107 protein-coding genes, 5 pseudogenes and 2 riboswitches are annotated in these 115,343 nt (G+C 29.3%); of the genes and pseudogenes, 89 read left to right on the plus strand and 23 right to left on the minus strand.

Annotation, left to right across the window (positions count from 1 at the left end; all coding sequences use genetic code 11):
- Positions 1-277: 277 nt before the first annotated feature.
- The 4 genes from L1S46_RS09325 to L1S46_RS09340 all read left to right on the plus strand — a co-directional run bounded on the left by L1S46_RS09325 (position 278) and on the right by L1S46_RS09340 (position 5,876).
- Positions 278-982, plus strand: coding sequence for a hypothetical protein (locus L1S46_RS09325; protein ID WP_238899825.1), 705 nt, complete (start codon positions 278-280; stop codon positions 980-982).
- Between the two features lie 1,201 nt (positions 983-2,183).
- Positions 2,184-3,263, plus strand: coding sequence for an NADH:flavin oxidoreductase (locus L1S46_RS09330; RefSeq protein WP_238899826.1), 1,080 nt, complete (start codon positions 2,184-2,186; stop codon positions 3,261-3,263).
- 158 nt (positions 3,264-3,421) lie between these two features.
- Positions 3,422-3,874 carry a MarR family winged helix-turn-helix transcriptional regulator gene (locus L1S46_RS09335; RefSeq protein WP_238899827.1) on the plus strand — a complete coding sequence of 151 codons (453 nt, stop codon included), beginning with the start codon at positions 3,422-3,424 and terminating at the stop codon, positions 3,872-3,874.
- Positions 3,875-4,445: 571 nt separating this feature from the next.
- Positions 4,446-5,876, plus strand: a complete 1,431-nt coding sequence (locus L1S46_RS09340) for an MFS transporter (protein ID WP_238899828.1) — start codon at positions 4,446-4,448, stop codon at positions 5,874-5,876.
- Between the two features lie 675 nt (positions 5,877-6,551).
- Here L1S46_RS09340 and L1S46_RS09345 read toward each other — a convergent pair.
- Positions 6,552-7,124 carry a 3D domain-containing protein gene (locus L1S46_RS09345; protein WP_236898475.1) on the minus strand — a complete coding sequence of 191 codons (573 nt, stop codon included), beginning with the start codon at positions 7,122-7,124 and terminating at the stop codon, positions 6,552-6,554.
- 551 nt (positions 7,125-7,675) lie between these two features.
- Between L1S46_RS09345 and L1S46_RS09350 the strand changes: the two genes are divergently transcribed.
- Both L1S46_RS09350 and L1S46_RS09355 read left to right on the plus strand, forming a co-directional pair.
- Positions 7,676-8,698 carry a 5'-3' exonuclease H3TH domain-containing protein gene (locus L1S46_RS09350; RefSeq protein ID WP_238899829.1) on the plus strand — a complete coding sequence of 341 codons (1,023 nt, stop codon included), beginning with the start codon at positions 7,676-7,678 and terminating at the stop codon, positions 8,696-8,698.
- Positions 8,699-8,851: 153 nt separating this feature from the next.
- Complete coding sequence (locus L1S46_RS09355; RefSeq protein WP_065416869.1) at positions 8,852-9,214, plus strand: VOC family protein; 363 nt, start codon at positions 8,852-8,854, stop codon at positions 9,212-9,214.
- 118 nt (positions 9,215-9,332) lie between these two features.
- Here L1S46_RS09355 and L1S46_RS09360 read toward each other — a convergent pair whose 3' ends face one another.
- Positions 9,333-9,668 (minus strand): rubredoxin-like domain-containing protein, encoded by a 336-nt coding sequence (locus tag L1S46_RS09360; protein ID WP_012058384.1) that lies wholly within the window; start codon positions 9,666-9,668, stop codon positions 9,333-9,335.
- A gap of 417 nt (positions 9,669-10,085) precedes the next feature.
- Between L1S46_RS09360 and L1S46_RS09365 the strand changes: the two genes are divergently transcribed.
- From L1S46_RS09365 to L1S46_RS09375, 3 genes are all read left to right on the plus strand, one after another.
- Positions 10,086-10,982, plus strand: coding sequence for a phospholipase D-like domain-containing protein (locus L1S46_RS09365; protein ID WP_238899830.1), 897 nt, complete (start codon positions 10,086-10,088; stop codon positions 10,980-10,982).
- 393 nt (positions 10,983-11,375) lie between these two features.
- Positions 11,376-14,606, plus strand: coding sequence for a hybrid sensor histidine kinase/response regulator (locus L1S46_RS09370; protein ID WP_238899831.1), 3,231 nt, complete (start codon positions 11,376-11,378; stop codon positions 14,604-14,606).
- 501 nt (positions 14,607-15,107) lie between these two features.
- The gene (locus L1S46_RS09375; RefSeq protein WP_012058387.1) at positions 15,108-15,809 is read left to right on the plus strand and encodes a hypothetical protein; all 702 of its coding nucleotides are present in this window, start codon (positions 15,108-15,110) and stop codon (positions 15,807-15,809) included.
- 100 nt (positions 15,810-15,909) lie between these two features.
- Here L1S46_RS09375 and L1S46_RS09380 read toward each other — a convergent pair whose 3' ends face one another.
- Positions 15,910-16,239 carry a helix-turn-helix transcriptional regulator gene (locus L1S46_RS09380; RefSeq protein ID WP_017212647.1) on the minus strand — a complete coding sequence of 110 codons (330 nt, stop codon included), beginning with the start codon at positions 16,237-16,239 and terminating at the stop codon, positions 15,910-15,912.
- A gap of 508 nt (positions 16,240-16,747) precedes the next feature.
- Between L1S46_RS09380 and L1S46_RS09385 the strand changes: the two genes are divergently transcribed.
- From L1S46_RS09385 to L1S46_RS09525, 29 genes are all read left to right on the plus strand, one after another.
- A complete protein-coding gene (locus L1S46_RS09385; protein ID WP_017212648.1) occupies positions 16,748-16,900 on the plus strand; it encodes an aspartyl-phosphate phosphatase Spo0E family protein in 153 nt (50 codons plus the stop codon).
- A gap of 354 nt (positions 16,901-17,254) precedes the next feature.
- The gene (locus L1S46_RS09390; protein WP_012058389.1) at positions 17,255-17,461 is read left to right on the plus strand and encodes a hypothetical protein; all 207 of its coding nucleotides are present in this window, start codon (positions 17,255-17,257) and stop codon (positions 17,459-17,461) included.
- Between the two features lie 46 nt (positions 17,462-17,507).
- Positions 17,508-17,732 (plus strand): hypothetical protein, encoded by a 225-nt coding sequence (locus tag L1S46_RS09395; protein ID WP_039770864.1) that lies wholly within the window; start codon positions 17,508-17,510, stop codon positions 17,730-17,732.
- A 639-nt stretch (positions 17,733-18,371) separates the two neighbouring features.
- Positions 18,372-18,773: a hemerythrin family protein gene (locus L1S46_RS09400; protein WP_041896318.1), complete on the plus strand. Its 402-nt coding sequence runs from the start codon at positions 18,372-18,374 to the stop codon at positions 18,771-18,773.
- 113 nt (positions 18,774-18,886) lie between these two features.
- Positions 18,887-19,279 carry a hypothetical protein gene (locus L1S46_RS09405; RefSeq protein ID WP_023975857.1) on the plus strand — a complete coding sequence of 131 codons (393 nt, stop codon included), beginning with the start codon at positions 18,887-18,889 and terminating at the stop codon, positions 19,277-19,279.
- 595 nt (positions 19,280-19,874) lie between these two features.
- Positions 19,875-20,288: a hypothetical protein gene (locus L1S46_RS09410; protein WP_238899832.1), complete on the plus strand. Its 414-nt coding sequence runs from the start codon at positions 19,875-19,877 to the stop codon at positions 20,286-20,288.
- 542 nt (positions 20,289-20,830) lie between these two features.
- The gene (locus L1S46_RS09415) at positions 20,831-21,037 is read left to right on the plus strand and encodes a hypothetical protein (RefSeq protein WP_238899833.1); all 207 of its coding nucleotides are present in this window, start codon (positions 20,831-20,833) and stop codon (positions 21,035-21,037) included.
- A gap of 71 nt (positions 21,038-21,108) precedes the next feature.
- The gene (locus tag L1S46_RS09420; RefSeq protein WP_238859050.1) at positions 21,109-21,303 is read left to right on the plus strand and encodes a hypothetical protein; all 195 of its coding nucleotides are present in this window, start codon (positions 21,109-21,111) and stop codon (positions 21,301-21,303) included.
- A 41-nt stretch (positions 21,304-21,344) separates the two neighbouring features.
- Entirely contained in the window at positions 21,345-21,533 is a 189-nt protein-coding gene (locus L1S46_RS09425; protein WP_017212654.1) for a hypothetical protein, read from the plus strand.
- Positions 21,534-22,292: 759 nt separating this feature from the next.
- Positions 22,293-25,391 carry an ATP-binding protein gene (locus L1S46_RS09430; RefSeq protein ID WP_238859051.1) on the plus strand — a complete coding sequence of 1,033 codons (3,099 nt, stop codon included), beginning with the start codon at positions 22,293-22,295 and terminating at the stop codon, positions 25,389-25,391.
- An 18-nt stretch (positions 25,392-25,409) separates the two neighbouring features.
- Complete coding sequence (locus L1S46_RS09435) at positions 25,410-26,534, plus strand: response regulator (protein WP_238899834.1); 1,125 nt, start codon at positions 25,410-25,412, stop codon at positions 26,532-26,534.
- A gap of 281 nt (positions 26,535-26,815) precedes the next feature.
- Positions 26,816-27,061, plus strand: coding sequence for a cell division topological specificity factor MinE (gene minE, locus L1S46_RS09440; protein ID WP_017212657.1), 246 nt, complete (start codon positions 26,816-26,818; stop codon positions 27,059-27,061).
- Positions 27,062-27,353: 292 nt separating this feature from the next.
- Positions 27,354-27,719: an arsenate reductase family protein gene (locus tag L1S46_RS09445; RefSeq protein WP_238899835.1), complete on the plus strand. Its 366-nt coding sequence runs from the start codon at positions 27,354-27,356 to the stop codon at positions 27,717-27,719.
- 359 nt (positions 27,720-28,078) lie between these two features.
- Positions 28,079-30,082, plus strand: coding sequence for a 2-isopropylmalate synthase (locus L1S46_RS09450; protein ID WP_238899836.1), 2,004 nt, complete (start codon positions 28,079-28,081; stop codon positions 30,080-30,082).
- 577 nt (positions 30,083-30,659) lie between these two features.
- Positions 30,660-30,995 carry a YnfA family protein gene (locus tag L1S46_RS09455; RefSeq protein WP_012058402.1) on the plus strand — a complete coding sequence of 112 codons (336 nt, stop codon included), beginning with the start codon at positions 30,660-30,662 and terminating at the stop codon, positions 30,993-30,995.
- Between the two features lie 185 nt (positions 30,996-31,180).
- Complete coding sequence (locus L1S46_RS09460) at positions 31,181-31,399, plus strand: hypothetical protein (RefSeq protein WP_012058403.1); 219 nt, start codon at positions 31,181-31,183, stop codon at positions 31,397-31,399.
- 32 nt (positions 31,400-31,431) lie between these two features.
- On the plus strand, positions 31,432-31,665 hold the full coding sequence (locus L1S46_RS09465; protein ID WP_012058404.1) for a hypothetical protein: 234 nt from the start codon (positions 31,432-31,434) through the stop codon (positions 31,663-31,665).
- A gap of 48 nt (positions 31,666-31,713) precedes the next feature.
- The gene (locus L1S46_RS09470; protein WP_236892214.1) at positions 31,714-32,151 is read left to right on the plus strand and encodes a hypothetical protein; all 438 of its coding nucleotides are present in this window, start codon (positions 31,714-31,716) and stop codon (positions 32,149-32,151) included.
- Positions 32,152-32,432: 281 nt separating this feature from the next.
- Positions 32,433-32,600: a hypothetical protein gene (locus tag L1S46_RS09475; RefSeq protein ID WP_171788397.1), complete on the plus strand. Its 168-nt coding sequence runs from the start codon at positions 32,433-32,435 to the stop codon at positions 32,598-32,600.
- A gap of 778 nt (positions 32,601-33,378) precedes the next feature.
- Positions 33,379-35,343 carry a sigma 54-interacting transcriptional regulator gene (locus L1S46_RS09480; RefSeq protein ID WP_238899837.1) on the plus strand — a complete coding sequence of 655 codons (1,965 nt, stop codon included), beginning with the start codon at positions 33,379-33,381 and terminating at the stop codon, positions 35,341-35,343.
- 380 nt (positions 35,344-35,723) lie between these two features.
- Positions 35,724-36,890 carry an iron-containing alcohol dehydrogenase gene (locus L1S46_RS09485; RefSeq protein ID WP_238899838.1) on the plus strand — a complete coding sequence of 389 codons (1,167 nt, stop codon included), beginning with the start codon at positions 35,724-35,726 and terminating at the stop codon, positions 36,888-36,890.
- A gap of 384 nt (positions 36,891-37,274) precedes the next feature.
- Positions 37,275-38,165 carry a sulfide/dihydroorotate dehydrogenase-like FAD/NAD-binding protein gene (locus tag L1S46_RS09490; protein ID WP_012058408.1) on the plus strand — a complete coding sequence of 297 codons (891 nt, stop codon included), beginning with the start codon at positions 37,275-37,277 and terminating at the stop codon, positions 38,163-38,165.
- On the plus strand, positions 38,165-39,553 hold the full coding sequence (gene gltA / locus L1S46_RS09495) for an NADPH-dependent glutamate synthase (RefSeq protein WP_031276254.1): 1,389 nt from the start codon (positions 38,165-38,167) through the stop codon (positions 39,551-39,553). The genes L1S46_RS09490 and gltA overlap by 1 nt, the downstream gene beginning before the upstream one ends.
- 261 nt (positions 39,554-39,814) lie before the next feature.
- Positions 39,815-39,898, plus strand: a riboswitch (cyclic di-GMP riboswitch).
- Positions 39,899-40,117: 219 nt separating this feature from the next.
- On the plus strand, positions 40,118-41,329 hold the full coding sequence (locus L1S46_RS09500; protein ID WP_023976548.1) for an HDOD domain-containing protein: 1,212 nt from the start codon (positions 40,118-40,120) through the stop codon (positions 41,327-41,329).
- An 864-nt stretch (positions 41,330-42,193) separates the two neighbouring features.
- Positions 42,194-42,427, plus strand: a complete 234-nt coding sequence (locus L1S46_RS09505; RefSeq protein WP_238899839.1) for a hypothetical protein — start codon at positions 42,194-42,196, stop codon at positions 42,425-42,427.
- Positions 42,428-42,858: 431 nt separating this feature from the next.
- Positions 42,859-44,571: a methyl-accepting chemotaxis protein gene (locus L1S46_RS09510; protein ID WP_238899840.1), complete on the plus strand. Its 1,713-nt coding sequence runs from the start codon at positions 42,859-42,861 to the stop codon at positions 44,569-44,571.
- A gap of 347 nt (positions 44,572-44,918) precedes the next feature.
- Positions 44,919-45,086: an aspartyl-phosphate phosphatase Spo0E family protein gene (locus L1S46_RS09515; protein WP_039770849.1), complete on the plus strand. Its 168-nt coding sequence runs from the start codon at positions 44,919-44,921 to the stop codon at positions 45,084-45,086.
- A gap of 217 nt (positions 45,087-45,303) precedes the next feature.
- Positions 45,304-45,531: a hypothetical protein gene (locus tag L1S46_RS09520; RefSeq protein ID WP_023976544.1), complete on the plus strand. Its 228-nt coding sequence runs from the start codon at positions 45,304-45,306 to the stop codon at positions 45,529-45,531.
- Between the two features lie 379 nt (positions 45,532-45,910).
- Positions 45,911-46,315 (plus strand): PTS sugar transporter subunit IIB, encoded by a 405-nt coding sequence (locus tag L1S46_RS09525; protein WP_012058413.1) that lies wholly within the window; start codon positions 45,911-45,913, stop codon positions 46,313-46,315.
- A gap of 226 nt (positions 46,316-46,541) precedes the next feature.
- On the opposite strand, the gene L1S46_RS09530 is transcribed toward L1S46_RS09525, so the two are convergent.
- A complete protein-coding gene (locus tag L1S46_RS09530) occupies positions 46,542-47,354 on the minus strand; it encodes a hypothetical protein (RefSeq protein ID WP_023976543.1) in 813 nt (270 codons plus the stop codon).
- Positions 47,355-47,635: 281 nt separating this feature from the next.
- Between L1S46_RS09530 and L1S46_RS09535 the strand changes: the two genes are divergently transcribed.
- On the plus strand, positions 47,636-48,196 hold the full coding sequence (locus L1S46_RS09535; RefSeq protein ID WP_023976542.1) for a nitroreductase family protein: 561 nt from the start codon (positions 47,636-47,638) through the stop codon (positions 48,194-48,196).
- Positions 48,197-48,555: 359 nt separating this feature from the next.
- On the plus strand, positions 48,556-49,845 hold the full coding sequence (locus L1S46_RS09540; RefSeq protein WP_238899841.1) for a hemolysin family protein: 1,290 nt from the start codon (positions 48,556-48,558) through the stop codon (positions 49,843-49,845).
- Between the two features lie 477 nt (positions 49,846-50,322).
- Here L1S46_RS09540 and L1S46_RS09545 read toward each other — a convergent pair whose 3' ends face one another.
- The gene (locus L1S46_RS09545; RefSeq protein WP_023976534.1) at positions 50,323-51,171 is read right to left on the minus strand and encodes a MurR/RpiR family transcriptional regulator; all 849 of its coding nucleotides are present in this window, start codon (positions 51,169-51,171) and stop codon (positions 50,323-50,325) included.
- A gap of 521 nt (positions 51,172-51,692) precedes the next feature.
- Here L1S46_RS09545 and gnd point away from each other — a divergent pair.
- The 13 genes from gnd to L1S46_RS09610 all read left to right on the plus strand — a co-directional run bounded on the left by gnd (position 51,693) and on the right by L1S46_RS09610 (position 62,642).
- Positions 51,693-52,595, plus strand: a complete 903-nt coding sequence (gene gnd / locus L1S46_RS09550) for a phosphogluconate dehydrogenase (NAD(+)-dependent, decarboxylating) (protein WP_017212682.1) — start codon at positions 51,693-51,695, stop codon at positions 52,593-52,595.
- Positions 52,596-52,597: 2 nt separating this feature from the next.
- Complete coding sequence (locus L1S46_RS09555) at positions 52,598-53,599, plus strand: D-isomer specific 2-hydroxyacid dehydrogenase family protein (RefSeq protein WP_238899842.1); 1,002 nt, start codon at positions 52,598-52,600, stop codon at positions 53,597-53,599.
- A gap of 11 nt (positions 53,600-53,610) precedes the next feature.
- Entirely contained in the window at positions 53,611-54,714 is a 1,104-nt protein-coding gene (locus L1S46_RS09560; RefSeq protein ID WP_238899843.1) for an iron-containing alcohol dehydrogenase family protein, read from the plus strand.
- Positions 54,715-54,724: 10 nt separating this feature from the next.
- Positions 54,725-55,555, plus strand: coding sequence for a PTS sugar transporter subunit IIC (locus L1S46_RS09565; protein ID WP_012058421.1), 831 nt, complete (start codon positions 54,725-54,727; stop codon positions 55,553-55,555).
- Between the two features lie 12 nt (positions 55,556-55,567).
- Positions 55,568-56,425: a PTS system mannose/fructose/sorbose family transporter subunit IID gene (locus tag L1S46_RS09570; protein ID WP_012058422.1), complete on the plus strand. Its 858-nt coding sequence runs from the start codon at positions 55,568-55,570 to the stop codon at positions 56,423-56,425.
- A gap of 21 nt (positions 56,426-56,446) precedes the next feature.
- Positions 56,447-56,950 carry a PTS sugar transporter subunit IIB gene (locus tag L1S46_RS09575; protein WP_012058423.1) on the plus strand — a complete coding sequence of 168 codons (504 nt, stop codon included), beginning with the start codon at positions 56,447-56,449 and terminating at the stop codon, positions 56,948-56,950.
- A gap of 55 nt (positions 56,951-57,005) precedes the next feature.
- Positions 57,006-57,878 carry a hypothetical protein gene (locus L1S46_RS09580; protein ID WP_077855682.1) on the plus strand — a complete coding sequence of 291 codons (873 nt, stop codon included), beginning with the start codon at positions 57,006-57,008 and terminating at the stop codon, positions 57,876-57,878.
- A 76-nt stretch (positions 57,879-57,954) separates the two neighbouring features.
- The gene (locus L1S46_RS09585; protein WP_077855683.1) at positions 57,955-58,407 is read left to right on the plus strand and encodes a PTS fructose transporter subunit IIA; all 453 of its coding nucleotides are present in this window, start codon (positions 57,955-57,957) and stop codon (positions 58,405-58,407) included.
- A gap of 12 nt (positions 58,408-58,419) precedes the next feature.
- Complete coding sequence (gene uxuA, locus L1S46_RS09590) at positions 58,420-59,502, plus strand: mannonate dehydratase (RefSeq protein ID WP_238899844.1); 1,083 nt, start codon at positions 58,420-58,422, stop codon at positions 59,500-59,502.
- A 2-nt stretch (positions 59,503-59,504) separates the two neighbouring features.
- Positions 59,505-60,140 (plus strand): bifunctional 4-hydroxy-2-oxoglutarate aldolase/2-dehydro-3-deoxy-phosphogluconate aldolase, encoded by a 636-nt coding sequence (eda, locus tag L1S46_RS09595; RefSeq protein ID WP_171788391.1) that lies wholly within the window; start codon positions 59,505-59,507, stop codon positions 60,138-60,140.
- 281 nt (positions 60,141-60,421) lie between these two features.
- Positions 60,422-61,345 (plus strand): ABC transporter ATP-binding protein, encoded by a 924-nt coding sequence (locus tag L1S46_RS09600; RefSeq protein ID WP_238899845.1) that lies wholly within the window; start codon positions 60,422-60,424, stop codon positions 61,343-61,345.
- Entirely contained in the window at positions 61,342-62,040 is a 699-nt protein-coding gene (locus tag L1S46_RS09605; RefSeq protein WP_238899846.1) for an ABC transporter permease, read from the plus strand. Before L1S46_RS09600 ends, L1S46_RS09605 begins: the two co-directional genes overlap by 4 nt.
- Positions 62,041-62,051: 11 nt before the next feature.
- Positions 62,052-62,642, plus strand: coding sequence for a TetR/AcrR family transcriptional regulator (locus tag L1S46_RS09610; RefSeq protein ID WP_012058430.1), 591 nt, complete (start codon positions 62,052-62,054; stop codon positions 62,640-62,642).
- 274 nt (positions 62,643-62,916) lie between these two features.
- On the opposite strand, the gene L1S46_RS09615 is transcribed toward L1S46_RS09610, so the two are convergent.
- Positions 62,917-64,341 (minus strand): PLP-dependent aminotransferase family protein, encoded by a 1,425-nt coding sequence (locus L1S46_RS09615; protein ID WP_238899847.1) that lies wholly within the window; start codon positions 64,339-64,341, stop codon positions 62,917-62,919.
- 174 nt (positions 64,342-64,515) lie between these two features.
- On the opposite strand from L1S46_RS09615, the gene L1S46_RS09620 reads away from it, so the two are divergent.
- From L1S46_RS09620 to L1S46_RS09635, 4 genes are all read left to right on the plus strand, one after another.
- On the plus strand, positions 64,516-64,887 hold the full coding sequence (locus tag L1S46_RS09620) for a pyridoxamine 5'-phosphate oxidase family protein (protein ID WP_065417432.1): 372 nt from the start codon (positions 64,516-64,518) through the stop codon (positions 64,885-64,887).
- A gap of 391 nt (positions 64,888-65,278) precedes the next feature.
- The gene (locus tag L1S46_RS09625) at positions 65,279-66,397 is read left to right on the plus strand and encodes a DegT/DnrJ/EryC1/StrS family aminotransferase (protein WP_238859072.1); all 1,119 of its coding nucleotides are present in this window, start codon (positions 65,279-65,281) and stop codon (positions 66,395-66,397) included.
- Between the two features lie 149 nt (positions 66,398-66,546).
- Positions 66,547-66,999, plus strand: a complete 453-nt coding sequence (locus L1S46_RS09630; protein ID WP_012058434.1) for a GNAT family N-acetyltransferase — start codon at positions 66,547-66,549, stop codon at positions 66,997-66,999.
- A gap of 300 nt (positions 67,000-67,299) precedes the next feature.
- Complete coding sequence (locus L1S46_RS09635) at positions 67,300-67,719, plus strand: GNAT family N-acetyltransferase (protein ID WP_077853834.1); 420 nt, start codon at positions 67,300-67,302, stop codon at positions 67,717-67,719.
- A gap of 628 nt (positions 67,720-68,347) precedes the next feature.
- Here the strand turns inward: L1S46_RS09635 and L1S46_RS09640 are convergent.
- Positions 68,348-68,728, minus strand: a complete 381-nt coding sequence (locus tag L1S46_RS09640) for a helix-turn-helix domain-containing protein (protein WP_077831526.1) — start codon at positions 68,726-68,728, stop codon at positions 68,348-68,350.
- Between the two features lie 140 nt (positions 68,729-68,868).
- Between L1S46_RS09640 and L1S46_RS09645 the strand changes: the two genes are divergently transcribed.
- A complete protein-coding gene (locus L1S46_RS09645; RefSeq protein ID WP_236898403.1) occupies positions 68,869-69,525 on the plus strand; it encodes a flavodoxin family protein in 657 nt (218 codons plus the stop codon).
- A 341-nt stretch (positions 69,526-69,866) separates the two neighbouring features.
- On the opposite strand, the gene L1S46_RS09650 is transcribed toward L1S46_RS09645, so the two are convergent.
- Complete coding sequence (locus tag L1S46_RS09650; protein ID WP_274603549.1) at positions 69,867-70,709, minus strand: TerC/Alx family metal homeostasis membrane protein; 843 nt, start codon at positions 70,707-70,709, stop codon at positions 69,867-69,869.
- A 469-nt stretch (positions 70,710-71,178) separates the two neighbouring features.
- On the opposite strand from L1S46_RS09650, the gene L1S46_RS09655 reads away from it, so the two are divergent.
- A complete protein-coding gene (locus L1S46_RS09655) occupies positions 71,179-72,033 on the plus strand; it encodes a zinc metalloprotease HtpX (protein WP_238899848.1) in 855 nt (284 codons plus the stop codon).
- 565 nt (positions 72,034-72,598) lie between these two features.
- Here L1S46_RS09655 and L1S46_RS09660 read toward each other — a convergent pair.
- The gene (locus L1S46_RS09660; protein ID WP_238859100.1) at positions 72,599-72,958 is read right to left on the minus strand and encodes a helix-turn-helix transcriptional regulator; all 360 of its coding nucleotides are present in this window, start codon (positions 72,956-72,958) and stop codon (positions 72,599-72,601) included.
- Positions 72,959-73,508: 550 nt separating this feature from the next.
- On the opposite strand from L1S46_RS09660, the gene L1S46_RS09665 reads away from it, so the two are divergent.
- The 11 genes and pseudogenes from L1S46_RS09665 to L1S46_RS09710 all read left to right on the plus strand — a co-directional run bounded on the left by L1S46_RS09665 (position 73,509) and on the right by L1S46_RS09710 (position 83,141).
- Positions 73,509-73,706, plus strand: coding sequence for a DUF739 family protein (locus L1S46_RS09665; RefSeq protein ID WP_238899849.1), 198 nt, complete (start codon positions 73,509-73,511; stop codon positions 73,704-73,706).
- A 484-nt stretch (positions 73,707-74,190) separates the two neighbouring features.
- Entirely contained in the window at positions 74,191-75,579 is a 1,389-nt protein-coding gene (locus L1S46_RS09670; protein WP_238899850.1) for a phage replisome organizer N-terminal domain-containing protein, read from the plus strand.
- Positions 75,580-75,628: 49 nt separating this feature from the next.
- On the plus strand, positions 75,629-76,255 hold the full coding sequence (locus L1S46_RS09675) for an ATP-binding protein (protein ID WP_173714630.1): 627 nt from the start codon (positions 75,629-75,631) through the stop codon (positions 76,253-76,255).
- A 191-nt stretch (positions 76,256-76,446) separates the two neighbouring features.
- Positions 76,447-76,689, plus strand: coding sequence for an AbrB/MazE/SpoVT family DNA-binding domain-containing protein (locus tag L1S46_RS09680; RefSeq protein WP_238899851.1), 243 nt, complete (start codon positions 76,447-76,449; stop codon positions 76,687-76,689).
- A 79-nt stretch (positions 76,690-76,768) separates the two neighbouring features.
- A pseudogene (locus L1S46_RS26520) lies at positions 76,769-76,939 on the plus strand (phage antirepressor Ant); the annotation flags it as partial.
- Between the two features lie 86 nt (positions 76,940-77,025).
- Positions 77,026-77,439, plus strand: coding sequence for an Rrf2 family transcriptional regulator (locus tag L1S46_RS09685; protein ID WP_077840651.1), 414 nt, complete (start codon positions 77,026-77,028; stop codon positions 77,437-77,439).
- Positions 77,440-77,523: 84 nt separating this feature from the next.
- Entirely contained in the window at positions 77,524-78,885 is a 1,362-nt protein-coding gene (locus L1S46_RS09690; RefSeq protein ID WP_238899852.1) for an MATE family efflux transporter, read from the plus strand.
- A gap of 264 nt (positions 78,886-79,149) precedes the next feature.
- Positions 79,150-79,527, plus strand: coding sequence for a DUF5050 domain-containing protein (locus L1S46_RS09695; RefSeq protein ID WP_238899853.1), 378 nt, complete (start codon positions 79,150-79,152; stop codon positions 79,525-79,527).
- A 675-nt stretch (positions 79,528-80,202) separates the two neighbouring features.
- A complete protein-coding gene (locus L1S46_RS09700) occupies positions 80,203-80,883 on the plus strand; it encodes a response regulator transcription factor (RefSeq protein ID WP_275298984.1) in 681 nt (226 codons plus the stop codon).
- A gap of 4 nt (positions 80,884-80,887) precedes the next feature.
- Positions 80,888-82,282, plus strand: coding sequence for an ATP-binding protein (locus L1S46_RS09705; protein ID WP_238859115.1), 1,395 nt, complete (start codon positions 80,888-80,890; stop codon positions 82,280-82,282).
- 256 nt (positions 82,283-82,538) lie between these two features.
- On the plus strand, positions 82,539-83,141 hold the full coding sequence (locus tag L1S46_RS09710) for an undecaprenyl-diphosphatase (protein WP_238899854.1): 603 nt from the start codon (positions 82,539-82,541) through the stop codon (positions 83,139-83,141).
- A 347-nt stretch (positions 83,142-83,488) separates the two neighbouring features.
- On the opposite strand, the gene L1S46_RS09715 is transcribed toward L1S46_RS09710, so the two are convergent.
- Positions 83,489-83,707, minus strand: coding sequence for a DUF2922 domain-containing protein (locus L1S46_RS09715; RefSeq protein WP_236898374.1), 219 nt, complete (start codon positions 83,705-83,707; stop codon positions 83,489-83,491).
- An 83-nt stretch (positions 83,708-83,790) separates the two neighbouring features.
- Positions 83,791-84,015 (minus strand): DUF1659 domain-containing protein, encoded by a 225-nt coding sequence (locus L1S46_RS09720; RefSeq protein WP_009168792.1) that lies wholly within the window; start codon positions 84,013-84,015, stop codon positions 83,791-83,793.
- A 301-nt stretch (positions 84,016-84,316) separates the two neighbouring features.
- On the opposite strand from L1S46_RS09720, the gene L1S46_RS09725 reads away from it, so the two are divergent.
- Positions 84,317-84,523: an alpha/beta-type small acid-soluble spore protein gene (locus tag L1S46_RS09725; protein ID WP_012058449.1), complete on the plus strand. Its 207-nt coding sequence runs from the start codon at positions 84,317-84,319 to the stop codon at positions 84,521-84,523.
- A 139-nt stretch (positions 84,524-84,662) separates the two neighbouring features.
- Here L1S46_RS09725 and L1S46_RS09730 read toward each other — a convergent pair whose 3' ends face one another.
- Positions 84,663-85,580: an EamA family transporter gene (locus L1S46_RS09730; RefSeq protein WP_105412427.1), complete on the minus strand. Its 918-nt coding sequence runs from the start codon at positions 85,578-85,580 to the stop codon at positions 84,663-84,665.
- 142 nt (positions 85,581-85,722) lie between these two features.
- Here L1S46_RS09730 and L1S46_RS09735 point away from each other — a divergent pair, with 142 nt between their 5' ends.
- Positions 85,723-86,547 (plus strand): TrmB family transcriptional regulator, encoded by an 825-nt coding sequence (locus tag L1S46_RS09735; protein WP_105412428.1) that lies wholly within the window; start codon positions 85,723-85,725, stop codon positions 86,545-86,547.
- A 57-nt stretch (positions 86,548-86,604) separates the two neighbouring features.
- Here the strand turns inward: L1S46_RS09735 and L1S46_RS09740 are convergent, their stop codons facing one another.
- Entirely contained in the window at positions 86,605-87,765 is a 1,161-nt protein-coding gene (locus L1S46_RS09740) for a transcriptional regulator (protein WP_238899855.1), read from the minus strand.
- A gap of 386 nt (positions 87,766-88,151) precedes the next feature.
- On the opposite strand from L1S46_RS09740, the gene L1S46_RS09745 reads away from it, so the two are divergent.
- From L1S46_RS09745 to L1S46_RS09770, 6 genes are all read left to right on the plus strand, one after another.
- A complete protein-coding gene (locus L1S46_RS09745) occupies positions 88,152-89,375 on the plus strand; it encodes a M20 family metallopeptidase (RefSeq protein WP_039773520.1) in 1,224 nt (407 codons plus the stop codon).
- A 235-nt stretch (positions 89,376-89,610) separates the two neighbouring features.
- Positions 89,611-90,237, plus strand: coding sequence for an enoyl-CoA hydratase/isomerase family protein (locus L1S46_RS09750; RefSeq protein ID WP_238899903.1), 627 nt, complete (start codon positions 89,611-89,613; stop codon positions 90,235-90,237).
- A 142-nt stretch (positions 90,238-90,379) separates the two neighbouring features.
- Positions 90,380-91,216 (plus strand): enoyl-CoA hydratase/isomerase family protein, encoded by an 837-nt coding sequence (locus L1S46_RS09755; RefSeq protein ID WP_012058455.1) that lies wholly within the window; start codon positions 90,380-90,382, stop codon positions 91,214-91,216.
- Between the two features lie 140 nt (positions 91,217-91,356).
- Positions 91,357-92,565, plus strand: a complete 1,209-nt coding sequence (locus L1S46_RS09760; protein WP_238899856.1) for an L-serine ammonia-lyase, iron-sulfur-dependent, subunit alpha — start codon at positions 91,357-91,359, stop codon at positions 92,563-92,565.
- Positions 92,566-92,940: 375 nt separating this feature from the next.
- Positions 92,941-94,641: a methyl-accepting chemotaxis protein gene (locus tag L1S46_RS09765; protein WP_238899857.1), complete on the plus strand. Its 1,701-nt coding sequence runs from the start codon at positions 92,941-92,943 to the stop codon at positions 94,639-94,641.
- Between the two features lie 137 nt (positions 94,642-94,778).
- Positions 94,779-95,348, plus strand: a complete 570-nt coding sequence (locus L1S46_RS09770; protein ID WP_105412431.1) for a dihydrofolate reductase family protein — start codon at positions 94,779-94,781, stop codon at positions 95,346-95,348.
- Here the strand turns inward: L1S46_RS09770 and L1S46_RS09775 are convergent.
- Both L1S46_RS09775 and L1S46_RS09780 read right to left on the minus strand, forming a co-directional pair.
- Positions 95,345-95,530 carry a YvrJ family protein gene (locus L1S46_RS09775; protein WP_077306551.1) on the minus strand — a complete coding sequence of 62 codons (186 nt, stop codon included), beginning with the start codon at positions 95,528-95,530 and terminating at the stop codon, positions 95,345-95,347. The genes L1S46_RS09770 and L1S46_RS09775 overlap by 4 nt on opposite strands.
- Positions 95,531-95,855: 325 nt before the next feature.
- Positions 95,856-96,428, minus strand: coding sequence for a sigma-70 family RNA polymerase sigma factor (locus L1S46_RS09780; RefSeq protein ID WP_039773461.1), 573 nt, complete (start codon positions 96,426-96,428; stop codon positions 95,856-95,858).
- A 386-nt stretch (positions 96,429-96,814) separates the two neighbouring features.
- On the opposite strand from L1S46_RS09780, the gene L1S46_RS09785 reads away from it, so the two are divergent.
- Positions 96,815-97,450, plus strand: a complete 636-nt coding sequence (locus L1S46_RS09785; RefSeq protein WP_087703274.1) for a DUF190 domain-containing protein — start codon at positions 96,815-96,817, stop codon at positions 97,448-97,450.
- Between the two features lie 924 nt (positions 97,451-98,374).
- On the opposite strand, the pseudogene L1S46_RS26525 reads toward L1S46_RS09785, so the two are convergent.
- Positions 98,375-99,685 (minus strand): annotated as a pseudogene (locus tag L1S46_RS26525) (voltage-gated chloride channel family protein); the annotation flags it as partial.
- 134 nt (positions 99,686-99,819) lie between these two features.
- Positions 99,820-99,879: riboswitch (Fluoride riboswitch) on the minus strand.
- 689 nt (positions 99,880-100,568) lie between these two features.
- On the opposite strand from L1S46_RS26525, the gene L1S46_RS09795 reads away from it, so the two are divergent.
- Positions 100,569-102,014, plus strand: a complete 1,446-nt coding sequence (locus L1S46_RS09795) for an MDR family MFS transporter (protein WP_023975129.1) — start codon at positions 100,569-100,571, stop codon at positions 102,012-102,014.
- A gap of 323 nt (positions 102,015-102,337) precedes the next feature.
- Here L1S46_RS09795 and L1S46_RS09800 read toward each other — a convergent pair.
- A pseudogene (locus L1S46_RS09800) lies at positions 102,338-102,589 on the minus strand (NimC/NimA family protein); the annotation flags it as partial.
- Between the two features lie 384 nt (positions 102,590-102,973).
- On the opposite strand from L1S46_RS09800, the gene L1S46_RS09805 reads away from it, so the two are divergent.
- From L1S46_RS09805 to L1S46_RS09820, 4 genes and pseudogenes are all read left to right on the plus strand, one after another.
- Positions 102,974-103,222, plus strand: a complete 249-nt coding sequence (locus L1S46_RS09805; protein ID WP_343217249.1) for a nucleotidyltransferase domain-containing protein — start codon at positions 102,974-102,976, stop codon at positions 103,220-103,222.
- 219 nt (positions 103,223-103,441) lie between these two features.
- Positions 103,442-104,466 (plus strand): annotated as a pseudogene (locus L1S46_RS09810) (DUF2156 domain-containing protein).
- Positions 104,463-105,134, plus strand: coding sequence for a VTT domain-containing protein (locus L1S46_RS09815; protein WP_023975124.1), 672 nt, complete (start codon positions 104,463-104,465; stop codon positions 105,132-105,134). The pseudogene L1S46_RS09810 and the gene L1S46_RS09815 overlap by 4 nt, the downstream one beginning before the upstream one ends.
- A 291-nt stretch (positions 105,135-105,425) precedes the next feature.
- A complete protein-coding gene (locus L1S46_RS09820; protein WP_023975123.1) occupies positions 105,426-106,367 on the plus strand; it encodes a glycoside hydrolase family 25 protein in 942 nt (313 codons plus the stop codon).
- A gap of 210 nt (positions 106,368-106,577) precedes the next feature.
- Here L1S46_RS09820 and L1S46_RS09825 read toward each other — a convergent pair whose 3' ends face one another.
- On the minus strand, positions 106,578-107,420 hold the full coding sequence (locus tag L1S46_RS09825; RefSeq protein WP_338133705.1) for a TerC/Alx family metal homeostasis membrane protein: 843 nt from the start codon (positions 107,418-107,420) through the stop codon (positions 106,578-106,580).
- A gap of 465 nt (positions 107,421-107,885) precedes the next feature.
- On the opposite strand from L1S46_RS09825, the gene L1S46_RS09830 reads away from it, so the two are divergent.
- Positions 107,886-108,740 carry a zinc metalloprotease HtpX gene (locus L1S46_RS09830; RefSeq protein ID WP_023975121.1) on the plus strand — a complete coding sequence of 285 codons (855 nt, stop codon included), beginning with the start codon at positions 107,886-107,888 and terminating at the stop codon, positions 108,738-108,740.
- Positions 108,741-109,154: 414 nt separating this feature from the next.
- Here L1S46_RS09830 and L1S46_RS09835 read toward each other — a convergent pair whose 3' ends face one another.
- Positions 109,155-109,385: a hypothetical protein gene (locus L1S46_RS09835; protein WP_157983151.1), complete on the minus strand. Its 231-nt coding sequence runs from the start codon at positions 109,383-109,385 to the stop codon at positions 109,155-109,157.
- Between L1S46_RS09835 and L1S46_RS09840 the strand changes: the two genes are divergently transcribed.
- Positions 109,372-109,524, plus strand: coding sequence for a methyl-accepting chemotaxis protein (locus L1S46_RS09840; RefSeq protein ID WP_023975120.1), 153 nt, complete (start codon positions 109,372-109,374; stop codon positions 109,522-109,524). The two genes, L1S46_RS09835 and L1S46_RS09840, sit on opposite strands and share 14 nt — an antisense overlap.
- 516 nt (positions 109,525-110,040) lie before the next feature.
- Here the strand turns inward: L1S46_RS09840 and L1S46_RS09845 are convergent.
- The 3 genes from L1S46_RS09845 to L1S46_RS09855 all read right to left on the minus strand — a co-directional run bounded on the left by L1S46_RS09845 (position 110,041) and on the right by L1S46_RS09855 (position 111,490).
- A complete protein-coding gene (locus tag L1S46_RS09845; protein WP_031275893.1) occupies positions 110,041-110,358 on the minus strand; it encodes a hypothetical protein in 318 nt (105 codons plus the stop codon).
- A 71-nt stretch (positions 110,359-110,429) separates the two neighbouring features.
- Complete coding sequence (locus tag L1S46_RS09850; protein WP_023975118.1) at positions 110,430-110,753, minus strand: hypothetical protein; 324 nt, start codon at positions 110,751-110,753, stop codon at positions 110,430-110,432.
- Positions 110,754-110,968: 215 nt separating this feature from the next.
- Complete coding sequence (locus L1S46_RS09855) at positions 110,969-111,490, minus strand: hypothetical protein (protein ID WP_023975117.1); 522 nt, start codon at positions 111,488-111,490, stop codon at positions 110,969-110,971.
- 331 nt (positions 111,491-111,821) lie between these two features.
- On the opposite strand from L1S46_RS09855, the gene L1S46_RS09860 reads away from it, so the two are divergent.
- From L1S46_RS09860 to L1S46_RS09870, 3 genes are all read left to right on the plus strand, one after another.
- Positions 111,822-112,064 (plus strand): hypothetical protein, encoded by a 243-nt coding sequence (locus L1S46_RS09860; protein WP_238899859.1) that lies wholly within the window; start codon positions 111,822-111,824, stop codon positions 112,062-112,064.
- 195 nt (positions 112,065-112,259) lie between these two features.
- Positions 112,260-112,481 (plus strand): hypothetical protein, encoded by a 222-nt coding sequence (locus tag L1S46_RS09865; RefSeq protein ID WP_023975116.1) that lies wholly within the window; start codon positions 112,260-112,262, stop codon positions 112,479-112,481.
- Positions 112,482-113,075: 594 nt separating this feature from the next.
- Positions 113,076-114,752 (plus strand): ribonuclease J, encoded by a 1,677-nt coding sequence (locus L1S46_RS09870; protein ID WP_023975115.1) that lies wholly within the window; start codon positions 113,076-113,078, stop codon positions 114,750-114,752.
- 308 nt (positions 114,753-115,060) lie between these two features.
- Here the strand turns inward: L1S46_RS09870 and L1S46_RS09875 are convergent.
- A pseudogene (locus L1S46_RS09875) lies at positions 115,061-115,342 on the minus strand (hypothetical protein).
- Position 115,343: the final 1 nt, after the last annotated feature.

Raw genomic sequence — 115,343 nt, forward strand, 5'->3', positions numbered from 1 at the left:
ACATGGTTAAATCATTAGTTTATGCTAGAAATTACTATTCATAAGTTTAATTCTTGAATTGGATATCTATATAGATAAGCCAATTATAAGTTAGATTTATACTATGAAATATATCTCAACTAGAAACTGGAACAAAAGTATGTCATTCATTTCGGCGAGTTATATGCATAAGTTCAGGTTTTAGTTGGGTTATCTATAATTGAAATTTATAAATATTGACTTGAAAAATTTTAGTTGATACTATTAAATTGAGAATTGTTATTAAAGGAGAGGGATTATGGAAAAATATACACTAAAAATTATTGATATAATTGATGAAACAGATAATACAAAAACATATTTTTTTGAAAAACCAGAAAATTTAATATGGGAACCTGGCTCACATGCCCATATTGGGCACATTGGGTTTGATATTGGTGATCAGCCTAGGAAAGAATGGGTAAGACACATGTCTATTGCAACTTTACCAGAGGAAAATAAAATTGCCATAACAACAAGGGTACCAGGGAGCAAATCGGAATTCAAGAATAAGCTATCAGAATTAAAAATTGGTGATGAAGCTGTATTTTTTAAGATAGGTTCAAGAATGGGGTTAAGACGTATAAATAAACCTATAATCTTAATATCAATGGGAGTTGGAATAGCTACTATGAGACCTCTTATTTTATCATTTATTAATGATAAAACTAATATCTCATACTTATCAAATATAAATATAGACTCATCAGATAAATTTGTATTTAGAAATCAACTGGATAAATTAGCAGATGAAAATTATAAGAATTATTGGATAAATTCTAGGAAAGAATTTTATGAAATACTTAGCCAATCAATGAAATCAGAGGATGCTATGTATTATGTAGTTGGAAGTGACGCATTTATAAAGGATATTATTCAAAGATTAAGAGCAAATAACGTTAAAATTGATGATATTGTTATAGATAGAAAAGATGAGAGAAAACAAAAGTTTTTAGAAGACTAAATATGATTAAAAGGGTTCCTTCTCTCATTTTTATTGAGAGAAGGAATAATATTTGATTTATTAGTAGATTCCAGGGATTTTAGGAAGACCTAAGAATCCTCTTTCTAAGTCCTTATCGGTTGGAATGTAATCTTGCATTGAATCATTTAGATAAGACTCATAAGACTAAATTATACTTTTAGAATGAGTCGGTCTAAAATATACAAAATTATATTTACATTAAATTCCAAAAGTGATATAATTATGCTTGTGTTGTGATAGATAAAATAAAAATTCTTTGGGTTATTTTTAAACTCACTTGAATGATCTTTTATATAAATCATTCATGAATTTATTCGAATTATAATTATTTAAAGAATAAAAAAGGACGTTCAATTATAATAACTTACCATCTCGCGTAATTGGTACTTACGTTTTTTAAGCAATATAATTATACTAGTCCTAAAAATATAAATAATGTTTCAAGTATATATTTTTGCTATCGTTATTTGAAAAGTTTTAAAATTATAGAGATTAGATTGAGTAGCTCACTAAGAAAAAGAAATATATTTTTCATTAAATCCTTATCGAAACGCCTTTTTACATGTGCACGTTTCATATGCTACGCCTCCATAATATATCGATTTGAGATGGCATAATAATTATAACATTAATTGGTAAAAAATACAAATTAACATTGATGATATGTTAAGCAGTAGTAGGAGAATTTCTACTACTATTTTTGGGTTTTAAGAAAAAAATATATAATATGATAATAAATGTGATGTTTCATTGTTAAATCAAACTATGTACCTATAAAATATGTGAAATATTACTAAATATTACCGTGCTTAATTATGACAGGCATTTTTAGATATTATTTTAATTAAATTTATTATATATTGAAATTAAGTAGCGGTTCAATTTCATACATTTTTAAAAAGGAATATATATTCAAATGTAGTGTTTCTATTGAATAATTTTCGTTGATTATTTTAATAAAGTATATTGAAATAAATGAAATTTTTATTAGCTCGAATAAAATATAAGGTCTTAATTAAAATAAGGTATAACAATTTTTAGTTGATTGACGATTAATTAACGATTATGATATTATATGCATATACATATAATATCTGTTTTAATAAATTTATTTTTATTGAATAAAAAATTTTAACAAAATATATGTATATGCATATAATTAGAATGGAGTTGATTAATTATGAAATCATTATTCGATCAAACGCAAATTGGTCCACTTAAATTAAAGAACAGATTTATAAGGTCTGCAACATATGAAGGAATGGCAGATGAAAAAGGAAATATAAATGATGAACTATTTAAAGTTTATGAAGATTTAGCTAAAGGAGGTGTAGGAACTATAATTACGGGAATAACATCTGTGACTGATTTAGAGGAATTTATTCCAGGCCAAATGGGAATTTATAATGATTCATATATTGATAATCATAAAAAAATTATTGAAGTAACTCATAAACACAATACCAATATAATATTGCAACTTGGAGCAGCAGGAACACAAACTATTAGAAATGAAGAAAAGGCAATTTTAGGTCCAAGTAATATAACAGATTTGGGATATAAAAATACTCCTAAAGAAATGACTTTGGAAGAAATTGTTTCAATTCAGATAGATTTTGCAAATGCAGCGCTTAGAGCAAAAAAAGCAGGGTATGAGGGCATTCAGATACATGCAGCTCATGGATATTTACTTAGTAAGTTCTTAACACCTTATTATAATAGAAGAACAGATGAGTATGGTGGTAGTATTGATAATAGATCCAGAATGCTTATAGAAACGTATAAAAAAATACGTGATAAAGTAGGAAAAGATTATCCAGTTTTAGTTAAAATAAATTGCGAAGATTTTATGGATCAAGGCATGACTTTTGAAGAATGTAAATATGTATGCAAAAAACTTGAAAAGCTTGGCATAGATGCTGTTGAAATTAGTGGGGGGAGTTTATCTTCACGCCCAAATGAGAGTTATTCAAGAAAAATAGTGAAAGGACAAGCTCCTTACTATACGTTTTATGCTGAAAGGATAAAGGAAGAAGTTAATATTCCAGTCATTTCTGTAGGCGGAATACGTGACATTTCAGCTCTAACAAAAATTCTTAATGAAAGCTCCATTGATTATTTTGCATTGTCCAGACCATTAGTATGTGAAAGTGATCTTATTAATCGTTGGAGCGAAGGTAATACTGAGCCATCGAAATGTATATCATGCGGTAAGTGTTCAGGATTTGGCAAAACAATCTGTGTTTTTAATAGGAAATAATATCTTAAACTTAAAAATTAATGATATCATGAGATAAAAATAATATATTCTTAAATAAAGCTGGTTTTTCTGAAATCTGCTTGTGAGTATATTGACAATAAGAATTGCTATAGATTACTATATGTATATTCAGAGGTTTTGACGGAGGTAATTTATTTATGTCTAATTTAGATGATTTAAAGAAAATTGGAAGTTGTGTTTGTAGAAATTTGCGCATGACAACAAGGGTCACTACTCAGTATTTTGATCAAGTTTTTCAAGCGGTTGGATTAACAGCGCCACAGTTTTCATTATTAGCAGATATAGCATCTCGTGAAAATGTTGCTGTAAGTGAGTTGGCAGAGGCTTTGCTAATGGATCAGACAACAGTAACTCGCAATATTGAAATTTTAAGAAAAAAGGGATATGTAGATGTGCGAACAGATGATAATGATTCAAGAAGAAAGTGCATTTCAATAAGTGATGTCGGAATTAAGAAGCTCGATGAGGCAATTCCTGTATGGAATAAAGTACAATCACCAATAGAGAAGGAGATAGGCGCTGAGAAATTTGAAGAATTCTTAAAAACGTTAGCGCAAATACAAAATTTTATTAATAACTCTTCCAAATAAAGTACCTAAGTAATGATTTAATTCATATTTATGACTTAGTTGTAGCCATATATTATTTTACGTCTTATCATTTATAGAAATAGTTTGTTTAATGATAAAAAAGTCCTTAATTTAAATTCATATGCATGTTAATTAATGCGAAATTAATAGCTTTATAGATATAGTTGAAAACAAGTAATAGTAACCTAAATCTATTATTGATAAACTATATTATTTTAAAATATATGTATATACATGTTAAAGTTGAAATTTAAATTAAGGATAGTATTTTGAATGCATGTTAATGAGGGCATTGAGAAAGTAAGAGAAATGGCGGAGTTGGCAGTTAAAAAACTTAATATTTGAAAAATTAAAGAGTAACAGTAAGAGCGTAAATTAATGTACTTTTATTAAGCTGGATTATTCCTATAAATAATGTCTATTTTATAGCTTCTGTATAATATATAAATATAACATATCCGAAAGAATATACTTAGCAAAGTTCTTGTATTTCATTGAGTGTATTAGAAACTCTTAAAATTATAATAAAGTATATTTATAACAGAATTAATGAAAAGGGATGATTTTAATAATGGAAATATACAATAAAAATGTATATAAGAATAGGTGGATAATATTGGCTGTTGTGGTTTTGCTTCCGTTTATGGGCACCCTTGATAGTACAATAGTTAATGTAGCACTTACTGTTATGGTGAATATATTTTCAGTAACGATGTCTTCTATTCAGTTAATCGTAATCTGCTATCTTATAACAATAGTTAGTACAATATTACTGTTTGGAAGGCTCGGTGACATAAAAGGAAAATCTATAGTATTTAATTTAGGTTTATTGGTGTTTACCATAGGTTCTTTATTTTGTGCGCTATCAAAAAATTTTACGTACCTATTATTTTTTAGAATAGTTCAGGCGATAGGAGCATCTGCGGCTATGGCAAACAACCAAGGGATAATAACGCAAGTATTTCCAGCTAATGAAAGGGGTAGAGCTCTTGGAATATCGGGAACATTTCTGGCTCTTGGCACAATGATTGGACCGCCATTAGGAGGTCTTATAATTTCTTACTTAAGTTGGCATTATATATTTCTAATAAATATTCCAGTAGGAATAATTGGAACAGCAATTGGTTTTAAAGTATTGCCTCGTAAGTCAAATGAAAAGAAAGAAGACATTGATTTTATTGGTGCAATAATTTTTGGTATAAGTGTCGTATTATTATTTTATTCTCTTATAAATGGACAAACTGTTGGTTACGATAATAACATGATTAGAATTAGTTTTATTGCAGCTATAATTCTATTTATAATATTCATACGAATAGAAGGAAAGTTAAAATATCCACTTCTAGATTTATCATTATTTAGAAATTCACTTTTTACGGTTGGAATATTATGCACATTCATATGTTATGCATCAATTAACAGTAATAATATTGTACAGCCTTTTTACCTCGAAAATGTTTTGAAAATGACTCCAAGTTTTGCGGGAATGATAATGATGATCTCTCCTGTATTAATAACAGTTATTTCTCCTTTTAGTGGTTATCTATCAGATAAAATAGGGTCAGAATTTCTAACATTTTTAGGATTGATACTCATAGGAATTGGAATGGGTTTAATGGCGACTTTAAATGAAAACTCTAATATATATCAATTAATTGTATATATAGTCTTTATTGCTATTGGAAATGGATTGTTTTTACCTCCTAATAATTCCTTAGTTATGTCTTCAGCATCTAGTGATAAGTTGGGGATTGCAGGAAGTATAAACGCTTTTGTAAGAAATTTGGGACAATCATCCGGTGTTGCTATGGCGACAATGCTTTTATATTCATTTATGAGTATGAAAATGGGAGAGAAAGTACTTGGATATATAGAGGGTAGAGATGATGTCTTTATGTATGGAATGAGGTATGTATATGTTTGTTCGGCCATTATCTGTTTTATTGGAGTAATAGTGACTTATATAAGATTAAGAAAGAAAAAGTTAAACAGAAAAATATGATTTCTTAAGTGCTGATTGGTATGCTCGATAAAGATAAGTTTTTTAAGTCTGATTATTACAAAAAAAGTAAAAAACAAAACTTTATATTTATGAATTGTATTGGTATATAGATACCATACCAGAAAGTAAAAACATTTTTATGCAGCAGGAATTGAAAATGAGCTGTTAAAAGCTCTTAATTGTAGGTTGTTCCGTCAACGCTTGTCACAATGAAATTGGGAGCAAGCATTAATGGTGCAACCTGCAATTTAGAACTCTCAGCGAAATTTTCATAGTCCTGTGAAATAACAATGTTTTTACTTTCGGAGATTATTGCATAAGCATAAGTTGTATATTGTTTATCTATATAGATAACGCAATCATAAACTATACTTAGACTATGAAATAGCTTCCAACTAGAAATGAGTAATATACTTTTGTGGAATGTTTCATTGGTAATTTTGATGGATGTGATTCTTTGGCTATAAGTTGTTCCAAATGTGCTAGTTCAAAGCCTGCTCTTCGAGGCTAGCACTTTGAGTGCAACTTTATAGCCTTAGAATCACCCATCATAATTACCTAGAAACTGGAACAAAAGTATATTACTCATTTCGGTGAGGTATGCGTATAAGTATAGATTATAGTTGGCTTATCTATATATTACTGAGATTTAAGAGTTGTAATTACCAATGTAATTTATTTAACTATATAACCTCGAACTCTTTGTACTCCGTAGCTATTCACCCTTCGAAAGTAGTCATGATCGTTCTCACCAGGTTCTCGTTGTACAAATACATCTAATCTATTATCTACTCCAAAATACTTATCTGAACCTTTATCATTAACAGTAACTTGTCCATAACCATCCAAATATATTTGGGTATTCAGAGGTATTACGTTATTTGCAACGCCACCTGGAGTTAATGGCTTATTTTGACAGGTCACTGGACCAGCACTACTATTTTCCGAATCAAGAGATGTATAAAAAGTTAATATAAAGTCTTTCCATTCAGGTGTAACACTCTTTTCTTGTTCTTTTTCTTCGGCTTCCTTCTTTTTGGTCAATTCTCTTTGCTCAATTTTTTCATTATTTATTTCATCTATAGGATTTTCTTTAAATTCTATTTTTTCTTTATGTGTTATTTCTATATTATTATCTTCTACAACATCTGTTGCTAAAGCGTTAAATGGTGTTATTGTGCTTACATCATATGTATCAAGTATTAAAATGATGCTTAATAAGCACACTAGCCTCTTTACTCTTAGCATTTGTCCACTCCCCTTTGTTGGTGCTTTTTAATGAGACATAATAGGCTCTAATAAATTATAACACAAATGTAAAATATTTACAAAAAAGCAAAGGGCATTTATAGATATGTACATGTGAGATAACTTATTGAGAGTAAAAGAAAAACAATCAAAATATTAATTGTGGTCTTTAGAAGAAATGACAAAAATGCAATATTCCAGCCAGCAATATATGAATTTTAAGAGAAAGTAAGCAATTATATAATAAGTAATCTAATAAATAACAGTAAAGAAAAATTGTGAATTAATAATTTATAGATAAATTAATTGATGTGTTTGTAATATTTAACAAATATATGCAATGATGTTTAATATGGTATTAAAATATGGTAATATAGATATGTAATTATGTATAAACCTTTATAGCAATAATATGGAACTAAAAAATGCAGTCATTAGTTTGGCTGTATTTTTTATGCAAATTAATAGTGGTATAATAATTATGGTTAGTCGTTTTAATATAAAAAGGTATTAATCAGAATAAACTTAAGAAAAGCTAGGAGTTTTTATTTATGCATGACAATTTATTATTAATAGACGGTTCGTCTCTTTTATCTTGCTGTTTTTTTGGTAATCTTCCAAGAGAATATAGATTTGCTAAAACTGATGAAGAGAAGGATAAATATATTGAAAAATTACGTCAATCACCTAAAGGCGAGTTTACTAATGGGGTCTTTACAATGATGGCATCAATGCTTAAAATGATTAGGAATCAAAATCCCACTCATATTGCTGTGGCTTGGGATTTAACTAAAAAATTTACCTTTAGAAAAAAATTATATTCAGAGTATAAAGGTACTAGAAAGGATATGAGAAGTGAGCTGGGTAGCCAGTTTGCATTAGCTCAAAAAGTTCTAAAAGAAATGAATGTTCCAGAGTTTGTGTTTAAAGAGTATGAAGCGGATGATATAATAGGTACCTTGGCAAAGAAATTTGGAAGATCTATGAGAGTTAGCATTTGGACTAAAGATCAAGATTGTCTTCAACTTGTTGATGATAATGTAAGGGTATGGCTTATAACTTCAAAGTGTACCGATATGTACGAAAGTCTTGGAATAAATATTAAAGAACTTAATATACCTAGCGGAGTTTTTGAATTTACTACACAGTATGTAAATCATTTTTATGGTGTAGATCCTATCCAAATTATTGATAGAAAAGCTATAGAAGGCGATGCTTCTGACAATATTCCGGGAATAAATGGAGTTGGAGAAAAGTCTGTTATACCATTACTTCAAGAATTTGAAACAGTGGAAGGTATATATGATTTTATAGAAAATTCACCTGAAAAAGAAGTAAAAAAAATGTTCAAAGATCTTGGCATATTACGTTCCCCGTTATCAAAGTTAGTTGAGGAATCAAATGAAAAAATAGTCGGGAAAAAAGCAGCTTTGCTTTGCAAACAATTGGCCACTATAAAGTGTGATATAGAAGAACTTAATAATATAACAATAGATCAATTGAAACTTCAAATAGATGAAGAGGGAATGAAAAACATATTTACTGAACTTGGATTTACAAATTTGCTAAATTAATGGGTAATATGTTTCTAGTGATTAAATATAGGAGCGACATACTTTAATACATATGTAATTCAAAAGCTAGCAATAGACAGGTTAATAAATATTAAAATAAATGTAAAATATAACATTTATACATAAGTGATATATATTTAGGAGGAATAAGTTATGAAATTTTGTTGGAGTACTTTAAAAGTTAAAAATCTAGAAGAATCATTGAAGTTTTATCATGAGATTGTTGGTCTTAAGACTAATAAAAGATTTAATGCAGGACCTGGAAGGGAAATTGCATTTTTAGGAGATGGAGAAACTAAAATAGAACTAATATGTGATGAGGAAGTAAAAGAAGTAAGTTATGGCGAGCATATTTCTCTTGGATTTGAAGTTGACTGCATAGATGAGAAAATAAACTTTATTAAGGAAAAAGGAATAGAAATTCATAGTGGACCATTTCAACCAAATCCTAATACTAAGTTTTTTTATGTTTTAGATCCTAATGGATTGAAGATTCAATTTGTAGAAAATAAATAATCACAAAGCTGTTGGAATTCTAGATAGATATTTAATAAAGCTGAAAATCCTTCAAATCTGAGGATTTTCAGCTTTTTAAACAATAGTTTAATTAACAGAAAATTTTCGTTTTAATATTTTACCATTTTCCTTTGCTCATATGCGCTGCTAATTCTGCTTTTGATATTTGCTTAATAGTCCAAGCACTATTTTTAGCTTTTTCAAAAGCTGTTACACATGTAGGATCTAAATTTAAGTCTATTCCTTCTCTAGAAAGTTTGAAAATTTTATCAGCTAAGTTAATGATCTCTAAATGAATATCATTAGTTCTATCAGAGTGATAGATTTTATCAGCCTCTTCGCTAGTTAATTCGACAAATTTTTCTTTAGGAACTCCACATTTTGGACACTTCTCTGGAGCTTCTACTCCTTCGCATATAAATCCGCACACACTACATTTAAATAATTTCTTCATAATTATTCCTCCCTTTAATCATACCATTAGATTATTAAAACATATACTAAGTAAATGTTCTCAATGTTATTAATTTGACATAATTGGTTAAAATCCTCCTAAAATTGAAAAAAAAACTTAAAAATATTTTTCTTTAAAATATAGATTGACGTACATAATTTGAGTATGTAAAATTAGGATAAATAAAGAATGTAATCCATAATAGTAAGGAAATGAGGTGTTTGAATGAAGGAGGATTTATTATATTCTGAAAATAAAAAAGATAATAGAATATAAGTATTAGATATATTTACAAAAAACACTATTAAATTTAAGAATTTAATTAAATATAAATTTAAAAAATCTAGAAAAGCAGAGAAGCTAACATTAGAATCTGCAAAAAAACAGTTTGAAGAGCTTAAAGCTAAGAAAGAAGAATTGGAAAAGTATGAAAATGAATTTCTTAAGTATGATGATCAATTAAAAGAAATGGATTATTGTCTAATAAAATCTAATGATTTAAACTCTGTAATCAGCTGTAAAAAAGAAAGTTTATCTCGAAGATTTTTTAAATATGAGAATGTGAATATTGATGGTAAAGCAATAAATGCATTAATGTTTTTTGGGAAAGAAAGTATTATTCAGATAGAAGAAACTATAGGCCAGTTAAATAAGGATGAAATCTCAATAGAAAAAACATATAAGTTAAGTAAATTTAGGATTAAGAATATATGTGATTTATATATAAGCTATGAAGAAAATAAATATGTAATAAAAAATATAGAACCTTTAGATAAAGAAATATATGGAACATTGAATGAAATCACAAGCAAATATGAAGAGTATCACTTACAAAATAAAGAGATAAGAGATAAATTTATTAAAGCTTTTTCTGATGCCAAGTATGAACTTAATATTGCGAGCCCATGGATGAATAATTATGTGGTTAACAATAATTTGATAAATATGATGGAAAATTTACTTTCAAGAGGAGGATCTATCAAAATCATATATGGTATAGAAGAAAATAGCTCTATTTATCACATTAAAAAGGATAGTAATAATAGAAGTAAGAATAGAAATAGCGATATGATAGCTGAAAGGCTAAAAGATAAATTTAAATATTATGGAGGGGATTTTAAAATAAAAAAGGTGAATTCCCATAATAAGCTTTTAATCTGCGATGAGCAATATTATATGGAGACAAGTTTTAATTTATTATCTTTCTCTGGAGAATATGACGAAAATTCTAAGGATATTAGAGATGAGGGGGCAACTTATAGCACTAATATAGAGGTTATAAAAGATTTGAGAAATAGATACTTCGATTTTTAATAGACAATATGCGAACGACTAAATACCAATCTGTGTTTAGGTAAATCATTAAAGATTGAAACGGGATGTGTTGAAATTAGAAAATAAACATATCTCGTTTTGTTTTTTTATAAAGAATTTGTTGATACTTAGAATTAAATGCTATCTATTTCGTCAAAAAAATACATAAACTTTTAAGAATATTTATTTAAAGAATGGAAATAAATTAATAAAATAAACTTTTATAATGAAAAACAGTGAAATATTAAAAATATTGTATAAATATTAGCGCGATGATATAATAAGATTCAAAGAATAATTTATATAAGTTTACATTTATTTCTATTAACATTCTACATATTTATATAAGAAATTGGGGTGGTGATATTTATAATTAACAGAATTGGAAATACAGTGATAGGAAGAAAAGGTTCATTAAGACTTTTAATAAGTGTATTGTTTATTACACTTATGGCTACAACTGTTGGCATTATAACCTATATTATATTTAATAATTGGAAAAGTTCGGTGAATAATACTATCATAAAAATTGAAGACGATTCCAATCAGGATGTTTTTAGTGAAATACAATCGCTATTTAGCATACCTCTATATAACAATGAAGTTAACCATACTCTGATTGAAAACAAAGTTATAGATATGCATAACAAAGATCAGAGAGATGCTTTTTTTGCAGGAATAGTTAAATATAGTAGTGATGAGATTTACAGTTTTAGTTTTGGTACAGAAGATGGTGAATACTATGGTGCTAGAAAAAATGGAAATGACGATATAGAAATATATAGAAGTACACCTGAAACCAAAGGTCATTCTTTATATTATAATGTAGATGAAAATTTAAAGCAGGGAAAATTTGTTAATGATTATGGCGATTTCGATCCTAGAACAAGAGATTGGTATATAAGTGCTAAAGAAAATGGAAAGCCGGTATTTTCTTCCGTTTATAAACATTTTACAAAAGATGATTTGGCTTTGTCAGCGGCATATCCTATTTATAATAAAGATGGGAGTATTCAAGGGGTAATGGGAACTCATATAGTTCTTTCTACTCTTAATGAATCCTTGGAAAAAATCGCCAATGAGAATTCGGCTTCAATATATATAGTTGAAAAGAATTCTGGATTTCTAGTTGCGAATTCGTTAAACAAAACTAATTTTGAAATACTTTCTGATGGAAATATTAATAGAACTTTAGTTAAGAATATTACGGATAAATCAATTAATGATGCATATGAAAACTATATAAATACTTCTAATACAAGTTTTATTTCGGAAGTTAATAATGAGAACTACCATACTAAAATATTTGAGTATAATAAAGATGGTCTGGACTGGCTTATAATAACATCTGTTCCAGAAACTATTTTTACAAAAGAAATAAGGAATAATATTAATATAGCTATAGAACTTACTGTGATTGCTCTTATTATAGCTGTTATTATTCATATGAAGAGTACTAAAATTATATTGAAACCAATAAATCATTTGATAGAGATATCTGATAAATTCTCTAAGGGGAATTTATCAGATAGGGCCAAGATTTTTAGAAATGATGAAATAGGAAGTTTGTCTAAGGCTTTTAATAGCATGGCGGAAGAACTGTGTTCGTTTATAAATAACCTTGAAGAAAAAGTTAAAGAAAGAACAAATGAACTGATTATTGCAAAAGAAGCAGCTGAAGATGCTAATATGGCAAAAAGTCAATTTTTAGCCAATATGAGTCATGAAATAAGAACTCCTCTTAATGGAATTGTTGGATTTTTGAGTATCTTGGAAAAAACTGACCTAGATAGTACCCAGCAAGATTATGTTGAGACAATCCAAACTTCTTCAGAGACATTACTTGTAGTTATAAATGATATACTTGATATTTCTAAAATTGAAGCTGGGAGAATGGAAATAGAGAAAGTTGCTTTTGATATCCGTTCTGTAATTGAAAGCACTATATTTCTTTATGATGCAAAAGCAAGAGAGAAAGGGCTTGAACTTAATATGCTTATAAATTCAGCCATACCAAGTTGTTTGGTAGGAGATCCTACTAAAATTAGACAAATTATAAGCAATTTAGTTAGCAATGCAGTCAAATTTACACACAATGGAGAAGTATTTATTAAAGTTTCCGTTATAAAAGAAACGAACACTGAAGTACAGCTTTATTTTGAAATAAGAGATTCAGGGATAGGCATGAATAAGGAAGAGATAGGTAAGCTTTTCAAACCATTTAGTCAGGCTGATTCTTCATCAACTAGAAAATATGGAGGGACTGGGTTAGGCCTTGCGATATGCAAAAAAATAGTTGAGATGATGGGTGGTACTATAAGCGTGAAAAGTGTAAAAAATAAAGGGACGACCTTTTATTTTGATTTATTACTAGATAAATCAGAACAATCAGTAATTCAAATGCCTCCTGATTACTCTATATTTAAAGGTAAACGAATATTAGTTATTGATGATTATGAGATGAATCGTTATATAGCAAAAGTTTATCTTGAAGAGGTTGGGTGTATGATTGATGAGGCGGAAAGTTTAGAGTCGGCATTAAGTATGCTTATAAATAATCGGAAGGCATACAACACTATTTTGATTGATTACCAAATGAAGGAGATAACTGGTTTTGAGCTTGTTGAAATAATGAAGGAAAGAGGCTTAATAAATGACATTCCTTTGATACTATTGACTTCAGTTACCGCAAATTCTGAAGCAAGGATAGCAAAGGAAAATAAATTTTCTGGATATATTTCAAAACCTTATAAAAGAGGTGATTTGCTCGATTGTGTTGCAATGGTGATTAAAGGAGATGGCTCTAAAATATATAATAATGATGTTTTTATAACAAAGCAAAATGTTGAAGAAGCTAAATATAATAAAAAGATAAAAATACTTTTAGTAGAAGACAATGATATAAACATAAAATTTTTTGTTAATAGTTTAAAATTAAATGGTTTGACTTGTGATATTGCTATTGATGGGGCAAAAGCGTTAAAAGCATGTGAGAACAAGGAATACGATATAATTTTTATGGATTGTCAGATGCCAGTTATGGATGGCTATGAAGCAACAAGAAAAATTCTTTCGTTAAGAAGTTATAAAAATGTTCCTGTAATAGCTATGACTGCTTATTCTATGAAAGATGACGAAATTAAGTGTTTGGAAGCAGGAATGATCGATTATTTAAGCAAACCTTTTACTGTTGATCAAGTCATGGAAATGTTGGAAAAGTATGTGAAAAATATTCGTAATGATGATATGAATATTTTAAGTGATTTAAATGACCATGGTTTTGAGATGAATCAAAGTGATTATTTTACTGAAATAGTAAAAAGTCTTATAGAGGAATCGGGATTTGATGAACATTTTTGCACAGAATTACTTGAAGAATTTTGTGAGCAATCAAAGAAAATTCTGAGTCGAATTAAAGAATGTATAGATCAAAATGATTTAAATGAATCATGTATACTTCTACATAAGCTAAAAGGGTCAGCAGGTACTGTAAGAGTCAATGATATAGCTGAATTTGCGTTACAAGCAGAAAATGCTGCAAAAAATGATGATAAAGATTTATTAATGAAAGCAGTCTATAGCATGGAAAAAACGCTAAAAAAACTTGTAATGGACAATGAATGAAAACTAGATAAAAACGGTAATGGAAGAACTTAAGAAACTATTAGTAACTTGGGTTGTGATCAGTTGATGCTTTTATTAAGAGATGCAATAATTGAATGTAATGGCGTTTGTGAAGAATATTTTAGATGAAATTGATTTTTTGAACAATTTAGCTATATGTAATTTGGATTAATTACATATAGCTATTTTTTTGCAAATGTACATGCACTTTTCAATTAGGGCATTAACTTAGTTTTAATAAGAACTCATAAATTTTGAAACTAATCCCCAAAAAGCTAATTGAATTAAAAAATGAACTAATTGTAAAAAATATATTGCAAGTGCTCTGTAATAATAGTAGTATTAAATAAAGGTATTGTATATAAAAAAAGTATTAAGAGGTCTAATGTGGAAAAAGAATTATATACCTGGAATTAAATAATCTATCTATCAATTAGGAAAAATTAAACATTAAAATTTGAAAAAATATAAAAGTATTTAATGTTATTATAGGGTGGGGGAATGAGAAGAATGTGTAATGAGTGTTATTTAAGAAGTAGTGTGGAAAAATGGAGACAAAGATTAGATAGTATGATTATTAAAAAGAAAGGTAATTTTTTGGATGATGAGATAATTGCTTTGAATCAATATGTTGGTGATTTGATTGCTGAGTGCATAGATTGTAATGCTTTTAAGTTTTATAAAGCTGGCAGAAGAAATACTGTTGTAGGTAATAAGCAACGAGATGTGTATTATTATGGGGACTACAATTTGTTTATTAATTTGTATAATTATATAGAAGAAGGTATAAGAAATAGTGAAAAAGTTCATATTTCTATTCAGAAAAATCTCTACAAGAAATTAAAAAATTTACTTATAATTAATGGAATTTCTATTGAAAAGGTGCAATTTATATGTATAGAAGACATGAAAAAAATTATTCGTAATAAGAGTAATTCAATTAGTTTTAGTGAAGAAATAAAAATGAGTGAAAATAAGGGATATAATAAAAATAGATGGATAATTCAATCTTCTTTGCAAAAATATTTTTTACAGCAGGAAGATTATTGGAATCGATATAATGAAAAGTTTAATTCAAGTATTCTTTGCGTACATGATGCTTCTCTATATATACATAAAAATGTGCATTTAGAATTAGGACGTGAATTGTTAAATAAATATCAATATCATTCTAAAAAAGATAATTATCAAGTTGGGATTTGAAATTTATATTTTTAGAGCGTTTAACATAGTACAAAAAAAGTAGGCAGTTAATTCTAACTGTCTACTTTTTGTGCATAGAAGTATAAAAATATACGTTTGATTAATATTTTACGGATGGAAGGATAGCGGTGAGAATCTCTTTTAGTACATATAAATCCTTCTCATGAGCATGATTTATTATATCTATCAAGTCATCTTTATTAACATTAAGGGCTCTTTCGCCATAAACTAAAAAGTCCAAAGAAATATGTAGAGTTGAAGCAATCTTAATTGTAGTTGGAAGCGACGGGTGACGTTGTCCCAATTCAATCTGGCTTAAATAAGTTGGAGATATACTAACCAATTCTGAAAACTTTTCTCTAGTTAAGCCGTTGCGTTCTCTTTCAGCCTTTATACGTTTTCCGATATCTATATAATTAATATTATTCAAGTTTATCATTCCTTTTTTTATATAACTTTATATTTTAAAGGCAAATAACAAAAAAAGCTATTTGAGTTCGTTTATGAAAATTAAAACATATAGTTTTCTCACAAAAATACTATTAAGCACACTAACTAAAATACATGTGCTTTTGAAGAAATTAAAAGAATAAAGGAATATTTAACTTGGGAAATTCTAATTGAAGCAGAAAATCTAAATGATGTTGTCCCAATTTAAGTTAGCTTAAATAAGCTGTTTCATCAACTTATTTAAAAACAATCTTTAGTTATTCCATTAAGTTTCATCTTAGTTTTTTATACGTTTTCTAATATCTGTGAAATCAATATCATTTAATTTATTTCTCTTTTTATATAACTGTACATTCTTAAGTAATACAACGAAAGTAGCTATTTGAATTAATTTATAAACTATTTGCAAAAAATGTTGCCAGAGAATTATAAAAATAGTACTATTAAGTTAGGGTATAAAATCAATAAAATGCTATTAGGAGGGTATTATGGAAGAATTGGAAGTTAAAATAGAATCTGTTAGAGAGTATCTAAACAAACTAGTTGGTGAAGGAGATATTTGTAGAAATGATGAGATAATTTGCATTAGCATTAAATTGAATCACCTTATTAATCAGTACTACATAAGCAAAAAATACTAGTTTACATAAAAAGATTTTTAGTAGAATTAAGCTTTGAACTAATTAATATTAAATTATAAATTTAATATGTTTTTATACCTTGCATTTTTATTAAACTTATTTATTAATTTTAATTTATATATTTAGATAATTCTAATCCAATATAAGGATGAATGTCAATATATGAGGGTGATTAACTTTTTATACTATGTTCTTAATATATATTTATTTTTACATATGATTATATATTAGAGGAGAATTGTTAATTTCTTAATTAAGAAATGTTAAAAGTGGGTTGGTGATTTTGGGGAAAATAATATATGGACGAAAACGGATACGTAATACTAAAAAAGAGGGGTTATGGGAGGCATAAAGATGAAAAGTACATACGCGAGAGATATTGTTCAATTACTAGAAAAAACTAACTATAATGAAGTGATGGTCATTAGAAGTAAATTATCAGATGAAGATATTGAAGTTATAAATTTTTTTGCTGATCAATATCAAAAGAATGTAATGTTTGCTTCAATGCATGAAGCTTTATTTAATGAAAATGATAATCCGTTAGTTTTAAAGTATTAGATTTATTTTGATTGAAAAAAGAATATTTATAAGAGGGTGTAAAATTATGTGGGGAATTTTAGAACAAGATAAAAAAGAGTTGAGAAAAAATTTAAATTGTAGAATTTGTCCTTCGATTTATGAGGAAATTAATGGAATAAATGAGAGTGTAGTAAAAGATATTAATCAAGTAAACATTACGGAGGAAAAAATTATATTTGATATGATGAATAGACGTAATACGCGTAAATATAATCATAAGCATGATGTCAAATTGTATTTGTTAGTTTGATTTGATAATCTTATATTAAAAATTTAAATGGGATAATTATATTCAATGTTATATGGTTATTAATATATTGAGTGTAGCATATGAAAAATGGTATTTATATATGAATAATATATTGCTTGCGGTGAAAATATAGTGTGATTGATGAAAATTATTATGTTTTTTGGAAATTAAATAAAAAGTATAGCTAGGTATAAAATATGCCTAGCTTTTATTATTACTGTGATGAATATTGATTAAACATTAAAATTGGAATATCGATTTTTGGTTATCTATTAATGAAATTTTATAAAAATGAATTTATTATGTAAAAGGATAAATCATTATAGAAAAAATCGTATTACAATTTAATTTTAATAACGACAAATAGATACAAATAATATTATAAAAACTCGGATATAAAAAGAAAAAACACAGAAAAAAGCCATTAAATGGCGAAAAAAAGAAAAAATATCATGATGTTAAAAGAAGGTTTTTGAGTGTATTTTGTAGAAAATTTTAATTATATAAAAGAAATGAATTTTTAGAGAGGTGGTTGACTATGGGATTAATCAGGCTGAGATTTAAATAGGGGTAGATTATGGGTGATGAAAGTAATTCAAAATTATAACGTAGGAAAATATGTATGAGAGGTGAAAATGGATGGATTTAATATGGGATAAAATGTGGTCGGTTGGTGTTGATAAGATAGATAGACAACACAAAGAATTGTTTAATAGAATTAATTTACTTGTATGTTCTATGAAAAGTGCAAAAGGAAAAGAGGAGATGATTACAACTTTGAATTTTCTTGAAGAGTATGTAATTAGACATTTCAACGATGAGGAGGAAATTCAAAAGAAAAATAATTATCCTAATTATGAGATTCAGCATAAGGAACATGAAATTTTCAAAAATAATTTAAAAGAATTGAGAAAAGTGTTCGAAACTACAGGCGTGTCTACGTTATTTGTAATAAGCGAACAACAGAAAATGTCATATTGGTGGCGAAAACATGTAATAGAATTGGATAAAGACATAGGCAAGTTTCTTATGGATGTTTAAATAGGTCGTTTATGTAATTTTAAAGGAATAAGCAAAATAAAATTTATAGTGGTTTACTGTGGTGAATTTTGAAGTGGGTACAATACAATGGAGGATATGAAAGGTGGAAGTATATGGTTCATTTAATTAATGATATAGAAATTAGATCTAAGCATACAAGAGAAAAATATGGCATACAAGTTGGAAAAATTAAATTTGATTTATCAAAAGAAGTAAGTCTTATAAAAAAACAATTGAATTATGGGAGCGAAGAATTTATAAATATTAGATTAAATAATGAGGAAATAATCATTCTTTATAATGCTATGAATAAAATAAGCTACGATAATGTAAAGCCGTATATTATTGATTTTTATACGCTTCTTAACAATGAATTTGTAGGACATTGTGTCTTGGATAATGCATACATAGAGTATGATAATGATATTTCGTATTCAAAGGTAACTGAATTACATTTAAAGACGGGAGTTAATTCGCAATTAATTGTTAAGAAGCTTTTAATATGATGCGAATGAAGTTATAAAGTAAAGATAAAAATATTTAGCACATGAAGTGCTGATGTTTAATCTTTATGTTAGCAGAGAAAGGTAGAGATTATGAAAGATTTCATGAAAGATTTTAAAGTATCTACATTTATATTTTTGTTTGTAATTATGCTTATAATTAATATTTTGGTTATATATATTACGAATTAATAATTTATTGAATAGACTAGTATCAAAATAGGAGCAAATTCTTATGATCAATTGTAGATTTTGTAATAAACTTACTGCTTAATAAGTTAAGGAGATTTATTGGGGCTGAGTGTGAAAAAAAGTTTAAAAGGAATTAAAGTATCAAGACACATAATAACGTTATTTGCTAAGTAATTTGGGTAGGAGCGATGAAGGATTATTAGAAATATTAAATATATTCAATGGTTAAGAACTAAAGAAGAAGTTAAGTGATGTTGATGGTGAGTGTAGAGATAGAAAAGATTTTTTGCTGTAAGATAGATTACGGAAAAGATAGTTGATAACGTCTAATTTTAATATGGATTCTATCAATATCTTTTCTAACTGCTATATAGTAAAGGCAACTATGTTTAATGGAGTGAGAGAGATGAAATATGAGGAATATTTTGAAGAAGTATGCTCAAGTGATATGAGTGATTGGTGTTATGAGGATGATATAGGAGTATATTTGTATAGAAATAATATCGATATAATTATAAAAAATGATATAAAATGGCTTGAAAATAGCGATGATACATGTTATGAAGATTGGACAAGTATTTTTCCAAATAAACATGCATATAATAAAAGGTTTATTCTTAAATATAGGGAGCAAATAATTAAGGTGGTATATGGCGTTTTTGTAGATGCGTGTACATGTTTTATTCCTTTCCCAGATAAAAAAATGAACATCACAAAGCAACAATATGAAATAGGAAAGATTATTAATAGTTTTATAACTTCAGATGAAAGATTCGAATCCTATTTGGTTAAAGCTAAGATTAATATTATATCGGAATGATTAATAAAGTTATTTTAGAAACTCATTAATTTATTTTCATTAGATTATGGAAATTATTACGCAATAATTTCGATAAATAGGTTTATATTTGGAATACAAGGTAATCCTAGCGAATTAATTAATGGTAAGATATATAAAATTTAATTTCAAAATATATTTAGAAAAAATATTTTTTCTAAAATACAAAATAAGACAAATAATATCAATGAGCTATGATAGAATTTATTTATAGTATTTTCACTAATGTTTTATCTTAATTAAAATAAAAAAATAATAAAAGAAGAATGAAAGAGTGGTGAGTGTTTTATTATGTAATAATAATTGATTATTTGTCAAAAAATGAATAGTTATATAGAAGAAAATAGATGCTTTTTATAGAAACTTATTTTTCTATATTATATAGAAAAAAGAAATGTAAACGATACTTGATTCTAAACTAACCCACCAGTATTGAAGTTTTATGACTGATTTTGATGATAAATATTAAAAAGATCTGTAAATCAGGAAGCGCATTTATTCTAAACAGAGGGCAGGTGGAATTTATGAGTAGTTGGCTTGTAAATTTAAATTCAAAATTTGCAGAAGAATTTGATATAAGATTTGATGGATTTATTATTAAAGAAGAAGAAAAAGAAGAATTTTTAATTAAAATGAATAAGATCGCACGAGAAGTTGTTGAGCTAACTGATTTAAAGATGAATGAAATAGATTTATTTGAGTGTAAAGAAATTAAGAAAAAATGTCTTTAATAAGTATTTATGCTGTAATTTAATCGTGTTTCTAATGAAATTAATAAAATGTTTATAAGGATGATGAACTTATGCCAACATTAAAGAACTATGAAATTTATTGTGAATTCACAGATAGAAAAGTAAAAGTAAAAGAAAATTATATTTTAACTTGTGGAAAGATATTTCCAATAAGATGTTGTTATGTATTAGATGATGAAAGCAATATAAAAGAAATAATACATACTTGTAAGCATCGTGATAATGGTGAGTGTGTTTTAACTTAAAAGCATTATAATAATTTTGATATTCAGGGGGATGAGATGAGATGGATTTAGAAGAAAAATACAAAGATATAATTGAAGCGTACACAAGAACAACTAAGGAAAATGATGAATTTGAGGATGGAAGTTATTCCTATAGAAAAAACAAGTTTAAGAGTAACTTTGAATACGGGGAATTTAACAAGGAGAATAGAAAGCTTAATAAGAGAAATAAAAATAAGAATTGGTCTTAAAGGGTTAATTTATCTGTCCATATTATTTGTTGTTACATATACAGTGTATTCGTGACTAAAAAATATACAGCTATAAGCAGCTCCAAGTTAGAACTTAATTTGGGGCTGCTTTACTAATATTTCAAGTGAATCAAATATTGATTTTCTAGCATTCTAATGATAAAATATATTTAATTGTATTAAAATTATAAATATATATGTTGCGATTTACAATGCACATCTTACAATTACGACTAAAATTCTTACAATATTTTTAGAATTATGATGAATAATTATTTTTGCAACGTATATTATATAAAAATGTTGATATGGGAACTTTAAGTAGTTCCTTTTTATATAATGGTTTTAAGTATTTGAAGTTGGGTATGTAACCGATCAACTGGAACTAATTAATCCTTAGTCATGATTGATTTGTTTTGTTTAAAGCTTTGAATATGAGATTATGTTTTTATTATAGTTATATAATTACAAAGAAGCGATCGTAACTATAATAATTAGATTAATATATTAAAATTTGCTTATTTATAGAAAACATATAATGAGATAGTAGTTATCTGGTTTTTGCTATGTCTTTATCATATGTTTTTATTTATGCGCATTATTATATTTATAAATTATTTAGATAAGTATAACAGTTAATATTTAGAGGGGATTATAGAAATTATGTTCATAAGGAGTAAAAGTTTTGTATATTCATATTGAAAAATAGGCATTTTAAAATAAAAATTTTAAGGGTATAGATTGAGGGGTTAAGTAAAATTGAGAAAGAAATATGTATATTTACTATTTGGGTTAATAATTTTATTAGTATTTTCTATAGGTTATTTTAAGAACAAAAGTTTCTATAATAAAGCGCCTCAAGTTGAAAATGGTTTTATTGATCTTTCAGATTGGGATTTCGATAAGGAGGGAAATGTAAAATTAGATGGATATTGGGAATTCTATCCTAATGAACTTTTATCTCCTTCAGATATTAATAATGAAGTGGAATTACATAAGGTTTACATTAACACTCCTGGTGCATGGAGAAACCAAATTCCCAATAATGTGATATCTGATAAAGGAATTGGAACTTATAGAGTAAAAATTAAGATAAATAAAAGTGTCTTAATGTATGGTATAAAGACTACACACATACGGTCAGCAAACAAAATATTTGTGAACGGAAAAGAAATTGGACAAAGAGGTGACCCAAAGCCAAGCTTTGAGGAAGGATATTTTTCAGATATTCAACGGACTGTTGCATGCTTTAAGCCAGAAGGAGATACTTTAGATATTGTTATTCAGGTAGCGAATTTAGATTATTTTAGTGGGGGTATAATCCAAAGTGTTTTCTTTGGAGATTATGAAAAGATATTAGATTACTACATTATATTTATAGTATTAGATATAGCCAATATATTAATTTTAGGGATCTTTGGGGTTTACTACATTGGAATTTATTTGAAAAATATTAAACAAAAGAAATTTTTGTATATTGGAAGCGTATGTATAATTTATGCTTTTGTTTCATCCACAGTAAACGAAAAGATATTTAATAAAATTTTTTCGTTTATATCATATTCCGAAATTTTGAAGATAAAGTTAGCATTAATAAGCCTGAGTATATATCTTGTACTCTTACTCATACGACAATATGGTAATGATTTTATTACTAGAAAAAATATAAAAATAACAAAGTATATAATTTTTGCTAGTATCTTTACAGCTTTTCTAATGCCAATGGAGTTTGTGGAATTATTGGAAAATATAACTGATACAATAAATATATTAATTTGTGTTTTTGTGGCTTTTTCAATTATGAAAGCAATTTATAACAAAAGATATGGAGAATTAGGGAAAAAAGGAACAATACTTTTGCTTTGTGGAGTTATTGCAGCTTTAACTCAATATTGCATTTTTGTACTGTACTATTCTTCAATAATGAAGAGCAACATAATTCCTTTTATTACATACTTTATTTTCTTACTGGCGGCTTTGGTTATTATTTTGAAGCAACATATAAATGCATATAATAAAATTCAGACAATAAATAGTGATTTAATATCATTAGACAAGTTGAGAAATGAATTTTTAATCAGCACTTCCCATGAGTTTAAAACTCCTTTGCATGGAATAATAAATATTGCTCAATCTATTTTAAATAAAAACGATAGAAACACAGCAAAGGTAGATGAAAATTTAGCATATATAATATCCACAACGACAAGATTATCAAGCCTTGTAAATGATATAATTGACTTTCAAAGTATACAGAATGAAGAGCTTAAGGTTAATAAAGAAGTATTTGATATTAATGGTGTTGTACAGGCAGTATTTGATATTTTGGCTTATATGAGAAAGAATGAAGAGATACAGTTAATTAATAGTGTGCCAATTGGAGAATATTATGTTTATACAGATGAAAATAGGTTTAAGCAAATTTTGTTTAATCTTATAGTTAACTCTTTGAAATATACTGAAAATGGATTTATTAAAATTAAAGCTGAAGTAGCAGAAAAGAATTATATTAATATAACAATTGAAGATACAGGTATAGGCATTGATGAAAAGTATCATGATGAAATATTTGAAAGAAACATTGATATAGATAAAGATGTTTTTAATGGAATATTTCCGTCTGGGCTTGGTCTTTCTATTTCTAAGTTGCTTGCATCTAGAATTGGCGGGGAACTGTATCTGAAGTGGTCAGAACCAGATAAAGGATCAATATTTGTTGTAAAGATACCTAAAGCAAACGAAAATAGTTATGTCATTAGACAAGAGCAGGATATTGAAAATAATATAACTACCTTAAGGAGTGATGAAAAACTTAGTGCTAATATATTGTGTGAACCAACTGAAACTAAAAACAATGGAGAAAAGCTAAAGATTTTACTTGTTGATGATGATGTATGCAATATCAAAGTTTTACAAGAAATATTTTATGACAGTAATTATGAAACTTTAGTTGCATATAACGGGGTAAATGCCTTAGAATTAGTTAAAAAACATAAAGATATATCAATTGTATTACTTGACGTAATGATGCCAGGATTATCTGGCTATGATGTGTGTAAAAGGATAAGAAAAGAGTACAAGCTATTTGAGCTTCCAATATTACTTTTAACAGTCAGAAGTACACCAGATGATATAGCGTTGGGTTTTGAAGCAGGTGCTAATGACTTTTTAACCAAACCTTTTAATTTTATGGAATTAAAAGCTAGAGTAATAACTCTTCAAAAAATGAGAATTGCAGTAAAAGAAGCTTTGAAAATGGAAACTGTATTTTTACAATCTCAGATAAGACCTCATTTTTTGTATAATTCTTTAAGTGTTATTGTTTCTCTGTGCTATAGAGATGGGAGAAAGGCAGGAGAGCTTCTTGGAGAATTAAGTAAATATTTACGTTTCGCCTTTGATATAGACCCTTACAATTCGTTTATAAGCTTGAAGGAAGAAATGTCTTTTGTCAGATCTTATGTGAAATTAGAGAAGGCTAGGTTTGGGGAAAGGCTTGAATTTGAATTTGATATTGATGAAGAGTGTTTGCAAAATACTATTCCAGCATTAGTTATACAGCCTCTAGTAGAAAATTCAATACGTCATGGCTTAGTGAAACGCATTTCTGGCGGTAGAGTAAAGATATCTATTAAAAGAAGTAATGATTATATTAAAATTGTAATACAGGATGATGGGGTAGGGATAGATGCTAAAAAGTTAAAGGGATTATTGGACGATAGTATATCGATAAATAGTGGATTAAAAAATGTTAACAAAAGACTTATAAATGAATATGGACATGGTATAATTATCGAAAGTAAGGTGGGGCAAGGAACTACTTCTACAATAAATATACCTCTAAAATTAAATATTTAAGAGCAAGGGATTGAAGTTATGATTAAGGCAATGGTTGTAGATGATGAAACTTTAACTAATGATCATATTTGCGAATTAATTAGGGATACAGGTGCTGAAGTTGAGGGATATACAAATCCTCATGAAGCTCTTGATAGCATAATGCGATTTAAACCGGATGTGTTATTTTTAGATATAGAAATGCCAGAAATTAATGGTTTGCAGTTTGCAGAAATAGTTAATTCAATAGAACATGATTGCGAGATTGTATTTATTACAGCGTATAATCAATATGCAATCAATGCATTTAGAGTTAATGCTATAGATTATTTGTTAAAGCCAATCATAGTTGAGGAACTATATAGTTCAATTGAGCGTGTGAAGAAGAGAAGATTTTTGATTTCTAGTGTTAGTCCAAATAAAGAAATAAAAATTTCTTTATTTGGAGGGGTATCTCTATATATAGGAGATGAAAAGAAGCCTATTAGATGGATGACAGCTAAAAGTGCTGAAATTTTTGCTTTCATGCTTCTAGGGAAAGACGATAAAGAAATATCTAAATGGAGATTAATGAACGAAGTATGGCCAGATAAGGATAAAGAAAAAGCGGATATTAATCTTCGAAGTACAATTAGCCGATTGAATAAAACTTTTAGGGAGAATTCTATAAAAATTTCAATCATATCTACTGGAAATGGATACAAATTACTAATAGCAGAACCAGATATAAGAATAGATGCATTTGAATTAGAAAACTTAGTATTTAGTATAACTGAAATAGATGATTCTAACTTGGAATGCTATGAAAGTATTATACTTGATTATAAATATATGCTTCTTGAAGATTTTAATAGTGATTGGTGCTATTTTGAAAGAGAAAATTATCATAGATATTTTTTAAATGGAGCACGTAAACTTGTAAAATATTATAAAGATATTAATGCTGAGCCAATTAAGATTTTAAGACTTGTTGAGCTTATTATTAAATATGAACCTTATGACGAGGAGATGAGAGAAAATGCTTTGATGTTTCATTATAAGATCAGTGGAATAAAAAAAGCAGAAAAATATTATAATGAGTATTATGAAATGATGGAAAATGATTTGCAGATGGAGCCATCAGCAGCTGTAAAAGAATTATATAAATACATTTTAGATAACTAGCTAATAATTTTTATGATAAGTACTATAAGTATTTACAAATATTGGATAATATTTGACTATTATGCATAATTTAAATAATAATTCATATTATAAAATAAAAATTAATACTCCAAGAAAGGTTAAAAATGTACACTATTTACATTTTTAACCTTTTCTTTGTGACATTTATAAAAACAATAATATCTTGCCACAAATTTGCAACAATATATTTTGTAGAATAAAGTTGTAATAATTCTTTTTATAAACAATATTTTTAAAATTAAATAACGCAGGGGGTAATTATGATGAATTTATTTTCTTCGACTTCTTCATCAAATGGTCTAGAGAGGGAGAGGCTAAAACTTATATTGGTACATGATAAAACTGATATATCTAGTGATGTTTTAGATACTATAAGAGAGGAAATACTAGAGGTAATTGATAGACATATAAAAACAGAAAATTCATGCAAAAAAATGATATTAACACAAGATACTGTAAATATAGATAATTATTCGATATTGATTGCTAGTATACCTATGAAATAATAAATAGAATATGTAATGCATGTGATAATATTACAGATATAAAAATCTTATTAAAAAGAAAATATACTGGAGTTTTTCATGCACTGCGAACAGATAGTAATTTATATGTTGCATCGTTCCTAATTCCAGTACTTGAGCAATAATTAATATTGTATAAGTGTAAGTGATTTCTATAGGCAAGTAGATAAACACTTACGCTTATTTTTTTATAGTATGTTGGAAGTGACAGCAAAGTGGTATATAATGATGAAAAAGCTTATTTAATGTTTTAAATTGAAAGGGAGGAATAAGAATGTCTTATTTATTCGTAGAGTATCCAAAATGTACAACTTGCAAACGAGCAAAAAAGTGGCTCGATGAACATCAAGTTGAATATGAGGATAGACATATAGTTGATAACAATCCGAAAATAGAAGAACTTCAACAATGGATAAAGAAAAGTGGATTGCCAATTAAAAAGTTTTTTAACACAAGTGGAACTGTATATAAAGAGATGAATTTGAGTCAAAAGCTTAAAGAACTTTCAGAAGAAGAACAAGTAAAGCTTTTATCAACAAACGGAATGTTGGTTAAGCGCCCTATTGTAGTTGGAGATGACTTTGTACTTGTTGGTTTTAGAGATGAGAGTTTATGGGAAGAGTCACTTTTGAAAGGCTAGATTAGTGATTAAGTGATAATAAGAAAGAGATATTTGAATTTAAATAAATATCTCTTTCTTTATTTTTGCGGAAATTATCAAAGATAATAACTTATAGAGAGTGAAGAGTAATTTATTATATGCTCTATGATTATGCAAGTTAATATGTAGTATGTTAAAATACATCAATAAAAATGATTAAATTTATCACTAAAATTAATATTTAAAATGTGCTATTCTATATATCATAAAGCAAAAGGCAAAATTTTCATAAAGCGCATAATAAAATTTATTGATTAATGCCAAAATAGATATAATTAATATTTTAATAGATATATGTAAGCGCATTTATAAAATTGCTATATTGGGGAGTGATAGGGATGGAAAATTTTGAAAAATATAAAAGAATATATTTTATGCCACCAAAAGTGACATACGATTGGGTGAAAAAAGATTATATAGATAAAGCGCCTAGATGGTGTAGTGTTGATTTACGTGATGGAAATCAATCATTAATTGAACCTATGAGTTTAGAAGAAAAGTTAGAATTTTTTAATATGTTAGTAAAAATAGGTTTTAAAGAAATTGAAGTAGGCTTTCCGGCTGCTTCTGAAACTGAATATCAATTTATAAGGACACTAATTGAGAAAAATATGATTCCTAATGATGTCTCAATTCAGGTTTTAACTCAAGCTAGAGAACATATCATTAGAAAGACTTTTCAAGCGGTTAAAGGGGCTCCGCATGCAGTAATTCATTTATATAACTCAACTTCAGTTGCACAAAGGGAACAGGTTTTTGGTAAATCTAAGGATGAAATTAAGCAGCTTGCTGTAAACGGGGCAGAACTTCTAAAAGAAATAGCAAAAGAAGAAAAAGGAAACTATTCATTTCAATATAGTCCAGAAAGTTTTCCGGGAACAGAAGTAGATTATGCGGTAGAAGTATGTAATGCAGTATTGGATGTTTGGAAGCCGACAAAAGAAGAGAAGGCAATTATTAATATTCCTACAACAGTTGAAAATGCAATGCCTCATGTATTTGCTTGCCAAGTTGAATATATTCACAAAAACTTAAAGTATAGGGAGGCTGTAACTTTATGCTTACATCCACATAATGATAGAGGAAGTGGAGTGAGTGATGCAGAGTTTGGTATACTTGCAGGTGCAGATAGAATAGAAGGAACTTTATTTGGTAATGGCGAGAGAACAGGAAATTTAGATATTGTTACAGTTGCTATGAATCTTTACTCTCATGGTGTAGATCCTAATTTGAATTTTAGAAATATGCCTGAAATAGTTGAAAATTATGAAAGATTAACCAATATGCAAGTGGGTATGCGCCAACCATATGCTGGTGAATTAGTGTTTACTGCCTTTTCGGGTTCTCATCAGGATGCTATTTCAAAGGGGATAAAGTGGCGTGAAAATAAAGAGTGTGAGTATTGGGAAGTTCCATATTTACCTATTGATCCAATGGATGTTGGGCGCCAATATGATTCAGATGTTATTCGCATTAATAGCCAATCAGGTAAAGGTGGAGTGGCTTATATATTACAAAAGAATTTCGGAATATCACTTCCAAAACAGATGCAGGAAGCATTTGGGTATACAGTAAAGGATGTATCAGATAAGGCTCATAGAGAATTAACACCAGAAGGAATTTATAAAATTTTAGAAGAGAAGTTTATTCGTAACTCCCATGTATTTCAAATTCCAGAATGTCATTTTATACAAGGAGAGGAGATGGCAGCCGATACTACAATTTGTCATGGGGGGAAAATACAATGTATAACAGCGCATGGAAACGGAAGATTAGATGCAGTTAGCAATGCAATTAAACAGTATTTTGATATTGATTATGACTTAGATGTGTATGAAGAACATTCATTAACAAGAGGGTCATCATCGAAAGCTGTTACTTATGTGGGAATTAAATGCCATAATAAGCTTTATTGGGGCGTAGGAATAGAAAATGATATTATTAATTCATCAATTGCAGCTTTAGCAGTAGCAGTTAATCAATTAGAAGAGATTAAGAATATGAAAAGATCAGATGGTAGAATGACAGAGGTATTAAATTATATTCAATCAAACTATAAGACGGTCACATTAGAAAAGCTTTCAGAAACTTTTTACTTATCTAAGCCTTACTTATCGAAATATATTAAAGAAAGTACAAATAGTACTTTTGTGGATATAGTAAAACAAATTAGAATGGATAAAGCTAAGAGCTTACTTAAAGGAAGTGGAATGACAGTAGAAAATATTGCAGAGCAAGTTGGTTATGAAAATGTAGAGCATTTTATTAGATTGTTTAAGAAAGCATATGGAATAACTCCGGTAGAATTTAGAAATAATATACCTAAGCGAATGGAACAATAAAATAATAAATTTGTCTTTTTGTAAAAAAGATTTAATGAAAAAATATAGACTAATATGTCATACTATGGTATATTATATACATAACAAATGATTTGAAAAAACTAAAGATTTAAATAAACTAAAGATATTTCGAAAAGAGATGACTATAGATATGGTTATCTCTTTTCTTATTTATAAAATAAGGGGCGAAATAATTATAAAACTTAGATAAATTCTTATTTTAGCACTATAAATATATTAAAAGCATTTGTCGAAAAAAACCTGATAATCAATATCAAAAAATATAGATTATTTTTTAATATTGTGTTAATATAAATGTATACAAAAGATATCCAAACCCCACTCTTAATCTCCCCTAAATTTTATATAAGATACAGCCATAATTTGGCTGTATCTTTTTGCGTATTTAGTTAAGAGATATGTTAATAAACCATAGGTCACCTAATCAATTAAAAGGCGACTTTACAACAATTAGATGATGTTTACAATATATGCTATAATTTAGCCTAGTAGTAGATATAAATTTAAGGATGTCTTTTTAATTATTATTTAAATGCTTACACTTGGAGGAAAGAATATGGAGATTATAAAATCAATATTATATTTTATATTGGCTGGAATATTTGAAATTGGAGGTGGATATCTTATATGGATATGGTTACGCGATGGAAAAAGCTATTTATATGGAGTTATAGGAGCGGTCATATTAATTTTATATGGAATAATTCCTACTTTACAGCCTTCAAATGCTGATTTTGGTAAGGTATATGCAGCATATGGAGGAATATTTATTGTAATGTCCATTTTATGGGGATGGAAAATTGATAATATAGTACCTGATAAGTTTGATTTAATTGGTGGATGTATAGCTCTAGTGGGTGTTATTGTAATTATGTATGCACCAAGAGGATAGTAGAGTGTGTTATGATAAAAATTCGTATATAAAAATCAAGTGTGAAGAGTTTGAAAAAGCTTTAAAAATGGAAATACTTTAAGAAAAATGCAATGGATGATTATTACTAATATTTGAATTAATATAAAATTATAGAAGGGAAATATAAACTTTTATATAATTATCTATATTAAGGGGATGAGTTAATGAATCAAAATGTAGATATAATATTAGAAATAATAAAAAATATGCCATGTGAAAATATCGAAGGTGTTAATGTTCCTAAATCTTTGGGATATGAGCAGATAGGAATGAGTATTGATGAATTTGATGAAGCAATCAAGTACATACAAGATAATGATTTACTGAGGAAAATAGTTCCTATATTTAAAGATAATAAGATAGTACTAATAAAGATAATGTAAAATCATACTGGATTTTTAGAAAGGCGGCTAATATGACTAGTAAAGAAATAGAATTTGTTGATTTAACTAACCAACAGTATGAAGCTTTGATTAAAATGCAAATGGAATCATACAAAAAAATATTGGATTTTTGCAGAGAAAATATAAGCGATTCAGAGAAAGTTGAAATTATAGATAAGAACTTATTAAAAATGGATGAAAAAATAATAACAAAATTAGAGGAAATGAGAGTCTATAATAAAATATTTATGGAAACAGTTAAGTAAGATTTAATATTTTTAGAGGAATTTCTCCTTTTTTGTATAATTATTATTATGGAAAGAGGTGAGGATATGGAATTTAATCAGAAGTCATGGATTGAAAACTATGTACATAGCTTATGCCCGAAAAAAATTAGTAAAGAAAATGTAGATAAAGAGATAAATAGCATAATAACTTTAATGAATGAGTTATTTAGTAGTAGAAATGCAGACAAGTATGTTGAATTTGTCCCAGATGAAAATGCTATAATATTCCCAGGTAGAAAAGCAAATATTTTTATAAGATACAGTGTAGATGGAAATGGTAATGAAGTGAAAATATCAAAACATAAAAATCGTGAATTAAGCAGTAGTATAGAAAAAGCAATATTAATAAGTTGCAAAGGTGAAGAATATGTAGTAAAAGATGAACCTTCGATAACAATGGACGAAATGTCATTTGAAGGTTTGAAAGATTCTATTAATTATGCATTAAGCAAAATATTAAACTAAACATATGTGTAAGAGAACCCTGGATAGGGTTCTCTTGTTATATACTTTTATTTTTTAGTAAAATTTTAAGAAAACATTTTCAATTGACAAAAAACTGACAAAATTTAATGGTAATATATATATTAGAAAGTGTAAATGTTGTCAATAATGTATTATAGGCAATATAAAAAATTTTTATATTGTGTGATAATGTTTACAAAAAGTCATAAAGTTTTAATTATTTTTGTATAAAAATCACAAGAATTTAATATTATCATATATTTAAAAGAGGTGAGAACAACATGGGGAATATAATTAAAATTAATATGTACGCTGAAATGAAGAAAAAAAAGAATGTTAAGCTAGATTTAAAAACAGTAGAAGAAGTCATTTTAGAATATAATAAATGGCTAAAGAAAAACAACAGAGAGGATAAAATAGAGACTTATGAAAAGTTTTTACAAGTATAATTATCTTTAAAGGTAGATTGAGTGATAACGCTTAATTTACCTTTTTTTATTTTTATGTAGAAATATAGATAAGCTAACTATAATCCATACTTATGCGTATACCTCAACGAAATCATAAATATTTTGATTCCGAAAAGCTATGAAAATATCGCTGAAGGTTCTAAGCCGCAGGTTGTATCCACTTTAGCATGCTCCAACTTTCCTAGGGAAGCTCGACTCATTACATTCGCTGAGGAAGTTCGAGAACCCAAAATAAGATTTTGGACTCTCACTTCACAAGCTAAAATGGAACAACCTACAGCAAAGAACCTTTAACAGCTCATTTTCAAATGTTTTCTTCACAAATATATTTATGATTTCTAGTGAAGATATGAGCTTAAAGTTTTAGTGAATTTGTAAAGACATTCATCTAATAAGTTGAATTCTTATTTCGGCGAGCTATATGCATAAGTTCAGGTCTTAGTTGGTTTGTCTATAACAGGGGAGTTAAATCTGATAGATTTAAGATTTTTGGAGTTTATTGTGAGTTAATGTAAAGAAAACTCTATTTTATGTTAAAATATAAGTAGATTTTAAAAGTGTATTTTGGTAAAGGGAGAGAAAGGTATTAATATAGAATAAAAAATAGATTATTAAAATATTATTAAATAATTATAGAGTTTTAGTAAATAAGTTATGAAAATGAAAAAAATGTAGCTAAGAAATTGTATTGAGATATTAAAAGATTAGGTAAATTTATGTGAAGATAAAGAATTTTACTAAAGAATGGAGGTACGTTATGGAGAATAAAGAACTATTAATTGAAAACTCACATAAGAGAAGCGAAAGTTATGGAGTTGAAAAAAATTCAGATCATTCAAATAAGATTCTTACTGGTGAAGAATTAGAAAATATATTAACTATTAATAAAGAATTAATAGAAGTATCTAAAATATACATAGATATGGTATTTTCAGCAGTTATGGATAATGAATTTATTATAGTGTTAACAGATAAAAATGGGTGCATTCTATATATTAAAGGAGCAGAAGAAAATAATAGTAAGCTTGGGGGGAATAATCTTGAAGTTGGGGCTTATATGGACGAACAAAATATAGGCACTAATGCAATGGGAACAGCAATTAAAGAAGACAGGTGTATTCAGATAACTGCAACTGAGCATTACATAAAAAGGTTTCACAATTTAACATGCTCTGCTGCACCTATTCATAATACAAAGGGAGAAATTATTGGAACATTGAACTTAACAGGTAGAAGAGATATGAAGCATCCACATACTTTAGGTTTAGTTGTTTTTGGTGTAAAGGCAATCGAAAATGAATTGGACAAGAAGGGTATACGGGATATATTGAATCAAACCTATAACTATATGGAGAGCGTTATAGATAATGTTGACAAAGGTATTATGATAGTAAATAAAGAGTATAAAGTAATAAATATAAATAAACTTGGAGTAGAGATATTTAATATAGATAAGGATTTGATAATAAGTCAAGATATACATTATATTTTGCCTGATTTTGGGAACGTAATAGAAGAACTTGAAAACCATAATGGTGATATTATAAAGGAATTAAAATTAAAGCATACAAGCAGACATAAAATAAGGTTGGTTTTTAAAGGGCTTAAACATAAAGAAAATATTATAGGTATGGTTGTAACAATAAGCTATGAAAAAGAAGGAAAAGACAACAAAAATGCAACAGGGGCATTTTTTACTTTTAATGATATAATTGGGGATAGTGCAGCCATTGTTAATGTGATAACTAACTGTAAGGTTATTGCCAATAGTCCTTCAACTGTTCTAATTCAAGGAGAAAGTGGAACAGGTAAAGAAATATTAGCACAGGCTATGCATAATTATAGTGTAAGAAGAAGAAATAAATTTGTTGCAATAAATTGTGGAGCTATACCAGCTAATATAATAGAAAGTGAATTATTTGGGTATGAGGATGGGACTTTTACAGGAGGAAAAAGAGGCGGAAATCCAGGTAAGTTTGAGATTGCAAGCGGAGGTACTTTGTTTTTGGACGAAATCGGGGAAATGCCAATTGATGCACAGGTTAAGCTGTTAAGAGTACTCCAAAATGGAAGAGTCACAAGGCTTGGTGGAAGCAGAGAGATTCCTATAGATGTAAGAGTTATAGCAGCTACTAATAAAAATTTAAAAAGAGAAGTTCAAAAAGGAAATTTTAGAGAAGATTTGTACTATAGATTATGTGTAATTCCAATCACTTTACCGCCTTTAAGAGAGAGAAAAGGCGATGTAAAAATGCTTATTGACTTCTTCTTAAGAATTAAATCCTTTCAGCTGAATAAATCAATACCAGAGATTGATAAAAGTTTATATAATAAGTTATTAGACTATGATTGGCCTGGAAATATAAGAGAGCTTGAAAATTATATTGAGAATATAGTAAATTTGGATGGACGATCATCTTTTAATTTATGGGAATTTGAAGATAATCAAAGTTTTGAGACAGATAAAACATATGATAGGAAAATATTAAAAGATGGCTTTTTAAATAAAGAGATATGGGAAGATGATCAGACTAATGGTTTACTTAAGAATGTTAATACTGAAAAGACTGAGTATATGGTAAATACTTTAAATCTAGAAGAACTAGAAATGAAGGCAATTCATGAAGCTGTAAGAATAAATGATCATAATATGACAAAAGCTGCTAAAACTTTAGGTATAAGTAGAAACACTCTATACCTAAAATTAAAAAAACATAAATAAATTATAAAGCATGTCCTAAAATATTACGCTGTATTAAATTTATACTGTATTATTTTAGGACATATCTTTGTTAAAAATTATTTATATAAATGAGTATATGCTTAACAATCAATTTATGTATAACTTATTTTATATATATTTAATAACTTAATTTAAAACCTTTAAATATAATATTTATGAGGAATTACGAGTTTTTTGTTAGAAAAGTATTCCTGTATTTTGACATTTTATTATCATAAATATAAAATATATTGATAAAATAATCACAAGTTGGCATGAATATTGCTTTGATAATTTATGTGGTCAAAAATAGACATATTAACTTATTATTCTGCACTTGTGCAAAATAATGAATGAGCAAATTTTAGGAGGAAATATTTATGGCACGTTTTACTTTACCAAGAGACATTTATCATGGAGAAGGAGCACTTGAGGCACTTAAAACTTTAAAAGGTAAGAAAGCTTTCTTAGTAGTTGGTGGCGGATCAATGAAAAGATTTGGATTTCTTAAACAAGTTGAAGATTATTTAAAAGAAGCAGGAATGGAAGTAGAATTATTTGAAGGTGTTGAACCAGATCCATCAGTGGAAACAGTAATGAAAGGCGCAGAAGCTATGAGAAACTTTGAGCCTGATTGGATAGTTGCAATGGGTGGAGGATCACCAATTGATGCTGCAAAGGCTATGTGGATATTCTACGAATACCCAGATTTTACTTTTGAACAAGCAGTTGTTCCATTTGGATTACCAGACCTTAGACAAAAAGCTAAGTTTGTAGCTATTCCATCAACAAGCGGTACAGCTACAGAAGTTACAGCATTCTCAGTTATCACAAATTATTCAGAAAAAATTAAATATCCTTTAGCTGATTTTAACATAACTCCAGATATAGCAATAGTTGATCCAGCACTTGCTCAAACTATGCCAAAAACTTTAACAGCTCATACTGGAATGGATGCATTAACTCACGCTATAGAAGCATACACTGCATCACTTCAATCAAATTTCTCAGATCCATTAGCAATTAAAGCTGTAGAAATGGTTCAAGAAAATTTAATCAAATCATTTGAAGGAGATAAAGAAGCTAGAAATCTAATGCATGAAGCTCAATGTTTAGCTGGAATGGCATTTTCTAATGCATTACTTGGAATAGTTCACTCAATGGCTCATAAGGTTGGTGCTGTATTCCATATTCCTCATGGATGTGCAAATGCTATATTTTTACCATATGTAATTGAGTATAACAGAACAAAATGCGAAAATAGATATGGAGATATTGCGAGAGCCTTAAAATTAAAAGGAAACAATGATGCCGAGTTAACTGATTCATTAATCGAATTAATTAATGGATTAAATGATAAGTTAGAAATTCCTCACTCAATGAAAGAGTATGGAGTTACTGAAGAAGATTTTAAAGCTAATCTTTCATTTGTCGCTCATAATGCAGTATTAGATGCATGTACAGGATCAAATCCTAGAGAAATAGATGATGCTACAATGGAAAAATTATTTGAATGCACATACTATGGAACTAAAGTTAATTTGTAAGATAAATAAAGGCAATTTTTTTAGTTCATAATCTTATAGAGATAAAGTACGTTGTTTTACATTAAGAATCATATAACTTTAAAAAAGTTATTGAGATAAACAATTGAATAATTATTAAAAGAATCGTTACAACATTAATAAAACAACAATGGCTCTCAACCTCAGAGAGTCTTTGTTGTTAATAAGGCAATAAGGATGAAAATTCCAATTATCTGACTTACCTGATGTCTAGAAGCTGTAACACCCTGACTTCTTTTAGTGAGAGGCAACAGCTACATGACGATAGATAAAGCTCAGCTAAGATTAAGATGGAGATCAAGCTCTATCTAAGCAAGTTTAATTTGAAATTATCAATAGAATTTATAAGCGTAGGGGGTACTAAGAGTGTACAAAATTGTTAACAAAAGAGAACTTACCAATAACATATTCTTGATGGATATAGAAGCGCCTAGAGTTGCTAAATCAGCAAAACCAGGTCAATTTATAATTATAAAAAATGATGAAAAAGGAGAAAGAATACCTTTAACAATTGCAGATTATAATGCGGAAAAAGGTACAGTGGCTATAGTTTTTGCAGCTATAGGAAAAGGAACTAAGCAGTTAGCAGCATTTAATGTTGGAGATTATGTTTCTGATTTTGTAGGTCCATTAGGTGTACCAAGTGAATTTATTCATGAAGATCTAGAAGAATTGAAAAAGAAAAATATTATCTTTATTGCAGGAGGCGTAGGAGCAGCTCCAGTTTATCCTCAAGTTAAGTGGATGCACGAACATGGGATAGCTGTAGATGTTATTTTAGGAAGCAGAAATAAAGATTTATTAATATATGAAGAAGAATTAAAGGCAGTTGCTGGAAATCTTTACGTAACAACAGATGATGGTTCGTACGGTTTTAAAGGAACTGGTTCAGATATGCTTAAGGAATTAGTTAATAATCAGGGTAAGAAATATGACCAAGCTGTTATCATTGGACCAATGATAATGATGAAATTTACTTCAATGTTAACTAAAGAATTAAATATTCCAACTGTAGTAAGTTTAAATCCTATAATGGTTGATGGTACTGGAATGTGTGGTGCTTGTAGAGTTACTGTTGGAGGAAAGGTTAAATTTGCATGTGTTGATGGACCAGAATTTGATGGACATTTAGTAGATTACGATGAATCAATGAGAAGACAAGCTATGTATAAAACAGAAGAAGGAAGAGAATTATTAAAACATGAAGAAGGAAACACTCATAACCATGGTGGTTGTGGATGTAAGGAGGATAAGTAATAGAGATGAACGATAGAATGAAAAGAACACCTGTTACTGAACAAGCTCCAGAAGTAAGAGCAAAAAACTTTAAGGAAGTTTGTTTAGGATATAATGAAGATGATGCTATAAAAGAAGCAAATAGATGTTTAAATTGTAAGAATCCTAAATGTGTTGAGGGATGTCCAGTATCAATCAATATTCCAGGATTTATATCAAAGGCTAAAACTGGAGATTTTGAAAGTGCTGCTAAAGAAATAGCAAAATATAGTGCACTTCCAGCGGTTTGTGGAAGAGTATGTCCACAAGAAAATCAATGTGAAGGTAACTGTGTACTAGGAATTAAAGGTGAAGCTGTAGCTATAGGTAAATTAGAAATGTTTACCGCAGACTGGTCAAGAAAAAATAAAGTAGATTTATCACAAACAGAACCTTCTAAAGGGAAGAAAGTTGCGGTAATTGGAAGTGGCCCTGCTGGTCTTACTTGTGCAGGAGACCTAGCTAAAAAAGGTTATGATGTAACTATATTTGAAGCACTACATGAAGCGGGTGGAGTTCTAGTTTATGGAATACCTGAATTTAGATTACCAAAGGATGATGTTGTTAAAGCAGAAATTGAAAACATAAAGAAGCTTGGAGTAACAATTGAAACTAATGTAATTGTGGGAAGAACAATAACTATAGATCAATTAATTGAAGATGAAAATTTTGAAGCTGTATTCATTGGATCAGGAGCAGGTCTTCCAAAGTTTATGGGAATACCAGGAGAAAATGCAAATGGTGTATTTTCAGCTAATGAGTTTTTAACAAGAGTAAACTTAATGAAAGCTTTTAAAGAAGAATATGATACTCCAGTTAAAGCAGGTAAAAAAGTTGCTATAGTTGGCGGAGGAAATGTTGCTATGGATGCAGCAAGAACTGCTTTAAGACTTGGTGCAGAAGCTCATATAGTATATAGAAGAGGTGAATCAGAGCTTCCAGCAAGAGCAGAAGAAGTACATCACGCTAAAGAAGAAGGAGTAATATTTGATGTTTTAACTAATCCAACAGAAATCTTAACAGATGAAAATGGATGGGTTAAAGGAATGAAATGCGTTAAAATGGAACTTGGAGAACCAGATGCTTCAGGAAGAAGAAAACCTGTAGTTAAGGAAAATTCAGAGTTTGTGTTAGACGTAGATACAGTAATAATGTCACTTGGAACTTCACCAAATCCATTAATTTCATCAACTACTAAAGGTTTGGAAATCAATGGTAGATCTTGTTTAGTTGCTAGTGAAGATGGATTAACAACTAAAGAAGGTGTTTATGCTGGTGGAGATGCAGTTACTGGTGCTGCAACTGTTATTTTAGCAATGGGAGCAGGAAAGAAAGCTGCTGCAGCAATAGATGAATATTTAAGTAGATAGCATTTAACATATTATATATTAAGAAGATTAGTTACAAGGAAATATAGATGTAACTAATCTTTTTTTGTTTATAATTTTAGACGATATTTAAGAAAAGTTATTTTTTAAATAAAAATAATGTCTCTATAAAAAGAGGAAATAATCTTAAAATTTCCTTAAAAATCTCTAATTTAGTATTCTTAATGATATTATTTGTTGATTTTATTATAGATTGATGATAATATTTCATATATATGAAATGAGTACATATTAATGTATTATATTACAATTGGAAGCTATGAAGAATTCTTTCTAAGTGGGCACTTTAAGAGTTTGGAGCTAGTTGTGCAACCGACCAATTAAGATTAATTAATTATTTTATTAGTTAGTTTTAATTGGTTTTTTATGTGAAAAAATTTACTTGATTTATATATAAATAAGAACTTATATATCTTAAGTTTAAGCATTACGTAAGTAAGCTCATTGAGAGAAGATTTCAATTTTTATGAATTACAATTATACTACAGCTACAGTAAGGGTTAAATTAAGAGGTATATAAGTATTAATGAAGGGGATGAGACTGTTATGGATATTTTTGTAGCTAGACAGCCTATATTTAACAGGAAAAATGAAGTTGTTGCATATGAACTTCTATTTAGAAATGGACAAAATAATTTCTATAACAATACTAATGGGGATGAAGCAACTTTAAAGGTTATAGCTAATACATTTTATACATTTGACTTCAAAGATATTACTGATAACAAGAAGGCATTTATAAATTTTACTGAAGAATTGATAAAGAAAGAAATAGCAACCATACTTCCTAAAGAATATGTTGTGATAGAAATTTTAGAAAATATAGAACCAAATGATGAAATTGTGGATGCGTGTAAAAGACTTAAGAAAAGAGGATTTATATTAGCATTAGATGATTTTGTATTCCATACTAAATATATTAAATTAATAGAAATAGCTGATATTATAAAGATAGATTTTAAAATCACTACAGGGGGAGAAAGAAAGAAAGTATTTGAACTAAAAAAAATAAATAATAAAATAAAGTTTTTAGCTGAAAAAGTAGAGAACAAAGAAGAATATGATGAGGCTTTGAAACTAGGATATTCATACTTTCAAGGATATTATTTTAGTAAACCAATAGTGCTTTCCAGAAAAAACATTCCGACTAACAAAGATACAGCAATAAAAATTTTAAAGTTAATTAATAAAGACGATTTTGATTTTAATAAATTAGAGGAACTAATAATAAAGGATTTAGGTTTATCATATAAAATAATCAAATTGATAAATTCGTCTGCATACTGCCTAAAGAATGAAGTAAGATCTATAAAATATGCTATTGCACTTTTGGGAAGAAAAGAGATTATAAAATGGTTATATGTAGTTCTGCTAAATGATCTAAAGGAAAATAACACAGATGAACTTATAAAAGTCTCATTGCAGAGAGCGAAGTTATGTGAATTAATATGTAATATGAGTGAGTATAAAAATAATGTTTATTCAGCTTATATGGTAGGATTATTTTCAGTTATGGACGCAATTTTAAATTGTTCAATTGAAGTGATCTTAAAAGAATTATATATAGATGATGAAATAAAGGAAGGACTAATTGAAAAAGATAATTACTTGAATAAAATATTGAAATTGGCTATTAACTATGAAAAGGGTCAGTGGGAAAATGTTGAGTTTTATACTAAGGAAATAGGTGTTAATGATAATAAGCTTGCAGAAGCCTATATAGATGCTATAAAATGGGCAGATGATGTTGTGAGTTAAAAAAATAAGAAACTAGAACATGTCTAGTTTCTTACTCTAATTGGTAAAAAAAGAAAATACTATATCAAAACTCTAGGAAAAATTTCAATATAAGTAAATTGTATATTTACATTAACATTATACGACATAAACTGTTTTAATTCAACAATAAAAATATAAAAAAGGTGCAAATGGCAAAAAAAAATAATATTATATTATTTTTCATTGGAATAGTATTAAATTTTAGGATAAATATTCTAAAATTGCTAATAGGTACAAGTAATTAAATCAAAAAAATGATAGGAGTTTTAGAAACTGATCTTTAATGTGAAAAGAGATAGCAGTTAGATTAATAAATGCTATCTCTTTTGGTGTAGTTGAAAAGTAATATTTTCACTAATAATTATTTGCGAAATTTAAAGATATTATACATAAAAATAAAAAAAGTAATGACAAAATAATAATATTTCGAGATTTACTAAGTACTCCTTTCAGTTATAAAGGGATAATAAAATTTATGATTGATAACAATGAGAATATACTTTTTATCAGAAAAATTTATGTTTTATGTCAGAAAATTATATTTATTAACGAATAATATATTGAGTGTGTAAAAATTGATTCCTATATATCCCTTAATATGTGGTTACATAACACTCCTATATTTTACTATACATACTAACAGTAAATCCCCTGTAAATTGATGATAAATTTACAGGGGATTTTAACTTTATTTAAAGCATAATATGCTAAAGAGTAGTAATTTACAATACAAAGATGTTTCATTCACAATATTAATTTCATCTGATTATTATATAATAAATATTATTCAGTAGTTAATATTTATTGGATTTTACACCCCATTATTAATACGAGGTGAAATTAATGAAAATAAAAGTCATAAATAGTTACCCAGCTTGTATATGGGAAGAAGATATTATTAAAGCAATTCACGATCTATGTCTTGAAGAACTTCAAGAAAAGCTGGAGAAATATAAATCTGATAACTCAAGCAAAGAGATTGCTAATTGTCATATTTCAAAAAAGGAGTTTTGTTGCAAAAAACAAGTATTTATAGAAATGACAGCAATGTTTGATATTGTTGATATGATAAATTAGAAAAAAATATTGATTTAGAGAATTATACTAAATTAAAAACAGTCTCCTATTAAAAAATGAGGAGATTGTTTTTTATTTTTGGAAAATTGTAATGAGATTAAGAGTGTGGAAAAGTTACACAGGAATCTATTCAACAAGATTGAAAACAAACATTGAATGGAGAATAAACCCATTTGTTCTTGCGGAACTGTTATAATACCTATTTTAAAAGTAAATAAAATTAAACAATATGAGAATAATTATCGGATTCATGTGAATTAAGTGGATTTTGTGGTATAATTTAGAGTAGAAGTAAATTACTTATTAGTTTTGATACTTATGTAAAAATAAGTGATTAAGCTTAGTAGTTTATAGAATGGTTATGGAATTAGGTATTGGGATTAAACATGATAACTTTTATATCTTAAAGGACGAAGGGAAGGATAAATACAATGTTTAAGAAAATGAAAATATCCCAAAAATTAATAGGAAGTAGTGTGATATGTACTGTATTCTTAGTTTTAGTCGGCATAGCTGGTCTATTTAGCATGAACAAACTAAATATAAATACAGATAAAATTTATAATAATAATTTAATGAGACTTCAGAAGTTATATGTAGTAAAAAGTAATACTAACTTAGGACTATCTGATATGGAACATATTATTAATAGTAATTTTAAAAATGATATAGATGAGGCACAAAAAGATTTAGCAGATTTATCTGATTTAAATAATAAAACTTTTGAAGAAATTGAAAAAATACCTTATTCTAGTGAAAAAGAAGAAGCTGATTATAAAAAAGTTAAAGATGCATTAACTAGGTATAGGGATATAAGAACAAAGATAATAAAGGATGTTACTGACAATAATTATGAGGAAGCTATTGAATTATATAATTCGGAGTATTTTACTTTAAGAGAAGAGATAGCAAATGATATAAATGTTGTAATAAATGAAAATATTGATGCGGCCAAAGAAACATCGGAATCAAGTAACGCAGTTTTTAAAAATTCGTTTAAATTTCTTGCAATATTTATTGTTATTTCAGCATTGATATTAGCCATATTAAGTGGTGGGTTAGCAATTTGGTTAAGAAAGAGAATAAACAGTATAGTTAATTTTGCTAATGGTTTAGCGGAAGGAGATCTTACTGAGAAAATAAATATAAATGCATATGATGAAATAGGTAATATGTCAAAAGCATTGAATATTGCTGTATTAGACGTGAAAAATCTTATTATAGAACTTACTAATCGTATGAAAAATGTCAGAATTTCAAATGAAGATCTAACTTCAACAATGGAAGAAATGTCTGCAACTATGAATAATATTAAAACTGTAACCCATGAAATTGCTGATGCAAGCATGAATTTAAGTGCGGCAACTCAAGATGTTAGTTCATATACAATGGAAATAGAAAAACTGACAGATGAACTTAGCAGAAATGCTGAAAAGAGAGAATTAGATTCAGATGAAATTATGAAAAGAGCAGTAAATGTAAAAGAAAAAGTGGAAGAGTCATCTAATAATGCAATAAGCCTATATAATGAAAAAGAAATTAAGATTAAAAAAGCAATTGAGGATATAAAGATAGTTAAAGAAATAGAAAAAATGACAGAAGCTATTGGTCAAATAGCTGAACAAACTAATCTTCTAGCACTTAACGCATCCATAGAGGCTGCTAATGCAGGGGATGCAGGTCGAGGATTTGCTGTAGTTGCAGAGGAAGTTAGAAAATTAGCTGAGAAGTCATCAGAAACAGTTATAGATATAAAGAAAAATATAGGTACAGTTGGAAGTGTTATTGAAAACTTTACTAATAATACTAAAGATATATTGAGATTTATTGATAGTCAGGTTAGACCAGATTACGAAATGTTGAAGTCTATAGGAAATCAATATGAAAAAGATGCTGAAGTTGTGAATGAAATGTCAAAAGAGATTGCTGAGTCAGCAATTAAAATTGCAGATAATGTATCTAAAGTCAATAATGCTATAGTAAATATTTCGTCAAAATCACAGCAATCAGCTTCTAGTGTAGAAGAGATATTTGCAAGTATCAGCGAAACTAGCGCCTCAGTAGATAATGTTACTAATCAGGCAAAAGACACATCAGAGATGGCTGATAGCATGATAGAAATGGCAAATAAATTTAAAGTCTAGAAATATATAAGTTCTGAATAATATATAGAATTGTTTTATCCAGGCGCTTTGAAAAAAGATAAGGAATTTAAATTTTTAGAATGTATGTAGGGCCAAATATTCATTTTAGTAGAATGTTTATTTGGCTTTGTTTTATTTTTGGGAAATTTATGTTCTAGTAAAATCTATGGCTCAACAGTTGTATGCGATTTTTTTGTATAAATATTAATATAGAATATTTTATTTTTAGTGATTATATAATTTATTGCGATATATAACAAGTGAGGTTTGTTACATAATGTAACAATTGATACAGCAAATGTATTTTTTTAGAGTTATACTTATAAAAAAGTAAGGGGGAGTATAATTTGGAAAAAATAATAGAGATAGAGAAAATGATTTGTAAAATGAGACAATCCTTATATGAAATTATAAATAATGAAAAAAGTTTATTAGGAATAGAAGTTATTACTGCTAGTCAAAGATTAGACGACATAATAAATCAATACAACGAGCTACTCGATAACGGGATTTAAAGAAATTCATATCACTAATATAGAAGTCTTAAATAATATAATTCATTTTATATATATGAAAAAAATATGTATTAGACCTATATGATAATAGATAGAAAGTAGAAATATTTTTATTTCGCTGGACTATGGAAAGTATGATTCATCTTTATATAATTAAATTTTATGGAAGAAATTTACATATTGCTGTATAATTAGATATGTATAAGGAGGGAATCTTATGAATACTATAGAAAAAGTCATAATGAATCTTAAGATAAGACCAGATGGCATGAACTTGTATGAATTGGATAGAATATGTTTCACAACTTATCAAAAGACTCTGCTCGGCTCAAAACTTGGAAGAGTAAAGGAACGTATAGAGCCCACTCTAAGATATTTAGAGGAAACTAATCAAATAACGATTAAAGATGGAATTGTCAAATTAAAAAAAACTGATAAAGTTTAGTATATTCAAATAAATATATTTATTTGAATAAGTTGATATTTATATAGATAATATAATGATAAACTATACTTAGACTATGAAATATATTCCAACCAGAAATGAGTAATATACTTTTGTGGAATGTTTCATTGGTAATTTTGATGGATGTGATTCTTTGGCTATAAGTTGTTCCAAATGTGCTAGTTCAAAGCTTGTTCTTTGAGGCTAGCACTTTGGGTGCAACTTTATAGCCTTAGAATCACCAATCATAATTACCGAGAAACTGGAACAAAAGTATATTATTCATTTCGGTGAGCTATACGCATAAGTATGGATTATAGTTGGTTTATCTATAAATCTTTAGTGTTTAAGATTAATAATAGGCAGTGGAGGATTAGAAATGATAAGAATACTTTTGTGCTGTGGAGGGGGCTTTTCATCAAGTACCCTAGCCAGTAAGGTTGAAAAGGAGATATTAGAGAATAATATGCAAAATGATTATTCAATTGAATTTTCTCCATTTTTATTAGTAAATAAGAGAATGAATGAATTTGATATAATTGTATGTTGTCCCCATCTAATAATGCAAGTTAAGAAATTTGTGAAAACTTCAAAGATTGATAAACCTATCTATATCCTTCCACCGAGAATGTATGGTCTCATTAGTTTTAAGGAATTAGCAATAGATGTAGTAGATGCAATCAATCTGTATAATGAAACTAAAATTAATCCAGTATATTTTCCAGGGGAAGAAAACACCATGATGGTTACTAGGCATGTGGCTTACAGAAATAGCAAAGTTTAATAAATCTTTGTATATAAGTTATAAAGAATATAGTTCATCTTTTATAAAATTATCGTACTTCAATTATTTTATAATTTATGATGTAGTCTTCAGTGAGCTGAATTTTTAAAATCCTATATATAAAATTCTTTAAATTATAGAAAATGTGGTCTTAAAATTCACATATTATAACATAGTAAAGAAGAGATACCTTCAAATTTGTGAAAGCATCTCTTCTTTAATGAAATTATTGTACGGAAGTATCAGTTGTTGTAGTTGTTGATGTATTTTTCTTTTGATGAGCTTCTTTTTTAGCTTCAGATGCTGCTTTAATTTTAGCTTGAGCATCTTTAAATGATAATCCTGTTATATCGATTCCTAATTTCTCAGCTCTTGCACTTTGAATTTTAGCTATTACATCTTCATTTGATAGACCTGTAACATCTATTCCAAGTTTAGAAGCCTCTGCTTGATTTAATTTTATTCTAGCATCTTTATTAGATAAACCTGTTATATCAACTCCAAGTTTTGTTGCTTTCTTAGTTAAATTGGCAAGGCTTTTAGCTTCAAGAGCTGCTTTAATTTTAGCTGAAGCATCTTTATTTGATAGTCCTGTTATATCAATTCCAAGTTTCCCTGCCTCTGCAGATAGAATCTTAGCTCTAGCGTTATCAGGTGAAAGATTTGTTATATCTATACCTAATTCAGTTGCTTTTTTATTAAGTCTTTCAAGAGTCTTTTCCTCAAAAGCTGCTTTAATTTTAGCTGAAGCATCTTTATCTGATAGACCTGTTATATCAATCCCAAGTTTTTGAGCTACAGCAGCTCTTATTTTTGATCTTGCTTGATCATTAGTTAATCCAGTAATATCTATTCCAAGTTTAGAAGCTTTTTGAGTAAGTTTTGCAAGTTTATCTGCCTTATTATTTTGCGATACTTGTCCTGTAGTAACACTATTTGTTACATTTTGTGTAGAAGCATCATCAGCGAATGCTGGAACAAGGCTTGATATTGAGATCATAGCTGCTATTGCAATTCCTAGTATTTTTTTCTTTTTCATAATTATCTCTCCTTACGTCATATAAAAATTTATTTTTATGTTAAAAACATAGATTAATATAGAAATAACCGGCTATAAGGGAATTATAATTCTGTAATGTGAAATTTATGTGAAAAGGAATGTTAATCATATAAATTTATTAGCGCCGGATTTATATATTTATTGCAAAAATGATAATACTATATACTAGAATGAAAGTTCTAGACAAATTTATAATTAATCTAATCAATATAATAATATAAATAAAGTTATATTGGGGCTTAAATGGAAGGAGAAAAATAATGAACGAAGTAATACAAAGTATCATAACAAGAAGAAGTATAAGAGTGTATAAAGAAGAGCAAATTTCCGATGAAGACTTAAATAAAATATTAGAAGCTGCTAAGTTTGCTCCAAGCGGAATGAATAGTCAGGATTGGCATTTTACAGCTGTACAAAATAGAGAGAAGATAAATAAGCTGATTTCAGCAGCTAAAGAAGCATTACAAAATTCTCCTATAGAGCAGATAAATAAGATGGCCAATAATCCAAACTTTAACCCATTTTATAATGCACCTACTATAGTGATAACATCTTGTGATAAAAACTTACCAGTAGGACAGTCTGATTGTGCTGCAGCAATACAAAACATAATGTTAGCAGCTCATTCACTTAACATTGGATCATGTTGGGTACATACCTTAGCTATGGTTGGAGATGATCCTAAGGTCAGAAATGTGCTTACTGAGCTAGGAATTCCAGAAAACTATGCGACATTTGGTACAGCAACGCTAGGCTTTAATGGAGGGAAAGAACCAAAAGCTCCAACAAGAAAAGAAGGAACAGTAAATATAGTAAAATAAAAAAGAGTGATGAGTTAAAAAGGCGACTTCTAAATATGTGAAAGAAAAAAATGATTAGTGATACTCTATAGTTGGAAAATATTCAGGCTATAGAGTTCTTTTGTTATATAAATTTCCAAATGTAGAATATGATAATTTAGTTTTTAAAATAAAAGAAATGATAGAAAAAAGAATTGAAAAAATAAAACTTTCTCTTAAGAATGAAGAAATGATTTTATAGTTAAACTATGATATAGATGTATTACAGAAAATGCAAGGCATTTGTATTTATTTTTTATTAGCATACACTTTATACTATTTCTTGAATTCTGTAGCATAAGTGGTGGTTAGTAGAGATTATTTTGGAGGTATATGAATAAATGAATATATTAATAAATATTGTTATTGTGATTTTACTTGTACTTATGAATGGTTTTTTTGTCGCAGCTGAATTTGCTGTTGTAAAAGTAAGAAAGTCTAGAATAGAAACATTAGTCCTTGAAGAGAATAAAAGTGCTAAACACACTTTAAAGGTTGTAAATAATTTGAATTCATATTTATCTGGATGTCAATTAGGAATAACTTTAGCATCTTTAGGTTTAGGATGGATTGGAGAACCGGCAGTGTCAGATATGTTAATGCCATTATTTAATTTATTTAACATTTCAGAAGGAACTGCGCACTCAATTTCATTTGTTTTAGGATTCTCAATTATAACTACTCTTCATATTGTACTTGGAGAGCTAGTACCTAAATCATTAGCCATTATAACCGCAGAGAAGATAGCAATGCTTACATCTTTACCTTTGATTATGTTTTATAATTTAACTTATCCAATTATGTGGTTGTTTAACCACACTACAAATTTTATACTAAAGATATTTGGGCTTTCTCAAGTTGATGAACATGAGGCAGCTCATACCGATGAGGAAATAAAGCTATTGGTTGAAGAAAGTTATAAGCATGGTTTAATAGATAAAACTGAATTAACTTTTGTAGATAATATATTTGATTTTTCTGAGAAGACAGTAAAAGAAATAATGATACCCAGAACTGATATGGCATGCATTTTTCTTGAAGGTTCTTTTGATGAAATAATTGAATATGCCTTAGCAGAACAGTTAACTAGATATCCGGTATGTACTGATAGTAAAGATAATATTAGTGGGTTTATACATATTAAGGATTTATATAAGCTTAAAATTGAAGGAAATGATAATAATATAAAAAACATCATTAGAGAAATCAAATTTGTTCCAGAGTCAATGTCAATAAGTGAACTATTAAAGATATTTAAGAAAGAAAAAATACAAATGGCTATAGTTATTGATGAATATGGAGGAACATTTGGGCTTGTAACGATTGAAGATATTTTAGAAGAAATAGTTGGCGAAATTCAAGATGAGTTCGATGAAGAGATGGAAGAAATTAAGAAAATTGAAGATGGTAAATATATAGTGGACGGAAAAGTTCATATTGAAGATATAAATGAACTGGTAGATGCAGAAATTGAGGTTGAAAATATTGATACTATAGGCGGATGGGTTTATTCACAACTAAAATCATATCCACAAGTTAATGATAAAATTAATTATAAGGAATGTGAGTTTGTGATATTAAAATGTGATAGTAAAAGAATAAATAAAATTTTAATTGTTAAAAAAGAATAGCTTTATATTAAATAAATATCAGATAAGTCTTTTGTAGAGTTTTAAAGTATTTTTTGTGAATCCTCGTCAAAGATATATGGTTATTCGTTAGACATTCTTAAATTCTAAAGAATTTAAGAATGTATATTTTTAAGAATTTTAGAATTTTACAATATTGTTATAAAAAGCAGATTGCTCTTAACATTATAAATTTTATTTTCTGAAAAGACTAAAGGTCGTACACGTCCGTCTTTAGAATATCCTGCGTATCCTGAGTACAAAGGAAGTGGAGATGTAAATTCCGCTGAAAGTTTTAGTAGCGCTACCCCTTAATGAAATGGAAAGAGCTTATTCTATCAGATAATAAACTAATGCTGATTAATCAAATTGATTAGCTAGAGGTCGGGATAATTAATCCCGACTTCAACTTTCAATAAAATAATCCGCTTTAAAGGATAACATTAATCACGGTTCAATAAAATCTTGTTGTAATAGGTTTTAATGCTTTACGTCCCATATAGTGCGTCTAACTTTAGATAAAGCCTCTTTTGATTTTTCTTTATTCATAAACATCAAAATTACATAGAGTGAATCTAAGATGCTCAATTGAGATATACGAGAAGATAAGGCTTCCGAATGAAATTCAATTTCTTCAGATATAGAAATAAAAACGACATCACCTATCTTAGCTAGAGGAGAAGATGCATGACTAGTTATAACAATTACTTTTGCACCAGCTTCTTTTACTATTTCAGCAATCCTGATAGTTTCTTTTGATTTTCCTGTATGTGAGATACAAATTGCACAATCCTGTGGTGTTAATAAAGATGCTTCCATAAGCTGTATATGATAATCAGTACTATGACGGACATGGGCTGGGGAACGTAAAAATTTATGATATGCATCTTCTGCAAGTATTCCTGATCCGCCGACACCAAAAAAATATAGTAGATTTGAATTGGATATAATCTCAGCCGCTTTTTTCAAATCGTCTAACCCTAATATCTTCTTAGTATTAGTTAGTGTTTTAATGTTTGAATCAAAGACTTTTTGTGCCATAGTTAATTCATTATCATCAATTTCAATTTTTTCATGAATTGATGTAGTTGAAAAATTATTTTCTTCAATTAAGATAGCCATCTTAAACTCTTTAAAGCCAGAATAGCCTAGTTTTTTTGCGAATTGAAATAAGGTAGAGTCTGCAACATTGAGTTCATCAGATAAATAGCTGATAGAATTGTGAGCCACAGAAATGGGATTTTCAAGTATATAGTCTGCAATATTTTGTTCTTTAGTACTTAATCCATTGTATAACGATTTAATTTTAAGTCTAACAGATACCTCCATGTTGGTCCTCCTTTTTATAAATGATGTATGTAACTTTAAAAACAATAAAAAATTTTGAGTGTAATGTATATTTTAAATAGTACTATATATAAAAATCAAATTTATAAAAGAAAATGATATAGATTTTTTGTTCATATGGTCGAATGAACAAGTGAGTTTAATATGTATGAAAAGTGGTTGAATTATTAAAAAATAGCATTGTTATAAGTATATCAAATAGTAATTTTGTGTCAATATCTTGAATACGACAAGTCAACTCAGTTCCTTATTTTTATGAGAAGACTAACTATAATAAGCATTTTTAAAGCACTAACAACTAAATCATTAGTAATCTTTTAACTATAACGACTTAATATGTCTGCTACTTTATATAAATATCATAGTATTTCTGAAATTGCAAGAGGCGGATAGAGATAGAAGTATGAGAAAAGCGCAATTGTATCAAAAAAATTTTTTTTTATAAAAATATTTACAAAAAAAATTTTTTTTGATACAATAGAGACATGAAATGGAGGGATTGTATGAAAATAGCAATTATAGGTCTTGGTAAGATGGGGTTAAACATAGCATGTAATTTAAAGAATCATAATTATGATGTTATGGGATTTGATTTATCTGATAAAGCAAAAGAAAATGCTGAAAAGGCAGGTATAAAAACATTTGATAATTTAGAGAAAATAGTTACTTCATTTACTGAAAAAAGAGTTATCTGGTCTATGTTACCTGCTGGAGAAATTACGGAATCTGTATTGAATCAATTGCTGAATTTACTTTCTCCAAATGACATTGTCATTGAAGGTGGAAATTCAAATTTTAAGGATTCAATACGACGTGCAAAGAATTTTAAGGAGAAAGAAATATCTTATTTTGATTGTGGAACATCAGGTGGAACTTCTGGAGCACTTGGTGGTGCATGTACGATGATTGGTGGAGATCCTGAAGTATTTAAGGATATAGAGCCAATTTTCAAAGATATATCAGTTGAAAAGGGTTACTTATATACTGGCCAATCAGGAAGTGGTCACTTTTTGAAAATGATCCATAATGGAATCGAATACGGAATGATGCAAGCAATCGGTGAAGGTTTTCAAATTGTTAAAGAAAGTGAATTTGATTATGATTTAGCTGCTGTTGCAAGGGTTTGGAATAACGGATCTGTTATTCGAGGTTGGCTTATGGAAATTGCTGAATCACAATTCAAAGCTAGTCTGAATTTAGAAGACTACAGAGGAGTTGTTGCTGCATCTGGAGAAGCAAAATGGACTATTGAAACTGCTTTGGATATGGGGATTGCAGTACCAACAATTGCTTTAAGTTTATTTATGCGTAATTTGTCTCAAGAAGATGATAGTTTTTCTGCAAAGGTAGTTTCGGCTTTACGAAACGGATTTGGTGGACATTCTATTGTAAAGAAGGATAAGTAGATATGAGAGAATATAAGATAGCTATTGTTAATTCAAGTAGTTTTGGAAAGATATTCCCTGAACACATTGATCGTTTGAAGGAAATAGGAGCTGTTGATTATTTTCAAGTTGATAATGAAATGAATGGAAAAGAACTTGCAAACTTATTAAGTGGATACAATATTATCATTGCAAGTGTAACCCCATTTTTCACTAAAGAGTTTTTTGATTATAAAGATGAGCTTTTGCTGATTACACGTCATGGAATTGGATACAACAATATTGATATCGATGCGGCAAAAGAACATGATACTATTGTTACAATAGTTCCGGCTTTAGTAGAACGGGACGCAGTCGCAGAAAACAACATTACAAATTTGCTGGCTGTATTAAGAAAAACAATGGAGTCCAGTAATCGAGTTAAAGCGGATCGTTGGGAAGATCGAGCTGAATTTGTTGGACATGCACTTTTTAATAAAACAGTAGGTGTTATTGGAGTTGGAAACACAGGAAGTTGTGTAGTAGAGATTGTTAGAAATGGCTTTAGATGTAATGTTTTAGCTTATGACCCATACAAGTCAGATTTGTATTTACAGACTTATGGGGCAAGAAAAGTTGAATTAGATGAATTGTTGACTTCTTCTGATATTATTTGTCTTTGTGCAAATTTAACCAAAGAAAGTTATCATATGATATCTAAAAACGAAATAGAAAAAATGAAAGACGGTGTTTACATATCGAATAGTGCGCGAGGAGCATTATTGGATGAAAATGCGGTTATTGAGGGATTGAAATCTGGAAAAATTGCTGGTTTTGCGACAGATGTTTTAGAAGAAGAGCCAGGAAGAAAGAGCCATCCTTATCTAGCTTTTGATAACGTTTTAATAACTCCTCATACATCAGCTTATACTATAGAATGTCTAGAGCAAATGGGTAATAAATGCGTAACAGATGTGGAACAAATAGTTCAAGGTATTTTACCAGAAAGGGCAATTCAGTCAACAAGTAAATTCATTAAAAAATAGGGGGGATAAAAATGTTGACAGATTTAAAGGTTAAAGTTGGTCCTGAGTTCTATAGGTATCATGAAGGTGCAATTGATTTTATTCCGCAATTATTAAAAGAACATAAATCAAAGAATATCTTGATCGTACATGGAACAATTTCTTGGGAAAAAGCAAAGCCAAAGATGAAGTTTTTAGAAACGATAGATCAAAATGTTTTTTATCATCAATATACAGGTGAATGTAGTTATTATGGTGCAGATTTAATAGCACAAATCGTTGAAGAAAATGATATCGATTTTATTATTGGAGTTGGTGGTGGAAAGCTTGTAGATCTTGTTGGATATGCTGGTCATATTTGTAATGTTAAATATGGGGTCGTTCCAACTTTGGTTAGTAATTGTGCACCATGGACACCTCTATCTGTTATGTATAAGGAAAGTGGAGAATCAGAAGGAAAATCTGAGCATTATATGAGGCAGGCTAGTTTCCTGATAACAGATCCGCATTTGGTGATTGATTCTCCAGTACGTTACTTCATTGCAGGGTTGGCAGATACAATTGCAAAATGGTATGAATCAGATTCTATTTTAGCTCAAAAACATTTACAGAACGAACCTTTTTTGAAGTTAGCAAGCTATACTGCAAAGTTATGTAATGAATCAATTGTAAAAGAATCGGCTAAAGCAATGAAAGATATGGAGAATAAAGTAGTTTCGGAGGAATTTGTACATTTATCTGAAATTGTGATAGCAGTTGCAGGTTTATGTGGAGGATTGGGAGATAAATATGCCCGTAATGCCGCAGCACATGCAATGCATGATGCAATAGCTAAATATATTCCGGAAAGCCATTCATATCTTCATGGCGAAAAAGTAGCTTATGGGGTTTTATACCAGTTGGCTCTAGAAGGCAAATGGTCGACGATTGATTCTTTAATGCCTTTCTATTCAGATTTGAAACTACCTGTATCTCTGCATTATATGGAATTGTATCCAGAAGATGAAAAAGTTCTTGATGATATAGTTGGTTTTATTAATTCAAAAGAAAAAGTTCATTTGATTCCTATTGTAATTACGCCAGATATTTTGAAAAAAACAATCTTTGATTTAGAAAAATATGTAGAAAAGAGGTAGAAGAAGAGTAATGGAAACTTTAAGTGTATTACAGAGTTTTTTAATCGCTTTGTGGGTTGGCGCGGTTATGTCAAGATGGTTTGGTGGAGGAGCTTCACTAACGCTTCGATTTTCACCTTTAATGACTGGTTTGATTGTTGGTATTGTTATGGGAAATGTTGGCCAAGCAATGATTGTTACAGCAGCGCTGCAGTTGATTTATATGGGTGTTTTTTCTCCAGGAGGATCCATGCCACAAGAACCATCTATTGCAGCAGCTATCGCAGTACCGGTTGCTTTATTAGGAAATTTACAGCCTGAAGCCGCTATTGCTGTCGCAGTTCCAGTTGGTTTGTTAGGAAGTTATTTATATCAATTCCGTTTTTTTATCAATACATTCTTAGGTAAATATACAGATAAAGCTGTAGAAGATTTAAATGATGGCGCTATTAAGCGTTCGATAATTCTTTTACCTACAATTGCATCATTTGCTTTATTTGTACCATTGGTATTTGTAGCTTTATATTTTGGGGCACCAATTATTGCAGATGTAATCAATGCTTTGAAAGGAAGTTATGTCATTCATATACTTGAAGTTGTTGGTGGTGGATTAGCCGCTATTGGTATTGCCACAACAGTTTATGTAATTGGACGTAAGGATTACTTAGCATTCTTTTTCTTGGCGTATTTCATGAGTGTTTCATTAAAATCATTGAATATTACAATGGTAACTTATGCTGTGTTTGGTCTATTGATTGCTTTAATTTTCAGTATGTCTCAAAAAGGAAAGAATGTTCCTAGTACAAATGTTGTTAAGGGTACAGAGACATTAGATGAAGATGATTATGATGATGGGTTTTAAGGAGTAGATAAAATGAGTGAAAATGTAAAAAGAGCTGCTAAAGCTCCAGAAGAGATCACAAAAAAGGATGTTACTAAAGCATATTTAAGATGGCATTTTGCGAATGAAATTCCACATTCATTTGAAAGATATCTTGCATCTTCTTTGTTGTATGGAATGATGCCAATTTTAAGAAAATTATACAAAGATGATGAATCGTTAAAAGCTGCTTATAAAAGACAACTATTATTTTTCAATACTCAGTTAAGCTGGGGTGGTGGAGTTATTACTGGTTTAATGGCTTCCATGGAATCACAACGTGCAAAAGAAGAATATGAACAATCAGAAATAACAATGCAAGATGATTTGATGTATAACACAAAAGCTGGTTTAATGGGTGCACTTGCTGGAATTGGTGATGCAATTGACTCAGGGACTGTGCAATATATCTTTATTGCCATCGCAGTTCCCTGGGCACAGCAAGGTAGTCCATTAGGAGCGTTGTTCCCATTCGTTTGCTTTGCACTTTACCAAGTTTTATTGGGTCTATTCTTTGCTCGTCAAGCATTTGATATGGGACGCAACGCAACAGGATTGATGGGAAGTACAGGTGTTAAAACTGCAATCGATACTTTATCTGTTTTAGGTCTATTTATGATGGGAATCTTAGCAGGTAACTATGTAAAAGTTAGTGCAAATTTACAATTTACGATTTCTGGAAAAGCATTCATTATCCAAAATATTTTAGATTCTGTTGCTCCGGGTATTTTACCATTAGCAGTAGTTATGGGAGTTTATTTGTTCTACAATAAAAAAGGTTTAAAAGTTACACCAGCATTATTATGGTTAACATTAATTTTAATTGTTTTAGCTAGCGTTAGAATTCTATAGAGTAAAAAGGAGAGTTGAAAAATGGGTGTTATAAATTTAGCAAGAGTAGATGAACGTTTAATTCATGGACAAGTTATGGTGACTCTTTCACAAAAGAGCGGGGTAAATTCAATTTTTGTAGTAGATGAAGTTGTAGCAAAAGACCCATTCATGAGAGATTTATATAAAAATGCAGGTAGCCGTACCGGACAAAAAACAATAGTAATTACGCCAGAGAAAGCTAAATTCTATTGGGATGAATATCAATTCAAAGATTATAATTGTATCTTGATAGCAAAAACTGTAAAAGTCATGTATGACTTGGTTAAACATGGAGTGCCAATGAAAGAATTGAATATTGGAGGTATTGCACAAAAAGATGCAAGTAAAGATTTACTAGTTACAAAATCTGTTTATATAAACAAAGAGGATGTAGATAGATTAGTAGAAATGAAAGATAAATATGGAGTAGAGAATATCTATTTCCAAGCTACTCCTTCTGCTCCTAAAACAGAATTGAAAGATGTTGTTAGTAAATTTAAATAATTGTTTTTAAATGAAAGATTATTATTTTCCTTATAATAAAAATTGGAGGTTTATCATGGAGGATATTTTTAACGATAGATTGGCTAGGTATTCGTTTATGTATAGCTCACGGAATAGCAATAAAGAGAAAACTAGATTTTTGAAGGCGCTTGTAACAGATATATCACAAGTGCGAAAAGATATTTCCGTAATCGAATATAGTAATCAAAAAAAAGCCAGTGCACGAAATGTATATGTTGGAGATATTGAAAAGGCAGATCAAATCGTTTGTACTTATTATGATACACCTCCAGCCTATTTAGGAGATTATGTATTGTTTAATAGAAAAAAACAAGAAAAACAAACTACAAAAGCCGTTCTTTGTATGTCTCTAATTTGGATTTTCCTGGGTATTCTAGGAACACTTTTATATATGAAATTGGTTTTTGCACCATTTGTTTTATTTTCTGTGCAAACAGCATGTCTTGCACTAATATACGGCGGATATTTTATTATTTTATCAAAGTTATCAAAAGGTGAGTGGAATCGAAAGAATTTAATTAGAAATACATCTTCAGTACTTTGCTTGCTACAGATGTTAACAGAGAATCAAAATCAGAAAAAAGTTGCTTATGCATTTATTGATGACGGTTGTTATGGCAGACGAGGATTAGATGTCTTAATGAGTTCTGCAAAAAAGAATGCAAAGGTTTATTTTTTAGATTCTATTGGAGCAGATGCCACTTTAAATGTAATGGGTAAACAATTTAAAGAAGAGCTTGCTGAATCTAAAGAAATCCGATATGTATCACCTAGAGGTCAAATCAATTATTTATTTTGTGCAGATATGAATCAAGATAAAGAGTTTTACTTAGATAAGTCAAAGTTAAATAAGAAAAATTTAAATTATAGCCATTTTACTCAAGTAATAGAATTGTTAGGCATATGAAAGAAAATAAAGAGTCCAAAAAGTCATGATTATTTTTGATTATGCCTTAAATCAAAATATAAAAGGAGATTAAATCATGTTAGGAATTGTAATAGCCACACATGGTACCTTAAGCAACGGTATAAAAGATGCAGCTGAAGTTATTATGGGGAATACAGAAAATATCGCAACTGTAAATTTAAATGCAGGAGATGATGTTGAGAAACTTGGTAAGAAGATAAATAACGCTATTTTAGAAGTAAATCAAGGTGATGGTGTTGTGGTATTAGTTGATTTAGTGAGCGCAAGCCCATATAACCAATCAGTTCTTGTTACAAACCAATTAGAGAGTGAATTAAAAGATAAAGTTTATATTATTGGTGGAGTTAACTTACCTATGTTATTAGAAATAATCAATCATCAAATTTTAGGGACACAAATTGAAATAGTTGCAAAATCAGCTACAGAACAAGCAAAAGAATGTATTAGCTCATGGCATTTTCCTATTGATGTAGATGCTAATGAAGCTGATGAAGATGATGATTTTTGATGGAGGGATAAAATGAAGTGGGGATTTAGATGGTATGGAGCGAAAGACTCTATTCCTTTAAAACATTTCAGGCAAGTTCCAGGAACAGATGGTGTTGTAGGGACCTTATTAAATAAGTTACCTGGAGATGTTTGGGAAATTGATGAAATTAAAGAATTTAAGGCTTCAATCGAAAAAGAGGGATTGGAGTTACTTGGTATTGAAAGTGTTGCAGTTCATGATGCAATTAAAGCAAGAACAAAAGACTGTGATCATTATATTGATAATTATATTCAAACAATTAGAAATTTAGCAGCATGTGATATTCATTTAGTATGTTATAGTTTTAAACCAATCTTTGGATGGGCTAAGACAAATTTGAAATATGAAAACCCAGATGGTAGTTATTCATTGTTGTTTGATCAGTCTGTTGTAGAACATATGGATGCGAGTGAGATGTTTAAGCTTATAAATAGTCAATCCAATGGGTTTAAATTACCTGGATGGGAAGAAGAACGTCTGAAAAAGTTTAATGATTTGATGGAAATGTATGAAAATATTAAAGAAGAAGATTTATTTGACAATCTTGCATACTTTCTAAAAAAAGTTATTCCTGTTTGTGAGGAAGTTGATGTGAAAATGGGGATTCACCCGGATGATCCACCATGGGAAATCTTTAATCTTCCAAGGGTAACAAAAAATTTAGAGGATTATAAAAGAATAATAAATATTATTGATTCTCCTTATAATGGTGTAACACTTTGCACAGGATCTTTAGGAGCAAATCCAGAAACAGATTTAGTCAAAGTCATACATGAATTAGGAAATAGAATTCAATTTGTACATTTAAGAAATGTTGAATTTTTGGGAAAACAAAAATTTAGAGAATCCGCTCATTTGAGTATAGATGGATCGTTGGATATGTATGCACTTATGAAGGCGCTTGTAGATGTTAATTTTGATGGTGTCATCCGTCCAGATCATGGTCGTTCAATTTGGGATGAAATAGCAATGCCAGGATATGGTTTATATGATCGTGCTTTAGGTTTTACTTATTTAAAAGGATTATATGAAGCTATCACAAAATCTCAAAAAGAAAATGGATTGGAGCAATAATAATGAGTGTAAATGTAGATGTATATAAAAAATTAGGAGAAATAAAGTTATTACCACTTTATACTGCAACTGATTTAAAGTATTTAGATGATTTGGAAGAGATTCTTTTGCGAAATGATGTACCTTTTATAGAAGTAACATTTAGAAGCAATCTGGCTTTAGAAGCAATTAATAAACTTTCACAATCGGGTAAGTTAATTGTTGGAGCGGGAACTGTGCGTACATTAGAAGAAGCTAAGAAGGCAATTGAAAATGGAGCAAGTTTTATAGTTTCTCCAGCAGTGATTCCAGAGATAATTGAATATTGTATTGAAAACAAAGTTCCAGTTTTTCCTGGAACAGCAACTCCAACTGATATTCAAAAAGTAGTTAGTTATGGACTTCATGTTGTAAAGTATTTCCCAGCAGATATTTATGGTGGTTTAAAAGCAATTAAAGCATTAAGTGGACCATTCTATGATGTGAAATTCTTGCCGACAGGGGGAATTAATTCAGATAACTTTATAGATTATATTAGTAATGATAATATTTTAGCGGTTGGTGGATCATTTATTATTTCTGAAAAAATGATTAAAGAGGATGGGAAAGAAAAGACGAGCAACTTGTTAAAATCATTGGTTGATCAAATTAAAGCTTAGTGCAATATTGCACGGCTTTTTTTTGATGATCATGTAATTAACGACGCGACTCCATAACCTCTTGGTTACCATCTATTCTAATCATAAAAACTGTTGCAGTAAATGATAAGAAGATATTCAAAATAATCTGCATTAATATAGAGATAAGGAATTTAGTAGTAATGATAAGAATAAATAAAAAACATGAATATTGAGTATTGCGTTTTATAATCTACAATGTTATACTTCATTTAAGGTACTTCAGTACCTTAAATGAAGTATAACTTGGAGGTGTTTACGTTTTGTCAATAATACAAACGAAGAAGTTAACAAAGAGTTACGGATCAAAAAATAGTGTTTATGATATTAATCTGACAGCTAATGAAGGTGAAATATATGGTTTTCTAGGATTAAACGGTGCAGGAAAAACAACCACAATGCGGATGTTGCTTAAAATGATTAATCCTACATCTGGTGAAATTTATTATTCTGGACAATCAATTTCAAAGCTGCCTTCTGAATTTTGGAATCAGGTGGGTTACTTAATTGAAACACCACATGCTTATCCAAATTTTACTGTAGAAGAAAATCTTATATTATATGCAAAGCAAAGGCTAATACCAGATTCAGAAATTAAGAAACGAATTGATGACATTTCACAGCGTCTATTGCTAGATAATTACCTACAGGTTAAGGTAAAAGATCTTTCTTTAGGAAACAATCAAAAAATTGGATTAGCTAAGGCGCTTATTCATAAACCAAAAATTCTTTTGTTAGACGAACCAACAAATGGATTGGATCCGGAGGGGCTTGTAGTTGTTCGTAATTCTCTATTAGAAATGGCTAAAAATGGGACAACTATTTTTATTTCAAGCCATCTATTAGATGAGATGGAAAAGCTAGTAAGTCGAATTGGGATATTAGCACATGGACGTCTGCTGCGAGAATTAAATTTTTCTGAATTTGAAGTCTGCAGAGAATCAAAGCTTTACATAAAAACGGATGGCTCCGTCAAGAATCTTGAACATTACCTTGCTACAAAAAACTTGCAATGCACATCAGTAAGTGAACAGGAAATACTTGTTTCGGATATATCTATTAACCAATATTCTACTTTATTACAGCAGTTAGAAAATCAGAAATTGAATCCAATGATTTTTCAACCTGTAAATGAAAGTTTAGAAGAATTCTTTCTTAGAACAATTAAGGAGGGCAAATCATTATGAAACAGATATGGTCAATGACTAAAATTGAGTTTTACAAAATAATACGGGGGCATATACCAATTTATATTTTAGCTTTTTATAGTTTTTTGTTACTTATCCATATGCAGGATAAAACGTGGGAAGAATTTTTGAAAAATACTTTTTTTATGTATTCTACTGTTATTGGATTAATGGGATTTGGTATTTTAAGCAGCTGGGTATTTGGTAGAGAGTATCAGGATCAAACTTTTAAAGATCTTTTATCATTGCCAATTTCTCGTACAAGTTTAGTATGTGCAAAGTTTTTTGCTTTAGGATTAAGTTTTTTAGGCATAACAGTATTAGCAATTGGTGGGACATTTGCCATGGGTTTGTGCTTGGATTTTACAAATTTTGATGTATTATTGACTGGAACTCTTCTAAAAAGGTTAGGGATAGTAACACTCTATAATTGTAGTCTTAGTTTTCTATTCCCACTTATCGCTAGCATCACGCGAGGAATATTAGCTCCCGTTAGTACTTCCTTTGTAGCTATAATTATAGCTGCCATTTTTGGATCGCAGCCCTTAGGTCGTTATATCCCGTGGACAATTTCAGGAATATATTTAAATAATCCTCAGCTTATTAATTGGATCAGTAAATTCACGATTTTGGCTATTTTATTTATTGGTGTTTATGGTACTATATTATGGTGGAATTATGTAGACCAAAAATAGGAGGTTATATCATGAATGAAAAAGTTAGTCGACGCCGAGGAGTTATACTTGAAAATGCGATTTTAGATCAGGCTTGGTTATTGCTTAATCAAATAGGATATAGCAAATTGACTATGGACGATGTAGCTCAAGCTGCAAAGACCAATAAAAATGCTATTTATCGTCGATGGCCACAAAAATGTTATCTTATTTTTGCCGCTTTAAGCCGACATGCACCATCAATAGAATTAGAAGTCAGTGATCATGGTTCGCTAAGAGAAGATTTAATAGCCTTATTTAATGTTTTAAATCTATTTGAAATTATCAGACCCGATGATCTACGAGATGTGATTTTAGATATGCTTTCTAATATGACGCCTTACGATTTATTTAATGTTATAAACAACGGAAATGGTCTTCGTGAATCAACTGAAACTATTATAACGCGAGCTAATCAGCGCAAAGAGATTTCACTTTCAATAGATACTATTTCTGAAAAGGCTTTAAATTTACCAGCTATACTAATTATAAATGAGCTTGTTTTACATGGAAGGATCACAGAAACGAATACTGAGGATATTATTGATAATATTTTACTTCCGATATATAAAGCGAGTAAATAATCTAATTGGTAAGAATAACATTGGACTTATAATTAAGATTTTCTTATTATTTCTTAATAAAGAAAAGAGCTGGCTTCATAGCATAAAGACAATTAGATTAGATTTAAAAGGTTCAAATGTTGATTAAAAAATAGAACTTGGACCTTTTATTAATTAGCTCAATATCTTATTTAGGAAATAATTTATGTAGGCTAAAAAATGAGCTATCGCTAATGGATTTTAATTCGCTAATGCGATAACCCTTATAATGCCTATTTTAATTTCCTAATAGGATTTACTTACTAAACCATGCTTTACTAAGTAAATTAACACCCTCAACAATATCACTGTCAGTCATTCCGCCAAAACCAAGAAAAACCATATTATTAGGATATTTATCCTTGCGTAACCAATATGTAGATACGGGAGAAACTATAACGCCATATTCTTTAGCTTTTTCTATTATCTCTTCTTCAGATAATCCATTATTTAATTCTAACAAGATATGCAAACCTGCATTTTTACCATGAATAATAACATTATCTCCCATAAATTTATGAATAGAGTGGATTAACATATCATGTCTTCTTTTGTTTAGAAGAGATATCTTGCGCAGATGACTATCCCAATGTCCTAAATGCATAAACTGTTGAATGATTTTTTGCTCAACTATTGGGACTGATGTTTGGTAGCTACTAAAAAATTTATCATATATTTCTAGTAATGATTGGGGTAATACCATATAATTCAATCGCAAGCTTGGAGACAAAGATTTTGAAAAAGTACCAATATATATAACATAGCCTTCTGAATCAATACCTTGTATTGAAGGAATTGGCCTTGAATTGTAACGAAGTTCACTATCATAATCATCTTCAATTATAATTCCATTTTCTCTTCTTGCCCAATCTAATAATTGTAATCTTTTTTGAATTGGCATCACTGATCCAGTAGGGAATTGATGTGAAGGGGTCACATATACTATCTTTGCGGAATTATTTTCTAATTCAGCAATATTTATTCCATCCTTGTCTAAGCTAATTGGAACAACATCATATCCGTTATTGTTAAAAATCTTTCTTGCGCCAATGTAGCCAGGATCTTCTAAAGCTACTTTAGAAAAATTATTTCTAAACATTTGGCATAGCAAACTTAAACACTGCTCAAAGCCTGAAGTAATAATAATCTGTTCTGAGGTACATGAGACAGCCCTTGACTTATTTAAATAATTCATTATTTCTATTCGTAATTCTTTTTCGCCTTTACTGCTAGTATAGGATGTCATAACATCAGCATCTATAGAGGCCAAGCATTTATTGGATATCCTTCTCCACAAGCGCAAAGGAAAATCAGAAGCATTTAACTTTCCATATTTGAAATTATACTTATAATTATTATCAGAATTCATCTTAGGTAGCGTAGTTTTTTTATATTTCTCAATATTGACAGAGTTATCTCTTTTTAACTTAGTGATTAGCATACTATCTAGTTTTTCAACTATGAATCCACTGCCTGCTTTACTTGTAACATATCCTTCAGAAGAAAGTTGTAGATAAGCACTTTCTACTGTATTTCTACTGACATTTAATGTTGTTGCAAGCGTTCGGGTTGAATATAGCTTACTGCCTTCTAGAATTTGTCCTGAAATTATCTCTTCTTTTAGCTGCTCGTAAATTTGCAAATACAGTGGAACTCTTGAATCATTATCTAGAACAATCATTTTTTTAAAACACTCTCCTTATAAACTGTATCCTATAAAATAAAATGAATTGGCACTTTTGATGAGTACACGTTGATTGTATAATTGTTTTATAGAAAAGTCAATGTGCACAAATTAAGACTTTTTAAAATATGAAAATAATTAAATTTGTAGAAATACAGAGGAGGAATTTAAATGTTAAATGAAAAATTGCTTGAAGTTATATCACATGAAGGTGTAGTGGCTATAGTATCTTGTAGTAACAATGAGGCGCATGTAGTTAATACTTGGCATTCATTTCTTAGTGTTACTGAAGATGGTAGGATATTAGTACCTGCAGGAGGCATGAGAAGAACTCAAAAAAACATAGAAGCAAATAATAAAGTTAAAGTTACTTTAGGTAGCAAAGAGGTTATGGGACATCAACATCCAGGAGCAGGATTTTTAATAGAAGGAACTGCAAAATTCCTTGTAGAGGGTCCAGACTTTGATATGGTGAAGAAAAAATTTCCTTTTTTAAGTAGAGTATTAGAAATAACGGTTGCATCTGCTAAGCAAACTATATAGCAATAATATAACATAGCTTTTGAAAAAGAGTACTTTATATTAGTGAAATATCTAAAAAGTACTCTTTTTAGATGTTATTAATATGGATTATGTAAGTTTAATTCAGCAATATATATAGGGTATAGGACTATATAATATGAGAAGTTGGATAGCAATTGATTATGTTCGTATATAAATAATCTTATCTATCAATTAGAGGGCAGTTTATTAAAGATAGGATAAATGTAATTATTGTAGGAAAACAGTTAGGATATTAATATTGACTCATACCTAAGGGTAGGAATTAAAATAGGTGTATAAAGAAAAATAACTATTCATATAATTTGAGCAATATGCAGATTTATAGTAGTAATTTATAAAAATATAGAAAAAACAAAAGGAGGAACATAAATTGAAAGTTGATTTTTATACATCTAAAAGAGAATATGAAGAACATAAACAAGAATTTGATAATGCTGTTATTAGCGTTATGCAAGAAGGAATTTCAACGCTTGGAAAAGAGGTGACTGATTTTGAAAAATCTATTGAGGAGTTTACCGGAGCTAAACATGCAATTGCTGTTGCATCTGGAACTGATGCGCTAATTTTAACTTCGGATATTTTAGGATTTGAAAATGGAAAAGAAATCATCACATCTCCATTTACTTTTCTTGCATCTACATCATGTATAACAAGAAGAGGGGGAAAACCAGTTTTTGTAGATATTGATGAGGACACTTTTAATATTGATGTAAATAAAATAGAAGAAAAAGTTACTAAAAATACTGTTGGTATAGTTCCGATTCATCTTTTTTCACAAATGGCTGATATAGATAAAATAATGGACATAGCAGGTAAACATAATTTGAGAGTACTTGAAGATGCTGCTGAGGGATTTGGAATGAGATGGAAAGGAAATGGATCTGAATATAAACATTCAGGCACTATTGGAGATTTTGGGATTTTCTCATTCTTTCCAACCAAGACTCTTGGTGGTTTTGGGGATGGAGGAATGATAGTGACAAATAACGATGAATTAGCTAGATTAGCTAGAATGTATAGAGTTCACGGAGCATCAAAAAAATATCACTATGAACACATTGGATACAATTCAAGATTGGATACTATACAGGCAGCTATTCTTCAAGTGAAAATGAAATACATAAAAGAAAGCATTAAAAAGAGAGAAATTGTTGCCAATTGGTATTTTGATAGGTTAAAAGATTGTCAGGAATTAAAATTTGCCACTTTGAAGGGCGAGCAAAATCCCGTGTATTATGTATTTAATATATTAACAGAAAAGAGAGATGAACTTGGAGAATACTTAAAGAAAAATCAGATTCAATTTAGTATTTATTATCCTATACCATTACATCTTCAAAGGTGTTTCAGTTATTTAGGTTATAAAAAAGGAGATTTTCCGGTTGCTGAAAGTATATGTGAGAGAATACTTGCACTTCCAATATATCCTCAAATAACAGAAGCAGAAGTTGATTTTGTATGTGAAACTATCAAAAGTTTTTTTAAATAATATTAGAAGACTATAAAGGTGAATTAGAGAGTTGAAAATACTAGAAACTTTACATAATATATAGATTTGATGTAGTAAATTATGGTGAAATACTACTAGCGCATAGTTATATCGAAATAAAATCATAAAGTATAAAGAGGAGAGAGAATATGGAAAATATAAAAATTAAAAAAGCTGATTTAGAAGATTTAGAGTTGATTGGAAACTTATTCAATAAGTATAGAATATTTTATGGACAAGATTCAAATTTAGAATCTTCAAAGAAATTTATTGAAGAACGAATGATACATAATGAATCAGTAATTTTTATTATCATGAAAGACTCAATAATACCTCTAGGATTTGTTCAATTATACCCATCTTTTTCATCAGTATCCATGAAAAGAATATGGATACTAAATGATTTATATGTTGAAGAAAGTGCGAGAAAGAAAGGTATAGGTAAAAGTTTAATGAATAAAGCAAAAGAGTTTGCATTTGAAACAGGAGCAAAAGGATTAACCTTATCAACTGCAATAGATAATACTACTGCACAAAAACTATATGAACAATCAGGGTATAAAAGAAATGAAATGTTCTATCATTATAGTTATTTTTTTTAATAAACAAACTAAAATGTATTCAAGTTTAATTTCCGTTTTACGGTCATGCTTTAATGTTATATTCAATATATAAGATTTACACTATTCTTAAATTATGAATTACTAAAAATAAATAGCAAATTATAAAATCGCATTATTCAAGAGATTGAATTTGCGGTTTTTTACTGCACAATATGTAGAAAGTGCGTAGTAACTGGTAAAAAATGTTCTTTGAAAACTGAATAGTATAATACTTGTAAAATATGATATAATTTAGTAGTTGAAATTTTAAGCTTTATTAAGAAAGGAGATTTTAAGATTATGATTATTGAAAAGTTAAATATAGAAGACATTTCGCAGGTATTAGAATTGCATAGTACTCTTATACCATTTGAAATTTCTTTTGATAAAGCTATTGAAACATATAAAGAAATGCTAACGAATGAGAATTATTATTTAGTAGTTGCTAAAGAAGATAATAAGATTATAGGTTCGGCTATTGGGATATGTTGTAAATGCTTAGCGGTATCTTTTTTAGTAATTGAAGATGTAATTGTTAAAGAAGGATTAAGAGGAAAATGCATAGGGCGAAAATTAATGGAATCACTTGACGAGTTCGCTAGAACAAAAAATTGTGCTTATGCAATTCTTGTATCATCTGATTTTAGAAAAAATGCACATCAATTTTACGAAAGAGTTGGGTTTACAGACAGCGTGAGAGGATTTAGAAAAGTTTATTAGGCAAATAATAAACTACAATGCTATGGAAGAATATAATTATGTTTCAAAAGTAAAAACAGATTTAAATATCACATTATTCAAGATAATAAATGAATAATGTGATATTTTTTATTTCGTAATTCTAAAAAAATGCGAAGTAGCTATTTTAAATATTATTCTTTGAAAATTTAACAATGGAATGTTTACAAAATATGTTATAATTGATTCGTAATAGTAAATTATTGTCAATGATCAATTAATACTAGGGAGGAATTTCGTGGATAAAAAGATAAATGCAAAATTGACGAATATAAAAAATTCAATGGCTAACTTCGCAGATTCGGTAAATTGTTCACAAATAGGTAATTTAAGTCAATTAACGAAAGGGTATCTACTCACTAGGATTATTACTAGCGTTATAGTTTGTGGAATAATTTCATTAATAATCTATGCTTTAAATACTTAATAATAATCATTAAAGATGTTATAACTAGACATAAATAGTTTCATGCTAGTTTTCAATATTCTTACATTATGTATTAAAGTAAATGAGAAGCATTTAAAAGATATGAAATATAAATTTATAATAATAAGGATAATATATAGATTTACTTTTACGTAAATTTATATATTATACATTTATTTTATATTATTCATAATTTGATTTTGACGTATCAAGTTTAAGTTGCTCTTCACCCCATAGGTATAATTCCTTAAATGTGGGAAGTAAGGCTTTACCTCTTTCTGTCAAAGAATATTCAACCTTAGGGGGAATGGTTTCATATTGAGTTCTAACAATTAGCTTATGTTCTTCTAATTCTTTTAAAGACTTTGTAAGCATCATATTAGTAATACCTTTAACTTTTCGTTTTAATTCACTATATCTAGTAAAATCATTGTTGGATAAACACCATAAGATAGGTAATTTCCATTTTTGGCCTAAAATATCGAGTGCATATATAACAGGACATTTTCTTTCATATACATTATCAGCAGGGAATTCTTTATTATAATTCATATAATCACTCATAATCACAACTCCTTCAAATTCAATAGTATACTTTTTATACTGGCACAGAAAAAACTGCATTCTTGTATATCTTTTCTCCTATGCTATATTAATTATAACAAAAACATTATAAGAGAATATACAGAAAGAGGAGTGTTACTATGAAAATCTATGGTATTAACGGAAGTCCAAGAAAAAATAAAAATACAGCTACATTGCTTGAAAAAGCTTTAGAGGGAGTAAAAGAAGCTGCAAAAGATAAAGAAATTGAAACTGAAATAATTAATTTATATGATTTAAATTATACTGGGTGCATAAGTTGCTTTGCTTGTAAAAGACTTGGAGGCAAAAGTTATGGAAAATGTGCAGTAAAAGACGAGCTTCAAGAAGTTTTAGAAAAAGTATCTCAAGCTGATGGGCTTATTTTTAGTTCTCCAGTATATTTTAGTAATGTAACAGGTAAATTTCTATCATTTTTAGAAAGATTATTATTTCCATATCTTGTGTATGATAATAATGGTACTTCACTGGCGCCAAAGAGGATGCCAACAGCATTTATTTATACAATGAATGTTAAAGAAGAGGTGATGAAGCAAATTGGTTATTTAAAAACTTTTGAGCGCATGGAATCTAATATTGGACATATATTCACAAAACCATTAGTTATGTATTCAAATAATACTTATCAATTTGATGATTACTCAAAATATAAAGTTGAATCCTTCTCTGAAGAAGAAAAAGCAGCACATAGAAAAATTCAATTTCCTTTAGATTGTCAAAAAGCATTTGAACTAGGTGCAAATTTAATAAAGCACTAGAAATAAAGTAGTATATTAAATTATGAGAAAAGTTAACCTATAAGAAAACTTTTGATTAGTTAAATAGATATAAGTTTATTAATTTTATTTTGGAAAACTATGAAATATGACCTGCACCATACTAGCATTAGAAGAAATATGTAATTAAAAGCAACTTGAAATTTAAATATAGCTTAAAGCAAGAAATGAAAGTGCTGTATTATTCTAGAGTGAATTATACAGCATTATTAATTATATATGAAAATTAATTTCCTTGCCTAATGAAAAATAATCATGGCATTTAGGTCTTGTTATTTTTTTATGTGCCTTATTTTTTGTTTTATATGATATTATTTAATAATTCATTTCTTCCCTTTTCTGCTGATCATTATAGATGTTATTACACTTATTACAAGAATTAGTAAAATAACTGAAATAGAAATCACTATAGATATATGATATTTAAATGATATTCCAAGCTTTATACCAGTAAATATAAGTATTAAGGCTACTCCGTATTTAACATATTCGAAGGTGCTGTGTAGTTTTTCTAAAATAAAATATAAATTTCTAAGACCTAATATTGCAAAAATATTTGATGTGTATACAATGAAAGCATTAGTCGTTATTGCAAATATTGCAGGTATTGAATCAATAGCAAATAGTAAATCTGATCCTTCAATTAAAAATAATATTGCAAATAATGGTGTTGCATGAAGAACATTGTTTATTCTTATAAAAAACTTTTCATCATGAAGCTCTTTAGTTACAGGTATCATTTTTTTTAGAAGTTTAATTAATTTACTGTTCTCAAATGATACATCATCTTCTTTGTTAATCATCATTTTTATACCACTTATAATAAGAAGTATACCAAATATATATATAATCCATTTAAATGCATTAATAATTGCAATTCCTAATAAAACAAATATAAATCTTAGAATAATCGCACCAAAAATTCCATAAGTTAAAATTCTTTTTTGATGTTTAGCAGTAATTCCAAAGCTTGAGAAAATTAATAAAAAGAGAAAAAGATTATCGACACTAAGACTTAATTCAATAATATATCCTCCGAGAAATTCTAAAGCTCTTTCAGAACCCATGTAATACCATATAGCTAAATTAAATATAGCGGCTATAAATGTAATTAATAAAAACTTAAATAAATGTTTTCTAGTAGACATTTTTGTAGCTCCTTTCAGATAAATTTGTATTTAAATTGTATATATTTTTTTAATATATTCGAAATTTTATGTAAAAACAATATTAATATAAGTTTTGTTTTTTTTGTGTAAATTATAATAATTTTAAAAAGTAATTAAAAAACTTGTTTAAAATAATATAACAATTATGTAAGAATAAATCAATAAAAGTTTATCATGTTAAGATTTTTATAATATTGACAAGTTTTTTATTTAATAGTAATATTGTTAATAACAATATTAAAAAGACAGTGATAATCTCATTTATAGGGGGAGTAACTGCCTGTTAATTATAACAGGATTCAAAGTCGTCATTACGGAGAGATCCCGGCTTTGAAAGCAAAAAATGCTTAGTGAGACTCTATAGTTAGAACGTGTTCTAGCTATAGAGTTTTTTTGTTACATAAATTTCTGAATTGAGAAAAAATGTCAAAATATTTTAGTGATTAAGTAAAAGGAGGAAAACAAAATGAGTAGTTTTGGAAATCAAATTAAAACTTTACTCTTGATGAGTGTCCTGACGATATTAGTAGTATTAATAGGCAGAGGTATTGGAGGGCAATCAGGGATGCTGATGGCTTTGGTGCTTGCATTAGTTATGAATGGAGGAAGTTATTGGTTTAGTGATAAAATTGCACTATCTATGACTGGAGCTAAGCCATTAACAAGAAATGATAATATTGAAATTTATAATATGGTGGAAAGATTGACAGCAAATGCAGGAATACCAATGCCAAGGCTTTATATTACAGCTTCTACGCAGCCTAATGCGTTTGCAACAGGAAGAAATCCTAAGCATTCAGCTGTTGCTGTTACACAAGGATTATTGAATATACTAAATTATGAAGAATTAGAAGGTGTTATTGCTCATGAACTGGCACATATTAAGAATAGGGACGTGCTTATAAGTACTATTGCAGCTGTAATGGCAGGAGTAATCACAACAATGGCTAATTGGGCGCAATGGGCGTTAATGTTTGGCATGGGTAACAGTGATGAAGAAGAAGGCCCAGGATTCCTAGCAGCTTTACCATTAATTATTTTAGGACCTATTGCAGCTATGTTAGTACAGATGGCAGTATCAAGATCTAGAGAATATCTTGCTGACAGTACAGGAGCGAGGATTGCAGGACATAGCAGAGGACTCTCTAATGCATTACTTAAGTTAGATCAGGCTTCAAGAGTGGTTCCTATGGACGTAAATCCTGCAGTAAGCCATATGTTTATAGTCAATCCTCTAAGTGCGCAAAGATTAATGAATCTATTTAGCACTCATCCAACGATAGAAGATAGAGTACGTAGACTTCAAAATTCAAATTTATAGTCTTATTTAAAATTAGGAAACTAACTTGCTATTTTTTTGAATGAGCCTTAATAAAATATGAAAAGGTCGTACTATACAAAGGAATAAAGTTTATTCAAGTGAAATAGCAGGAAGTCTAAAAATCATACCCAGATAAATTCGTTAAATTTCAAATTGTAGAATTCCATGAAGATGAGAAGTTCAAATATCTTGATGAAGTTGGCATAACAACAGCCATAAAATATAGAAGAGAAATTATTATAGAATTTACAAAATATAAAAATGGTCAGTTAGTTGCAGCAATGAAAATAAAAGTATGAGAATAGAAAAGGTCCAATATTTTTGCATTTGAGGAGGGTGTAATTAAAAATAACTTGAAATTAAAATATAGCTTAAAGCAAGAAATGAAAGTGCTGTATTATTCTAGAGTGAATTATACAGCATTATTAATTATATATGAAAATTAATAATTAAAAGGTTGTATATCAGTGATATAGCTATTTGTACAATTAATTAGAAGTACTGTAATTTAATTGCAGCATTTTAATTTATTTTTAGTGAATAACTTCCTATTATAGACAAGAAATTAAAAGCCTTTATCATGATTATTAAGTTGTGAGCAACGATTAAACTCCATTTCTAATACTGTGTTTACCGTATGTTTGCCTAGATTATCTAAAGAATTATATTTTTTTAATAAACATTCTAATTCTTCTGATAGTTGTAAACGTGTTTTTATTTTGTTTTCATCCCATCCCATTAAAATAGATGGAGTTGTTTCTAATATTACTGCAAGTTTTTCGATTTTGTCAGAAGGTATATTAGAGATTACACCGCTTTCATATCTTTGAAGTGTTGGCTTACTAATAGATAATCTTTTAGAAACATCTTCTAATGTGAGATTCAATTCTAATCGTCTATTTTTGATATTTTCTTTCAAACCCATTTTATATCACCTCTTAGTTCTATATTAAAAGTAAGTAAATTATAGATTATCAATTAATATAATTTATTGATAATCTATAATAAAATCGAAGCGTCCTAATAAAACTTAATAACTTTTTATTTATTTTGTTTACTGCAGTTAGGCAAATTAAAAAAATCATTCTAATTTTGAGACTATTAATATAATTTATTTGCAATGGTTAACAAAATAAAATATTTAAATAAATTCTGGTAATAAGTATTAGCATTTAATTTTTAATTAAGGTCGATAAATTAAAGAGTTATGATAAATAATAATAATCACTTGTAATTAATACATTGGTTAAAGTCCATAAATTAAGACAGTGTAGATAAAATATATTATAGCATTTATATATATTAATGTATTGGAAGACAGTCCAAAATTTATATATTTTAATTTATTATAACATCTGTTTCTGGATATGCAACAATTATTTTCCAGTATATAGAAAAAGTTACGTAAGAAGTATTGATAATAATAGCCATAATATATAAAATATTACTTAATGAGTAACGAAAGGGGAGCATTTATGATATTAGTTAATGAGTTAAAAGGAAAGATAAAAGCAAAAGGATATACTCAGGAAAAGCTGGCAAGGGAATTAGGAATGTCTCCAAAAACCTTAGGTAATAAACTTAATAAAGGAATATTTGGTTCTAATGAAATCGATAAGATGATAAAACTATTAGATATAAAAAATCCAATAGAGATTTTTTTTAATAAATAAATTACTTGAAAAGTAAATTGTATTAACTTTATATATAGTATTAGAAATCTAAAATTAATTATATATATTGTAAAAATAATTCTTCATCACAATTCTAAAAATATTGCAAGAATTTTAACCGCATTGCGAAATTTTCATTGTAAATTGCAACGTATATATTGTAATTTAAAGTATTATGTTACTCCATAGTTATTTTTATAGGAGGACAAGCTGTGAAAGAATTATTAAAAGAAATTTTAGTTGAATTAAGAAAATAGTAATCTTAAATTAAAAAATAAATGTAAATTTATTTTCATACACCTTGAGATAGAATGTATCAGGGATACAATTTTTGATAGAAATGTATAAAAGGAAAGTGAGGACTTACAAATGAATTTTAGGATTTTTAAATGTTATATAGATGTTTGTAAGTTAATTGAGTTAAACCCATCATGGAATGGTCTCAAAAGATTTAGGCAATTTTATTTATGGGAGCGTGAAAATAATGGCAGATATTAAATGGATTAAATTAGCTACTAATATGCATGATGATGAAAAGATGAAGTTAATAGATGCAATGCCTAACAGGGATGCAATTCATTATGTTTGGATAAGAATACTTTTACTTGGTGGAAAACTTAATGCTAATGGAAAGGTTTTCTTATCAGAAGGGAAACCTCTCACTGCCAAAATGTTAGCTGTATTATTTTCTAGGCCTTTAGAGGATATTAAGATTGCATTAAAAGTATTATCTAACTTTGGCATGATTGAAATAGCTTCTGATAAAGTAATTAGAATTGTGAACTGGGATAAGCATCAGAATATAGAGGGAATGGAAAGGGTCCGTGAACAAAATAGAAAAAGAGTTGAAAATCATAGAGAAAAGAAGAAAGAAGAGAAGAATGCAGCTAAAAGTAATAAGGAAGAAATTCAGGAAGATAAAGTCTTAGAAGAATTTATAGATTTAGAAGAAAATCAAGATATGGATGAAAGTGTAGAATTAGAAAAAACTAATGAATTAGAACGAAAGAAAGATTACTCTAAGAATTCTACTATAGAAGAAAACAAAGCTCTAGGTAAAAATGATATATTAGAAAATTTGGAAACTAATGAAGAGGCTTCTGGAAATACGTATATTAATGATAAAACTAATATTACTACTAGCGAAGCAGGTAATAATAGTACTGTAGAAATTATTGATACTAATGAAGATATCAGTAATAACATTTTAGAAACTGCTGATGATAATTGTATTGTCACTAAAAATAATAGTAACGTTACACGAAATAGAAGTAACGTTACACGAAATAGAAGTAACGTTACAGTAACGCAGCAGAATAAGAAAAAGATAGATAATAAGAAGAAGAATAAGAAAGAGAAAAAAGAGATAGATAAAGATAAAAACATAGAGGGTAAAAAGAATAATGCTTTTGATATAAATAATAAAGGCTCAGCTTGTGATGATGAAGTTAGCCAGTCGAATCTATCTAAGAAACACAATAATACTAAAAGTGAATCAGGGGAAGAGGAGGACATAAATCTTAAAGCTTTAGAGCTTATGCATTATCATGAAAAAATAACAGGAAAGCCAGGAGGATGTGACTATGTTGCTCTTAGATCGGCTATTGATATCCATGGAGAAAAAATGGTTAAGATGGCCATGGATGTTGGGTTTGAGAAGAATTGTCCTGACATAAAGTATGCAATTGGGGTATTAAAAAACTGGAGGAGAGATGGGTATCCAGAAGATCATATGGAGGTAAAGAAAAATGGGGTTAGAAGCAATGGAAAGAGTAACAGAGCAGATAAAAATGAATTTGCAGGATTCAAGCCGAAGGAACCGCGAAAACTTACAGAGGCTGAACGAAAGAGGATTGAAGCAAACCTCATATAAATGCGATAAATGCTGTGATACTGGATGGATACTTATCCCCCAGGAACATATGCAGCCTCTTGCTGTAGCCTGTGAATGCAGAAAAATAGAAAAACTAAAGAATGAGTGGAAGTATTCGGGAATCAATGTTGAACAAAGTAAACTTACTTTTTCTAGTTTTGAAGTTTGGAATAATGCGTCACAAAGGATGAAGGACACTGCAGCAGCATATTGTACTGATTTTGATGAAATAAAAGATAATAGGCGAAATAGTATTTTATTATGTGGACAGGTTGGCAGCGGTAAAACGCATTGCAGCATTGCTGTTGCATTGAATTTTTTAAAACAAAGAATTAAAGTGCTGTACATGCCTTATCGTGATGTAATCACAAAGATAAAACAAAATATGATTGATGAAGAATATTATACTAGGACCATTTCAAAGTATCAATTATGTGAGGTACTACTTATTGATGATCTCTTTAAGGGAAAAATCAATGAAACAGATACAAATATTATGTTTGAAATTATTAATTACAGGTATCTTAATTTTCTGCCTATCATAGTCAGCAGTGAATTCTCTATTGATAGATTACTGACATTTGATGAAGGGGTTGCTTCAAGAATATATGAAATGTCAAAAGATTATGTTGTAGAAATTGAGAAGGATATTAGTAATAATTATAGGCTTAAGTAAGAGCGCAAAAAGTGAGCTTTCATATTTGGCTGCTGGCACTTACTCCCATGAACGAATGTGAGTAGGAGTTTCTTTGATTGTGCCTAGGCTAGGTTATGAAAATGTGATTTTAGAAAGGAAAATAGGGATATTATAAGAAAAGACAAGAGTAATTCAATGCAAGAAATAATTTATATGAGGATAATGTAAAGATGAAATCGTCAGGAATAGTAAGAAAGCTCGACCCACTTGGAAGGATTGTAATACCAAAAGAAATAAGAAAGGTACTAGAAATTTACGAGGGAGATTCCATGGAAATAATTAAGGTTGATAATGGGATGGTTGTTAAAAAATATATTAAAGGATGCATTTTTTGTGGAAGTGATAAAGATGTTGTTGAATTTAATGGAGCAGTTGTTTGCGATGGATGCAGAAAGGCTTTAGGGCAGGATTAAACCAGTTGAACTTATCTAGGAGCGTGCAGCCGTTATCTTCTACTTAAAGAATGGGAGGTACGGATGCTAGCTATCGGATAAAAATCTAAGAGATGTACTTTTAAGACATTGCAGTGGTGTCGTGAAACACGACATAGGGGTAGTAACAGGAAAAAGGAAAGATTGAACGTGTGCTATCCAAAATGTAGAAATGAGTTTAATACCGGAATTAGATGTATACTGCCTAACTGCAAAATCCGAATTGCCAGGTGAATAAAATACTTATTGACAAAATAATCTATTATATTTATTATTATAGATAAATAAACTCTGCAATATCTTTTAGGAGGTTTTAATTTGAAATATACAAAAGCAACAAATTATGCTCTACATACAATTGTATATATGATGGAAAATGCGAAAAGTGAAAAGCTAAGCGTAAGTGCTCTAGCGGAACACTTTAATTTATCTACTACATATCTTTCGAAAATTTTAACTCAGCTGGTAAAAGCTGATTTAATTGAGTCAACTCCAGGTGCAAATGGAGGTTACGTTTTGCGTAAAGACATGAAGTCTATTTCTTTTATGGATGTTATTAAGGCCACTGAAGGAACTGGCTCATTATTTGTTTGCAATTTAAATGAAAATAGCAAATGCTTGATTGAAAAAGTAATGTCAGAAGCTGAAAATGTACTAGAAAATTATCTAGAAGATAAAAAACTATATGATTTGACTCAAAATAAATCAAACTGCAAAACCAACAAAGAATAAATATTTACCCATTAATATATGGGTTTTTATATTTGAATTGCAGATATTATATATCTTTAATATACCTAAAGGAGAAATTACATAATGGACAAAATACAAGAACTTGAACAAAAACCTATTGGAAAATTACTTATACAATATTCAGTTCCAACAGTACTAAGTTTATTGATTAATTCACTTTATATAGTAATCGATCGGATGTTTATAGGAAATATATCAGAAGTCGGAACTCTAGCCTTAACTGGAATTGGCCTTACAATGCCAATTACTACAATAGTAGTAGCTTTATCTGCTCTCATATCAATGGGGGCCAGCTCTAATATCTCTATAAAACTCGGAGAAGGCAATAAAGAAGAAGCTGAAAATTTTGCAGGAAATGCACTATCTCTAAGCATTGTTTTAGGGCTTTTGGTCACTAGTCTCTATATGATATTTCAAAATTCAATATTAGGATGGCTCGGTATAAACGGTGAAGTATTATCTTATACTAAAGATTTTATTACAATCATCATGGCTGGTACCGTATTTAATATGCTGGGATTTTGTCTGCCTTTTATCGTTCGTTCTGATGGAAATCCTATATTTTCAGCTGCTATTACAATTACAGGGTGCATTCTTAATATATTACTTGATGCCTTATTTATATATGTATTTCACATGGGAATAAAAGGTGCAGCTATTGCTACTGTCATTGCTCAATTTACTACCGTAATTCTTGGACTTTATTATTTCATGAAATTAAAAAATACCTTAATACTTAAAAAGATTAATTTCAAATTACATATTTCAATTGTAAAAGCTATTTTCTTAATTGGGTTAGTTCCATTTTCTAATCAATTATCCGTAAGTGTTGCACAAATTGTAAGCAATTATTCTTTAAATTTATATGGTGGAGAACTAGCAATTGGCGCAATGACTGTACTAAACTCCATTACAATTTTATTTTTGATGCCAGTTTATGGAATAGCTCAAGGCTTCCAGCCCATTATCGGCTATAATTATGCAAAAAAGAACTATGGCAGAACCCTGAAGACTCTTGCCCTTGCTGTTTTGTTTAGTACTGGATTCTTGGCAGTTAGTGCTATAATTATGCAGCTATTTCCCAAATTCGCTGTTAGTCTTTTTACGCAGAACCCTGAACTTGTGAATATTTCTATAAATGGCTTAAAAAAATATACAGTGCTTATCTTTCTTATTTCCATTCCTACCTTTGGCTCTGGTTTCATGATGCTAACAGGTAAACCTAAAACCGCCGTACTATTAAGTATATCAAGACAATCAGTGATATTAGCACTAACTATATTTTTCTTACCAAAGGTAATTGGTCAAGACGGACTATGGTTCGCTCAACCTATAACAGACCTTTTATCTAGCATTATCACAATTATATTATTCATAAAAGGATATAGTGATATTTTATACAAAAAAACATCAACAAAGGTATAAGAAAGACAATATCCAGGATACTTTAGTTAAGTAAATTTTTATCAATTTACTTAAGCTTTCATATAAAAATTAGAAGTAAAGAAAAAATAGAGATTTATCCTTGTAAATAGGACAAACCTCCATTTTTATATTCAAAAACTAAGTCTAAGCTACCTCCAATCTACCAAAGAAAATTATTGTTGAAAACGAAGTTTTTAATGTAATATTATGTTAATAATTCAAAGAACAATTTAAAAGTGGAAAAATTAATCTACTTTATACTCAATGAAAGTAGACGGTACACAAAAACAAAAACTTTCTAATTTTTCAGTAAATAGCTTTGTACCGTATTCAGGACAAATATTGGCTTTTAATTCTTCAGATAATAATAATCTTTATTCAATTGATTTAAAAGACCTATCAACAAAAAGATTAGAGGTAATGAATGGAGAGGATATGAAGATTTTTAATGGGACAATATATTTTATAAATGTAACTAATAATAGACATCTTTCAAAGATGACAGTAGATTTAGCAACTCCAAAGGTAAGTTTCAATGATTTTTCTGATTATGAGGTAAATGAATATTATCCAACTAGTAAAGGTATATTTGCACGAAAGGGTGTTAATGTTGATAATAGTTATATATACTTACCTGCATAAAAAGTATAGTTTTATCCCTATGCAAGAATTATACAGAAAGCATTTTCTTAAAGTGATGAGCGAGATTAATATGAAATAATTATAAGTATTGGAGGTGGCTTAATGTTTTCGAAATTAAATGAATATAAATTAGGATCTAATGTGGTGTGGATTAATTAATATTCTAATGTTATTCTAATTACATTTTAATCTAATTTTAATGTTTTGATGTAATAATATCATTGTAAAGAGATTTACTATTCTAGCAATAAGGGAAAGTATTCTTTCATCATTAAATATTTTTCCTAGAATTTTGAAATTTCTGAAGGTCGTCGTCAGAAATTCATATAAAATCTTTTTTAATTTTTACTCATATTCATAAAAAGAGTTGTTTTTATAGCAACTCTTTTTATATTTAGATGAAATTATTATAAAACAATTCAGGTTGAGAAAATATCTAAGTATTTTTAGACAGTAAATTATTTAATACTTATAGAAATACTATGTATAGATGTATATAATATTTTTATTAAAGATAGTGAATTAATTAAAACTATGTAGTGTAAATTCTTTAACAAGGTAGAAGCAAAGCAGTAAATTGGGATATCAAAATATTAAAAAGTGTAAGTTTTGTTATTGTATATAAATATTTTTTTATGTGATGCTACAACTAGATTATGTAAGGAGGCTATAAATTTGAATGATTTTAGAATTCTTTTAGTGGAAGATGAAAAGCAAATGGCAATGTTTATTGAAATGGAACTTATTCATGAAGGATTTAAGGTTGATGTAGAGTACGATGGAAGAGAAGTTGTTAAAAAAGTAGAAAGTATAGAGTATAGTTTAATATTACTTGATATTATGATACCTAATTTAAATGGAATTGAGGTCTGCAAGAGAATCAGGAAATTCTCTAATGTGCCCATAATAATGCTGACAGCCAAGGGAGATGTATCAGATAAAGTTATAGGTCTTGATGCTGGAGCAAATGACTATTTAACTAAGCCATTTGCAATAGAGGAATTATTAGCAAGAATAAGAGTATATATGAGAGAAAAAGTATCAAAAAATGAAACTGGTGTGATTAAGGTAAATAATATAACTATTGATGATAGAATACATCAAGTATGGAGAGATGGAATAGAAATTGAACTTACTAAAAAAGAATATGACCTTTTAAGAATGTTATTAATAAATAAAAATATTGTGCTTACAAGAGATCAATTAATTGAGGAAGTATGGGGATATGAATATTCAGGAGATACTAATGTAGTAGATGTTTTTATAAGATACCTAAGAAGTAAAATTGATGATAATTTTGAGGAGAAAATCATAAGTACTGTAAGAGGGGTAGGATATGTTATTAAAGGAGAGTAAATATGTGAATTTTGGAATTCTTAGTAATGCAAGGATTTCAATAAAGTTAACTATAATTTACGCTTTTATGTTTTCATTAATTTTAATTTCGATAAATGCAGCGGTTTTATTTGGAATGGAACATTATTTATATCGTGAAGCAGATAATGATATAGAAGATACTAAGGGCATGATATCAAATATGCTTGACTCCTCAAATCAGCAGTTAGATTTATTGAACAAAGAAGTTTTGGCTAATATTTCTTCTACAGATAGTATATATGTAAGGATATTAAAAGAAGATGGAGAATTAATAAATGCTTCAGAAGATTTCCCATTTGATGTTGATGAACTCAATAACAACATAAAATATTTAGGAGATAAAGTAAAACGTCTAGAAGATAAAGGTAGGCATTTAAGATATAAAACTGTTGAATATAACAGCCAAGAATATGGAATTATATATTTTCAAATAGTAAAAGATATGAAAAGTGAACATTATTTTATGATAATGGTATTTGGACTTATGGCAATTGCAGATTCTATAGGTGTTATTGCCTCTATTATAGTTGGATACATAGTAAGTAAAAAAATGCTTAAACCAATTAATTACATAACTAAAACAGCTGAAAATATAAGTATTAATAATTTAAAAGAAAGAATAAATATAACAGGTCCAGACGATGAACTAAAAAGACTTGCATCTACCTTCAATAAGATGATAGATAGGCTTCAAGATTCTTTTAATAGACAAATACAATTTGTGTCAGACGCTTCTCATGAACTTAGAACCCCAATTGCGGTCATACAAGGATATGCTAATTTATTAGATAGATGGGGGAAAAATGATAAGGAAGCATTAGAAAAATCAATATACGCAATTAAATTAGAAGCTAATAGCATGGCAAGTTTGGTTGAAAGTCTACTGTTTTTAGCAAAGGGTGATAGTGGAACACAAGTAATGGAGAAAAAGGAGATTTCCATTAATAAATTAATTGAAGAAGTAATTGATGAAAGTAATGTAATAGAAAAAGATCATGAAATATTAAGTGATAGGAATGATATTGGAGAAATTACTGCAGATTACGGAATGATAAAGCAGATGCTCAGAATATTTGTTAGTAATAGTATTAAATTTACTCCGAAAGGTGGAAAAATAAAGATTGATTCAGAAGTACATAAAGAGTTTGTAAAAATAACTGTTAACGATACTGGTATAGGAATACCTAAAGATGAAATTAACAATATTTTTGAGAGATTTTATATTGTAGATAAATCAAGGTCTAAAGAAAGTGCTGGCTCAGGGATAGGATTGTCCATAGCTAAACGAATTGTTGATATGCATAAAGGGACTATAGATGTAGAAAGTGAAGAGGGGAAGGGTACAAGGGTAATTGTTATATTATATCGAGAAAATTAATCTATATAGTAAATAATAAGATGGAAGAAGTTTATTCTTTCATCTTTATTATTTTTAAGATGATTCTAAGAAGTTTTTAATCTAATTTTAATCTTCTGGGTTCATAATGACAAAGCAATATAGTTAAGGGCATTTTCAAGATTATACTTATATGCACATTACCAAACAGATGTATTAGCTGGTAATGCTTTACGCTTAGTATGCAGTAAAGAATCAATTGCTTTGTTAAAATATATTGCAGGAAGGACAGATAAAAATGAATATGGAACTTTTTACAATGATAAACAATCTAGCAAATAAAAATACAATTTTAGATAAGATAATGATTTTCTTTTCAAAAGATGTCCCTTACATATTTATGGCAGTTGCTGCAATAGTATTTATCATAGGAATCATGAAAAAGAATTCTAATAGCAGAAAAGCTGTTTTTAGTGCTTTTGTTATTACAGTAATTAATTTAACTTTAAGTTTTATAATTGGGAGTATATACTATGTGGACAGACCTTTTGTACACAATAAAGTAAATTTATTAGTACCACATGTTACAGATGCATCATTTCCTAGTGATCATGCTACAGGAACAATGAGTATAGCTTTGGGACTTGCAAAATATAATGAGATACTTAGTACAATTTTAACTATATTATCATTAATTGTTGGTTTTTCAAGAGTTTATGTTGGAAACCATTATCCTATGGATGTAGTAGGTGCGTATATAATTGTTTTCGCAGTAAATTATATTTATAACTTGAAATTAAGATGTAAGATTGACAATTTATATGAACTAGCTGAGAAGAAAATAACAGAAAGATTAGGAAAGTTACACGGTAAATTATTTCAACCTAAAAGTGCAAATTAAATCCTAATTTTAATAAAGGGAAGTATAAAATATTGTCAGCATTTTAGCTGATGATGATGAAATGTATCAATACTTTTTAGATAAAAAAGAATTAATAGAATTAGAATTATCTCAATAATCAATCTTCTTCGAAGGTAGTTTAGACGAAGTTTTGTTTTAAAAATACATGAACTTAAATTACTCAATCTATACATATATAATGTAATAATATTGAATAAATACAAAATTAAGGTCGGAAGTTTTATTTTACCTCCAACCTTATAAAATAAACATATTACTTTTTGAAGTTTATACAAAAGTCTTGACAGACTCTTGCAATCGGAAAAACCTCCATTTTTATTAAAATACTAAGCTACCTCAAATTTGGTAACTTGTCTTTGAGTAACTTGAGCACCAGATTTCTTAACTAAATCACCAGAATTAGTCTTGAAAACATTTTTAGAAATTACAGTGTCCATAAGCGCGTTAACCTCATCTTTTGTAAGAGTAGGTTTAACACCAGAAACACTTAAAGTACTTTTTTCACCAGCTACAGTTAAAAAAGTCATAGATAAAGAATATTCCATTTAATTTACCTCCAATCTTAAGTAGAGAACTCAGCGGACGAATGTGAGTCGAGTTTCCTGCAATATTTTTTTAGAATAAGATCCTAAGCATTTGCTAAGCTAGAAGATTCATTAATGAAGTAATCTCTAGTATTAGCTTCCATAACACCTTTGATTGCATCTGCAACAGCATAAACATTATCAGGTGTAGCATCCGTTTTTATACCTGAAAAAGTCTTTTTTGTATAAATTGGATCGCCTGCTTTGTCTAGAGCTTTTTGAACTTCAATACTGAGAGAAACAGAGTCAATAGTTTTAGTTACAGCCATAGTTTTAACCTCCTTTATTTTGTTTTCATAAAGGATATATGTATAAATTTTAGTCATTACATAAATAGATGAAAATTATTTGTTTTCTTATTTAAGAAAAGAACTAAAACAGGTTAAAGGTATTAAAAGGATGAATATGAAAAGTGAATGTTTTAGTTTATAATTTTTCAAGAAAAATCAACCTTGCATAGGTAGAGTAATAAATAAATTCTATTTTTGTTATTATTTTTGAAGGCTATAGCTTGAAATTATGGTTAATATATTTCTGTAAAGAAATATAGTCAAAAGGAGGAATAATAATATGGCATCAAGTAGTAGTGGAAGAAATACAACTTTAGTACCAGAAGCAAAACAAGGATTGCAAAGATTAAAAACTGAAGCAGCTTCAGAAATTGGATTAAGTGATTATGAAAACATTGATAAAGGGAACCTTTCTTCAAGAGACAATGGTAGAATTGGTGGAGAAATGGTGAAAAGAATGATAGAAAGCTATGAACAAGAGCTTTAAATAATAGTGAATGCACCAAATCTGTTTTTGGTGCATTTATATCCTATGGCTAGATCTAGGTATATTTTATAGACTTTGTTTGTTAAAGAATTTAAATAGATTTACTAAATAAATATTAACTTCATTATACATTTTAATTTTATCCTTTCTGAATAGAACTTAATATAACACCTATGATGACAATAATTCCTCCTAATATTTGTACGGTAGATACACTTTCATGTAAGATTAATATTGAAAATATCAAACCTAAAACAGGAACTAGATTCATAAGAGACACTGAAATACTAGCAGAGAGTTTTCTGAGTCCTAAATTATATAATAGAAATGCAACAATAGAGCAACCTACACTTAGATAGATCAATGCGCTTGCTGAAGTCATGGTAGGCATTCTCCATGTTTTACCCTCGATGATGACAAATGGCAAAAAGAAGATGAAGCCTGCTAGCATTTGATAATATGTTAACGTCATTGCAGAATATTTATTTGTCAAATCTCTTGTAATAAAGTTGTAGAATGCCCATACAACTCCGGCTCCTATTAGAATTATATTTCCTAACATAGATTTAGAATTTCCATCTACATTAATTTGAGTTAAAACTGCAACACCAATGATAGCGAGTATAATTCCAAGTACCTTTTTTACATTTGGTTTTGAATGATAAATAAAAAATTCTAGTAGTGTTGTAACAGCAGGAAAAGAAGCTACTATCAAAGCAGAATTTGAAGAAGATGTCATACTAACCCCAATGTTTTCTATTGCAAAATAAAGTGTAATCCCCAAAAATCCACTTAATGCGATACGGATACGATCTTCCTTTTGTATTTGTTCATTATTTGATGTGATTTTCCTCATGAACCAAAAGAGAAGCACAGCAAAAAGAGTTCTAACTGCAGCGAGTTGAATAGGAGCAAAAGTTTCATAAGCTAATTTTGTTGCGATAAAAGATGCACTCCATAATACAACAGCCCCAGTACTAGCCAAGTAATAGTAAGATAAAGTTCCATTTTGTATATTTGTTTTTTGATTATCTAATAATGATTTGGCCTTTAACATAGAAATATATATCCCCCTTTTTTATATTAGTGACTACTTGCGTAACTACTTGTAATTACGATATCAGTTTTAGTTGATTGTGTCAATAGATTTGGTTATAATATTAGTTACTAAAGTAGCGACTAATATTATTGGAGGATTTATGGAAGATAACATTTTAGAAGTATTAAAAAATTTAAATTTTACAGAATATGAAGCAAAAGCATACCTTACATTATTAGAAGAATCACCATTAACAGGCTATGCAGTAGCAAAAAATTCAGGTGTGCCACGTTCAAAAATATATGAGGTTTTAGATAGTCTTGCTATGCGTGGAGATATTTTAATTAGCCATGGAAATACACAACAGTACGTTCCAATTCCAGCAAAAGAACTTATTAAAAATCGCAGGGTAAAAGCTGAAGAGAGTTTTAAACTTGCAGAAAAATCTTTAGAACAATATAATCAATCTGCAAAGAATCGTGAGAATATCTGGAATATAACTGGTCATGACGAAATACTTGATAAAGTAAAAGAATGCATCCTCTCAGCAAAACATAGAATTCTGATTGAACTTTGGAAAGAGGAATTCAAAGAATTGAAAGCTGAATTAAAAAAGGCAGCTGATAAAGGAGTAGTAGTAACAATCATTGCTTATGGAGAAATAATAGCTGATTTTGCAAATGTTTACCCACATGATATGAGTACAGAAATTACCGATGAATACGGAGGACGCTGGCTTGTAGCTAGTGCTGATAATTCAGAAGTTGTAGCTGGTATTGTATCACTCGGTAAAGATAGCAGGGCAGCATGGACAATGCATCAAGGATTGGTTATGCCTATAACAGAAGTAATGATTCATGATCTGTATATTATGGAAATCATGGAGAAGCATAGAGAATTATTAGAAGAAAGTTTTGGCAAAAATCTTATTGAACTTCGTAAGAAATTTTCTATATACCAGGATTTAAAAAAACATTATGTATAATTAATCTATGAAATCATAATAGTTTATTTATAAAAAGGATAACCACAAAGAACGTGGTTATCCTTCTAAGAGGTTTCCCTCGCTGTCGAGAAACAGTAGCTCATAGTACTTTTGGGGCCTTCCTTTGCCGCTGTCTCTTTTTTCAAATACAGTTCTCGCATATTCCTTTTCTTCGATTTTGTTAAGAATACGGTTTGCTCCTCTGACGGTGATGGATAGGCATTGGGCGACATCCTCAGAGGATAGTTTGTTTGTTCTCATAATTTCTGCATAATACATGATTTTCTGCAGATTAATGTTATTTATTCCGATGCTTTTGGCCAATGCCATGATTGCTGGATCGGCCTTTTCACAAAACTGTATAACATTCATGTTCTGCATTGGTCCGATGACCTTCTGATCCTCATTTATAAAAAAGCTGCAGCTGCCCGTAAATGCATTGGCCTGTCGGTGAGCTCTGATGGCGTTTTCGTTAGCCTGATAATATTCATGCCCCGAGCCCCATCCGATTATTACTTTGTCGCTTGCATGCTCCTCCAAATATTTCAACAGTGCACAGTTCTGCGCGTTAGAGGTGATTTTCGTAAAATTTCCGTAGGTAGTGTACAATTTAACAAAGCCTTCCGAAACTTGGGCCGTGTCTGGAAGATTCATGCTACGCAGAAATCTGCCGGCTAGCACTTTCAGCTCATGAAGTTGCTCTTCGGACTGTGGGTGCACCGTTTCAATCGATAAGCATGCCACAACGGCACTCCTGCTCTTTAGCTTGAGGATAATAATTTCGTTGATGATTCCTTTTATGGTCTCTTTAACGTTTTCCAAAGTGGGGCGTATTAAGATATACCTTACCCCGTGTTTTTTAAGTTCTGGAACAAAATGGCTGAATGCCGTAATGGACAAGTCTATTTTATTTTCTTCCCACAGTGTTATATGGTTTTCAAGCATTGTTTCCACTCTTTCGAACAGATTGTCGCTGTCAATAGGCTTTCCCTGATGAGTAAGGTACTTTTGGAATTCACTGAAAGAATCGATAATATATGCAAAATCCACATAAATTCTTGATATGTCAAGCCCCGGTTCAGTAAGCAGCAGCCTAAATAACTCTCTGTATAGAAGGGTTTCATTATCCTGCAAAATGTGCGTAGGTACTTTCGTATCTAAACATTCCTTATCTATTGACTCGTAAAGAAGCCTGCCGCTGATAACAAATCCGTCCACCGAATCTAAGTTTTTTAGATATACGTCTTTTGTTTCCCTAAAATTACTGATTGTAAGAATCCGAAACTTACATACCGACTGCAATTCTTCTTCAATGTCACGGAAATAGTCTATATAAGATTCCGTCGTGATTATACCAAGTATGATTTTCATGGCAAATTCCTTTCATAAACAATTAATGACATGAATTATAACATAAAAAACATGATATTTCAACGATACCAGTAGTTGGAAAAAAATATGTTCTTAAAATGTCTTATTTTATTATTGACAACTTTTTGTTCTTAAAGTACAATAAAAGTGTTCTTAAAATGTCTTAAAATAAAAAGTGAGCAAATTTTGATTTTTTGATTTGTTGTTCACTAATAAAATCTATTTTTAAGGAGGTGTTAATTTTGGCTGAAAAAACTGAAGAATTTTTGAATATGGCCAATCAGTTACAAGAAAAATTGGTCATGTACAGACATCATCTTCATTCGATTCCGGAACTTGATTTAAGTTTACCTAGGACAACTGCTTATGTAAAAGAGGCGTTGGAGTCGATTGGCCTTAAGCCAACTCCCGTGGGAGAATCAGGCTTAATGGTAACCATCGGCGGACAACGCCCTGGGAAGGTGATTCTTATTCGTGCAGATATGGATGCGCTGCCAATTAAAGAAGAAACGGACCTTCCTTTTGCATCATCCAACGGAAACATGCATGCATGCGGTCACGACATGCATACTTCAATGCTGCTAGGAGCTGCAGAGATACTAAAGGCAAATGAAGGGCAGCTTTTAGGAACGGTCAAACTTATGTTTCAGCCGGGCGAAGAAACCTTGCATGGTGCCAAGATGATGATTGAAAATGGAATCCTCGAAAATCCTAAAGTGGATGCGGCAATGATGCTACATGTAATGACAGGAATTCCGTTTCCCATTGGGTTATTTATTACGCCTGAGACTGGAGGAGCGAGTTCAGCTTCTTCAGACTGGTTCGAAGTCATCATCAGAGGAAAGGGTGCACATGGAGCAATGCCTAATGCCGCAGTAGATCCATTAAATGTAATTGCGCATCTTCATCTGGCGCTACAGGGTATCATAAGCCATGAAATTTCGCCAACTGATAGTGCAGTTCTTACGGTTGGAGTCATGGAAGGCGGAACTACAAACAACGTGATTCCCAATACTGCCAGGATTAAAGGCAGCGTACGTACTTTTGATTCTGTATTGAGAGAAAAAATCGAAACCCGTATCCGGGAAATTTCCACAGGTATTGCGGAAACATTTAATGCAAAGGCAGAGGTGATTTATACCAGGGGCTGTCCTGAAATAAAAAATGACAGCGAGCTTAGCCGTCAAATGAGAACCACTATAGCAAACGCTTTTGGTGCAGATTCCTATATTTATCTATCACAACTAACACCCGGTGGTAAATTAATGGGATCTGAAGACTTCTCATTTGTAACGCAAGAGGTGCCAAGTATCTCGGTGTTTATTAATGCAGGCAATGCTAAAGAAGGCTATAGTTACCCTATGCACCATCCAAAGGCGATATTCTCGGATGATGTGCTTAAAAAAGGTGCTGCTGTTTATGCGGCTTTTGCCAGAGATTGGCTTGAAAATAATTAATAATATTAAAACAAAATTAGGAGGAATTAAAATGTCAGAAAACCGTATGATTGGACCAACAAAATTTGAAGAGTACTCAGAGAAGTACAAAGAGTTTTTATCAATGACCCGTCGTGATGGAATAATTGAAGTAAGATTGCACACTAACGGAGGATCATATGAACATAATTGGGAAGCCCATACCGCATGGTCTCATGCATGGTCAGATATTGGCCGTGACCCTGAAAACGAGGTAATGATTATTTCTGGAACAGGGGATAAATGGGTAGTAGGAAACCCAGATGTCTGGAACACAAAATTTATGGATTGGCCTAAGCAAAAGAAACTTGAACAATATCATGAATCACTAAGACTACTTGAAAATATGATATTCTGCATTGACATCCCTACAATCGGGGCGATAAATGGACCTGGAACTCACTGTGAAATTGCATCTCTTTGCGATATTACAATTTGTACAGAAGACGCGGACTTTTTTGATCCACATTTTATTGGCGGAACACCTCCTGGCGATGGAATGATTCTTACATTGCAGAACATGATTGGTTTTAAGAAAGCAGCATACTACGCATACACTGGTAAGAATATTAATGGTCAAACTGCATTAGAGCTTGGTATAGTCAGTGAAGTGTTACCACGCGAAAAGCTTCTTCCACGTGCTTGGGAACTTGCAGAGATGATAATGCAAGCACCTCGTTCAGCGAGACATCTTACTCATTCAATTTTATCACGTCCTTGGAAAAAAGCCTTAGTAAGTGATCAAGGGTTCCAACTTACTCATCAAATGTACGACATGGCCATTGATGAAGAAGGTGTTCATGAAAGATTGACAAAGATGAAAGGACGCTTAATGGGCAAATAAGGACAATAGCATTAAATTGATATTGGAAGTAAAGAAATAGTGACAGAGGGGCTATATGCTTTTAAGTATAAAACTAAAGGCAAACGGCCCCTTTGTTAAGTTTTTTAAGAAATACTGGCATTTTTGCTAAGGAGGAATCGAAATGTCTGATAGATGTATGGTGGGGCCTACAAGGTTCGAAGAATACTCAGAGAAGTACAAAGACTTTTTCATAATGACCCGCCGTAACGGCATAATCGAAGTACGTTTTCATACTAATGGGGGACCATTTCAATTTGACTGGCCGGGCCAAACCGCATATGGTAATGTATGGTCAGATATTGGACGTGACCCTGAAAACGAGGTGATGATTCTTACGGGGACAGGGGATTTGTGGCAAATAGGAAATCCAGAAGTCTGGAAAACAAAATTTATGGATTGGCCGAGGAACCGTAAGCTGGAAATGTATCATGAATCCTTGAGAATGATTGAAAATATGATATATTGCATTGACATTCCAACAATTGGGGCGATCAATGGCACAGGATCGCACTGGCAACTGGGAACGTTTTGCGATATTACAATTTGTGCTGAAGGAACAGAATTTTTCGATGCACATTATCTTGGTGGTATACCTCCTGGAGATGGAATCGTTTTAACACTTCAAAATTTACTAGGGATTAAGAGAGCGGCATTTTACGCATACACGGGCATGAATATTAATGCTCAAGAGGCATTGAACCTCGGTATGGTTAGTGAAGTACTGCCACGTGAAAAGCTTCTTCCACGTGCATGGGAACTCGCAGAAATGATAATGCAGGCACCTCGCTCTGCGAGACATCTTACTCATTCAATTTTATCCCGTCCTTGGAAAAAAGCCTTAGTCAGTGATCAAGGTTTCCAACTTACTCGCCAATTGTACGACATGTCCATTGATGAAGAGGGTGTGCTTGAGAGATTAGTAAAAATCAAGGGACGTTTTCAGGGGAATGAAAGATAGTCCATTTCGTTAAAAGGATTTGGTAATTACTCGTTTTGTCCGATTCGACGAACTAGCCTATAATTAGATGAATATATTGGTCAAGGGGAAGGAAGGTCTTTTGATCTTCAAACAGCACAGAGAAAGGAGATAAGGGCGATATGAAATCATTGATAGAATTATATAAGATTGGCAGTGGGCCGTCCAGTTCCCATACAATGGGGCCAGAAAAAGCCGCTAGAATCTTTAAAGCAGAAAATGAGGGCGCAGAACTCTTCAAGGTGTTGATTTATGGTTCCCTTGCAAAAACGGGCAAGGGTCATATGACTGACAAGGCTATTATTAAGGCACTGTCACCAGTTCCAACTGAGATTGAATTTATTACCCACGTAGATTTTATTCTGCCTCATCCAAATACCATTGATTTTTTAGCTTACAAAGATGGGCGGCAAACAACATCCATGCGTGTTGTAAGTGTCGGTGGCGGGGATATAGTTATCGATGGGCGTGAGGAGATGTTGGCACCGGATATATATAAGGAAAATACCTTTGAGGAAATCAGCAGTCTCTGTAAAGCAAACAACATCAGCCTAAGCGAGTACATAGAGCAGTGCGAAGGCAAAAAGATTTGGGATTTTCTCTATGAAATCTGGGATGCTATGAAGCATTCGATTAACGAAGGGCTTACATCCACAGGTGTTCTAGAAGGCGGTCTCAACGTAGAACGAAAGGCGCAATTTCTTTATAACCAGCGGCATATTGATGAGAGCCTAGAGACGCGGGAAAACAGGATTGTCTGTGCTTATGCTTTCGCCGTCAGCGAGCAGAATGCCGCCGGTGGTACAATTGTAACGGCACCAACCTGCGGCGCCAGCGGTGTGGTGCCGGCAGTGCTTCGTTATATGCAAGAGAAGAAACATGTCACGGACGAACAGATCATCAGGGCTCTGGCAGTTGGAGGTTTAATTGGAAACTTAATCAAGCAGAATGCATCCATCAGCGGTGCTAAATGTGGCTGTCAAGGGGAAGTTGGTAGTGCTTGCTCCATGGCATCGGCAGCTCTTTCAGAGCTGTTTGGAATGGGTATCGACCAGATTGAGTATGCAGCTGAGGTCGCTTTGGAGCACCATTTGGGGTTGACCTGTGATCCGATTTGCGGACTTGTTCAGATCCCTTGCATCGAGCGGAACGCCGTGGCTGCGATGAGGGCGATAAATGCGATGAACCTAGCAAATTTCTTGTCAAACACTCGTAAGATATCTTTTGATCTGGTTGTACAGACCATGTATGAAACTGGCCTGGATATGAGCAGCGATTACCGTGAAACAGCAGATGGTGGGCTCGCCAAACTCTACAAAATAGACAGCTAAACTCAGACATAAGCGTCCTCCTTTACTGGTATTCTTCCTTAGAGTATATGCTAAATTGCTGTCACAAATCTTAAGTATTATATAAATATAAAGTAGTTAAACATTATTTACCCCTACTTATTAAATAAATATTAACAAGTATTCAGAATGGTCTATTACACCCTAGTAGATCATTCTTTTTTTGACTATCTTGGTATTTTGTAAAAATTAATGATATTAATGGAAAAAGTTTGGATTAGTAAAAATAAGTTTATGATATAATTAGGTAAATTTATAAAAAATTAAGATAATAGATGAAATATTTTGGCGAAAGTTATAAACTATAAATAAGCGTATAATTTTTTGTTTAAATAAGTTATAAGGGGAATGATTTTAATGATAAAAGGGATAAAGCTAAAAGTATTGTTGCCATTAATATCAATAAGTTTGTTTTTTATTGTGTTTATGGCAATACAATTTAACTCTACAAGTAATAATTTAAAAAAGGTACGGGAAATGAATAATAAATATTTTTATACAAGCACTAAAGCTGATGAACTAAAATTAGATGTTGTACAAGTCCAGCAATTCCTTACAGATATTAGCGCGACAAGAGGCGCAAAAGGCTTTGATGATGGTTTTGATGATGCAGAAAAATTTGCTAAGGATCTAGAAAGTGTTTTGAGTGATCTTAAAGAAAAAAATCCAGAAAGTGCAAGTGAATTAGATAATATACAAAAAAGTTTTGAACCTTATTATGAAACAGGAAAGAAAATGGCGCAAGCTTACATAGACGGTGGGCCTGAAAAAGGAAATTTATCTATGGAAGAATTTGATTCTACTTCAGAAAAGATTAATGAGGAAGTTGATAAATTTAACGAAGCAGCAGCAAAAAACATTGAAATATCTATAAGTAGTATAGAAAATGATATAAGAAATACAATAATTTTAATGGGAATATCTGTTCTAGCATTGGTAGTAATATTTGTTATAACTTGGAGATATATATCTAAAAATATTGTTACACCAATAACTACTATGCTTTCAAAACTTAATGAAATGTCTAATAATGGCGGAGATTTAACTCAAAGGATTGATTTTCATAGCAATGATGAGATTGGTGAAATGGCAAAAAGTTTTAATTTAATGCAGGAGTCTTTTAGGCAGATTATCAATGTCGTTATTAATGAATCAAGAAATGTTGAAAATAAAGTTGAAAAAACTAATGAAAATATAGGTAAGTTATCTGGATTAATCGAAAATGTTTATACTACAACAGAAGAATTATCAAGTGGTATGGAGGAGACAGCAGCGTCAACAGAAGAAATGGGTAATACTACATATTTAATTAACTCAGATATGATGGGAATTGCACAAAAGGCAAAAAGTGAAGCTGAGAATTCGAAGCTTATAAATGAGAGAGCTAATGAACTTAAAAATAAAGCTGTTAATTCTATGGAGAATGCTCAAAAGATTAATTTACAAACTCAAAGTAAATTATTAGAAGCTATTGAAAAAGCTAAAGAAGTAGAAAAGATAAAGGCCTTATCAGAAGCTATTTTAGAAATTGCCTCTCAAACAAATTTATTAGCATTAAATGCATCAATAGAGGCTCAAAGAGCAGGTGAAGCAGGCAAAGGTTTTTCAGTAGTAGCAGAAGAAATTAGAAATCTTGCAGAAGATTCTAAAAAAACTGTATCAGAAATAAGTAATATTAGTAATATCGTTATGGGAATAGTAGACAACTTAGTTTCTACTTCTCAAGATATGATAAAATTTATTAATGTTGATGTGATAAATGATTATGAGATGATTGTTAAAACAGGAGAGCAGTATAGTAAGGATGCAGCTATGGTTTATGATATGACAACAGAATTTAGCAATAAATCTAACAGTATTATGGATTCTATGCTTAGAGTTGCGGATGCAGTAAAACAAATAAATGATTCAAATACTGAATTAGCTGATGGAACTAATAATATTGCAGAAAATATGAATACTATATCTGAAAGTTCAGGAAATGTCGTTGAATTAATTAATGAAGTTAATGTAAGCACTAATAAGCTAGTTAATATGGTTAATAATTTTAAGGTATAGCTATGATTATTAAAAAGAAATAAGTGCATAAAGAAAAAACAAATGAATTTAGGCGGTTTTTAAAAACATTTCTTGATAGTAAATTGTTGTGTCATAATTAAAGTTTTCAAGGATGAATATAAGAAGGAGGAAGAGTTATGTCAAATAACGTAAAAGAGAGAAGAATAATTTTAGATTTAGCAACTACTTTAGATGGCTTTATTGAAGGGAAAAACGGAGAAGTTGATTGGTGCATTATGGACGCTGATATGGGATTCACTAATTTCTTAAATGAAATTGACACTATTTTATATGGTAGAAAGAGTTACGATTTATGGGGACAATATATTCCACAAGATGAAGATTCAGATGATGAAAAAGAAGTTTGGAAATTAATTCATAGTAAAGAGAAATACGTGTTTTCCAGAACACAAATAGCTACTAATAATCAAGCAATATTTATAAATGAAAATATTCTTGAAGAAGTAAATAAATTGAAGAATAAGCCAGGTAAAGACATTTGGCTATATGGAGGTGCAAGTCTCATTACAACCTTTATAAATTTAGGGCTTGTTGATGAATTTAGATTATCTATTCACCCTGTTATTTTGGGAGAAGGAAAACCGTTGTTTAGTGATATAAAACAGAGATTGAATTTAAAAATGGTCAACACCAGAACGTTCTCTTCTGGCGTTGTACAATTAATCTATCATTGGAATGGTAATTAATTTTTAACAGAAATCTCTGTATCAATAGCTACTCCAAGCTTAGCGGATATTATGGTATTTAATTTATTGATTGAGCTTGATAAGCTAACAATTTGTTTCTCTAAACGAATTAGCAAATAGGCAGATACCGCTACTGGAAAGCCATTATTAACAATAAGGTTAATTAACTCATTTACTTCCATAAATCCATCACCTCCTATAAGGGATATATGATATAAAACGTATTATTTCACGTTAGAAAACAAATAGTACATAAAACTAAAATATATACATTGCATAAATAATTCTTCATGATAATTCTAAAAATATTGCAAGAATTTTAGCTAAATGCCAGGGATGTAGCCTAAAATGCATTTGCGATAGAATAGATCAAGTTATTGAAGATTATGTGGAGAAAACTACAGAGATCGTAAATGATTTTAGTTTTGAATAGGTAAATGAAATATTGGTATTATAATAAAGATAACAGCTCTAAGGATTAACCTTAGAGCTGTTAGACTTTTATGCTTAATAATACAATGAAATATTATTAAGGATTTTCATTAAAATGTTTTTCTTTTTTTGAATAGCAGTAGAGTAGCACATATTTTTAAAATAGGCATATTCCTTTACAGTGTAATTTTTGTAGAATACAAAATCTATAAGTTCAACTTCCTCTTTATTTAAATTCTCAAGGGCTAATTTTAAATCCTCATAGTCGCACATCTCACATAATGAAGTTTCAGTTGAGATCTCAAGTTCTGGAAAATTATTTTCTACATCATCATGTAAGCTTAATGCATCACTACCTTCAGTAGATCTTCTGGTTCTAGTTCTTTTTATTAGATCATTCATATTATTTTTAATGGCATTAGTAGCATAGGCAACGAATCTATGCTTTTCTAAATTGTACTTGGAAACAGATTTAAAAAGTGAATGGTAACATTCCTGTATAATATCGTGAAAATTATACCTATCAATGAAAGTCCTTTTAGAAATGCTATAAATCAAAGGCCTAAATTCATAAGCTAATTTTTCTTTTGCATCTTCATCATTATTCTTACATCTGGTAACTAAAGTTTCAACATAATCAAAATCCATATAAACCTCCATCTTCAATATAAGAGTTATGAATAAAAGTAATTATTTTACATATATTGTGTTCTGTGTTAAAATTACCTCTACATATAGTATATATGGTTAAGTTACATATAACTTATATAGAAAAGTAATATTGAGAAAAAATTTTTCTTTAAACATCTCTTTTGGGACTGATGACTTCTACTATAATAAAGTTATAGTGGTGGTCTTTTTGTTCTTGATGGATTTTCACAATAAATATATATCATGTAAAGCAATAGACAATTATTTTATTATTCCAATAGAAAATAGATTTTTAAAACATAACTTAATATAGTAAGGAGGTATTAAGTTTTGATACTAGTTGAAAAGTTTTAAAAATTAAGTGTTAAGGGGGAAGTGATAAAATGAAAAGCTTACTAAGGATAGTAGTAGGGGAATGTGAATTTAATCCTAAGACAGGAAAAACTTATAACTGGATAAAAGAATTTTTATGGAAAAAAGGTTTCCCAGGAGTTACAATTAGGCGCGGTGAATTAAGTCTTGATCATAAAAGTATAATGCATTCTGTAGCAATCGAAGATATACAATTTAATGATTTAGCGATCATTATAGAAACAGTTGCTGATAATAATAAAATAGAAAGAGCTAGGCAGGATCTTATTAACAATATTCCACATGGACAAGTTAGCGTCGTTAGAGGAATGGAGGAAAAAAATATGGGATCAAACAAATATTGTGTAGTTAAAATTTACACAAAGGAAGATAATTCGTGGTTTAAAAAAGAAGAATATGAAAAGGTTTTGAGGTTTTTTCAAAAAAAGAAAGTTATTTGGGCTACTGTAACTAAAGGACTTGTTGGATATGGTAAAGATAGAGTTATTCATAAACAAAAAATATTTTCATTTAGTGAAAAAATGCCTATTGTAATAGAATGTATTGTTCCATGTGAAAATTTAAATGATTTGTTAAATGAACTCAAAAATTTAGTTGAGGATGGTGCTGTATTTGCAACTCCAATAGATTTAATTATGAATAAATAATAAAACCATTAATCTAAATATTTTCTTGAACTTAGGAGGAGTTATTTTAGCTACATCATTATGTAAGGTTATTGTAGAATATAGATTATATTAAAAACTCAAGCAATTTATTTTCATAAATACTTGAGTTTTTATATTTCTATTTATTTTATAAATAATACTATTTAATTAGCTGAGATTTTCTAAACTGTAATCATCAGATATTTTATTAACACTATAGTTTATATCAACGTTATTTTTAAAATTAGTATTAACCAAAGTGAGTTTATCTTTTCGTCCGAAATGTTCTTTAATGGATAATTTTATTGTATGCTCACCTTCATATAAATCTATATGTTGTTCTTGATCGCCGCTTGGAGGAGCTGACCATGTACATCCATCCGGATTAAATGAATTGTGGTTTAGTCTTACCTTACCACCTTTAACAGAAATTTTATAAATATTTTCTCCCTTAGGGTTTGGAAGTTCAACACTAGATTTCATGAGTTTAAATTGATTTTGTAATGTAACTTGTTTAGCTTCATTATCATAATCATCAAATTCATCTTTTCCTATATTATTATACTCATAACTATGTTTATCATGATGTTTTTGAACTGTATATGAGACCTCAATACTCCCAAATAGATTAGTGTTTACTAAAAATAGTTTATCTTTTTGTCCATAAGATTCAGTTATATTAATAGCATGAATTTCTTCGGTATCATTTTTTAATTGAACATATTTTAGCTGACCTTTAATTGGATTTGCTGACCATGTACCACCATCGGGATTAAATGAGCGATGCACTAGTCTAATACCTTTTCTGCTGCATTTAATCTTATAAATATTTAGTCCTTCTATACTAGGCAATTCTATACTTGAAATTCCAAATTTAAATTGACCCGCAAGAACTTGATTATCTTTAGGTTTTTTCTCTCCACTTTTCTTTTTTCTGTAGTAAGCAAGAGTGGATTCTTGAGGGACTTTAATTAATCTACTTTTACTTATACCAATCTTTTGAGAGGTATAAATACCTGAATGCCCAGAGAATAAATAACTTATAGCGCAAGTCATAAACATAAATTCAATACCTGCTGAGCCAAACATTTCAAGACCTAAAACAAAAGATGTTATAGGTGCATTTGTAGCTCCTGCAAATACTCCAATAAGACCTAAGGCTGCTAAAAATGATGGTGAAATATTAAGTATACTTGATAAAGTATTACCGAAAGTTGAACCTATTACAAAAAGGGGAGTAACTTCACCACCTTGAAAGCCTGTACCTAAAGTAAAAGAAGTAAATATAATTTTAAGTATAAATGCAAAAGGGTTAACATGACCAGTGAATGAATCACCAATTAATGGAATACTTAGACCAAGATAATCGCGTGTTCCTATTATATAAGTAAATGCAATTATTATAAATCCACCAATAAAGCTTTTAATAGATGTATTTTCAAAACCAGAAGTAAAAACTTCTTTTAATTTATGAGTTAGTTCACTAAATACTTTACTAATTAATCCAAATAAAATTGCAGCAATTACAATTTTTAATATCACTCCATATGTAATATCAGGAACATCTAAAATGCTGTAATGAGTATGGTGAATTCCACATATTTCTGTCATAAGATTTCCTACAAAAGCTGAAATAAAACAAGGGATTAGTCCAGCATAATTCATAGTTCCAAGAGCAGCTATTTCAAGTCCAAATATAGTACCAGCAAGTGGGGTACCAAACACAGAACCAAACCCGCTGCTTATACCACACATTAAAATAATTTTAGTATCTACTTTATCTAATTTTAATAGATTTCCAATGGCTTCTGCTATGCTTGAACCAATTTGTACACCAGTACCTTCTCTTCCTGCAGAGCCACCAAACAAGTGAGTTATAAAAGTTCCAAGAAAGACTAAAGGTGCCATACGCAAAGGAATATGATCTTCACTTGTGTTAATTTTATCTATAATCAAATTATTACCTTTGGATGAGTTTTTTCCATATTTAGAGTATAAGAAACTCACAAAGGCACCACCGATTGGTAAAAGGAATAATAACCAAGGATTATCATTTCTCAAAGTAGTAGCAATATCCAAACTTTTTAAAAAGAAAGCAGCAGCAGATCCTATCAGGGATCCTACAATTGTGCTAATTACAATCCATTTTAAAAATGAGAGGCCAAGGATAGTACTCATGTTTAAGTTTCTAATAAATAAAATAGTTTTTAAAGTTTTTGAATTACTTTTCTGCATTATATTTCTCCTTTTCTTATTATAGTTATAATTGTAAATATTACTGCATTTAGGTACGTGAAAATAAATAACAAGTCCAAAGTTGCCTTACTTGGAAAACTAAAAATGACTCCTACAAAAAAGCGGATTACCGCTATTTTGTAGGAGTCATTAGCATTACGCAGTTAAAGGCGAACTCCATCACCTAAAAATATATTAGTAATGTTATCATAATTAATTTAATTGAACAAATTGTATAGATGCTAAGAATTTAAAATAGGTTAAGCTAGTTTTGTTACTAAACGGTATCATTGCATATATCTATAATCATTGAAAAGAAGCTAAGGTAAACTTAAATCTAAATGGTTTAAGTATTGATAGTAATTTGAAAGATAAATGAAACTTCAATTATGTCTATAATGGGAAGTTGAAACGAATATGTAATGGTTTCTTTTAAATAAAGTTTTTAAACAAATCATTGTATCACCAATAATTCATTAAGTATAATTGAGCAAAAACTTTAATGTAATCGAGAACATATATTAATAAAAAAAGTTTTTTAATATTTAGAACAAATTTTGCTTACGAAAGCTAATGAAACATTGCTACAATTACGAAGCAAGTATTGTATTTGAAAAAATAAGTAATGTAAAAGGAGTGATTACAATAGATTCGAAAATTGAGATAAATAAATCAAAATCAACGGCTATGGCTATTTAATCTATGGCAGAATGCGCTATTTTGATTAGTTTGAGTAAGAAGAATGGTGAATACCTAAGGAAAATTGGAGAACAAATAAAGCTAATAATGAATCAATAAGACTGAGTTAAATTTTAACATAATTATTAGTGTTACATTTTTATGTGATCAATTATTTAGATCGGTCTAATTTATGGAGGGAACTATGAATAAAAAATATAAGTTAGAAAGTAATCAAGGAATAAATTTTATAAGTATTATTGCTATATTAGTAGCAAGTGCCTTTGTGGCAACTTTTAATGAAACTATACTTAATGTTGCATTATCTGCAATTATGAAAGACATGAATGTATCTGCTGGAACTGTTCAATGGCTTGTTACAGCTTATATGACAGTAGCAGCGGTAATGGTACCTGTTACAGCTTTTCTTATTCAGTCATTTAAAACAAGAAAATTATTTTTAAGTGCAATGGGATTATTGCTTATTGGAACAATATGTGCGGCATTTTCAAATTCTTTTGCTATGTTATTAATTTCAAGAATGATACAATCATCAGGTACAGGAATGATAATACCAATTATGATGAATACCATATTATTAGTAGCACCAAAAGAAAAACTAGGAATATCAATGGCAATATGTGTACCAGCAATTTTATTAGGCCCTGCATTTGGCCCAACAGTATCAGGAATTATATTACAATATTTTAGCTGGCATGCATTATTTATAATGTTAATACCAATTGTAGCCATACTTATGATTATAGGAACACTATTCTTAGTTAATGTAGGAGAATTAACTAAGCCTAAGATGGATTACCTATCCATTATTCTATCGACAATTGGAGTCGGAACAATAATATATGCTATAAGCAGTATAAGTGAAGGGAATATTAGGATAACTTTAATAAGCTTTATAATAGGTATTATTTGTTTGATATTATTTATAAAACGACAAAATGCTTTAAAAGAACCAATGCTAAATTTATCTCCGTTTAAATATCCCAAATTTGTAATGGGAACAATTTTAGTAATGATAGCAATGATGGTTACTTTTACTATGAGTATAATGTTACCAATGTATATGGAAGGATCTCTTGGAAAAACAAGTTCTGTAGCAGGGTTAGCATTATTACCAGCTGTAATTTGTGCTGGACTAGCAGCACCTGTAGGAGGAAAAATTTACGATAAATTTGGTGTAAAGTTTTTAATACCATTAGGAACAGGAATAGTAACTGTATTTGTATTTTCAATATCTTTATCTAAAAGTGATACATCATTAGTGCACCTAGTAATAATCTATATATGCATGAGCGTGGGAATTGGACTATTTATGTCTCCTTCTCAAACTCATGGGTTGAATCAATTGCCAAAAGAATATTATCCTCATGGAGTAGCAATAGTAAATACGCTTCAACAAGTTTCTGCTGCTATAGGGTCATCACTTTTTATTGGAATAATGTCAGCAGCTCAAATTAATGCATTAGAAGTGCACCATGCAACCAATGAAGTTGCAATAGCAACAGGATTTTCAACTGCAACATTGGTAGTTTGTGGATTTGCATTTGTGGGATTAATTTTATCTTTTTTCTTTGGGAGAAATATATCACAAGCCAAAGATAAAGAACAAGTAAGATGCACAACGAGATAAGTCCAAAAAAAGCCGATAGTCGGTTTAATACTACATCAATACTGTAATATAATAGTTGTTTATTCGTGTATATAGTCTGTAAGGAATCAAATATACGGTTATAGTATGTCATTTAAGTCACTTAGATGAAAGAAAGCGATATATGAATTGAAAAATGTATTGTCATTTGCTATTGACACGAAGAACTATATAGTAAATAAAATATAATTTCTCAATATTAATATAATTTAGTATTAAGGGAGTGTCGCAAAATGATTAAAATTCAATCATTTTGCGACACTTACTTTTTTATGTATCTGATAGTTGAATTTTCTAATTATACATTATAGTGAAAATGTTTCAGTTTCGCCGTTGATAGAATAAATAGAAGCTGTTCCTTTAGTGAAGTATAAAACAGCAAAAATCCCGTCATCAAGACTGTACATGCGTTTTAAAGATGGATATGCTTCTAGTGCAAATTCCTTTACTTCACGTCTATCATCATTTGCAACTTCTCCAGCAACACGAATCCATTGACCTTTTTTGTTCATAGTAGAGATTTCAACCTTTGGGTTTTGTAACATTTGCACGTAACACTAGGAAGCTTCGCCCTAGTATTACATTGACACTTTCTTCAGATGCTAGTTTAAGTGTAGTGACTGGATTAAAGGCTGTGACTTAAATCCCATAAACTATAGAAGACATATGGAATATAGCTTATTTTAAAGATTTTGGAGAGGTTCTGCTAAGTTTATTACATAATTTATATAGAAGTAATACATGCGCATAAAGAAAAGGGCGCCTTGGACTTGCCATCACAAGTATATAAGAAGGTTTATTGAAATGTGATGACAGGTCCACAATGTAGAAAAAATTATTTAAAATGTTTGCTATTTTATAAGGAGATGGTTGATATGATACCAATAAATCATAAAAGTTTTATAGATAATTCAATAAAACTTTTATGAGATGACTTTAGAATTGTAGGAGTTGCAACAGGAGGATCATATATTACAAATGAAATGGACGAATATTCAGATATTGATTTTATAATTGCAGTAGATTCTATATACTATGAGGAAGTAATGAATGAGAGAATTAAAATAGCAGAAAGTTTAGGTACATTATTATCAGCATTCACAGGAGAACATGTTGGAGAACCACGACTTTTAATATGCTTGTGCGGGCCAGAATTACTGCATGTTGATTTAAAATTTGTATCAATTTAAAGGTACACAATAAATTTTGGAAACTAATTATAATATTAAAGCAATGCTTTTCCAATATTAACATCAGATTTATTTAAGATAGAGAACTCTAATTCGATATATATAAGTAAGACATAATATTCTTACGAGGTGAATTAATATATGGGAGATTTATATGGTAATATGGCTCAATCAAAAGTTTTTTATAATAATAACAGATATGTAGAATATTTAGCTAAGATGCACGGAAAAGATTCATTAAATTATCTATCTTTTGAAAAGTGTAAAAAAGTTTTCATATCTGAAAAAATAGAAGGATTTATTGCATATGTGGTAGTAAAAAAGGTAGCTCTTTGTATAGGTGATCCTATATGTATCAGTAATGAAAAAAGGGGATTTATTCTTGAATTTATGGAATATTGTAAAAAAATAAAATTAAACTTTGTTTTTCTTCAATAACAAAAGAAACAAGAGATATTCTTGAAAACTTAGACTTTGCTGTTTCTAAATATGGTGAAGAAGCAGTAATTGAATTAAATGATTATGAAATGACAGGTAAAAAAACCTTAAAATTACGTCAAAAAGTTAAACGAGCAGAAAAGGCAGGATTAAAGGTAATAGAATATACACCAAGAAATAGTAGAGATATGGATTTAGAAAGTAAAATTCATGAAGTATCGACTCAATGGTTTAAGGCTAAAAAAGGACAATTGTCTTTCTCTGTTGGCGAAATGCATCTTAATAATCCAATAGATAGAAGATACTTTATTTCTTTAGATGAATCAAATGACGTTCAAGCTATTCTTATGTTTTCGCCTTATAATAAGAGGAAAGGCTATTTGTTGGATGTTATGAGAAGAAGGCTTGACTCTGTTCCTGGTGCTATGGAACATGCAATTATTACATCTGCCATGAAAATGAAAGAGGAAGGTGTAGAAGTTATAAGCCTTGGAATTGCTCCTCTAGTTGGAATAGATTCCAAAAATGAAAAAGCTACTTTACTTGAAAAATGTATGAATTATATATATATAAATGTAAAATGTGATTATGAATTTAAAAAACTATATGATTATAAGAAAAAATTTTCCCCAACTAACTGGGCTGAACGATATATTGCTTATGACAAAAGTATATCAATACTGAAACTAGGATATGTTATAATCACGGCCAAAAATGGCAACAGGATTCTAAAGAGTGTATTAGAAGGACTATGGAAAAAAATTATTAAGATTGAATATAATTTTAAGAGAGAAAATTTAATATGAACTATTTATTTGAATTTATTAATATTATAACGAATTTGGACAAGAATATATATGAAATTGTAAACATGCTTGGAGTATGGTTCTATATACTTTTATTTATAGTAATTTTTTTAGAAACAGGACTCTTTATGGCCTTGATTCTTCCAGAAGAATCTTTACTATTTGTACTAGGTAGTTTAGCTTCAGCAGGAATGACTAACATTTTTATAGTAACGTTTGCTATTATATTTGCCTCGATTATAGGTGATACCGTAAGTTATCTAATCGGACTTAAAGTTGGAAATAGAATTTTAAATTGTGAAAAAGATTATATTTTAAGTAAAAAGTACATAATAAAATCTCAAGAATTCTACAATAAAAATGGGAATAAAGCAGTTATACTTTCTAGACTTATACCTTTAGTTCGTACATTTGTCCCATTGGTTGCAGGAATGGCGAAAATGGCATATCCTAAATTTATACTACTAGATATAATTGGATCTGTACCATGGATACTAGTATATGTTTGTGGCGGATATTTTTTTGGTAATATTTCAATAGTTAAAGATAATTTTAGTTTAGTGTTAATAGGTGTAGTTTTGCTTTCTATTTTACCAGTTTTAATACCACATATGAAAAAAAGGTTAAGTAGAGGAGACACCAGTGAACATGATATTACTGTAAAGTGAAATGAACTATTTGTAAATAAATTAACTCAAATAGTTCGTTTTACTTTATAAATTTTCATTTAAATTAATAGTATTTGAAACAGTTTTATTAAACTTAGTAATATCCACTAAAAGTGAGCAGTAGAATTAAAGTGATTTGACTACTTCTATATTTTTGAAATGATATGAAAATAATAGTTTAACATATGTTACATGTTTGATTTAGAATCCTCAAAAATAATTATAATATAGGTACATTTTTAATATAAATTAATATTTATATTAAAGAAGCATTTTTATTTTGGAGGAAATATGCAAGACAAGAATCCAAAAAGTCTTTTTGGAATAGACATAAATGAGTATAGTCAAAATGTTCAATTTAATGTATTAGCGACAACAATAGACTTTTTATATTTAAGATCTTCGGGATCTGCAACTGGTAGATTTAGAGTCGATAGAAGGTTTTTGGAGTATGCAAGGACTAGTAGAAGGTTTGGAATACCAGTAGGGGCATATCATTTTGGGTTACCATCATATGATTTGACAGATGCAGATAGACAATGTGATGACTTTATAAGTATACTTCAACAGGGGTTTGGCAATAAAGACTATGGTGATTTATTTCCAGTACTAGATATTGAAGCGCCTACAGACCAATCTATTTCTACAAAAACATTAATCAATTGGATTGATAGATTTAGAAAAAGATTTGAATCAAAAACTAGACGTAGGCTCATGCTTTATACTGGAGTAAATTTCATAGAACTGTATAATAATTTCTTTATACCTGGACGTGGATATCCCTTGAAAAATATGCCGTTATGGATTGCAATGTATACAAAAATACCTGTCAATCCAGATTTTCCACCTAATGCAGGGGGATGGACTAGGTGGAGAGTATGGCAATATGCAGAAGATCAAGTCGTACAAGGGGTTGGAAATCCTCTTGATGCTAACTGGGGACCAGATAATATAGATTTATTAACTCAACCAGATGTTGTTAAGGGGTTACAAGCAAGATTTGAAGGTGGAAATATAAAAGTTTCATGGAACAGAAATAGTGATATAGATTTATTAGGTTATAATCTATTTGTGAATGGGGAATGGGTTGGTACAGTGGATGAAAAAGCCACAACATATACAATACCTTCTAGCAAAATAAAAATTTCTAAAAACTCACCTGCAGTAGTTTCAATCGAGGCTTTTGATTATGACGGAGAAACATCAAAAATACGTTCAAAAGTAAATTTGTAAGGCGAAATTTATGTCATGTTTTCAATTTTAGCAATAATATGCCTGACTTGTGCATTAATTTGAAAAGTTATGAACAAGTCAAGTATATTTATATATCCTAATAGAATTTCCCACCTAAGTAACTAAAATTGCTTGAAAGCAAATTAAATTTGTCCGAATATATAATTATATTCATTTATTTTTTTGTTTGATATTATATTCCTTAATAATTTATTTTTTGGTTCTTCTACTAATTATTATAGAGGCAATTACACTTATTACAAGAATTAGTATAATAACAGAAATAGAAATCCCTATAGATATATGATACTTAAATGATATTCCAAGCTTTATACCAGTAAATATAAGTATTAAGGCTACTCCATATTTAACATATTCGAATGTGCTGTGTAGTTTTTCTAAAAGAAAATATAAATTTCTAAGACCTAATATTGCAAAAATATTTGATGTATATACAATGAAAACATTAGTTGTTATTGCAAATATTGCAGGAATTGAATCAATAGCAAATAGTAAATCTGATCCTTCAATTAAAAATAATATTGCAAATAATGGTGTTGCATGAAGAACATTGTTTATTTTCACAAAAAACTTTTCCTCATGAAGTTCTTTAGTTACAGGTATCATTTTTTTTAGAAGTTTAATTAGTTTACTATTCTCAAATGATACATCATCTTCTTTATTAATCATCATTTTTATACCACTTATAATAAGAAGTATACCAAATATATATATAATCCATTTAAATGCATTTATAATTGCAATTCCTAATAAAACAAATATAAATCTTAGAATAATCGCACCAAAAATTCCATAAGTTAAAATTCTTTTTTGATGTTTAGCAGTAATTCCAAAGCTTGAGAAAATTAATAAAAAGAGAAAAAGATTATCGACACTAAGACTTAATTCAATAATATATCCTCCGAGAAATTCTAAAGCTCTTTCAGAACCCATGTAATACCATATGGCTAAATTAAATATAGCGGCTATAAATGTAATTAATAAAAACTTAAATAAATGTTTTCTAGTAGACATTTTTGTAGCTCCTTTCAGATAAATTTATATTTAAATTATATATATTTTTTAATATATTCGAAATTTTATGTAAAAACAATATTGATACAAGTTTGTTTTTGTATGAATTATAATGATTTTAAAAAAGTGATTAAAAAACTTGCTTATAATAATATAACAATTATGTAAGAATAAATCAATAAAAGTTTATCATGTTAAGATTTTTATAATATTGACAAGTTTTTTATTTAATAGTAATATTGTTAATAACAATACTAAAAAGACAGTGATAATCTCATTTATAGGGGGAGTAACTGCCTGTTAATTATAACAGGATTCAAAGTCGTCATTACGGAGAGATCCCGGCTTTGAAAGCAAAAAATGCTTAGTGAGACTCTATAGTTAGAAAGTGTTCTAGCTATAGAGTCCTTTTGTTACATAAATTTCTAAATTCAGAAAAGTTATCAAAACATTTTATTAATTAAGTAAAAGGAGGAAAACAAAATGAGTGGTTTAGGAAATCAAATTAAAACTTTACTTTTGATGAGTGTCCTGACGATATTAGTAGTATTAATAGGAAGAGGTATTGGAGGTCAATCAGGGATGCTGATGGCTTTGGTGCTTGCATTAGTTATGAATGGAGGAAGTTATTGGTTTAGTGATAAAATTGCACTATCTATGACTGGAGCTAAGCCATTAACAAGAAATGATAATATTGAAATTTATAATATGGTGGAAAGATTGACAGCAAATGCAGGAATACCAATGCCAAGACTTTATATTACACCTTCTACACAGCCTAATGCGTTTGCAACAGGAAGAAATCCTAAGCATTCAGCTGTTGCTGTTACACAAGGATTAGTGAATATACTAAATTATGAAGAATTAGAAGGTGTTATTGCTCATGAACTGGCACATATTAAGAATAGGGACGTGCTTATAAGTACTATTGCAGCTGTAATGGCAGGAGTAATCACAACAATGGCTAATTGGGCGCAATGGGCGTTAATGTTTGGCATGGGTAACAGTGATGAAGAAGAAGGCTCAGGATTCCTAGCAGCTTTACCATTAATTATTTTAGGACCTATTGCAGCTATGTTAGTACAGATGGCAGTATCAAGATCTAGAGAATATCTTGCTGACAGTACAGGAGCAAGGATTGCAGGACATAGCAGAGGACTCTCTAAAGCATTACTTAAGTTAGATCAGGCTTCAAGAGTGGTTCCTATGGACGTAAATCCTGCAGCAAGCCATATGTTTATAGTCAATCCTCTAAGTGCGAAAAGATTAATGAACCTATTTAGCACTCATCCAACTATAGAAGATAGAGTACGTAGACTTCAAAATTCAAATTTATAGCTGTTATACTAAAAGATACTATGAAAGATTTCTTTAACATCCATAACTAAACTGTGTAGGCAGAAAAGCAAGTAGAAACAAAATTAATTATAAAATTCATAATCTATAAAAGGTGGCAAATAATATAAATTTAATTTTGACATATTACTGTCACAAATATTAATTATTATATAAATATAAAGTTGTTAAACATTATTAACCCCTTATTAAATAAATATTAACTAGTATTGAGAATGATCTATTACACCCTAGTAGATCATTCTTTTGTATTTATAGAGCTATATGATTTATGATATATTGAACTACCAAAAAGGAAATTTTAAATAAGCCCAATTAATATTTAAGGTTCACCTTCAATGGTAAATATTATAACATTAATGTGATCTAGCTTGCCTAGTAAGACATTATTAAATTTTATGAAAATACTACACTACCATCAGTAAAGATTATAATTGAAGAAGTGTAGTTAAGTGGAGGTAAAACTTGTTGAATAACCCTATTATTTAATCTTACTAGAGCCTCAATAGTGTGGTCTGAGTCGACAACCATAACTATAGCTTTATTAGTAGATTGACCAAGTTTTATAGTTATAGGTGAATTGACAGGTAAGCCTACATCGTTTCTAGTGTGAATGCCTTGTTTCAATGTTTTAGGTAAAGGATTTTCAGTTGTTGCAAAAGAAATTAGAAATTTAGCGGAAAACTCTAAAGAGACATCAAAGAATATTGCTAATTTAGTGGAGAAAACTATGCAAGTGTTGAAGAAATTACAACATTTACTATAGAATTAGACAAGCTAGCTAAGATGAAATAAATTTATGATATTTTAGCGCCTTATTTAGCGTGATATTTACAGATACTATACTAGATATCTAACCGCTATTTAATATAGTCTCCGATATTACTCGCTATATATTAATAACGAATATACTACGCCTTTACACTAACTATTTTAACTATGTAACGGATTTATTTATAGAATTATTTAACGTTGTAATCGTCATCACGTTTACTTTTTTACTCCCTACTTATAAGGCGTAAAAAGGGGTATTTAAACAAGTGATTTAAGCGGGTAACCTTAAGGACGGCCGCTAACGTCTTTATTCATGTGGGGGTAAATGGGCGAGTAAACTTTAGGACGGGGATTAACTTACTTGTACCTTTTTTCGTGTTTTTAGAGTTGACTCCAATATTACTCAGGTTTAAACGAGCAGGTAATTTAAAATAATAAAATTAATTTATAAACACTAGAGAATTACAGCAATTATATATACAAAAAAAGACACTTTTATATGTGCCCTTTAAAGAATAACCACTTCTCCATTGCCAATGATTAAAATTCTATATGAGGGTTTTAGTGGTATTAAATTGTATTTCTCAGAGCTTGGAGATAATCGTAAAGACTGCAATGTACGTTGATTTTCGTCCAAGATAATTATGTAAACTCCATCAATAGAAGAGATATTTTGAATACTATAGGTATTATCTGGTGAAACATTAAAATTAATTAACTGATAAAGCCCCTCTTTAAAATTAGTAACAGCAAATACAGGTACTACTATAAATATATTAAATAATAGAATTATTGAGATTAATAAAGTAGTTAATTTTTTCATCATTGAACCACCTTTCAAATTATTATATAGCCAAATACTACATTATGACTTTCCTTCACTAAATAAACCGCTCTTTAGCCAACGTCAATATAACCTTCCCCATTTCCAACTATTGCAATTCTATATTCAGGTTTCAGAGGAACTAAATTATATCTTCGTGGAGTAGGATCTAGTTGTATAGATTGTATTTCGAGCTGATTCTCATCAAATATAAAAACGTGAATGCTATCTTTATTTGAAATATTTTGAATAAAATAAGTATTATCAGGTGAAAAATTTAAATTTAATACTTTATAAACTCCTTCTTTAAAGTTATTAGCAGCATATGTATCAATTGGTTTAAAGATTCCAAATAAAAGACATAATAAAATTATTACTAAAACAGAATTTTTCCTCATTATACAACCACCTTTCGAATTTATTATGCGTATGGTTATTAATAATATGCATATAACCTAAAGTAAATATTTCTATTTAAAAATCATAATAATATTGTTATAAAATAATAGAATAGGAGATTTTATATGAGAGTTGTAAAGAAGATATTAGTGATATTACAAATTATAATACTATCGATATTATGCATGTCGAATAGTTAAAATTACAATGGTAATTATTGAGTGCCACCTTCATTTACGATATGGTTATGATAATGTTCTATAGCAATATCAACTATGGTACTGACACATACATTGATATCTGGATGTATGCTTTTTAATTCATTTATTTTTCTTATAGTAGAACTTCTAAGGGTATAGCTTCTTTTAATAGTTGGAGTCTCACCATCAATGGCAGGAGTGGCACCATTAGGTAGTGGAGTTCTTCTATCATCAAACAGTTCTTTAGTAGAGCTTAAAGTATTTGTTATTTCTATGGAGTTAGTTATATTATTTTTAAAATTGCTGTTAATAGTTGAAGCTGTATTAGTTTGAGCATTGTTTTTAGGATCTTCTTGAATAGAATTATTATTAGATTTACATTCAGAATTGGTTTGAATAGTATCAAAATCATCATCAAAAGAGAAGGAAGATATGCAGTCACCAGCTATAGGAGTTTCGCTAGTAAATCCATATACTTCACCTTCATCATATTCAAAATCATTTTTAGGAACGTTTGATGTTTTTCTTCTAGCCATAAATTATATAACCTCCCTTGGTGTTTTTTAATCAGTATTTTTATGTATTCTCTTAAAGGATATATGGCTGTTTATTGGAGATTCTAAAGTTCTAAAGAATTTGAGAATATAAATTTTTTAGAATTTAAGAATTAAGGAATTTTAGAATGTAAGATTTTAAGAATATATATTTTTTAGAATTTAAGAATTTGCTTGTAAAATGCGGGTTAGGAGATTAGACATACAAATTTAATCATGATTTTAATGTTATGTTACAGTATAAAACATATATCAATAATAGCAGCTGATAAATTTTAAAGTTGTAAATAAATTATTGGAGTGTGTTGTAAAAATGATTCGAGATGAAATTAAACTTAATCCAGAAGAAGGAGAAGTTTTTGATAAAAAGCAGATTGCTTTAGCAATTAGAAATTCTACTTTTAATGATGAACTTCAATGTTCTTTGGTAGAGGATGGGATATTAGATAAATGCCAAGGATGTAGCTTGAAATATATTTGTAATGGAATAGATAAAGTTGCTGATAGTTATGTAGAGAAAACTACAGAGGTTGTTAACAATTTTAGTTTTGAATAAGAAATAAAAGAAATTAAAGATTTTAGAAGTGAATCACTTCATTTAAAAAAGAGAAAGGCTGGAGAGCTTTCATTTCAAGTAAACAGAAAAGATATTCCAGTAGTATATCCAATTAGTCCGCTTCTATTTAAAGAAGTTAAGAGTTGGAAGGATAGAGTTTTAAGCGGGGTACCTCAGTTAATAATTCCATTTACAGTGGATCAGGCATTCTGGGCACATAGATTGTTTTCAAAAGGGTATTCAGTAGGTACTTTAAAAGAAAAAAATCTAGAATCAGTTGATTTAATAAAGGCATTTAAGGACATGGAAAATAAAGAATATATAAGAAATGCTAAAGAAATCAAAAATATTATTGAGTCTGAAAAAGGATTAGAAAATGCGGTGAAATATATAGAAAAAGTGTATAAATCATTTTGAAATAGAGATAAAATCTTTAATATTAAAGATGAATAAGTAAACCTTATTCATCTTAGATTCAGATTAGAATTGAATGATAGCATAAATATAAATTGACTATATAGGAATATTAATGATAATATTTAGTAAGAAGTGTAAAGTTAGTCATAATTTAATAATAAAAAAAGATGAATAAATATAAGTGATTAAATTTGTATTTATTCAAGTTTTTTTATGATAATCAAAATATTACATAAAAATATTAAGGCGCAGATACTGTAAGATATTTTTAATCTTTGCAAAATTAATTATTATTAATTAAATGCTTAGACAAAATAACTTTTATAAAAGTGAAAGCTTTTAACAGTATGTATTGCTCTTCGGAATTATGAAAAATTTATAACACAAAAAATTTAATGATAATTAAGTTCTATTTTTGTACTCAAAAGTTCATTGTATCTTTGCATATACAAGCTTCATCTTGAAGGAATATTGTGCCACTTAAGTGGACAGATTCTTCTAAGATACAAGTAAGGGAAGTTGTATTTCTATTAGAAGAACTTCAATTGAATCTTAGAATATATTTATGCACTTAGTTACAGGTTAGGAGATAAAATGATAAATAAAAGCAAAATAAAAAGCAAAGTAAAGATTATACCTCTAGGAGGGCTAGGGGAAATAGGAAAAAATTTAACTGTCTTTGAATATGAAGATGAGATAGTAATTATAGATTGTGGAATGTCGTTTCCGGATGAAGAACTTCTTGGAATCGACCTTGTACTTCCTGATATAACGTATTTACAAAGAAATAAGGATAAGATAAAGGGATTTTTTATAACTCATGGACATGAAGATCATATAGGTGGATTACCTTATGTTTTGAAACAAATTAATGTTCCTATTTATGCTACAAAGTTAACTTTAGGGTTAATTGAAAGTAAATTAGAAGAGCATAATATTCTTAGTGATTGCACATTAAATATGGTTAAACCAGGTGATATAATAGAAACAGGCAATTTCAATATTGAATTTATTAGAACAAATCATAGTATAGCAGATAGTGTGTCAATTGCTTTGCATACACCTATAGGAATAATTGTTCATACTGGTGATTTTAAAATTGACTTTACTCCAATTGATGGAGAAATTATAGATTTGCAAAGATATGCACAGCTCGGAAAAAAAGGAGTACTGCTTTTAATGGCTGATAGTACTAATGCTACTCGTTCAGGTTATACAATGTCGGAAAAAACTGTAGGTGAAACTTTAAATAATCTATTTATTAAGGCAGATGGAAGAGTAATAGTAGCTACTTTCGCATCAAGTATTCATAGAGTGCAGCAGATTGCTAATGCTTCTATAAAAAATGGTAGGAAGATTGCATTTAGTGGAAGAAGCATGGAAAGAATATCTGAAGTTGCTATGTCACTAGGATATTTATTTATACCAGAAGAAATGATAATAGATTTAAATGACGTTAAAAAATATCCAGATAATAAAGTTACAATAATCACGACTGGAAGCCAAGGTGAGCCAATGGCAGCACTTACAAGAATAGCAGCAGGCAATCATAGGAGTATTCAACTAGAAAAGGGAGATACAGTTATCATATCATCAACACCGATACCAGGTAATAAAAAGGCTGTATCGAGTGTTGTGGATGATTTAACAGAAAAAGGTGCTAAGGTAATATACGAAGCAATAGAGGATATACATGTTTCAGGCCATGCTTGTGAGCAAGAGCTTAGATTAATTCAGGCACTATTAAAACCTAAATTTTTTGTACCTGTACATGGTGAATATAGGCATTTATTAAGTCATTCTAAGATTGCAGAAAATATGGGTATGGATAAATCGAATATTTTTATATTAGAAATAGGGGATGTATTAGAATTAGCTAGAAATAAAGCTGAAATAACTAACAAGGTACCAGCAGGTAGAGTTCTTATAGATGGCTTAGGTGTAGGTGATATAGGAAATATTGTACTTCGAGATAGAAAGAATTTAGCAAAGGATGGTATTATAACAGTAGTTATTGTTATAAATAAAGAAAGTAAAACCGTAATATCTGGTCCAGATATAATTACAAGAGGCTTTGTATATGTTAGAGATTCAGAAGAGCTAATGAGAGAGATTAGGAGAATAGTTTCTAAGAGTGTAGAAAGATGCCTGGATAATGATGTAACTGGGTGGTCAGAAATTAAGAGTGCCATAAGAAGAGAAGTAAATACTTATGTATATACAAAAATGAAAAGAAAACCTATGGTCTTGCCAGTAATTGCTGAAATATAAAGCGTTGAATCAAAATACAGATTTTTTCCACTCATAAGTCCTTTTTCCATTGCGTAAAATACTATATTATATTGCATAAATATAGAAAACTAAAGACTGCTAACACTTTATCAGCAGTCTGAAGCCTTAAAGGACTTGGACAATTAAAATATATTTATAATGGAATAGATCAAGTTGCTGATAGTTATGTAGAGAAAACTACAGAGCTTGTTAACAATTTTAGTTTTGAATAGGTAAATGAAATATTTGTATTATAATAAAGAGCAACAGCTCCAAGGATTAACCTTAGAGCTGTTACTCTTTTACCCTTAATAATACAATGAAATATTATTAAGGATTTTCATTAATATGTTTTTATTTCTTTGAATAGCAGTAGAGTAACACATATTTTTAAAATAAGCATATTCCTTTACAGTGTAATTTTTATAGAATACAAAATCTATAAGTTCAAGTTCCTCTTAATTTAAGTTCTTAAGGGCTAATTTTAAATCTTCATAGTCACACATTTCATCATAAACTAATTTTTCTTTTGCCTCTTCATCATTACCCTTGCATCTGGTAACTAAAGTTTCAATATAATTAAAATCCATA

Origin of the sequence: Clostridium sp. YIM B02500, from assembly GCF_022324665.1 — a bacterium.
GTDB classification, from domain to species: domain Bacteria; phylum Bacillota; class Clostridia; order Clostridiales; family Clostridiaceae; genus Clostridium; species Clostridium beijerinckii.

What these genes read in the sequence shown, in the direction of transcription:
- L1S46_RS09375 (WP_012058387.1), top strand. Translation starts at nt 15,108, where the DNA reads ATGAGAAGAATGTGTAATGAGTGTTATTTAAGAAGTAGTGTGGAAAAA.
- L1S46_RS09765 (WP_238899857.1), top strand. Translation starts at nt 92,941, where the DNA reads ATGATAAAAGGGATAAAGCTAAAAGTATTGTTGCCATTAATATCAATA.
- L1S46_RS09610 (WP_012058430.1), top strand. Translation starts at nt 62,052, where the DNA reads ATGAATGAAAAAGTTAGTCGACGCCGAGGAGTTATACTTGAAAATGCG.
- L1S46_RS09715 (WP_236898374.1), bottom strand. Translation starts at nt 83,707, where the DNA reads ATGGAATATTCTTTATCTATGACTTTTTTAACTGTAGCTGGTGAAAAA.
- L1S46_RS09330 (WP_238899826.1), top strand. Translation starts at nt 2,184, where the DNA reads ATGAAATCATTATTCGATCAAACGCAAATTGGTCCACTTAAATTAAAG.
- L1S46_RS09325 (WP_238899825.1), top strand. Translation starts at nt 278, where the DNA reads ATGGAAAAATATACACTAAAAATTATTGATATAATTGATGAAACAGAT.
- L1S46_RS09460 (WP_012058403.1), top strand. Translation starts at nt 31,181, where the DNA reads ATGAATCAAAATGTAGATATAATATTAGAAATAATAAAAAATATGCCA.
- L1S46_RS09870 (WP_023975115.1), top strand. Translation starts at nt 113,076, where the DNA reads ATGATAAATAAAAGCAAAATAAAAAGCAAAGTAAAGATTATACCTCTA.
- L1S46_RS09395 (WP_039770864.1), top strand. Translation starts at nt 17,508, where the DNA reads ATGTGGGGAATTTTAGAACAAGATAAAAAAGAGTTGAGAAAAAATTTA.
- L1S46_RS09350 (WP_238899829.1), top strand. Translation starts at nt 7,676, where the DNA reads ATGCATGACAATTTATTATTAATAGACGGTTCGTCTCTTTTATCTTGC.
- L1S46_RS09770 (WP_105412431.1), top strand. Translation starts at nt 94,779, where the DNA reads ATGTCAAATAACGTAAAAGAGAGAAGAATAATTTTAGATTTAGCAACT.
- L1S46_RS09760 (WP_238899856.1), top strand. Translation starts at nt 91,357, where the DNA reads ATGAAATCATTGATAGAATTATATAAGATTGGCAGTGGGCCGTCCAGT.
- L1S46_RS09345 (WP_236898475.1), bottom strand. Translation starts at nt 7,124, where the DNA reads ATGCTAAGAGTAAAGAGGCTAGTGTGCTTATTAAGCATCATTTTAATA.
- L1S46_RS09750 (WP_238899903.1), top strand. Translation starts at nt 89,611, where the DNA reads ATGATTATTTCTGGAACAGGGGATAAATGGGTAGTAGGAAACCCAGAT.
- L1S46_RS09605 (WP_238899846.1), top strand. Translation starts at nt 61,342, where the DNA reads ATGAAACAGATATGGTCAATGACTAAAATTGAGTTTTACAAAATAATA.
- L1S46_RS09445 (WP_238899835.1), top strand. Translation starts at nt 27,354, where the DNA reads ATGTCTTATTTATTCGTAGAGTATCCAAAATGTACAACTTGCAAACGA.
- L1S46_RS09665 (WP_238899849.1), top strand. Translation starts at nt 73,509, where the DNA reads ATGATATTAGTTAATGAGTTAAAAGGAAAGATAAAAGCAAAAGGATAT.
- L1S46_RS09410 (WP_238899832.1), top strand. Translation starts at nt 19,875, where the DNA reads ATGAAATATGAGGAATATTTTGAAGAAGTATGCTCAAGTGATATGAGT.
- L1S46_RS09475 (WP_171788397.1), top strand. Translation starts at nt 32,433, where the DNA reads ATGGGGAATATAATTAAAATTAATATGTACGCTGAAATGAAGAAAAAA.
- L1S46_RS09670 (WP_238899850.1), top strand. Translation starts at nt 74,191, where the DNA reads ATGGCAGATATTAAATGGATTAAATTAGCTACTAATATGCATGATGAT.
- L1S46_RS09630 (WP_012058434.1), top strand. Translation starts at nt 66,547, where the DNA reads ATGGAAAATATAAAAATTAAAAAAGCTGATTTAGAAGATTTAGAGTTG.
- L1S46_RS09645 (WP_236898403.1), top strand. Translation starts at nt 68,869, where the DNA reads ATGAAAATCTATGGTATTAACGGAAGTCCAAGAAAAAATAAAAATACA.
- L1S46_RS09635 (WP_077853834.1), top strand. Translation starts at nt 67,300, where the DNA reads ATGATTATTGAAAAGTTAAATATAGAAGACATTTCGCAGGTATTAGAA.
- L1S46_RS09730 (WP_105412427.1), bottom strand. Translation starts at nt 85,580, where the DNA reads ATGTTAAAGGCCAAATCATTATTAGATAATCAAAAAACAAATATACAA.
- L1S46_RS09520 (WP_023976544.1), top strand. Translation starts at nt 45,304, where the DNA reads ATGAATACTATAGAAAAAGTCATAATGAATCTTAAGATAAGACCAGAT.
- L1S46_RS09420 (WP_238859050.1), top strand. Translation starts at nt 21,109, where the DNA reads ATGCCAACATTAAAGAACTATGAAATTTATTGTGAATTCACAGATAGA.
- L1S46_RS09425 (WP_017212654.1), top strand. Translation starts at nt 21,345, where the DNA reads ATGGATTTAGAAGAAAAATACAAAGATATAATTGAAGCGTACACAAGA.
- L1S46_RS09580 (WP_077855682.1), top strand. Translation starts at nt 57,006, where the DNA reads ATGGAGGATATTTTTAACGATAGATTGGCTAGGTATTCGTTTATGTAT.
- L1S46_RS09735 (WP_105412428.1), top strand. Translation starts at nt 85,723, where the DNA reads ATGGAAGATAACATTTTAGAAGTATTAAAAAATTTAAATTTTACAGAA.
- L1S46_RS09435 (WP_238899834.1), top strand. Translation starts at nt 25,410, where the DNA reads ATGATTAAGGCAATGGTTGTAGATGATGAAACTTTAACTAATGATCAT.
- L1S46_RS09360 (WP_012058384.1), bottom strand. Translation starts at nt 9,668, where the DNA reads ATGAAGAAATTATTTAAATGTAGTGTGTGCGGATTTATATGCGAAGGA.
- L1S46_RS09530 (WP_023976543.1), bottom strand. Translation starts at nt 47,354, where the DNA reads ATGAAAAAGAAAAAAATACTAGGAATTGCAATAGCAGCTATGATCTCA.
- minE (WP_017212657.1), top strand. Translation starts at nt 26,816, where the DNA reads ATGATGAATTTATTTTCTTCGACTTCTTCATCAAATGGTCTAGAGAGG.
- L1S46_RS09535 (WP_023976542.1), top strand. Translation starts at nt 47,636, where the DNA reads ATGAACGAAGTAATACAAAGTATCATAACAAGAAGAAGTATAAGAGTG.
- L1S46_RS09390 (WP_012058389.1), top strand. Translation starts at nt 17,255, where the DNA reads ATGAAAAGTACATACGCGAGAGATATTGTTCAATTACTAGAAAAAACT.
- L1S46_RS09860 (WP_238899859.1), top strand. Translation starts at nt 111,822, where the DNA reads ATGATTCGAGATGAAATTAAACTTAATCCAGAAGAAGGAGAAGTTTTT.
- L1S46_RS09720 (WP_009168792.1), bottom strand. Translation starts at nt 84,015, where the DNA reads ATGGCTGTAACTAAAACTATTGACTCTGTTTCTCTCAGTATTGAAGTT.
- L1S46_RS09780 (WP_039773461.1), bottom strand. Translation starts at nt 96,428, where the DNA reads ATGGATTTTGATTATGTTGAAACTTTAGTTACCAGATGTAAGAATAAT.
- L1S46_RS09570 (WP_012058422.1), top strand. Translation starts at nt 55,568, where the DNA reads ATGAGTGAAAATGTAAAAAGAGCTGCTAAAGCTCCAGAAGAGATCACA.
- L1S46_RS09695 (WP_238899853.1), top strand. Translation starts at nt 79,150, where the DNA reads ATGAAAGTAGACGGTACACAAAAACAAAAACTTTCTAATTTTTCAGTA.
- L1S46_RS09855 (WP_023975117.1), bottom strand. Translation starts at nt 111,490, where the DNA reads ATGGCTAGAAGAAAAACATCAAACGTTCCTAAAAATGATTTTGAATAT.
- L1S46_RS09840 (WP_023975120.1), top strand. Translation starts at nt 109,372, where the DNA reads ATGCCTTGTTTCAATGTTTTAGGTAAAGGATTTTCAGTTGTTGCAAAA.
- L1S46_RS09540 (WP_238899841.1), top strand. Translation starts at nt 48,556, where the DNA reads ATGAATATATTAATAAATATTGTTATTGTGATTTTACTTGTACTTATG.
- L1S46_RS09565 (WP_012058421.1), top strand. Translation starts at nt 54,725, where the DNA reads ATGGAAACTTTAAGTGTATTACAGAGTTTTTTAATCGCTTTGTGGGTT.
- L1S46_RS09820 (WP_023975123.1), top strand. Translation starts at nt 105,426, where the DNA reads ATGCAAGACAAGAATCCAAAAAGTCTTTTTGGAATAGACATAAATGAG.
- L1S46_RS09660 (WP_238859100.1), bottom strand. Translation starts at nt 72,958, where the DNA reads ATGGGTTTGAAAGAAAATATCAAAAATAGACGATTAGAATTGAATCTC.
- L1S46_RS09680 (WP_238899851.1), top strand. Translation starts at nt 76,447, where the DNA reads ATGAAATCGTCAGGAATAGTAAGAAAGCTCGACCCACTTGGAAGGATT.
- L1S46_RS09845 (WP_031275893.1), bottom strand. Translation starts at nt 110,358, where the DNA reads ATGATGAAAAAATTAACTACTTTATTAATCTCAATAATTCTATTATTT.
- L1S46_RS09555 (WP_238899842.1), top strand. Translation starts at nt 52,598, where the DNA reads ATGAGAGAATATAAGATAGCTATTGTTAATTCAAGTAGTTTTGGAAAG.
- L1S46_RS09480 (WP_238899837.1), top strand. Translation starts at nt 33,379, where the DNA reads ATGGAGAATAAAGAACTATTAATTGAAAACTCACATAAGAGAAGCGAA.
- L1S46_RS09465 (WP_012058404.1), top strand. Translation starts at nt 31,432, where the DNA reads ATGACTAGTAAAGAAATAGAATTTGTTGATTTAACTAACCAACAGTAT.
- L1S46_RS09785 (WP_087703274.1), top strand. Translation starts at nt 96,815, where the DNA reads ATGAAAAGCTTACTAAGGATAGTAGTAGGGGAATGTGAATTTAATCCT.
- L1S46_RS09675 (WP_173714630.1), top strand. Translation starts at nt 75,629, where the DNA reads ATGCAGCCTCTTGCTGTAGCCTGTGAATGCAGAAAAATAGAAAAACTA.
- L1S46_RS09385 (WP_017212648.1), top strand. Translation starts at nt 16,748, where the DNA reads ATGGAAGAATTGGAAGTTAAAATAGAATCTGTTAGAGAGTATCTAAAC.
- L1S46_RS09655 (WP_238899848.1), top strand. Translation starts at nt 71,179, where the DNA reads ATGAGTAGTTTTGGAAATCAAATTAAAACTTTACTCTTGATGAGTGTC.
- L1S46_RS09510 (WP_238899840.1), top strand. Translation starts at nt 42,859, where the DNA reads ATGTTTAAGAAAATGAAAATATCCCAAAAATTAATAGGAAGTAGTGTG.
- L1S46_RS09795 (WP_023975129.1), top strand. Translation starts at nt 100,569, where the DNA reads ATGAATAAAAAATATAAGTTAGAAAGTAATCAAGGAATAAATTTTATA.
- L1S46_RS09690 (WP_238899852.1), top strand. Translation starts at nt 77,524, where the DNA reads ATGGACAAAATACAAGAACTTGAACAAAAACCTATTGGAAAATTACTT.
- L1S46_RS09405 (WP_023975857.1), top strand. Translation starts at nt 18,887, where the DNA reads ATGGTTCATTTAATTAATGATATAGAAATTAGATCTAAGCATACAAGA.
- L1S46_RS09725 (WP_012058449.1), top strand. Translation starts at nt 84,317, where the DNA reads ATGGCATCAAGTAGTAGTGGAAGAAATACAACTTTAGTACCAGAAGCA.
- L1S46_RS09355 (WP_065416869.1), top strand. Translation starts at nt 8,852, where the DNA reads ATGAAATTTTGTTGGAGTACTTTAAAAGTTAAAAATCTAGAAGAATCA.
- L1S46_RS09340 (WP_238899828.1), top strand. Translation starts at nt 4,446, where the DNA reads ATGGAAATATACAATAAAAATGTATATAAGAATAGGTGGATAATATTG.
- gnd (WP_017212682.1), top strand. Translation starts at nt 51,693, where the DNA reads ATGAAAATAGCAATTATAGGTCTTGGTAAGATGGGGTTAAACATAGCA.
- L1S46_RS09545 (WP_023976534.1), bottom strand. Translation starts at nt 51,171, where the DNA reads ATGGAGGTATCTGTTAGACTTAAAATTAAATCGTTATACAATGGATTA.
- L1S46_RS09560 (WP_238899843.1), top strand. Translation starts at nt 53,611, where the DNA reads ATGTTGACAGATTTAAAGGTTAAAGTTGGTCCTGAGTTCTATAGGTAT.
- L1S46_RS09525 (WP_012058413.1), top strand. Translation starts at nt 45,911, where the DNA reads ATGATAAGAATACTTTTGTGCTGTGGAGGGGGCTTTTCATCAAGTACC.
- L1S46_RS09830 (WP_023975121.1), top strand. Translation starts at nt 107,886, where the DNA reads ATGAGTGGTTTAGGAAATCAAATTAAAACTTTACTTTTGATGAGTGTC.
- L1S46_RS09455 (WP_012058402.1), top strand. Translation starts at nt 30,660, where the DNA reads ATGGAGATTATAAAATCAATATTATATTTTATATTGGCTGGAATATTT.
- L1S46_RS09620 (WP_065417432.1), top strand. Translation starts at nt 64,516, where the DNA reads ATGTTAAATGAAAAATTGCTTGAAGTTATATCACATGAAGGTGTAGTG.
- L1S46_RS09470 (WP_236892214.1), top strand. Translation starts at nt 31,714, where the DNA reads ATGGAAAGAGGTGAGGATATGGAATTTAATCAGAAGTCATGGATTGAA.
- L1S46_RS09575 (WP_012058423.1), top strand. Translation starts at nt 56,447, where the DNA reads ATGGGTGTTATAAATTTAGCAAGAGTAGATGAACGTTTAATTCATGGA.
- L1S46_RS09335 (WP_238899827.1), top strand. Translation starts at nt 3,422, where the DNA reads ATGTCTAATTTAGATGATTTAAAGAAAATTGGAAGTTGTGTTTGTAGA.
- L1S46_RS09585 (WP_077855683.1), top strand. Translation starts at nt 57,955, where the DNA reads ATGTTAGGAATTGTAATAGCCACACATGGTACCTTAAGCAACGGTATA.
- L1S46_RS09450 (WP_238899836.1), top strand. Translation starts at nt 28,079, where the DNA reads ATGGAAAATTTTGAAAAATATAAAAGAATATATTTTATGCCACCAAAA.
- L1S46_RS09505 (WP_238899839.1), top strand. Translation starts at nt 42,194, where the DNA reads ATGAAAATAAAAGTCATAAATAGTTACCCAGCTTGTATATGGGAAGAA.
- L1S46_RS09415 (WP_238899833.1), top strand. Translation starts at nt 20,831, where the DNA reads ATGAGTAGTTGGCTTGTAAATTTAAATTCAAAATTTGCAGAAGAATTT.
- L1S46_RS09485 (WP_238899838.1), top strand. Translation starts at nt 35,724, where the DNA reads ATGGCACGTTTTACTTTACCAAGAGACATTTATCATGGAGAAGGAGCA.
- L1S46_RS09815 (WP_023975124.1), top strand. Translation starts at nt 104,463, where the DNA reads ATGAACTATTTATTTGAATTTATTAATATTATAACGAATTTGGACAAG.
- L1S46_RS09500 (WP_023976548.1), top strand. Translation starts at nt 40,118, where the DNA reads ATGGATATTTTTGTAGCTAGACAGCCTATATTTAACAGGAAAAATGAA.
- uxuA (WP_238899844.1), top strand. Translation starts at nt 58,420, where the DNA reads ATGAAGTGGGGATTTAGATGGTATGGAGCGAAAGACTCTATTCCTTTA.
- L1S46_RS09775 (WP_077306551.1), bottom strand. Translation starts at nt 95,530, where the DNA reads ATGGAAGTAAATGAGTTAATTAACCTTATTGTTAATAATGGCTTTCCA.
- L1S46_RS09755 (WP_012058455.1), top strand. Translation starts at nt 90,380, where the DNA reads ATGTCTGATAGATGTATGGTGGGGCCTACAAGGTTCGAAGAATACTCA.
- L1S46_RS09850 (WP_023975118.1), bottom strand. Translation starts at nt 110,753, where the DNA reads ATGAGGAAAAATTCTGTTTTAGTAATAATTTTATTATGTCTTTTATTT.
- L1S46_RS09710 (WP_238899854.1), top strand. Translation starts at nt 82,539, where the DNA reads ATGAATATGGAACTTTTTACAATGATAAACAATCTAGCAAATAAAAAT.
- L1S46_RS09400 (WP_041896318.1), top strand. Translation starts at nt 18,372, where the DNA reads ATGGATTTAATATGGGATAAAATGTGGTCGGTTGGTGTTGATAAGATA.
- L1S46_RS09640 (WP_077831526.1), bottom strand. Translation starts at nt 68,728, where the DNA reads ATGAGTGATTATATGAATTATAATAAAGAATTCCCTGCTGATAATGTA.
- L1S46_RS09615 (WP_238899847.1), bottom strand. Translation starts at nt 64,341, where the DNA reads ATGATTGTTCTAGATAATGATTCAAGAGTTCCACTGTATTTGCAAATT.
- eda (WP_171788391.1), top strand. Translation starts at nt 59,505, where the DNA reads ATGAGTGTAAATGTAGATGTATATAAAAAATTAGGAGAAATAAAGTTA.